111 protein-coding genes, 1 tRNA gene and 1 pseudogene (2 of these 113 cut by a window edge) are annotated in these 111,206 nt (G+C 68.4%); 42 read left to right on the top strand and 71 right to left on the bottom strand.

Going from position 1 to position 111,206, the window contains the following annotated elements:
* The 6 genes from ABLE93_RS14700 to ABLE93_RS14675 form a co-directional block, all read right to left on the bottom strand.
* Positions 1–324 carry the 5' portion of a GrlR family regulatory protein gene (locus tag ABLE93_RS14700; protein WP_348840581.1) on the bottom strand. The gene continues 3 nt to the left of window position 1, outside the view, so 324 of the gene's 327 nt are visible here — the first part of the coding sequence; its start codon is at positions 322–324; the stop codon falls past the left edge of the window.
* A gap of 88 nt (positions 325–412) precedes the next feature.
* Positions 413–1,441 (bottom strand): hypothetical protein, encoded by a 1,029-nt coding sequence (locus ABLE93_RS14695; RefSeq protein ID WP_348840580.1) that lies wholly within the window; start codon positions 1,439–1,441, stop codon positions 413–415.
* A gap of 154 nt (positions 1,442–1,595) precedes the next feature.
* The gene (locus ABLE93_RS14690) at positions 1,596–2,810 is read right to left on the bottom strand and encodes a tyrosine-type recombinase/integrase (RefSeq protein WP_348840579.1); all 1,215 of its coding nucleotides are present in this window, start codon (positions 2,808–2,810) and stop codon (positions 1,596–1,598) included.
* Between the two features lie 148 nt (positions 2,811–2,958).
* Positions 2,959–3,048, bottom strand: a tRNA-Ser gene (locus ABLE93_RS14685).
* A 448-nt stretch (positions 3,049–3,496) separates the two neighbouring features.
* Positions 3,497–4,354, bottom strand: coding sequence for a 2,3,4,5-tetrahydropyridine-2,6-dicarboxylate N-succinyltransferase (gene dapD / locus ABLE93_RS14680; protein WP_348840578.1), 858 nt, complete (start codon positions 4,352–4,354; stop codon positions 3,497–3,499).
* A gap of 80 nt (positions 4,355–4,434) precedes the next feature.
* Entirely contained in the window at positions 4,435–6,042 is a 1,608-nt protein-coding gene (locus ABLE93_RS14675) for a peptide chain release factor 3 (protein WP_348840577.1), read from the bottom strand.
* 126 nt (positions 6,043–6,168) lie between these two features.
* Here ABLE93_RS14675 and ABLE93_RS14670 point away from each other — a divergent pair, with 126 nt between their 5' ends.
* Together ABLE93_RS14670 and ABLE93_RS14665 are read left to right on the top strand one after the other, a co-directional pair.
* Positions 6,169–6,588, top strand: a complete 420-nt coding sequence (locus ABLE93_RS14670) for a hypothetical protein (protein ID WP_348840576.1) — start codon at positions 6,169–6,171, stop codon at positions 6,586–6,588.
* Between the two features lie 136 nt (positions 6,589–6,724).
* Positions 6,725–6,889, top strand: a complete 165-nt coding sequence (locus tag ABLE93_RS14665) for a hypothetical protein (protein ID WP_348840575.1) — start codon at positions 6,725–6,727, stop codon at positions 6,887–6,889.
* Between the two features lie 104 nt (positions 6,890–6,993).
* On the opposite strand, the gene ABLE93_RS14660 is transcribed toward ABLE93_RS14665, so the two are convergent.
* The 4 genes from ABLE93_RS14660 to ABLE93_RS14645 form a co-directional block, all read right to left on the bottom strand.
* Complete coding sequence (locus tag ABLE93_RS14660; protein ID WP_348840574.1) at positions 6,994–7,245, bottom strand: hypothetical protein; 252 nt, start codon at positions 7,243–7,245, stop codon at positions 6,994–6,996.
* A gap of 123 nt (positions 7,246–7,368) precedes the next feature.
* Positions 7,369–7,704: a ferredoxin FdxA gene (fdxA, locus tag ABLE93_RS14655; RefSeq protein ID WP_348840573.1), complete on the bottom strand. Its 336-nt coding sequence runs from the start codon at positions 7,702–7,704 to the stop codon at positions 7,369–7,371.
* Positions 7,705–7,786: 82 nt separating this feature from the next.
* Positions 7,787–8,074, bottom strand: a complete 288-nt coding sequence (locus ABLE93_RS14650) for an RNA-binding S4 domain-containing protein (protein ID WP_348840572.1) — start codon at positions 8,072–8,074, stop codon at positions 7,787–7,789.
* Positions 8,075–8,077: 3 nt separating this feature from the next.
* Entirely contained in the window at positions 8,078–11,392 is a 3,315-nt protein-coding gene (locus tag ABLE93_RS14645) for a helicase-related protein (protein ID WP_348840571.1), read from the bottom strand.
* A gap of 331 nt (positions 11,393–11,723) precedes the next feature.
* Between ABLE93_RS14645 and ABLE93_RS14640 the strand changes: the two genes are divergently transcribed.
* The gene (locus ABLE93_RS14640) at positions 11,724–12,518 is read left to right on the top strand and encodes a creatininase family protein (protein WP_348840570.1); all 795 of its coding nucleotides are present in this window, start codon (positions 11,724–11,726) and stop codon (positions 12,516–12,518) included.
* A gap of 3 nt (positions 12,519–12,521) precedes the next feature.
* On the opposite strand, the gene ABLE93_RS14635 is transcribed toward ABLE93_RS14640, so the two are convergent.
* From ABLE93_RS14635 to ABLE93_RS14620, 4 genes are read right to left on the bottom strand one after another with little or no spacing between them, the layout of a single operon-like run.
* Positions 12,522–13,148, bottom strand: coding sequence for an NUDIX domain-containing protein (locus ABLE93_RS14635; protein WP_348840569.1), 627 nt, complete (start codon positions 13,146–13,148; stop codon positions 12,522–12,524).
* On the bottom strand, positions 13,145–14,782 hold the full coding sequence (locus tag ABLE93_RS14630; protein ID WP_348840568.1) for an ABC transporter ATP-binding protein: 1,638 nt from the start codon (positions 14,780–14,782) through the stop codon (positions 13,145–13,147). The genes ABLE93_RS14635 and ABLE93_RS14630 overlap by 4 nt, the downstream gene beginning before the upstream one ends.
* A 10-nt stretch (positions 14,783–14,792) precedes the next feature.
* Entirely contained in the window at positions 14,793–15,989 is a 1,197-nt protein-coding gene (locus ABLE93_RS14625) for an ABC transporter permease (protein ID WP_510183028.1), read from the bottom strand.
* 2 nt (positions 15,990–15,991) lie between these two features.
* A complete protein-coding gene (locus tag ABLE93_RS14620) occupies positions 15,992–17,104 on the bottom strand; it encodes a microcin C ABC transporter permease YejB (protein ID WP_348840567.1) in 1,113 nt (370 codons plus the stop codon).
* Positions 17,105–17,870: 766 nt separating this feature from the next.
* Here ABLE93_RS14620 and ABLE93_RS14615 point away from each other — a divergent pair.
* On the top strand, positions 17,871–18,545 hold the full coding sequence (locus ABLE93_RS14615) for a DUF1236 domain-containing protein (RefSeq protein WP_348840566.1): 675 nt from the start codon (positions 17,871–17,873) through the stop codon (positions 18,543–18,545).
* Between the two features lie 61 nt (positions 18,546–18,606).
* On the opposite strand, the gene ABLE93_RS14610 is transcribed toward ABLE93_RS14615, so the two are convergent.
* The 3 genes from ABLE93_RS14610 to ABLE93_RS14600 all read right to left on the bottom strand — a co-directional run bounded on the left by ABLE93_RS14610 (position 18,607) and on the right by ABLE93_RS14600 (position 23,420).
* Complete coding sequence (locus tag ABLE93_RS14610) at positions 18,607–20,490, bottom strand: extracellular solute-binding protein (protein WP_348840565.1); 1,884 nt, start codon at positions 20,488–20,490, stop codon at positions 18,607–18,609.
* The gene (locus ABLE93_RS14605; RefSeq protein WP_348840564.1) at positions 20,487–22,367 is read right to left on the bottom strand and encodes an extracellular solute-binding protein; all 1,881 of its coding nucleotides are present in this window, start codon (positions 22,365–22,367) and stop codon (positions 20,487–20,489) included. Before ABLE93_RS14605 ends, ABLE93_RS14610 begins: the two co-directional genes overlap by 4 nt.
* 453 nt (positions 22,368–22,820) lie before the next feature.
* The gene (locus ABLE93_RS14600) at positions 22,821–23,420 is read right to left on the bottom strand and encodes a c-type cytochrome (RefSeq protein WP_348840563.1); all 600 of its coding nucleotides are present in this window, start codon (positions 23,418–23,420) and stop codon (positions 22,821–22,823) included.
* 222 nt (positions 23,421–23,642) lie between these two features.
* Between ABLE93_RS14600 and ABLE93_RS14595 the strand changes: the two genes are divergently transcribed.
* Together ABLE93_RS14595 and ABLE93_RS14590 are read left to right on the top strand one after the other, a co-directional pair.
* Positions 23,643–24,419, top strand: a complete 777-nt coding sequence (locus ABLE93_RS14595; protein WP_348840562.1) for a 3-deoxy-manno-octulosonate cytidylyltransferase — start codon at positions 23,643–23,645, stop codon at positions 24,417–24,419.
* A 28-nt stretch (positions 24,420–24,447) separates the two neighbouring features.
* The gene (locus tag ABLE93_RS14590; RefSeq protein ID WP_510183027.1) at positions 24,448–25,308 is read left to right on the top strand and encodes a prephenate dehydratase; all 861 of its coding nucleotides are present in this window, start codon (positions 24,448–24,450) and stop codon (positions 25,306–25,308) included.
* A gap of 22 nt (positions 25,309–25,330) precedes the next feature.
* Here ABLE93_RS14590 and ABLE93_RS14585 read toward each other — a convergent pair whose 3' ends face one another.
* From ABLE93_RS14585 to ABLE93_RS14575, 3 genes are all read right to left on the bottom strand, one after another.
* The gene (locus ABLE93_RS14585) at positions 25,331–27,136 is read right to left on the bottom strand and encodes a solute carrier family 23 protein (protein ID WP_348840561.1); all 1,806 of its coding nucleotides are present in this window, start codon (positions 27,134–27,136) and stop codon (positions 25,331–25,333) included.
* Positions 27,129–28,082, bottom strand: a complete 954-nt coding sequence (gene nudC / locus ABLE93_RS14580; protein ID WP_348840560.1) for an NAD(+) diphosphatase — start codon at positions 28,080–28,082, stop codon at positions 27,129–27,131. Before nudC ends, ABLE93_RS14585 begins: the two co-directional genes overlap by 8 nt.
* Positions 28,083–28,174: 92 nt before the next feature.
* A complete protein-coding gene (locus ABLE93_RS14575; protein ID WP_348840559.1) occupies positions 28,175–28,612 on the bottom strand; it encodes an HIT family protein in 438 nt (145 codons plus the stop codon).
* Positions 28,613–28,938: 326 nt separating this feature from the next.
* On the opposite strand from ABLE93_RS14575, the gene ABLE93_RS14570 reads away from it, so the two are divergent.
* From ABLE93_RS14570 to ABLE93_RS14550, 5 genes are all read left to right on the top strand, one after another.
* Complete coding sequence (locus ABLE93_RS14570; protein ID WP_348840558.1) at positions 28,939–30,198, top strand: aspartate kinase; 1,260 nt, start codon at positions 28,939–28,941, stop codon at positions 30,196–30,198.
* Between the two features lie 78 nt (positions 30,199–30,276).
* On the top strand, positions 30,277–32,541 hold the full coding sequence (ptsP, locus tag ABLE93_RS14565; protein WP_348840557.1) for a phosphoenolpyruvate--protein phosphotransferase: 2,265 nt from the start codon (positions 30,277–30,279) through the stop codon (positions 32,539–32,541).
* A 57-nt stretch (positions 32,542–32,598) separates the two neighbouring features.
* Entirely contained in the window at positions 32,599–33,681 is a 1,083-nt protein-coding gene (gene prfA, locus ABLE93_RS14560) for a peptide chain release factor 1 (protein ID WP_348840556.1), read from the top strand.
* A gap of 27 nt (positions 33,682–33,708) precedes the next feature.
* Positions 33,709–34,569 (top strand): peptide chain release factor N(5)-glutamine methyltransferase, encoded by an 861-nt coding sequence (gene prmC, locus ABLE93_RS14555; protein WP_348840555.1) that lies wholly within the window; start codon positions 33,709–33,711, stop codon positions 34,567–34,569.
* Positions 34,570–35,095: 526 nt separating this feature from the next.
* A complete protein-coding gene (locus ABLE93_RS14550; protein WP_348840554.1) occupies positions 35,096–36,277 on the top strand; it encodes a DUF4167 domain-containing protein in 1,182 nt (393 codons plus the stop codon).
* An 83-nt stretch (positions 36,278–36,360) separates the two neighbouring features.
* Here the strand turns inward: ABLE93_RS14550 and cynS are convergent, their stop codons facing one another.
* From cynS to ABLE93_RS14505, 9 genes are all read right to left on the bottom strand, one after another.
* Entirely contained in the window at positions 36,361–36,849 is a 489-nt protein-coding gene (gene cynS, locus ABLE93_RS14545; RefSeq protein WP_348840553.1) for a cyanase, read from the bottom strand.
* Between the two features lie 53 nt (positions 36,850–36,902).
* A complete protein-coding gene (locus tag ABLE93_RS14540; RefSeq protein WP_348840552.1) occupies positions 36,903–37,841 on the bottom strand; it encodes an ABC transporter ATP-binding protein in 939 nt (312 codons plus the stop codon).
* A 5-nt stretch (positions 37,842–37,846) separates the two neighbouring features.
* Positions 37,847–38,686, bottom strand: a complete 840-nt coding sequence (ntrB, locus tag ABLE93_RS14535; RefSeq protein WP_348840551.1) for a nitrate ABC transporter permease — start codon at positions 38,684–38,686, stop codon at positions 37,847–37,849.
* 5 nt (positions 38,687–38,691) lie between these two features.
* Positions 38,692–40,056: a CmpA/NrtA family ABC transporter substrate-binding protein gene (locus ABLE93_RS14530; RefSeq protein ID WP_348840550.1), complete on the bottom strand. Its 1,365-nt coding sequence runs from the start codon at positions 40,054–40,056 to the stop codon at positions 38,692–38,694.
* Between the two features lie 73 nt (positions 40,057–40,129).
* A complete protein-coding gene (locus ABLE93_RS14525; RefSeq protein WP_348840549.1) occupies positions 40,130–41,308 on the bottom strand; it encodes an NAD(P)/FAD-dependent oxidoreductase in 1,179 nt (392 codons plus the stop codon).
* Positions 41,305–41,907 carry a 2-hydroxychromene-2-carboxylate isomerase gene (locus ABLE93_RS14520; RefSeq protein WP_348840548.1) on the bottom strand — a complete coding sequence of 201 codons (603 nt, stop codon included), beginning with the start codon at positions 41,905–41,907 and terminating at the stop codon, positions 41,305–41,307. Before ABLE93_RS14520 ends, ABLE93_RS14525 begins: the two co-directional genes overlap by 4 nt.
* 21 nt (positions 41,908–41,928) lie before the next feature.
* Entirely contained in the window at positions 41,929–42,792 is an 864-nt protein-coding gene (locus ABLE93_RS14515) for a sulfurtransferase (RefSeq protein ID WP_348840547.1), read from the bottom strand.
* A 90-nt stretch (positions 42,793–42,882) separates the two neighbouring features.
* Positions 42,883–44,007: an acyl-CoA dehydrogenase family protein gene (locus tag ABLE93_RS14510; RefSeq protein ID WP_348840546.1), complete on the bottom strand. Its 1,125-nt coding sequence runs from the start codon at positions 44,005–44,007 to the stop codon at positions 42,883–42,885.
* 66 nt (positions 44,008–44,073) lie between these two features.
* On the bottom strand, positions 44,074–44,613 hold the full coding sequence (locus ABLE93_RS14505) for an OsmC family protein (protein WP_348840545.1): 540 nt from the start codon (positions 44,611–44,613) through the stop codon (positions 44,074–44,076).
* A gap of 237 nt (positions 44,614–44,850) precedes the next feature.
* Between ABLE93_RS14505 and ABLE93_RS14500 the strand changes: the two genes are divergently transcribed.
* From ABLE93_RS14500 to ABLE93_RS14450, 11 genes and pseudogenes are all read left to right on the top strand, one after another.
* Entirely contained in the window at positions 44,851–45,501 is a 651-nt protein-coding gene (locus tag ABLE93_RS14500; protein ID WP_348840544.1) for a TetR/AcrR family transcriptional regulator, read from the top strand.
* 111 nt (positions 45,502–45,612) lie between these two features.
* On the top strand, positions 45,613–46,740 hold the full coding sequence (locus ABLE93_RS14495; RefSeq protein WP_348840543.1) for a zinc-dependent alcohol dehydrogenase family protein: 1,128 nt from the start codon (positions 45,613–45,615) through the stop codon (positions 46,738–46,740).
* A gap of 71 nt (positions 46,741–46,811) precedes the next feature.
* Complete coding sequence (locus ABLE93_RS14490) at positions 46,812–46,937, top strand: hypothetical protein (RefSeq protein WP_348840542.1); 126 nt, start codon at positions 46,812–46,814, stop codon at positions 46,935–46,937.
* Between the two features lie 151 nt (positions 46,938–47,088).
* On the top strand, positions 47,089–47,694 hold the full coding sequence (locus ABLE93_RS14485; RefSeq protein WP_348840541.1) for a 50S ribosomal protein L25/general stress protein Ctc: 606 nt from the start codon (positions 47,089–47,091) through the stop codon (positions 47,692–47,694).
* 54 nt (positions 47,695–47,748) lie between these two features.
* Positions 47,749–48,357 carry an aminoacyl-tRNA hydrolase gene (gene pth, locus ABLE93_RS14480; RefSeq protein WP_348840540.1) on the top strand — a complete coding sequence of 203 codons (609 nt, stop codon included), beginning with the start codon at positions 47,749–47,751 and terminating at the stop codon, positions 48,355–48,357.
* 66 nt (positions 48,358–48,423) lie between these two features.
* A pseudogene (locus ABLE93_RS14475) lies at positions 48,424–48,522 on the top strand (ribbon-helix-helix domain-containing protein); the annotation flags it as partial.
* 58 nt (positions 48,523–48,580) lie between these two features.
* A complete protein-coding gene (locus tag ABLE93_RS14470) occupies positions 48,581–49,087 on the top strand; it encodes a PIN domain-containing protein (protein ID WP_348840539.1) in 507 nt (168 codons plus the stop codon).
* A 6-nt stretch (positions 49,088–49,093) separates the two neighbouring features.
* Positions 49,094–50,194, top strand: coding sequence for a redox-regulated ATPase YchF (ychF, locus tag ABLE93_RS14465; RefSeq protein WP_348840538.1), 1,101 nt, complete (start codon positions 49,094–49,096; stop codon positions 50,192–50,194).
* Between the two features lie 10 nt (positions 50,195–50,204).
* Positions 50,205–50,675, top strand: coding sequence for a MaoC/PaaZ C-terminal domain-containing protein (locus tag ABLE93_RS14460; protein ID WP_348840537.1), 471 nt, complete (start codon positions 50,205–50,207; stop codon positions 50,673–50,675).
* A gap of 205 nt (positions 50,676–50,880) precedes the next feature.
* Positions 50,881–51,345, top strand: coding sequence for a MaoC family dehydratase (locus ABLE93_RS14455; protein WP_348840536.1), 465 nt, complete (start codon positions 50,881–50,883; stop codon positions 51,343–51,345).
* Positions 51,342–51,836 (top strand): MaoC family dehydratase, encoded by a 495-nt coding sequence (locus ABLE93_RS14450; protein WP_348840535.1) that lies wholly within the window; start codon positions 51,342–51,344, stop codon positions 51,834–51,836. The genes ABLE93_RS14455 and ABLE93_RS14450 overlap by 4 nt, the downstream gene beginning before the upstream one ends.
* Positions 51,837–51,864: 28 nt before the next feature.
* On the opposite strand, the gene ABLE93_RS14445 is transcribed toward ABLE93_RS14450, so the two are convergent.
* Together ABLE93_RS14445 and ABLE93_RS14440 are read right to left on the bottom strand one after the other, a co-directional pair.
* On the bottom strand, positions 51,865–53,694 hold the full coding sequence (locus tag ABLE93_RS14445) for an ABC-F family ATP-binding cassette domain-containing protein (RefSeq protein WP_348840534.1): 1,830 nt from the start codon (positions 53,692–53,694) through the stop codon (positions 51,865–51,867).
* A 137-nt stretch (positions 53,695–53,831) separates the two neighbouring features.
* Positions 53,832–54,011 carry a YdcH family protein gene (locus ABLE93_RS14440; protein WP_348840533.1) on the bottom strand — a complete coding sequence of 60 codons (180 nt, stop codon included), beginning with the start codon at positions 54,009–54,011 and terminating at the stop codon, positions 53,832–53,834.
* Between the two features lie 182 nt (positions 54,012–54,193).
* Between ABLE93_RS14440 and ABLE93_RS14435 the strand changes: the two genes are divergently transcribed.
* Positions 54,194–54,400 carry a YdcH family protein gene (locus ABLE93_RS14435; protein ID WP_348840532.1) on the top strand — a complete coding sequence of 69 codons (207 nt, stop codon included), beginning with the start codon at positions 54,194–54,196 and terminating at the stop codon, positions 54,398–54,400.
* Between the two features lie 122 nt (positions 54,401–54,522).
* Here ABLE93_RS14435 and ABLE93_RS14430 read toward each other — a convergent pair whose 3' ends face one another.
* Both ABLE93_RS14430 and ABLE93_RS14425 read right to left on the bottom strand, forming a co-directional pair.
* The gene (locus tag ABLE93_RS14430; protein ID WP_348840531.1) at positions 54,523–55,008 is read right to left on the bottom strand and encodes a peroxiredoxin; all 486 of its coding nucleotides are present in this window, start codon (positions 55,006–55,008) and stop codon (positions 54,523–54,525) included.
* An 80-nt stretch (positions 55,009–55,088) separates the two neighbouring features.
* Positions 55,089–55,961: a protein-disulfide reductase DsbD domain-containing protein gene (locus tag ABLE93_RS14425; protein WP_348840530.1), complete on the bottom strand. Its 873-nt coding sequence runs from the start codon at positions 55,959–55,961 to the stop codon at positions 55,089–55,091.
* Between the two features lie 159 nt (positions 55,962–56,120).
* On the opposite strand from ABLE93_RS14425, the gene ABLE93_RS14420 reads away from it, so the two are divergent.
* Positions 56,121–56,738, top strand: coding sequence for a YqgE/AlgH family protein (locus ABLE93_RS14420; RefSeq protein ID WP_348840529.1), 618 nt, complete (start codon positions 56,121–56,123; stop codon positions 56,736–56,738).
* A 37-nt stretch (positions 56,739–56,775) separates the two neighbouring features.
* Here ABLE93_RS14420 and ABLE93_RS14415 read toward each other — a convergent pair whose 3' ends face one another.
* The 3 genes from ABLE93_RS14415 to ABLE93_RS14405 form a co-directional block, all read right to left on the bottom strand.
* Positions 56,776–58,092: a cell wall hydrolase gene (locus ABLE93_RS14415; RefSeq protein ID WP_348840528.1), complete on the bottom strand. Its 1,317-nt coding sequence runs from the start codon at positions 58,090–58,092 to the stop codon at positions 56,776–56,778.
* Positions 58,093–58,174: 82 nt separating this feature from the next.
* Positions 58,175–59,164: a methylmalonyl Co-A mutase-associated GTPase MeaB gene (meaB, locus tag ABLE93_RS14410; protein WP_348840527.1), complete on the bottom strand. Its 990-nt coding sequence runs from the start codon at positions 59,162–59,164 to the stop codon at positions 58,175–58,177.
* 169 nt (positions 59,165–59,333) lie between these two features.
* On the bottom strand, positions 59,334–59,651 hold the full coding sequence (locus ABLE93_RS14405) for a YMGG-like glycine zipper-containing protein (protein ID WP_348840526.1): 318 nt from the start codon (positions 59,649–59,651) through the stop codon (positions 59,334–59,336).
* A gap of 282 nt (positions 59,652–59,933) precedes the next feature.
* Between ABLE93_RS14405 and ABLE93_RS14400 the strand changes: the two genes are divergently transcribed.
* A complete protein-coding gene (locus ABLE93_RS14400) occupies positions 59,934–60,275 on the top strand; it encodes a rhodanese-like domain-containing protein (protein WP_348840525.1) in 342 nt (113 codons plus the stop codon).
* A gap of 137 nt (positions 60,276–60,412) precedes the next feature.
* On the opposite strand, the gene leuB is transcribed toward ABLE93_RS14400, so the two are convergent.
* From leuB to argE, 7 genes are all read right to left on the bottom strand, one after another.
* Positions 60,413–61,525 carry a 3-isopropylmalate dehydrogenase gene (leuB, locus tag ABLE93_RS14395; protein WP_348840524.1) on the bottom strand — a complete coding sequence of 371 codons (1,113 nt, stop codon included), beginning with the start codon at positions 61,523–61,525 and terminating at the stop codon, positions 60,413–60,415.
* A 133-nt stretch (positions 61,526–61,658) separates the two neighbouring features.
* On the bottom strand, positions 61,659–62,510 hold the full coding sequence (locus tag ABLE93_RS14390) for an SDR family NAD(P)-dependent oxidoreductase (protein WP_348840523.1): 852 nt from the start codon (positions 62,508–62,510) through the stop codon (positions 61,659–61,661).
* Entirely contained in the window at positions 62,507–63,388 is an 882-nt protein-coding gene (yddG, locus tag ABLE93_RS14385) for an aromatic amino acid exporter YddG (protein ID WP_348840522.1), read from the bottom strand. Before yddG ends, ABLE93_RS14390 begins: the two co-directional genes overlap by 4 nt.
* Before the next feature lie 8 nt (positions 63,389–63,396).
* The gene (locus ABLE93_RS14380) at positions 63,397–63,849 is read right to left on the bottom strand and encodes a (deoxy)nucleoside triphosphate pyrophosphohydrolase (RefSeq protein ID WP_348840521.1); all 453 of its coding nucleotides are present in this window, start codon (positions 63,847–63,849) and stop codon (positions 63,397–63,399) included.
* Positions 63,798–65,039, bottom strand: a complete 1,242-nt coding sequence (argJ, locus tag ABLE93_RS14375) for a bifunctional glutamate N-acetyltransferase/amino-acid acetyltransferase ArgJ (RefSeq protein ID WP_348840520.1) — start codon at positions 65,037–65,039, stop codon at positions 63,798–63,800. Before argJ ends, ABLE93_RS14380 begins: the two co-directional genes overlap by 52 nt.
* A gap of 89 nt (positions 65,040–65,128) precedes the next feature.
* Complete coding sequence (locus tag ABLE93_RS14370) at positions 65,129–65,557, bottom strand: GlcG/HbpS family heme-binding protein (RefSeq protein ID WP_348840519.1); 429 nt, start codon at positions 65,555–65,557, stop codon at positions 65,129–65,131.
* Positions 65,558–65,568: 11 nt separating this feature from the next.
* Positions 65,569–66,741, bottom strand: a complete 1,173-nt coding sequence (argE, locus tag ABLE93_RS14365) for an acetylornithine deacetylase (RefSeq protein ID WP_348840518.1) — start codon at positions 66,739–66,741, stop codon at positions 65,569–65,571.
* Positions 66,742–66,784: 43 nt separating this feature from the next.
* Here argE and ABLE93_RS14360 point away from each other — a divergent pair, with 43 nt between their 5' ends.
* Entirely contained in the window at positions 66,785–67,438 is a 654-nt protein-coding gene (locus ABLE93_RS14360) for a DUF1028 domain-containing protein (RefSeq protein ID WP_348840517.1), read from the top strand.
* Positions 67,439–67,445: 7 nt separating this feature from the next.
* Here ABLE93_RS14360 and ABLE93_RS14355 read toward each other — a convergent pair whose 3' ends face one another.
* The 7 genes from ABLE93_RS14355 to ABLE93_RS14325 all read right to left on the bottom strand — a co-directional run bounded on the left by ABLE93_RS14355 (position 67,446) and on the right by ABLE93_RS14325 (position 74,190).
* A complete protein-coding gene (locus tag ABLE93_RS14355) occupies positions 67,446–68,585 on the bottom strand; it encodes an ABC transporter ATP-binding protein (RefSeq protein ID WP_348840614.1) in 1,140 nt (379 codons plus the stop codon).
* On the bottom strand, positions 68,575–69,417 hold the full coding sequence (locus ABLE93_RS14350; RefSeq protein ID WP_348840516.1) for an ABC transporter permease: 843 nt from the start codon (positions 69,415–69,417) through the stop codon (positions 68,575–68,577). Before ABLE93_RS14350 ends, ABLE93_RS14355 begins: the two co-directional genes overlap by 11 nt.
* Complete coding sequence (locus tag ABLE93_RS14345) at positions 69,417–70,268, bottom strand: ABC transporter permease (protein ID WP_348840515.1); 852 nt, start codon at positions 70,266–70,268, stop codon at positions 69,417–69,419. The genes ABLE93_RS14350 and ABLE93_RS14345 overlap by 1 nt, the downstream gene beginning before the upstream one ends.
* A gap of 225 nt (positions 70,269–70,493) precedes the next feature.
* On the bottom strand, positions 70,494–71,537 hold the full coding sequence (locus tag ABLE93_RS14340; protein WP_348840514.1) for a polyamine ABC transporter substrate-binding protein: 1,044 nt from the start codon (positions 71,535–71,537) through the stop codon (positions 70,494–70,496).
* 255 nt (positions 71,538–71,792) lie between these two features.
* Positions 71,793–72,227, bottom strand: coding sequence for a RidA family protein (locus ABLE93_RS14335; protein ID WP_348840513.1), 435 nt, complete (start codon positions 72,225–72,227; stop codon positions 71,793–71,795).
* Entirely contained in the window at positions 72,224–72,739 is a 516-nt protein-coding gene (locus ABLE93_RS14330) for a flavin reductase family protein (protein ID WP_348840512.1), read from the bottom strand. The genes ABLE93_RS14335 and ABLE93_RS14330 overlap by 4 nt, the downstream gene beginning before the upstream one ends.
* Entirely contained in the window at positions 72,736–74,190 is a 1,455-nt protein-coding gene (locus ABLE93_RS14325; RefSeq protein ID WP_348840511.1) for a 4-hydroxyphenylacetate 3-hydroxylase family protein, read from the bottom strand. Before ABLE93_RS14325 ends, ABLE93_RS14330 begins: the two co-directional genes overlap by 4 nt.
* Positions 74,191–74,408: 218 nt before the next feature.
* On the opposite strand from ABLE93_RS14325, the gene ABLE93_RS14320 reads away from it, so the two are divergent.
* Both ABLE93_RS14320 and ABLE93_RS14315 read left to right on the top strand, forming a co-directional pair.
* A complete protein-coding gene (locus ABLE93_RS14320; protein WP_348840510.1) occupies positions 74,409–75,344 on the top strand; it encodes a LysR family transcriptional regulator in 936 nt (311 codons plus the stop codon).
* 108 nt (positions 75,345–75,452) lie between these two features.
* Entirely contained in the window at positions 75,453–75,875 is a 423-nt protein-coding gene (locus ABLE93_RS14315; protein WP_348840509.1) for a YciI family protein, read from the top strand.
* Between the two features lie 32 nt (positions 75,876–75,907).
* Here ABLE93_RS14315 and ABLE93_RS14310 read toward each other — a convergent pair whose 3' ends face one another.
* Both ABLE93_RS14310 and ABLE93_RS14305 read right to left on the bottom strand, forming a co-directional pair.
* Entirely contained in the window at positions 75,908–76,855 is a 948-nt protein-coding gene (locus tag ABLE93_RS14310) for a 2-hydroxyacid dehydrogenase (protein ID WP_348840508.1), read from the bottom strand.
* Entirely contained in the window at positions 76,852–77,313 is a 462-nt protein-coding gene (locus ABLE93_RS14305; protein ID WP_348840507.1) for a type II 3-dehydroquinate dehydratase, read from the bottom strand. The genes ABLE93_RS14310 and ABLE93_RS14305 overlap by 4 nt, the downstream gene beginning before the upstream one ends.
* 168 nt (positions 77,314–77,481) lie before the next feature.
* On the opposite strand from ABLE93_RS14305, the gene ABLE93_RS14300 reads away from it, so the two are divergent.
* Positions 77,482–77,883 (top strand): response regulator, encoded by a 402-nt coding sequence (locus tag ABLE93_RS14300; RefSeq protein ID WP_348840506.1) that lies wholly within the window; start codon positions 77,482–77,484, stop codon positions 77,881–77,883.
* Positions 77,880–78,284 carry a response regulator transcription factor gene (locus tag ABLE93_RS14295; RefSeq protein WP_348840505.1) on the top strand — a complete coding sequence of 135 codons (405 nt, stop codon included), beginning with the start codon at positions 77,880–77,882 and terminating at the stop codon, positions 78,282–78,284. The genes ABLE93_RS14300 and ABLE93_RS14295 overlap by 4 nt, the downstream gene beginning before the upstream one ends.
* Positions 78,285–78,375: 91 nt before the next feature.
* On the opposite strand, the gene ABLE93_RS14290 is transcribed toward ABLE93_RS14295, so the two are convergent.
* The 3 genes from ABLE93_RS14290 to murJ all read right to left on the bottom strand — a co-directional run bounded on the left by ABLE93_RS14290 (position 78,376) and on the right by murJ (position 84,517).
* Positions 78,376–81,555, bottom strand: coding sequence for an efflux RND transporter permease subunit (locus ABLE93_RS14290; protein ID WP_348840504.1), 3,180 nt, complete (start codon positions 81,553–81,555; stop codon positions 78,376–78,378).
* A gap of 12 nt (positions 81,556–81,567) precedes the next feature.
* Complete coding sequence (locus ABLE93_RS14285) at positions 81,568–82,791, bottom strand: efflux RND transporter periplasmic adaptor subunit (protein WP_348840503.1); 1,224 nt, start codon at positions 82,789–82,791, stop codon at positions 81,568–81,570.
* A 166-nt stretch (positions 82,792–82,957) separates the two neighbouring features.
* Positions 82,958–84,517 (bottom strand): murein biosynthesis integral membrane protein MurJ, encoded by a 1,560-nt coding sequence (gene murJ / locus ABLE93_RS14280; protein WP_348840502.1) that lies wholly within the window; start codon positions 84,515–84,517, stop codon positions 82,958–82,960.
* Between the two features lie 219 nt (positions 84,518–84,736).
* On the opposite strand from murJ, the gene ABLE93_RS14275 reads away from it, so the two are divergent.
* Positions 84,737–84,934: a hypothetical protein gene (locus ABLE93_RS14275; protein WP_348840501.1), complete on the top strand. Its 198-nt coding sequence runs from the start codon at positions 84,737–84,739 to the stop codon at positions 84,932–84,934.
* A gap of 48 nt (positions 84,935–84,982) precedes the next feature.
* On the opposite strand, the gene rnhA is transcribed toward ABLE93_RS14275, so the two are convergent.
* From rnhA to ispH, 3 genes are read right to left on the bottom strand one after another with little or no spacing between them, the layout of a single operon-like run.
* Positions 84,983–85,438 (bottom strand): ribonuclease HI, encoded by a 456-nt coding sequence (gene rnhA / locus ABLE93_RS14270; protein WP_348840500.1) that lies wholly within the window; start codon positions 85,436–85,438, stop codon positions 84,983–84,985.
* Positions 85,435–86,400 carry a homoserine kinase gene (locus ABLE93_RS14265; protein ID WP_348840499.1) on the bottom strand — a complete coding sequence of 322 codons (966 nt, stop codon included), beginning with the start codon at positions 86,398–86,400 and terminating at the stop codon, positions 85,435–85,437. Before ABLE93_RS14265 ends, rnhA begins: the two co-directional genes overlap by 4 nt.
* Before the next feature lie 3 nt (positions 86,401–86,403).
* Positions 86,404–87,405, bottom strand: coding sequence for a 4-hydroxy-3-methylbut-2-enyl diphosphate reductase (gene ispH / locus ABLE93_RS14260; RefSeq protein ID WP_348840498.1), 1,002 nt, complete (start codon positions 87,403–87,405; stop codon positions 86,404–86,406).
* A 287-nt stretch (positions 87,406–87,692) separates the two neighbouring features.
* Here ispH and ABLE93_RS14255 point away from each other — a divergent pair, with 287 nt between their 5' ends.
* On the top strand, positions 87,693–88,397 hold the full coding sequence (locus tag ABLE93_RS14255) for a DUF1013 domain-containing protein (RefSeq protein WP_348840497.1): 705 nt from the start codon (positions 87,693–87,695) through the stop codon (positions 88,395–88,397).
* Positions 88,398–88,475: 78 nt separating this feature from the next.
* On the opposite strand, the gene ABLE93_RS14250 is transcribed toward ABLE93_RS14255, so the two are convergent.
* Positions 88,476–89,303, bottom strand: a complete 828-nt coding sequence (locus ABLE93_RS14250; protein WP_348840496.1) for a universal stress protein — start codon at positions 89,301–89,303, stop codon at positions 88,476–88,478.
* Positions 89,304–89,607: 304 nt separating this feature from the next.
* On the opposite strand from ABLE93_RS14250, the gene ABLE93_RS14245 reads away from it, so the two are divergent.
* Together ABLE93_RS14245 and ABLE93_RS14240 are read left to right on the top strand one after the other, a co-directional pair.
* Positions 89,608–90,666, top strand: coding sequence for a glycosyltransferase family 2 protein (locus ABLE93_RS14245; protein WP_348840495.1), 1,059 nt, complete (start codon positions 89,608–89,610; stop codon positions 90,664–90,666).
* The gene (locus ABLE93_RS14240) at positions 90,663–91,511 is read left to right on the top strand and encodes a ChbG/HpnK family deacetylase (protein ID WP_348840494.1); all 849 of its coding nucleotides are present in this window, start codon (positions 90,663–90,665) and stop codon (positions 91,509–91,511) included. The genes ABLE93_RS14245 and ABLE93_RS14240 overlap by 4 nt, the downstream gene beginning before the upstream one ends.
* 73 nt (positions 91,512–91,584) lie before the next feature.
* Here the strand turns inward: ABLE93_RS14240 and ABLE93_RS14235 are convergent, their stop codons facing one another.
* From ABLE93_RS14235 to uvrC, 7 genes are all read right to left on the bottom strand, one after another.
* The gene (locus ABLE93_RS14235; protein WP_348840493.1) at positions 91,585–92,229 is read right to left on the bottom strand and encodes a CoA transferase subunit B; all 645 of its coding nucleotides are present in this window, start codon (positions 92,227–92,229) and stop codon (positions 91,585–91,587) included.
* Positions 92,229–92,942 (bottom strand): CoA transferase subunit A, encoded by a 714-nt coding sequence (locus ABLE93_RS14230; RefSeq protein WP_348840492.1) that lies wholly within the window; start codon positions 92,940–92,942, stop codon positions 92,229–92,231. The genes ABLE93_RS14235 and ABLE93_RS14230 overlap by 1 nt, the downstream gene beginning before the upstream one ends.
* Before the next feature lie 91 nt (positions 92,943–93,033).
* Positions 93,034–93,801, bottom strand: coding sequence for a glucose 1-dehydrogenase (locus tag ABLE93_RS14225; protein WP_348840491.1), 768 nt, complete (start codon positions 93,799–93,801; stop codon positions 93,034–93,036).
* Between the two features lie 154 nt (positions 93,802–93,955).
* Positions 93,956–94,426 (bottom strand): molybdenum cofactor biosynthesis protein MoaE, encoded by a 471-nt coding sequence (locus ABLE93_RS14220; RefSeq protein ID WP_348840490.1) that lies wholly within the window; start codon positions 94,424–94,426, stop codon positions 93,956–93,958.
* A gap of 5 nt (positions 94,427–94,431) precedes the next feature.
* A complete protein-coding gene (moaD, locus tag ABLE93_RS14215; RefSeq protein ID WP_348840489.1) occupies positions 94,432–94,683 on the bottom strand; it encodes a molybdopterin converting factor subunit 1 in 252 nt (83 codons plus the stop codon).
* Complete coding sequence (pgsA, locus tag ABLE93_RS14210) at positions 94,680–95,324, bottom strand: CDP-diacylglycerol--glycerol-3-phosphate 3-phosphatidyltransferase (RefSeq protein WP_348840613.1); 645 nt, start codon at positions 95,322–95,324, stop codon at positions 94,680–94,682. Before pgsA ends, moaD begins: the two co-directional genes overlap by 4 nt.
* 97 nt (positions 95,325–95,421) lie before the next feature.
* A complete protein-coding gene (uvrC, locus tag ABLE93_RS14205; protein WP_348840488.1) occupies positions 95,422–97,701 on the bottom strand; it encodes an excinuclease ABC subunit UvrC in 2,280 nt (759 codons plus the stop codon).
* 277 nt (positions 97,702–97,978) lie between these two features.
* Between uvrC and ABLE93_RS14200 the strand changes: the two genes are divergently transcribed.
* The 5 genes from ABLE93_RS14200 to ABLE93_RS14180 all read left to right on the top strand — a co-directional run bounded on the left by ABLE93_RS14200 (position 97,979) and on the right by ABLE93_RS14180 (position 102,846).
* The gene (locus ABLE93_RS14200) at positions 97,979–98,590 is read left to right on the top strand and encodes an outer membrane protein (protein WP_348840487.1); all 612 of its coding nucleotides are present in this window, start codon (positions 97,979–97,981) and stop codon (positions 98,588–98,590) included.
* Positions 98,591–98,837: 247 nt separating this feature from the next.
* On the top strand, positions 98,838–99,536 hold the full coding sequence (locus ABLE93_RS14195) for an outer membrane protein (protein WP_348840486.1): 699 nt from the start codon (positions 98,838–98,840) through the stop codon (positions 99,534–99,536).
* Between the two features lie 184 nt (positions 99,537–99,720).
* Positions 99,721–100,365 carry an outer membrane protein gene (locus tag ABLE93_RS14190; RefSeq protein ID WP_348840485.1) on the top strand — a complete coding sequence of 215 codons (645 nt, stop codon included), beginning with the start codon at positions 99,721–99,723 and terminating at the stop codon, positions 100,363–100,365.
* A gap of 214 nt (positions 100,366–100,579) precedes the next feature.
* The gene (locus ABLE93_RS14185) at positions 100,580–101,578 is read left to right on the top strand and encodes a Gfo/Idh/MocA family protein (RefSeq protein ID WP_348840484.1); all 999 of its coding nucleotides are present in this window, start codon (positions 100,580–100,582) and stop codon (positions 101,576–101,578) included.
* A gap of 104 nt (positions 101,579–101,682) precedes the next feature.
* Positions 101,683–102,846, top strand: a complete 1,164-nt coding sequence (locus ABLE93_RS14180) for a DegT/DnrJ/EryC1/StrS family aminotransferase (protein WP_348840483.1) — start codon at positions 101,683–101,685, stop codon at positions 102,844–102,846.
* Between the two features lie 91 nt (positions 102,847–102,937).
* Here ABLE93_RS14180 and ABLE93_RS14175 read toward each other — a convergent pair whose 3' ends face one another.
* Complete coding sequence (locus tag ABLE93_RS14175; RefSeq protein ID WP_348840482.1) at positions 102,938–104,044, bottom strand: polyamine ABC transporter substrate-binding protein; 1,107 nt, start codon at positions 104,042–104,044, stop codon at positions 102,938–102,940.
* A 103-nt stretch (positions 104,045–104,147) separates the two neighbouring features.
* Entirely contained in the window at positions 104,148–105,548 is a 1,401-nt protein-coding gene (locus ABLE93_RS14170; RefSeq protein ID WP_348840481.1) for a glutamine synthetase family protein, read from the bottom strand.
* A 331-nt stretch (positions 105,549–105,879) separates the two neighbouring features.
* Between ABLE93_RS14170 and ABLE93_RS14165 the strand changes: the two genes are divergently transcribed.
* Genes ABLE93_RS14165 through ABLE93_RS14155 form a run of 3 tightly spaced genes read left to right on the top strand, consistent with a single transcriptional unit; the run spans position 105,880 to position 108,948 of the window.
* Positions 105,880–107,397 carry a sensor histidine kinase gene (locus ABLE93_RS14165; RefSeq protein WP_348840480.1) on the top strand — a complete coding sequence of 506 codons (1,518 nt, stop codon included), beginning with the start codon at positions 105,880–105,882 and terminating at the stop codon, positions 107,395–107,397.
* Positions 107,390–107,827 carry a response regulator gene (locus ABLE93_RS14160; protein WP_348840479.1) on the top strand — a complete coding sequence of 146 codons (438 nt, stop codon included), beginning with the start codon at positions 107,390–107,392 and terminating at the stop codon, positions 107,825–107,827. The genes ABLE93_RS14165 and ABLE93_RS14160 overlap by 8 nt, the downstream gene beginning before the upstream one ends.
* Positions 107,828–107,838: 11 nt before the next feature.
* Positions 107,839–108,948, top strand: coding sequence for a histidine kinase dimerization/phosphoacceptor domain -containing protein (locus ABLE93_RS14155; RefSeq protein ID WP_348840478.1), 1,110 nt, complete (start codon positions 107,839–107,841; stop codon positions 108,946–108,948).
* 21 nt (positions 108,949–108,969) lie between these two features.
* Here the strand turns inward: ABLE93_RS14155 and ABLE93_RS14150 are convergent, their stop codons facing one another.
* The 3 genes from ABLE93_RS14150 to ABLE93_RS14140 all read right to left on the bottom strand — a co-directional run.
* Positions 108,970–109,323: a (2Fe-2S) ferredoxin domain-containing protein gene (locus ABLE93_RS14150; RefSeq protein ID WP_348840477.1), complete on the bottom strand. Its 354-nt coding sequence runs from the start codon at positions 109,321–109,323 to the stop codon at positions 108,970–108,972.
* A 249-nt stretch (positions 109,324–109,572) separates the two neighbouring features.
* Positions 109,573–110,613, bottom strand: coding sequence for a sulfate ABC transporter substrate-binding protein (locus ABLE93_RS14145; RefSeq protein WP_510183026.1), 1,041 nt, complete (start codon positions 110,611–110,613; stop codon positions 109,573–109,575).
* Between the two features lie 158 nt (positions 110,614–110,771).
* Positions 110,772–111,206, bottom strand: partial view of an aldo/keto reductase gene (locus ABLE93_RS14140; RefSeq protein ID WP_348840476.1) — the end only. The gene runs 552 nt beyond the window's last position; 435 of the gene's 987 nt are visible here — the last part of the coding sequence; its start codon lies beyond the right edge, outside the window; it ends in the stop codon at positions 110,772–110,774.

Genomic DNA, 111,206 nt, shown 5'->3' with positions numbered 1-111,206 from the left:
ATCAGCAAGGCGAGTCAGGTGAGCCTGAAAGCTCACGCCAGGAGCTTCAGCCGCGGTTCCGTTGGTGCGAATGGAGTGCCCCGCGACACTTCCGTTGAGGCGGATATTCACCCGGTCGATGCCGAAGACGGAAGCGATTCCGGGTACGGACGTGTGCTTGTCGGTTCGCACCTCCGCAGCAAACCTGTCACCGTCGAGAGTGTAGGTGCCAACGTAGTAGAGGCTCATATCGCCGCCCCAGACGTGCCCATCCCTCAAGTGGACCACCCCCGTGCCGGAACCCAACTGCGTACCGAACTCCACCTTGTAAAGACCGTCGATCATCTGCACCTCCAGCGAGCGAGAAGGTGCGAATATATCGCGATTCGTGCACCGGGATGAATGGCCGAAGTACGGATGTATCACTTACCTATTACCGGTACTCATTTAGGAGATAAGCGCGAACCATTCTGCGGAGGGTATCGGAGACGTTTTCCCCCTTCTGAAGTCCCATTTTGCTTCGGATCATTGGATATATTTTCTTCGATGAGCCACTGGGCCACGCCGTCCATCCTAGGACCTGAATAGCCTGTAATGCTCGGCGGGTCGTGTCGGCTTGCGCTGGGATCTCCTTTAGAGCCGCCGACACCGCCTCTTGCAGCGTCGAGTAGGGCAGGCCCGGCAAGGCGATATCCTCGGGCTGAAGCCCAGGCAGATCCGGGGGCGGATTGCCGTCCGAGCCCGTCTTCATCGGCACGTTATAGGCGCGATAAAGGCTTTCGATATCGACGAAGATCCAATGGCCATTGCTCGGCGGACGGGCGGGGCGAATGGGACCCATATAGAGCTTCCCCAGCCACCGCCCCAGGTCCTCATCGGGTCTCAAGTCCGCCTCGACGGGGCGGGGCGGGAATGGCTCGCTCAGATCCACACGCCGGGTATCGAACCTCGGGTCCCAATATTCCAGATGCCAGTTGCCCGCGTCGAACGGAACTGGCTGCCCACCGTGCTCCGGGCGGACAAACGTGTGGATTGCACCGCTCGCGAAATTGCGAACCAGGCTTTCTCGCACCTGCGCCACTCGCTGCCAGTGGTTAGCTACGTCGGCGTTGAGGCGGAGAGCTGCGCGGTACTGGCTATCCGGGACGGCTATCCGGACAAGCTTCATGCTTTCGTCCGCGTCGTCAGGATCTTCGGAGAAGTCCGCGGCCGAGCTGTCGTTCTGATCCCGAACCAGCATAGGGGGGCGCAGGCCATATTCCTCGGCGTGCACCAGGAAGTGCCGGTCGAAGTTGCGCCGGTAGTCCATATATTCAACCGCCAGCGTTCGCGCGCTCAAATTGTCGGCGCTCGATCCAAGGGGCGGGATGATCCAGCGGTTAGGGAGCGCCCACGGCGGAAACCAGTCCTTCCCGAACATCCGCTCGCCGACCCAAGCTTCTGCATCGGCGATGAGCCACATGCCGGGAGGCACAATTCTCGGTCTTCTCGTCACGGCGCGCACCGCCTTTTTGCACCATATGGCGCGTGGGGCACCGAGGGTGCGCTCTCGGCTTTCGGCTGGCCGGCCTAGCCCCACGCTTCACGAAGCCCGTCCAATCTGGACAGCGCAATTCCTATCCCTCCGCGGCGGCGCGGAGCGACACCACGTTGGCACCGCCGCCGCCCTCGACGAACCGCATCCATGCTTCCATCATCTGACGCCGCTTTTCGAGCGCATCGGCCCGGCGGTAGGCGCGCTCCGTCGCATCGCCCACAGCATGGGCCAGCGACGCCTCTGCGACTTCGCGAGGAAAGCTGGTCTCCTCCCCCGCCCAATCCCGGAATGAGGAACGGAAGCCGTGGACGGTCACATCCACCTCCAGCCGGCGCAACTGCATGTCGAGCGCCATGACGGAAAGCGGCTGGCCACGGCGCCCGCCGGGGAAGATGAATTTGTCTCGGCCGGGATCGGGCTGAAGGTTCTTGGCGCGCTCCAGGGCATCGAGCATCACTGCAGTGAGCGGCACGCGATGCACCTTGCCCGCCTTCATGCGCGAAGCCGGTACCGTCCATACCTTGGCTTCAAGGTCGATTTCCGCCCAAGTAGCGCCCCGCACCTCGCCGGTGCGAGCGGCCGTGAGGATCAGGAATTCCAGTGCTAGGGCAGTAGCGCCCTTGAGCGCGCGGAGGCGCTTCACGAAAGCCGGGACGTCTGAATAGGGCATCGCTGCATGGTGCCCGCGCTGGAGCTTCTGGCGCTTCGGCAGCAGCGCGTCGAGATGGCCACGCCACCGGGCCGGGTTCTCGCCGGTGCGGAGCCCCTTTGCCTTGGCGGCGTCAAGGACGCGCTCGATGCGCCCGCGCAGGCGGGAGGCCGTCTCCTGCTTCGTCGCCCAAAGGGGTTTCAGGACCGCCAGAACGTCATCGGTCGCAATGTCGGCAACTGACTTGTCTCGGAGCGAGGCCGCGTACTCCTTGAGGGTCATGCGCCACTGTTCGATGTGCTTTGCATTCCGGAAGCCAGGCGCGATGTCATCCACCAGGGCGTCCGCAGCCTCGCCGAAGGTGGGGACCACTTGCTCGGCCCGACGGAGCGACAGCGGGCTAACCCCCTCGGCAAGCTGCGCACGAGCTGCGTCCGCCAATTCACGGGCGCGCGCGAGCGACACGTCGCGAGCGGAGCCCAACCCCATCTCAAGCTGCTTCCCGCCCCAACGGTAGAGGAAGATCCAGCGGCGCCCGCCGTTCGTGGAGATGGACAGATAGAGGTTGCCGCCGTCCGCGTGGCGGCCCGGCGTGGTGAGCGTCGCGACCGTGCGCGCGGTCAGCCTTTTTGTCTCGCGACCCATCTGCTTGCCCCAGCGGCCCCAGCATCTGCCCCAGCGCGAAACGCGCCTTTGGGCGACTAGCTGCGACCGTCAGCGCCTAGCAGACGGCAGATTTTCGTTGATGTCAAAGGGGTTTTCGACCGTCAGTGACTGTGGGCGACTTAAGGTCTGGCGGAGAGAGAGGGATTCGAACCCTCGATACGGTTTCCCGTATACACGCGTTCCAGGCGTGCGCCTTCAACCACTCGGCCACCTCTCCCACCGCATACGCCAAGGCGCACGCAGAACCTTCACCGAAGAGACGACCGCCGAAGGCGGTCTGTGCGCCTTCAACCACTCGGCCACCTCTCCCGCCGCACGCGCCAAGGCGCACGCAGAACCTTCACCGGAGAGACGACCGCCGAAGGCGTTCTGTGCGCCTTCAACCACTCGGCCACCTCTCCCACCGCACGCGCCATGGCGTACGCAGAACATTGCGGGAGGGGCATGCGCAAAGGGCTGGTTGAAACGCCCGGAGCCTGTCCTTCCCGCCCCCACGACGCAAAGGGGCGCCGACGGGGAGCCGCCTGGCCGTCTCCAATGGGGTTCGGAAAACGCGCGGCGCCCGAAGGGCCGCGTCCTGGCGAGGCGGCGGAATATAGCGGCTCGCGCCCGTCTGGCAAGCCGGATTCTCGCCCCGCCCGCGCCCCAAGCGCCGCGCTTCCCGTTTAGTCGCGCAGCAGGTCGTTGATGGAGGTCTTGGAACGGGTCTGCGCGTCCACCCGCTTCACGATCACCGCGCAATAAAGCGAGGGGCCGGGCGTGCCGTCGGGCAGCGGCTTGCCGGGAAGCGCGCCGGGCACCACCACCGAATAGGCCGGAACCTCGCCCATGAAGACCTCGCCGGTCTGCCGGTCGATGATCTTGGTCGTGGCGCTGATGAACACGCCCATGGAGAGCACCGCGCCCGTGCGCACCACCACGCCCTCCACAACCTCGGAGCGGGCGCCGATGAAGCAGTCGTCCTCGATGATGACCGGCCCCGCCTGCAAGGGCTCCAGCACGCCGCCGATGCCCACGCCGCCGGAGAGATGCACGTTCTTTCCGATCTGCGCGCACGACCCGACCGTCGCCCAGGTGTCCACCATGGTGCCCTCGCCCACATGGGCGCCGAGGTTCACGAAGGACGGCATCAGCACCACGTTGGGGGCGATGAAGGCGGAGCGGCGCACGATGGCGCCGGGCACGGCGCGGAAGCCGGCGGCGCGGAACTCCGCCTCGCTCCAGCCCAGGAACTTGGAGGGCACCTTGTCCCACCAGTGGGCGCCGCCGGGGCCACCGGGGATGGCTCCCATGTCGTTGAGGCGGAAGGAGAGCAGCACCGCCTTCTTCAGCCACTGGTTCACCGTCCACTGGCCGTTGCCGGCCTGCTCGGCGACGCGCGCGGCACCGCTGTCGAGGAGGAGGAGCGCCTCGTTCACCGCCTCGCGCACGGCGCCGGTGGTGGCAAAGCCGATCTCGGCGCGCTTCTCGAAGGCGTCGTCGATGGTCGCGGCAAGCGCGGACAGGCGGGCGGCGTCGGGCATCTCATTTCCTCCGGTTGGACGGCCGTCCGGGGGCCGCGACGGGCGCGCCCCGGGGCTTTGGGCATGCGAAAGGGATGGGGTCAGCCGCGTTCCTTGACGGCCACGAACTTCAGCTTGGGCCATTCCTCGATGGCGCGGTCCAGCACCCACTGGCTGCGGGCGAGATAGACCGGCGCCTCGTCGCGGTCGCGCGCGGTGGAGGAGCGGTTGGATTCGAGGAAGCGGTCCACCTCGGCCCGCTCGCCGATGATCCAGCGGGCGGTGACGTAGGATGTGGTCTCGTAGCGGATGGGCACGCCGTATTCCTTCTCCAGCCGCGCTGCGAGCACGTCGAGCTGGAGGGTGCCGACCACGCCGACGATGGGGGCGGGATCGGAGACGGGCTTCAGCACCTGCACCACGCCCTCCTCCGCCATGTCCTGCAGCGCCTTCTGCAGCTGCTTGGCCTTCATGGGGTCGGAGAGCAGCACGCGGCGCAGGATCTCGGGAGCGAAGTCCGGCAGGCCCTCGAACTTGATGCTCTCGCCCTCGGAGAGGGTGTCGCCCACGCGCAGCATGCCGTGGTTGGGAATGCCGATGATGTCGCCCGCCACCGCCTCGTCCACCGTCTCGCGCTCCTGGGCGAAGAAGAAGATGGGATTGGCGATGGCCATGTTGCGCTTCTCGCGCGGGTTGAAAAGCTTCATGCCGCGCTTGAAGCGGCCGGAGCACAGGCGCACGAAGGCCACGCGGTCCCGGTGGTTCGGGTCCATGTTGGCCTGCACCTTGAAGACGAAGCCGGAGACGAGATCCTCCGCCGGCTCCACGGTGCGCGCGCCGGCGGCGGTGCGTGGCAGCGGGCTCGGGCCGACCGCGCCGAGGCCGAACAGCAGTTCGGCGACGCCCGCCTCCTTCAGCGCCGAGCCGAAGAAGACCGGCGAGAGATGGCCCTCGCGGAAGGCCGCGAGATCGAACGGCGGCAGCACGCCCAGCGCCAGCGTCAGGCTCTCCACCGCCTCGTTGAGGATGCGCTCCTCCACGCCGTCGAGGCCGATGAGGTCTTCGGGTTCGTTAAATGGCACCTCGCGCACCAGCGGCCCGCCGCGCTCGGTGGCGAGCAGCGCGCGCTTGTTCGCGATGTCGATGAGGCCGCGAAAGTCCACGCCCATGCCGATGGGCCAGGTGAGCGGGGTGAGATCCAGCGCGAGGGTGGAGGACACCTCGTCCATCAGCGCGATGGGATCGAGGCTTTCCCGGTCCACCTTGTTGACGAAGGTGAAGATGGGGATGTCGCGCAGCCGGCAGACCTCGAACAATTTGCGGGTCTGGCTCTCGATGCCCTTGGCGGCGTCGATCACCATCACCGCCGCGTCCACGGCCGAAAGCGTGCGGTAGGTGTCTTCCGAGAAGTCCGAGTGGCCGGGCGTGTCGAGCAGGTTGAAGACGATGCCGTCGCGCTCGAACGTCATCACCGAGGAGGTGACGGAAATGCCGCGCTGCTGCTCGATCTCCATCCAGTCCGAGCGGGTGCGGCGGCGCTCGCCGCGCGCCTTCACATGGCCGGCCATGCGGATGGCGCCGGACGCGAGCAGCAGCTTCTCCGTCAGCGTGGTCTTGCCGGCGTCGGGATGGGAGATGATGGCGAAGGTGCGCCGGCGGGCAAAATCGGGCAGGTCCGCAAGGGCGGCGTCGGGCGTCTGGTCGAGCATGGCGCCTTATAATGACAAATCGCGGGGCGTGGAATGCCGCTCTTGACCGTGCGACCGGGCTGGCGCAACGCTCGCGGCACGCCCGCGCCCCAGACGGGCGGAGAAGAATCACGGGAGATGACGCCCATGCGCGAGACCCATCCGCCCCGCCGCCCACAGGGCTTCCTTCTCGCCATGGCCGTGCTGGTCCTTGCCTGCGGCCCGGCCCAGGCACTGATGCCGCCCTATGTGTATGAGAGCGCGCGCAACGAGGCGAAGAGCGTGATCGTGATCGCCGTGGACGACGTCGCGGTCACGCAGCGCCTGTTCGGCACCTGCACCGTGAGCGGGACGGTGCGGACCGTGGAACGGGGCACCGCTTTCAGCGTGGGCCAGAAAGTGGAGGTGGGCGTCCCCTGCGCCAAGCCGGGGGCCGACCCGCCCCTGGGCGGCATCATCTACCAGCAGGTGGCGACGCTGAAGAATGCCAAGTTCGGCCGCGCCTATCTGGACGCGGAAGGCAAGGTCGCCTCGTCGCAATACTATCCGCTGGAAAACCTGCCCTGATGCGCCGCGTCCGGCGCCGTCCGCCGCGCGCATCTTTATAATTTTCTTATCGCGCAGGGCTTCGGATCCCATCGAATACTTATCTCGGCACCGCTAGGTTTGCTCTGCCTCACGGCACCACGCGGACCTTGCGCCCATGATCCACCCAACGCTTGCCCCCTCTTCCATCCCACGTGGCCGGACCAACCGCACCTCGCGCCCCGTCGTGAGGGTTTGGCGCTGCGGGATTGCGGAGATCGCGGTCCTCGCGGCCATGGCGACCCTCGCCGTTGGCCTGCGCGCGGTCGCCTTCCTCGGCTGAGCTGCCCCCCGAATTCCACTCCCACCGGCGGCGTTGAGCCGCGCCGTCAAGGGGCGCGCGACTGCCGCGCGGTACTCAGGAGCTTTGAGATGTCCGCGTCCGCGCTACGATCCGCGCCGTCCCTCGACCCGCTCGAACCGCATCCCTGCGACGGACAGCGAAGCCGCATCCACGATCACTTGTTGCCGGCGGGAGAGGACGTGGGCGCCGATCTCTTCCCGTGCCATCTGCCGTGCTTCATCGTCGGCCAGGACCTTAGCGGCCGCTGGCTGGTGCGGGACGAGCAGGGGCTGATGGGAGGCGTCTTCAAGGATCGCCGCGCCGCCGAGCACTTCGCTGCTTTCGAGAGCGGGCACCGCAGAGGTGCCGTGCGCATGGCGCCGCAGGGACTGCGGCTCGATCTCACTGGGCCCCTACCGAAGGGTCTGGCCCGCCCACCGCGCCTTTGGCCAGTGTCACGCTGACCGCCTGCGGGCGGCTCAGTCGCCCTGGCCGGGTTCCGGGGAGAACAGCTCTTCCTTGCCGGGCTTGCCGTCCCATTCCTTGGCGTCGGGCGGGGCATCCCGCTTCAGCGTGATGTTGGGCCACGCCTTGGCGTATTCGGCGTTCAGGGCCAGCCATTTCTCCAGGCCCGGCTCAGCATCCGGCTTGATGGCCTCGGCCGGGCATTCCGGCTCGCAGACGCCGCAGTCGATGCACTCATCCGGGTGGATGACGAGCATGTTCTCGCCCTCGTAGAAGCAGTCCACCGGGCACACGGACACGCAGTCCATGTATTTGCAGCGGATGCAGTTCTCGGTGACGACGTAGGTCATGGACGATCCCTTTCGAGGGGCTCGGGTAGCGCAGGCGCGTGCGCCGTGCAAGCGCCCGCTGGACCGCGGGCCGAAATACCCGTCACACCTCTGTTATTTCCTCAAAAAGCGCAGAGGCCGATGTAGCATCTCCCCGCCGCTCCGCAAAGCCGACCACCCGCAGCACCCGAACCTGCCGGTCGAGGGCGATGGTGAGCACCTGGCCCGCCTTCACGGCGTGGCCGGGGCTCGTTACCCGCAATCCGTCGATGCGCACATGGCCCGAGCGTATCAGATCGGCGGCCGCCTCGCGGCTACGAACCACGCGGGCATGCCAGATCCAGCGGTCGATCCTCTGGCGCTCGGCCGGATCGGCCACCGGGCCGGCCACGCCTCAATTGCCTTTCTTCTCCGCCTCCATGCGCGCCTTGAGGGCGGCAAGGGCGGCGAAGGGGCTGTCCGGGTCCACCGGCTTGTCGCGGCGGCGCTCCTGATGCTGCGCCGGCCGCTGGTCTGCCCGGTGCTCGGGACGCGGCCCGCGATTGGCATCGCCTTCCCGCGGCCCGCGGAACGGACGGTCGCCCCGAGGCGGACGCGGCCCGCGCTCGCCCTCGGCGGCGGGCACTCCGGCCTCGGCCGGAGCCTGGTCAGGACGGCGATGGGGCGGACGACCGTCCCGGCGGTCGCCACGGCGATCCCCGCCGGGCCGCTCGCCCTCCTTGCGCTCGCCGCCCTCCCGACGATCACCGAAGCGGCGCCCCTCACCAGGCTGACGCTCGCGGCGCGGTGCACCCGGCGGACGGCCGGGGCGCCAGACCTCGATCATCTCGGGCTCGGCCGGTGCGCCTTCAGCAGCCTCGGAGCCGCCCGGCGCGGCGGCAACACCCACCTCGGCCGCGACTTCCGCGGCCGTAGGATCACCCGCTCCGTCGCTGGCGGCCACCGTCTCGGCCTCATCCGCCAGCACCGCATCCGCCTCCTCGGCGGGCTCCGCGCTCACATCGGCCGGCTCGGCGCCATCGGCGTCCTCTGGGGTCTCCACGGCCTCGGGCGCCTCGGCAGTGCCTGGCGTCTCATTGGCCGGCGCAGCTTCTGCACCCACCTCTTCCGCAGGCGCGTCCTGCGCCACCGCATCGGCGGACGGGGCATCGAACAGCAGATCGGCCTCGATGGCGCCTTCGGGCAGCGGCGCGAGCGCCACCGGCTCCGCGGCAGCGGGCGCCTCCGGCTCAGGCGGCGGGGGCGGCCGGCGCTCCATGCGGTAGCCCAGCGACTTCAGGATGGAGGCGAAATCCTCCCCCGAGCAGCCGGCCAACGAGGTCATGCCGACGGTGACGGTGAAGCCGCGACCGTCCACCGCGCCCGCAGGCTTGGGGCCAGGGGAATTGGGCCGCCACGCCAGCGCTGGACGGATCAGGTCGGCAAGCCGCTCAAGGATGTCCACCCGCACCGCGCGCTCGCCGCACACGCGGAAGCCGACAGCACGGTAGAGTCCCTTCTGGATCTCGTGATCCACGGGGATGGAGGTGCGGCCCGACGCGGCGAGGTGAGGCAGCTCGTCGAGCCCCTTCTGGGCGAGGCCGCCGTGCTTGAGCGCATAGAGCTCCGCGGCCAGCGAGCGCGGGGCGGGCTTCAGCAGCGCCGGCAGATAGATGTGATGGGCGCCGAAGCGCACGCCATAGCCCCGCAGGGTGGCGCGGGCGGCCTGGTCCAGGCCCTTCACCTCGTCGGCGACGCGGGCGCGCTCCAGCACGCCCAGGCTCTCGACGATCTGGAAGGCGATTCCGCGGGCGATGCCGGTGATGTCCTCGGCGGTGCCGAGCTTCATCAGCGAACCGAGCAGCTTCTCGATGTGGGCGCTGACCCACAGGGTGAGGCGGGCCTCCACCTGATCGCGGGCCGGGCCCGTGAGGTGCTCGTCGGCGATGATCTTGAAGCGCGGCTTGAGCACCTCGTCGCCGGGGATCAGCTTGGCCACCGCCTCGCCGGTCCAGCGGATCGTGCCATCGAAGGTGAGCACGAAAGCTTCGTCCACCGCCTGCGCCAGGCGCTGGGCGCGCTGCTCGATCTCGCCCGCCAGAGCCTTCTGGGCGGCGGCGCGCAGCGCTTTCGCCTCCTCGGAGCCCGCGGCGGCGGGGTCGGGAGCGAACTGGAAGCCGTGGAGGTGGCCGATGACATGGCCTTCGACGGTAACGTCACCGGTCTTGCTGATTTCAGTTTCGAGCATCTTGTTCTCTCGCAGGCGTCGCATGAGCACGCTGGTCCGCCGATCCACGAAACGCTGTGCCAGCCTTTCGTGCAGTGCGTCCGACAGCTTGTCTTCGACCCCTCTCGTGACGCCTTGCCAGTGCTCCGGATCCCTGAGCCAGTCGGGCCGGTTCGCGACGAAGGTGAGGGTCCTCACCTGAGCGATCCGGTTCGACAACGTGTCGATGTCGCCTTCTGCGCGATCGGTCAAGGCGATTTGACGCGCGAACCACTCATCGGGGATGCGTCCTCCCCCGCCAACGTAGCCGAAAAGCGTCCCTACCAGCTCCGCATGGGCGGCAGGCGACACCTTCCGATAGTCCGGGACCTGGCACGCGTCCCACAGCCGCTCCACCGCCGCGGGCGATGTGAGACGGCGGGTCACCTCCATGTCGCGGCTCATGATTTCCAGCACCGCCACGTCGTCCGCGATGGGAGCGCGGGTCAGCCCCTCCTCCCGCGGAAGCCGCGACAGGCTCGCCAGCAGCGCCGCCGCCGACTGGAAATCCGGGACGGCGTTGCGCCATTGCAACACCTTCGCAGTGTCGAACACATGTTCCTCGAGGCGGCCGACCAGCTCCTCGTCGAACGGTGGACAGCGCCCGGTCGTGCCGAAGGTGCCGTCGCGGGTGGCCCGGCCGGCGCGGCCGGCGATCTGCGCCATTTCGGAGGCGTTGAGCTTGCGGAACTGCCAGCCGTCGAACTTGCGGTCCGAGGCGAAGGCCACGTGGTCCACGTCGAGATTGAGGCCCATGCCGATGGCGTCGGTGGCGACGAGATAATCCACGTCGCCGGACTGGTAAAGCTCCACCTGCGCGTTGCGGGTGCGCGGCGAAAGGGCGCCCATCACCACCGCCGCTCCGCCGCGCTGGCGCCGAATGAATTCGGCGATGGCGTAGACCTCCTCCGCCGAGAAGGCGACGATGGCCGAGCGCCGCGGCAGGCGCGAGATCTTGCGTTCGCCGGCGAACGTGAGGGTGGAGAGGCGCGGCCGCACCACCACGTTCACCCCGGGCAGGAGCTTTTCCACAAGCGGACGCATGGTGGCCGAGCCGAGCAGCAGCGTCTCGTGCCGGCCGCGCCGGTTGAGCAGGCGATCGGTGAACACATGGCCACGGTCGAGGTCGGTGGCGAGCTGGATCTCGTCCACCGCCACGAAGGCCACGTCCAGGTCTCGAGGCATCGCCTCCACCGTCGCTACCCAATAGCGCGGATCCTTGGGCTTGATGCGCTCCTCGCCCGTGATCAGGGCGACCTTCGAGGCCCCGACCCGCTCCACGATGCGCTGGTAGACCTCGCGGGCGAGCAGGCGTAGCGGCAGACCGATGATGCCGCTCTCATGGCCCAGCATCCGCTCGATGGCGAGGTGAGTCTTGCCCGTATTGGTCGGGCCGAGAACCGCGCTCACGCCCCGCGCCCTCACGTTGCGCGGCAGCACGGCCCACTGGGTCACGTCATCCATCGGCTCAGGCGCAATCCGCTTCGAGGGGGGAGCACGTATCATATCGGGTCAGGTGGGCCGTGGCGAAAGGGGCAAGGGTACCTCTCGCGAACGAAACCGGACCGAATCGCATCGGGCCCCGCGCGGCTGGATGTCCCGGATCGGGACAGGAAGGAACACCGCGGCAACGCTCCAGCACCGAATCAGGGCCCCGCTCCGCCGAGCTTTGCCCCGCCCGACCCTGCGTCAACCGGGACGGGTGTCGACAGGCCCTTGACTTCACGCGGCTATTCGGCCCCATGGTCAAGACGCCGCACCGGATTACAAGCCGACAGCAGCAGGGAGGTTCCGGGTGTTTCTGAAGTGGGCTGAACTCTCGTCCCCGGCGCTCGCCGCGCTGGACAAGAGCCGGATGGTCGCGGTTCTTCCGCTCGCCGCCGTGGAACAGCACGGTCCTCATCTGCCGCTGGGCACCGACCTGTGCATCGCCGAAGGCTATGTGGAACGCATCGCCTTCATGGTCCCGCGCGAAATCGATGCGGTGTTCCTGCCGGCGCAGGCGGTGGGCAAGTCGGACGAGCACATCTCCTTCGCCGGCACCCTCACCCTCTCGCCCGCAACCGCCCTCGCGGCCTGGGTCGACATCGGCCGCAGCCTTGCCCGGGCGGGGGTGCGCCGGCTCATCCTGATGAACACCCACGGGGGCAACGTGCCGGTGATCGACCTCGTCGCCCGCACGCTTCGGGTCGAGCACCGCATGCTGGCGGTGACCTGCTCCATGCACCGCTTCGGCTATCCCGTCGGCCTGTTCTCGGACGCCGAGCGCGCCCACGGCATCCATGGCGGCGAGATCGAGACCTCCCTCATGCTGGCCTTCCGACCCGAACTGGTAGACATGAGCCATTCAGGCCCGTTCACCCCATATTCGGTCGCCATGGAAAGCGAGTTCAGCCGGCTTCGGGCCAACCATCCCGTCGGCTTCGGCTGGCTGGCCGAGGATCTGAGCCCCGACGGCGCCATGGGCGACTCCAGCGGCGCCACCGCGCTCAAGGGCGAGGCCGCGGCGGAATACGGCTCGCGCGCCTTCGTGGAGCTGCTGAAGGACGTGTCCGCCTTCGACCTCTCCCGGCTCGACCCCCACGCGTGACGCCTACCCGACGGCGGCGATCAGCTGGGGCAGGCGGGCGCGGTTCAAAGCCAGCCATTGGAGGGCGAGGATGAGGAAGCCGTTGATGCAGCGGCCCTCGGCGATGGCGGCCAGCGCCGCATCCACCGGGACCGCGAACGGCTGGGTCATCTCGGTCTCATGCCGCGCCCCGGCCCGCTCGGGGAGGGCGTCCGCGTCGACGATGCCGAGGAAGAGGGTGGCCATCTCATCGGTGAGGCCGGGGGTGGGGGTGAAGCGCAACATGGGCAGGATCGCCCTTGGGGCGACGCCCGTTTCCTCCAGGCATTCGCGCCGGGCCGCGGCCTCCTCGCTCTCGCCCGCCTCCACCAGGCCGGCGACGATCTCCACCAGATTGCCGCGGTCGGCGGACAGGTGGGCGCTGAGGCGGAACTGGCGGATCAGCACCACGAGATCCCGGGCGGGATCATAGCCGAGCAAGCCCACCACCCGCCCGCCACGGACGATGTCGCGCACCTGCGAGTCGCGGCTGCCGTCGTCATGGTGGAGCACGAGGCGGTAGCGCTCGTAGGGCCGGAAGGCCTTGGCCAAAAGCTCGGGGCCCTCCACCTCGACACGGGCGGGGCGGTCCTCCATGGGCTCGGCGGTCACTGCCGCACCACCCCCTGGCCTGCCGTGTCGAGATTGAAGGCGGCGGCGAACAGGGCGCGGGTGTAGTCCTCCTTCGGATGGTCGAACACCTCGCGGGCCGGCCCCTCCTCCACCATCTTGCCGTTGCGCATGACGAGGATGCGGCTCGCCAGCGCCGACACCACGCGCAGATCGTGGGAGATGAACATGAAGGTGAGGTCGCGCTTCTTCTGCAGCGCCCGCAGCAGGTCGACGATCTGCGCCTGCACGATCATGTCGAGGGCGCTGGTCGGCTCGTCCAGCACCACGAAGGACGGCTCCAGAGCCATGGCGCGGGCGATGGAGATGCGCTGGCGTTGGCCGCCGGAGAATTCGTGCGGGTAGCGGTGCCGGCTCTCGGGGTCGAGCCCCACGTCGGCAAGGGCGGCGATGACGCGGGCGTCCCGCTCGGCGGCGGAGAGCTGGCGCTGGTGCACCAGCAGCCCCTCCCCCACGATCTCCGCCACGGACATGCGCGGCGACAGGGCGCCATAGGGGTCCTGGAACACGATCTGCATGTCCGAGCGCAGCGGCCGCATGGCCTTGAACGACAGGCCGTCGATGGGCTGGCCGAGGAAGGCGATAGGCCCCTTGCTGGAGATGAGGCGCAGCAGGGCAAGGCCGAGCGTGGTCTTGCCGGAGCCCGATTCGCCCACAACCCCCAGCGTCTCGCCGCGACGGATGGCGATGGAGACGCCGTCCACCGCCTTCACATACCCCACGGTCTTGCGCAGGATGCCGCGCTTGATGGGAAAATGGACCTTGAGGTCGTTGGCCTCCACCACGATGGGCGCGCCGTCCGACACCGGCGCGGGGTCCGGCTTCGGCTCGGCCTTCAACAAGGCCTGAGTATAGGGATGGCGCGGATGGAGGAAGGTTTCCTCCGCCCCGCCCTGCTCCACCACCTCGCCCTTCTGCATGACGCACACCCGGTCGGCGATCTTGCGCACGATGCCGAGGTCGTGGGTGATGAACAGCATGGCCATGCCCATGCGCGTCTGAAGCTCTTTCAGAAGCTTGAGGATCTGCGCCTGCACGGTGACGTCGAGCGCCGTGGTCGGCTCGTCGGCGATGAGCAGGTCCGGCTCGTTGGCGAGGGCCATGGCGATCATCACGCGCTGGCGCTGGCCCCCGGACAATTGGTGCGGATAGGCGTTGAGCCGGTCCTCCGGCTGCGGGATGCCCACCTCATGCAGCAGTTCCAGCGTGCGGGCGCGGGCGGCATTGGCGGAGAGCCCCCGGTGGAGGATGAGCATCTCCCCCACCTGCCGCTCGATGGTGTGGAGCGGGTTCAGGGAGCTCATGGGCTCCTGGAACACCATGGTGATGCGGTTGCCGCGGATGCCCCTCAGCTCGCGCTCCGAGACCGTGAGGAGGTCGCGGCCCTCGAACAGGATCTGCCCGGTGGGGTGGCTCGCCGCGGGATAGGGCAGAAGCTTCAGCACCGAAAGGGCGGTGACGGACTTGCCCGATCCACTCTCGCCCACGAGGGCCAGCGTCTCGCCCTTGGCGAGGTCGAACGACACATGCTTCACCGCAAGCGCCGGCGCCTCGCCCCCGGGGCGGCGGAAGGCGACGGAAAGGTCGCGGACGGAAAGGAGGGGATCAGCGGTCATCGTCTATCCCTCACCCGAACGTCTTGCGCGGATCGAACGCGTCGCGCACCGCCTCGCCCACGAAGATCAGCAGGCTCAGCATGACGGCCACGGTGAAGAAGCCGGTCAGGCCCAGCCACGGCGCCTGGATGTTGTTCTTGCCCTGGGACAGCAACTCGCCCAGCGAGGGCGAACCGGGGGGCAGGCCGAAGCCGAGGAAATCGAGGGCGGTCAGCGTCATGACCGAGGAGGACAGGATGAAGGGCAGCATGGTCAGCGTCGCCACCATGGCGTTGGGCAGCATGTGCCGCGTCATGATGGTTAGGTTGCCGACGCCCAGCGCCCGCGCCGCCTGCACATATTCGAAATTGCGCGCACGCAGGAATTCCGCCCGCACCAGCCCCACCAGATTGACCCAGGAAAACAGCAGCAGGATGCCGAGCAGCACCCAGAAGCCCGGCACCAGCACCGACGATATGATGAGCAGCAAATAGAGCGCCGGAATCGCCGTCCAGATCTCGATGAAGCGCTGGAACAGCAGGTCCACCCAGCCACCGAAATAGCCCTGCACCGCGCCGGCCGCCACCCCGATCACCGATGAGACGAGGGTGAGCGCCAGGCCGAACAGCACCGAGATGCGGAATCCGTAGATGAGGCGGGCCACCACGTCGCGGCCCTGGTCGTCGGTGCCGAGCCAGTTCATCTCGAGGCCGGAACAGCCGGACACGCCCTTCTTTTCCGCCGCCGCCTTGCACTGGGCCTCGGTGAGCATCCAGGTGGGCGGCGAGGGGGCGGGGGTCGGAAGGTCGAGATTGTGGGTGGAATAGGAGAAGCGGATCAGCGGCCACACCATCCAGCCGCCCTTCTCTGCGATCAGCTTCTGCAGATAGGGATCGCGATAGTCCGCATCGGTCTCGAAGTCACCGCCGAACGCCGTCTCGGGATAGGCCCGCACCACGGGGAAATAATAGCCCCCGTCATAGGCGACGAGGATCGGCTTGTCGTTGGCGATGAACTCGGCGCCGAGGCTGATGACGAACAGCACCATGAAGACCACGAACGACCAGTAGCCGCGCCCGTTGGCGCGGAAGTTCGCCAGCCGCCGCTGGTTGAGCGGGGAGAGCCGGCTGGGGCGGATCGGCGCGGGCGGCGTCGGTGCGGGGGCGCCGGGCGTCACGGCAGGCGGACCGGGCGGCACGCCGGGAGGGGCGGTCACGGGCGCATCCATCCTCAGACCTCCCGCGTCTCGAAGTCGATGCGCGGATCGACCAGCATGTAGGTGAGGTCGGAGATGAGGCCGACGATCAGCCCCGCGAGAGAGAAGATGTAGAGGGTGGCGAACACCACGGGATAGTCGCGGTTGAGCACGCTCTCGAAGCCGAGCAGGCCGAGCCCGTCGAGGGAGAAGATGGTCTCGATGAGCAGCGCGCCGGAGAAGAAGGCCGAGATGAAGGCGCTGGGAAAGCCGGCGATGACGATGAGCATGGCATTGCGGAAGACGTGGCCGTAGAGCACCTTCCGCTCGCTGAGCCCCTTCATCCGCGCCGTGGTGACGTATTGCTTGCGGATCTCCTCCAGGAAGGAATTCTTGGTCAGCAGCGTCATGGTGGCGAAGGCGCCGAGCACCATGGAGGTGAGCGGCAGCGTCAGATGCCAGGCGTAGTCCACGATGCGCTCGGGCCAGCTCATCTGCCAGAAATTCTCCGAGGTGAGGCCGCGCAGAGGGAAGAGATCGAGGAAGGAGCCACCGGCGAACAGGATGATGAGCAGGATGGCGAACAGGAAGGAGGGAATGGCGTAGCCGACGATGATGACCGCCGAGGTCCACACGTCGAAGCGCGAGCCGTCGCGCATGGCCTTGGCGATGCCGAGCGGGATGGAGATGAGGTAGGTGATGAGCGTCATCCACAGGCCGAGGGAGATGGAGACGGGCATCTTCTCGGCGATCAGGTCGATGACGGTGATGTCGCGGAAATAGGAGCGGCCGAAATTGAAGGTGGCATAATCGGTTATCATCTTCAGGAAGCGTTCCGCCGGCGGCTTGTCGAAGCCGAACTGCTTCTCCAGCTCCTTGATGAAGGTGGGGTCGAGGCCCTGCGCCCCGCGATATTTCGAGGAGGCATCCGCCGCCGCCCCGGCCTGGGCCGCCGCGCCGGCACCGGAGAAGTCGCCGCCGCCCCCCGACACCCGCGAGGTGGCCGACACGTCCTCGCCGGTCAGCTGGGCGATCACCCGCTCCACCGGGCCGCCGGGCGCGAACTGGATGACCACGAACGACACCAGCATGATGCCGAGGATGGTGGGGACCATCAGGGCGATGCGGCGGACGATATAAGCGAGCATCAGGTCTCTCGAAACGGGAGGTTGTGCGGGCGCTTACCGGAGGCCCGCCGGCGCCGTGGCGGGCCGGCGCGAACCCGGCAGGCTCGAAATGCGTGGTGCTCTCGGCCCGCCCCCGCGCCCCGCGGGCGCTGAGCGAGCGGCGGCGCTGCGTCGCGCGGCCTCCCGACGAAGCGCCGCAAGGGTGGATCCCGGGCGGCGGCCGCCGATGGCAGGGGCCGGTGCGAGGCGGACGTGGAGCAAATGGCGTCCCTTTCGTTTCTCAGGTTGCCGCGATGTTCATGACCGATCCCGCGGCCGTCAAGCAAAAGCCGGGGCAATGTCGCGCCATCGGTCGGAACGAACTGCTCCTCGGCCCACCCGCCCGCGCCGCACCTGTGCCCGCCATCGCATTGCTCTGTGGTGAGGGGAAGGCGACCGCGGCACCGTTCATCACTTCAAGGCGATATGCGCATGCCGAGCGATGTCGCGCTTTCCCTGCTTGCCCGGAGCGGGTCGGGAGAAACTGCCGCCCTCCCCAACTATTGCGTGTCGGGACGCCACAGTGTTCGTCAGTCTGCCGCACTTTTGACTTGATATGGATACTCAACGGAAAAGAATACCTCAGTCGTCTCTTCTCTATCAACTTGAGCTATGCCACAGCGGAACTATTCGCCTGTTTGAGCATTGCTGTCCTGCGCCGGAACCGAGGCGCACGCCGCCGAGGTTCAGACCGCGAGGGTCATCCGACACCTTTCGGCGATCGGACACAGCAATCGAGGAGGATAGGATGCGCAAGGCTCTACTTGCTTGCACCGGGATGACGTTCGCCCTTCTGGCCACCACCGCGGTGGTCGCCCAGACCCCCGGCCCACAGGGTGGTGCCACCCCCCAGGGCGCCCAGAGCGGGACTGCACCGTCGGGCGAGATGCGCGGCACCAAGCCCGCCACCGGTGCCGAGAGCGGCGCCGAGCGCGCCACCAAGCCGGACGCGACTCCGGGCGCTGCTTCGCCCCGCGCCCAGGACATGCCGGCCGGCGGCGCCGCCGGCAACCGCAATGCGGAAGGCCAGCGCGAACCGGGCACCGCCCGTGACGCGCAGAACCCGTCCGCCACGCCCAACCGCAACGCCCAGCAGCAGCGCGACGGCGACAAGCCGGCCGAGCAGCGCGCCGGCAAGCGCGGCGACTTGGAGACCACCGGCAGCGTGGATATCACCGCCGAGAAGCGCACCACCATCCACCAGAGCATCACGCGCGAGCGCATTGCGCCGGTGCGCGACGTGAACTTCTCCATCAACGTCGGTGTCGAGGTGCCGCGGACGGTGGAGCTCCGTGCCCTGCCCGCGAGCGTCATCGAGGTCGTGCCGCAGTACCGGGGCTACCGGTTCTTCGTTCTGGCCGATGGGCGGATCGTGATCGTCCAGCCCACCACCTACAAGATCGTCACGATCATCGCGGCGTAAGGCCCTCGCCTTTGCTTAAGGAAGGCCGCGCGGTCCCGCCGCGCGGCCTTTTTCACGTGCCTCAGCCGGCGCGCGCCGGCTCGGTGCCGGTGCTCCACCAGGTGTCCAGCGCACCGAGGTCGTAGCGCGGCTTCAGCGGCGGGCGCGCGAACTGGTTCCAATAGGCGATGCGGTGCGTGCCGGAATACCATTGCGGGATCCAGTAGCGCCCGGCCCTCAGAATTCGGTCGAGGGCGCGGCAGGCGGTGACGAGCGCCGCCGCGTCCGCCGCCCCCAGCGCCGCATTGATCAGGCCGTCCACCGCCGGATCGGCGATCCCCGCCACGTTGTAGGAGCCGCGGGTGCGCGCCGCCTCGGTGGAGAAATAGGCGCGCAGCTCATCGCCGGGATAAGGCGCGAAGCTGTAGCGGCGGACCACGAGGTCGAAGTCGAAATTCTGCAGGCGCTGCTGGAACTGGGCCGGGTCCACGATGCGGAAGGTGGCATCGATGCCGACCTTCTTGAGATGACCGATGAAGCGCGAGGTGTGGCGCTCCATGGAGCCGTCGTCGTCGAGGAACTCCATGGTGAAGGCCTCGCCCTTGGCGTCCACCAGCTTGCCCTGCTGCACCGTGTAGCCGGCCTCCTTCAGGAGGGCGAGGGCCTGGCGCCGCAGGTTCCGGTCCTCGCCCGAGCCGTCGGACTGGGGCGGCACGTAGGGCTCGCCGAAGACCTCCTCCGGCAGGCGATCGCGGAACGGGTCCAAGAGCTTCAGCTCCGCCGGCGAGGGCAGGCCCTGCGCCATCATCTCCGAATTCTGGAAGAAGGAGACGGTGCGGGTGTAGCTGTCGTACATCAGGTTCTTGCGGGTCCAGTCGAAATCGAACAGGAGCCCGATCGCCTCGCGCACCCTGCGATCGAAGAACTTGGGCCGCCGGGTGTTCAAGAACCAGCCCTGGACGCCCGAGAAGCTCTCGTCCGGGAGCGTCTCCACCTTCACCCGCCCCTCGCGCACCGCGGGGAAGTCGTAGGCCGTCGCCCACTCGCGCGCAGTGAATTCCTCGCGGAAGAGATACGCCTGGCCCTTGAAGCCCTCGAGGCCGGCGATGCGGTCGCGGAAATATTCGTAACGGACCGTATCGAAATTGAACCGCCCCTTCATCACCGGCAGGTCGCGGCCCCAGTAGTCGGCGACGCGCTGATACTCGATGTAGCGGCCCTGCTCGAAGCGGGTGATCTTGTAGGGCCCGGACCCCAGCGGTACCTCCAGCGAGGACTGGCCGAACGGGTGGGTGGCGAGGAAGGCCTTGGAGAAGATGGGCAGGCCGGCGCAGGTGAGCGGCACGTCGCGCGCCCGGCCGGGGCGAAAGCGCATCACCACCTCCTGCGGCCCGTCCGCCTCCACTGCCGCGAGGTCGCGCAGCGCCATGCGGATGGTCTCGTAGCCCTCCGCCTTGAAGGCCTCGAACGAGGCCACCACGTCCGCCGAGGTGAGGGGCGTGCCGTCGTGGAAGCGCGCCTCCCGGCGCAGCTTGAAGCGGTAGGTGAGGCCGTCGTCGGCAATCACCACCGAGGCGGCGAGCCGTCCGTACATGGCGCTCTTCTCGTCGCCGGCGGCGGTCATCAGCGTATCGTAGATGAGCTCGATGCCCTGGGCGCCGTTGCCGCGCTGATTGTAGGGGTTGAGCGTGTCGAAGGTGGTCAGCGCCTGATTGTAATAGGTGGAGCGGCCCATCTGGGAGAACGGCCCGCCCTTGGGCGCATCCGGGTTCACATAGGCGAAATGGGGGAAGTTCGCCGGATAGCGCAGGTCGCCGAAGAAGGAGAGGCCGTGCCGCTCCACCGCCGCGGCGGATGCGCCGCCCTCGCTGGATGCGGCATCGCTGGCGCCCTGCCCGTGGGCGAGCGCGGGAACCAGCGCCGCGGAGGAGGCGCCGGCGAGGAAGGCGCGACGGGACAGGCTCATCGGCCGCTCCCCCCGCCCGACAGCTTCGCCGCCCGGTTCGCATCAAACCACCAGATGTCCGGAAAGGCGTAGGAATAGGCCGGCAATTGCGGGGGATGGGCGAAGCGGTCCCAGCGGGCGGTGCGCGTGTAGTTCAGCGTCCAGGCGGGGATGACGTACTCGTTCCACAGCAGCACCCGGTCGAGGGCATGGGTGGCGGCCACGAGGTCGGCCCGGTCGGTGGCGTAGATCACCTTCTCGATCAGGGCATCCACCGCCGGGTCCTTGATGCCGGCGAGGTTGCGCGAGCCGTCCCGGTCGGCCGCCTCCGATCCCCAATATTCGCGCTGCTCATTGCCCGGCGAGAGGGACTGCCCCCAGCCGGAGACGATGATGTCGTAATCGCGCGAGCGCACCCGGTTGATGTATTGCGAGGTGTCCACGAGGCGGATGGACACCTGGATGCCGAGGCGCTCCAGCGCCGGCTTGTAGAACACCGCCACCCGCTCCATGGCGGGGCTGGAGATGAGGAACTCGATGCTGAAGGGCTCGCCCTTGGCGTCCACCAGCTTGCGGTTCTTCACCTCGTAGCCGGCCTCCTTGAACAGGCGCGCGGCCTCGCGCAGGTTGGCGCGCCGCGCCTCCTCCGAGCCGCTCTCGGGATTGGTGAAGGCGGTGGTGAAGACCTCCGCCGGCACCTTGCCCTTCACCGTGTTCAGGATCTCCAGCTCCCGGCCCTGCGGCAGGCCGGAGGAGGCGAGCTCTGTGCCGGAGAAGAACGAGCCGATGCGCTTGTACTGGCCGAAGAAGAGGGTGTGGTTCATGCCCTCGAAATCGAGCGCGTAATTGAGGGCCCGGCGCACCCGCGGGTCCTTGAACTTGTCGCGCCGCAGATTGGGGATGAAGGCCTGCATCACCCCCGAGGCGCGGTTCTCGAACATCTCCAGCACGACGCGGCCATCGGCGCGGGCGGGAAAGTCGTAGGCGGTCGCCCAGTTCTTGGCCGAGGATTCCACGCGGAAGTCATACTGGTCGGCCTTGAAGGCTTCGAGCATCACCGTGTCGTCGCGGAAGTACTCGTAGCGGATCTCATCGAAATTATCCTTGCCGACGTTGACGTTGAGATCCTTGCCCCAATAGTCCTTCACCCGTTCGTAGGTGATGGAGCGCCCGGCGATGAAGCTCTTGATGCGATAGCCGCCGGAGCCGAGCGGCACTTCCAGCGTGCCCTGGGCGATGTCGCGCGGCTTGCCATTGGCATCGGTGCCGGTCCACCAGTGCTTGGGCAGGATGGTGAGCTGGCCGACGATCTGCGGCAGCTCGCGGTTGCCGGCCTGGTCGAAGGTGAAGGTGACCTCGCGCGGGCCGGTCTTCTCCGCCTTTGTGACGTGGCTGTAATAGAAGCGCTGGTTCGGGTTGTTCTTGGTCAGCGATTCGAACGAGAAGACCACGTCCTCCGGTGTGATGGGCGTGCCGTCATGCCAGCGGGCCTCGGCGCGCAGGCGATAGGTGACGGAGGAGAAATCGGCCGGATGGCTCACCCCCTCGGCGATCAGCCCGTATTCGCTCGCCACCTCGTCAAAGGCCGACACCATGAGCGTATCGTAGACCAGGGTGATGCCGGCAACGGGCGTGCCGCGCGGAACGACGAAATTGAAGGTGTCGTAGGTGCCGTCCTCGGCGAGGCGCACCTGGCCGCCCTTGGGCGCGGCGGGATTCACATAATCGAAATGGGGAAAGCCGGCCGGATATTTCGGCTCGCCCATCAGCGACAGGCCGTGCCGGAAGGCGGGCGCCTCCCCCGTCGGTTTCGCCTCTTCCGCGGTGCGGCCAGACGCTGCGAAGGATGCGACCAGCGCGGCGGCGAGGGCAAGGCGGCGGACGACGGGCAGCAGCATCGACTTCTCCAGCAGGGACCGGGACCGATCCGGAATAGCCGATTATGGCACTGCCCGCGACGGCAGAAACAAGGCAGGGACACGTCGGGCAGCCCGACGGGTGCGCGGCAGCCGCCTCCCCTTCCCGTCAGGAAGCCCTGCGCGCATCAAAAAAGGCGGATACGTGCGGGACCGACTGTGCAGGCGCACGACGATGCGGGCGGATGACAATGGCGTGAAAGATGTGGGAGACCGGTGGGAGCGCCTCGCCGGCGGCCCGCGACCAGGAGGCCGTTCGCCTGAGGGCCATGCCTGGCCCATTTCATTCCGGTGGGCACGGCGGCAGAGCGCGGCCCCCGGGCTCGTCTCGGGTCTCTGCGTCACCCAGCTCGATCATGCGGCCGATGCCGTCCCGGCCGGTCCCCGTGGATGGCCGGGTCAGACCCGGCCATGACGCACGTGGGGAGGCTCAGCTCACTTGTGGCCGGCGGGAGCGGGGGCGGCAGGCGCCGCCGCAGCAGCCGGAGCCGCAGCCGCGGCGGTGGGCAGCGGCTTGGGATCGTGGGAGAGGCTGTTGAGATAGGCGATCAGGTCGGCGCGCTCGGCCTCCTTGCCGATGCCGGCGAAGGCCATGGCGGTGCCGGGCACGGCAGCCTTGGGGTTGGTCAAGAAGGTGTTGAGCGCCTGGGGGGTCCAGTCACCGCCTTTGGCCTTCAGCGCGGCCGAATAGCCGAAGCCGGGGGCGGAGGCGACGGCGCGGCCGACGATGCCGTAGAGGTCCGGGCCGACCTTGGCGCCGGCGCCTTCCTGGAAATTGTGGCAGGCCGCGCACTTCTTGGCAGCGGCGGCGCCCTTCTCGATAGAGGCGGTGGCGAACAGCTGCTCGATCGGAACCTCGGCCGCCTTGGCCGGGCCGCCGCCGGCGCTCGCGCCTTCCTGCACCACGATGTCGAAGCCGGGCTTGGCGGGGGCTTCGGGCGTGAACAGGATTTCAGACACGATCCCAAGGCCGAGGGTGAGCGTCAGCGTGCCCAGCACCGCACCCGCGATCTTGTTCAATTCAAAACTGTCCATCGGCGCTTCGCCCCTCGGAGCCCTTGATCCCGCCCTCCGCGGCTCAGCAAAAGTGCGGTTCGGCCGGGCTTGCAATCATGTCGATGAGCGGCGCGCAGGCTGGCCCGCGCACCGACGGGGACACTAAGCACTTTGAACCTTGCTAAGCAACCCGTATAAGGCGCGCCCCAATGCCACTCCCGCGCCGTCCGCCGGCGCGCCCGCGAGGAACGTTCCCGGCCCATGTCCGCGCCTCCGCCCGCCGCCGACACGCCCGCCGAGCGAGTGCTCGTGCTCATTCCCGCGCGGATGGCCGCGACCCGCCTGCCGGGCAAGCCGCTGGCCGACGTGGGCGGCCGGCCAATGATCGTGGAAGTGGCGCGGCGCGCGGTCGCAGCCGGCATCGGCCGGGTGGCGGTGGCAACCGATTCCGCCGAGATCGCCGCCGCGGTGGAGGCCGCGGGCTATGCGGCGGTGATGACGCGGGACGACCACCCCTCGGGCTCCGACCGCATCTTCGAGGCGCTGGGCGTCCTCGATGGCGAGGGCCGGGTGGAGGTCGTGGTGAACGTGCAGGGCGACCTGCCCACCATCGCTCCGGCCACCATCCGCCGCGCCCTCGCGCCCCTCGCCGACCCGGCGGTGGACATCGCCACGCTGGCGGCCGAGATCACCGTGGACGAGGAGCGCACCGACCCCAACGTGGTCAAGGTGGTGGGCTCGCCCCGCTCCGCCGATCTCCTGCGCGCGCTCTATTTCACCCGCGCCACGGCGCCTTTCGGCGATGGCCCGCTCTATCACCACATCGGGCTCTACGCTTATCGCCGCGCCGCCCTCGCCCGCTTCGTCGCCTTGCCGCCTTCCCCGCTGGAGCGGCGCGAACGGCTGGAGCAGTTGCGGGCGCTGGAGGCTGGCATGCGCATCGACGTGGCTGTGGTTGACGCCGTGCCGCTCGGGGTGGACACCCCGTCCCATCTGGAGCGCGCGCGCGCTTTCCTCGCCGCAGAGCCGGGCCTTTGAGCGGGCCCGCAGGAGCATTGAAGAGATCATGATCCGCCGCATCACCTTCCAGGGCGAGCCGGGCGCCAACTCGCACATCGCCTGCCGCGAGGTCTTCCCCGATTTCGAGGCGGTGCCCTGCGCCACCTTCGAGGACGCCTTCGCCCAGGTGGAGAACGGCGCGGCCTCCTATGCCATGATCCCCATCGAGAATTCGGTGGCGGGCCGGGTGGCGGACATCCACCATCTCATGCCGCACTCCTCGCTCTCCATCGTCGGCGAGCACTTCCTGCCGCTGTCGCACCAGCTCATGGCTGTGAAGGGAGCGACGCTCTCCTCTTTGAAGAGCGTGCAGAGCCACATCATGGCCCTCGGCCAGTGCCGCAAGGCGATCCGCACCCTGTCGCTCACGCCGGTGATCGGCGCCGATACCGCCGGCTCCGCCCGCGAGATCGCCGAGGCGAATGACCCGACCCGCGCCGCCATCGCCTCGCGTCTCGCGGCCGAGATCTACGGCCTCGACATCCTCGCCGAGAACATCGAGGACGAGGCCCACAACACCACCCGCTTCATCATCCTCTCGCGCGGCGCGGACTGGGCGCCGGCGGGACGCGGGCCGGTCATCACCACCTTCGTCTTCCGGGTGCGCAACGTGCCGGCCGCGCTCTACAAGGCCATGGGCGGCTTCGCCACCAACGGCGTCAACATGACGAAGCTCGAATCCTACCAGATGGACGGGCAGTTCACGGCGACCCAGTTCTATGCCGACGTGGAGGGCCATCCCGACGACCGGCCGGTGAAGCTGGCGCTGGAGGAGCTCGCCTTCTTCTCGCGGGAGATGCGCATCCTCGGCGTCTATCCCGCCCACCCCTACCGGGCGAAGTTCGGCGCCGGCGATCCGGGCATCTGACCGGGAGCGATGCCCGGGCGCCTCAGTGGTCGAAGCGCAGCAGGATGCGGGCGCGCCCGCCGGCGCGGCCGAAGCTGACGTGGTCGGAGAGATGGGTGAGCATGTAGGCGGCGAAAGACGCCTGCTCGCGGGCGTCGCCCAGGAGCGCCTCCGGCGAGGGCCGCTCCTTCGGCGCCTCCATGACCTCGCCGTCATAGACGACGGATACGTCCAGATGGGTCTCGTCGAAGCGCGCGCGCAGCTCGATGGGGCCTTCGGCGATGCCGCTGTCCGCCACCAGCTCCAGCGCCTGCGCGACGGTGGGGATGGCGGCGGCGATCACGTCGCGCCGCGCGCCCCATTCGTCGCCCTGATTCTCCAGAAAGTCGCGGGCGAAGGGAAAGGCGTGGGCGCCGTCCGGCACCGTGGCGCCGGCTTCCTGGGCGATGCCGATGCGGAACAGCAGGTTGAGCACGATGGCGCTCAGCGCGCCCACCGTCAGCGGCGTCGAGAACAGGGGCTGGAGCACCAGCGGCAGCTGCCGGGTGAGGGGCAGGAGCGCGATGGAGAGGCCCGCCAGCACCGACAGCCCCACCACGAACACCCGCCGCTCGCTGAGCCGGCGTGAGGTGACGAGGTCCATGCCCGCCACCACCAGATAGGCGGCGGTATACATGAGGATGCCGCCGATCACCGGCGAGGGGATGAGGGTCAGCGCCACGATCGCCTTGGGCAGGAAAGCGATGGCGAAGATCATGATGCCCGCCACCACGCCGATGATCCGCGCGGTGGACTGGGTGGCGAAGGCGAGCCCCACTGAGGAGGACGAGAGTCCCGATTGGAACCCCGAGGTGAGGCCGTTGAGGATGTTGCCGATGCCGCAGGTGGTCACCGCCCGCTGCGCCGCCGGCATGTGGGCGCGGCGCCAGTCGGCGTCGTTCATCTTCTCCAGCGAGACCGTGACCGACAGCACGTCCACGAGGTTCATCACCACCAGCAGCGCCATGAGGGGAAACAGCGCCGGGGCGAACTGGAAGGAGGGCAGCGTCAGCGCCGGCCAGGCGATGACCGGCGCGGCTGCGATGGCCTCCTGCGCGCCCGGATGGCCCGCCCCGAGCAGCAGCGCCACGATCCAGCCGATGCTCGCCCCGGCGAAGACCGCGAACAGCTTCAGCCGGCGGGGCGCGAACACGGTGATGGCGACGATGATGCCCACGGTGGCGAGGCTCGCGAGCGTCGCGTTCTCTTCCACCAGGGCGCCGTGGTCGAGGCCGAGGGCGCGCCGCAGCGCCGGGCTCGCCAGCGAGACGCCGAGCATGCTCACCGCCACCCCGCACACCTCCGGCGGCAGCAGCGCGCGCAGCGGGCGCACCAGGCGGGCGATGAACAATTGGCTGATGCCGATGAGCAGGGTCGTCATCGCCATCAGGCCGATGCCGCCGAGGCTCAGCGCCTGCACCGCGAGGGGGATGGCGCCGGGCGCGGGAATGTGCACGGCGAGATAGCCGGAGCCGATCCGGGTGCGCAGGCACTGGATGATGGTGGCGATGCCGATGCTCATGGCGCAGGCCGAGAGCATGGAGGAGGTCTGGTCCGCCGGCAGCCGGGCCTCGGTGGCGGCCAGCACGGGATAGATCAGGAAGGTCACAGCCAGCATGGCGTGCTGGGCGGCGAGCGGAATCAGCGCGCCCGCCGGCACAACGTCGTCGAGGCCATAGACGAGGGACGGCGGCCGGCGCTCCACCCGCATCCCGCGGTCGGGCGGCGGCAGCAGCATCTTCAGCACGCGATCGACCCCGGGGAGGCCAAGCAGCCGGGTGCCCGCTCTGGACCGATGCTTCTCAGGCATCCGCCGTCTCGACGAAGGACCGGACGAGATGGTGCGCAATGGCAATGGGGGGCGGCACGAACAGGCCGTCGGGATGGGTGCGGGCCAGCATCAGCGCCACCTCGTCCCGGTGGAACCAGCGCGCATCCTCCAGCTCGTTGCGGTCCACCACGATGTCGCGGCCGGCCGCCTCTGCGAGGCAGCCGATCATCAGCGACATGGGGAACGGCCAGGGCTGGCTGGCGAGATAGCGCACCGCCCCGGTGGCGATGCCCGCCTCCTCCAGCGTCTCGCGCCGCACCGCCTCCTCGATGGTCTCGCCCGGCTCCACGAAGCCGGCGAGGGCCGACCACATGCCCGGCGCGAAATGCGGCTGCCGCCCCAGCAGGCACTGGTCGCCGGCCGTCGTCAGCATGATGACCACCGGATCGGTGCGCGGGAAATGCTGCGCCCCGCAGGACGGGCAGTCCCGCCGCCAGCCGCCGTCGATGATGTGCGAAGCGGTGCCGCAATTGGCGCAGAAGCCGTGCCGGCCGTGCCAGGCATAAAGCGCCTTGCCGCAGGCGATGGGCCCGAGATGGCGCGCCTCCACCAGCCCGCCCACGGCGATGGACCGCAGGTCCGTCACCGTCAGCCCCTCGCCTTCGAGGGCTTCCCGCCGGCCGGGATCGAACCCCATGGCGAATCGCGGCGCCCCGCCGGGCGCAAGTCCGAGGAAGAGCGGCGCGCCGCGCCCCTGGGCCTCGGCCGCAGCGCGATCGAACAGGGGATCGAAGACCGGCCCCTCCCCCTTCAGCGCCACCAGCTCGCCGCCGAGGAGATAGAAGCCCGCTTCCTTATGGCCCAGGAGGGCGTCGGCCTCGCCGCGCAGATGGCAGGCCCGGTCGAGCGGGCTGTCCACATAGCCGAGGGCCGGCCACGGGCCGAGGTCGGGAGGGGCGATCAGGGACCGGGACAAAGGGGACATGGACGACGGAGAACCCCGGCAGAACGGCGGGCTGAGCGCGCAGCCTTGGGACGGACCGTCGCACGCGGCCGGCACGGAGGCAAGGCTGCACCTCAGGCGAGATCGAGGCCGTCCCGCAGGGCGCAAAGCCTGGCCGTGCGCTCCGCCGCATCCAGCGGCTGGCGGGTCCCGGCGCCGAACACCGGCCCCGGCCACGCCGCGTCGCCCGGGCTGCGCGCCACCACATGCACATGCAGCTGCGGCACCATATTGCCCAGCGCCGCCACGTTCAGCTTGGCGCAGCCGGAGGCCGCCTTCACCACCTGCGACACCGCCGCGATCTCCTCCATGAGGCACAGGCGGTCGGCGGCGACGAGGTCGATGATCTCCACCCGCCCCGCCCGGCGCGGCACCAGAACGACCCAGAAGAAGCGGGCATCCTCCACGAGGCGCAGGTGACAGAGCGGCAGGTCGCCGGCGGCCGGCCCATCCGCCACGAGGCGCGGGTCCAGGCTGAAGCCGGCTTCATCGACAGGAAGGGGATCGGTCACGCTGCGGCACCCGGAAGGAGGAAGCGCCTCATGGCGCAGGCGCCGCTGGCCGGCGAGGGCGCGCGGCATTTGCGCGGGGCCGGTTGCTCCCGTCCGCGGTTGCCGCTATGGAGGCCCCCCAAAGCCGCGCGACAGCCTTTCAACCCGCGTGGCAGGACTTTCGGGATGTTCCGCTCGGCCACCATGATCCGCCTCGTATCGCGCGCGCTGCCGCGCCTTGGCCCGGCGCGCCGGCGAAAATGACGCCGGGCTGAAGCCGCGGCAAGGGCCGGACGCCGGCCGCACCCGTTCTCCCGAGGATCTCAAGGCGAAGAAAGGCACGAGCGATGGCTCGGCTGGTGATGAAGTTCGGCGGCACCTCGGTCGCCAATATCGACCGCATCCGCAATGTGGCGCGCCATGTGAAGCGCGAGGTGGAGGCCGGCCACAAGGTGGCCGTCGTCGTCTCCGCCATGTCCGGCAAGACCAATGAGCTGGTGGCCTGGTGCAAGGACGCCTCGGCACTCTATGATTCGCGTGAATATGACGCCGTCGTCGCCTCGGGCGAGCAGGTGACCAGCGGCCTTCTCGCCATCGCCTTGCAGGAGATGGGGCTTTCCGCCCGCTCCTGGCAGGGCTGGCAGGTGCCCATCTCCACCGACGACGCCCATGGGTCCGCTCGCATCCTGGAGATCGACGGAGAGCGGCTCGGCGCCGCGGTGGACGGCGGCGAGGTGGCGGTGATCGCCGGCTTCCAGGGCATCCATCTGCCCACCGGCCGCCTCACCACCCTCGGCCGCGGCGGCTCGGACACCTCGGCGGTGGCGGTGGCGGCGGCGCTCAAGGCCGAGCGGTGCGACATCTATACCGACGTGGACGGGGTCTACACCACCGACCCGCGCGTGGTGCCCCGCGCCCGGCGCCTCGACCGCATCGCCTTCGAGGAGATGCTTGAGATGGCGTCGCTGGGCGCCAAGGTGCTTCAGGTGCGCTCGGTGGAGCTCGCCATGGTGCACAATGTGCGCACCTTCGTGCGCTCCAGCCTTGTGGACCCGGACGCGCCGGAGATGCGCGAGGTCGAGAAGGCGGGAACGCTGATCTGCGACGAGGAGGAGATCGTGGCAAGCCAGATGGAAACGCAGGTGGTCACCGGCATCGCCTTCTCCAAGGACGAGGCGCAGGTGTCCATCCGCCGGGTGGCGGACAAGCCCGGCATCGCCGCCGCCGTGTTCGGCCCGCTGGCGGAGGCCCACATCAATGTGGACATGATCGTCCAGAACGTGTCGGCCGATGGCTTCACCGACATCACCTTCACCGTACCCACCGCCGATTTCGAGCGGGCCAAGGCGGTGATCGAGAAGGCGCGGGACGCCATCGCCTACCAGGCGCTGGAAGGCAACGGCGACGTCACCAAGGTCTCGGTGATCGGCATCGGCATGCGCTCCCACGCGGGCGTCGCGGCCAAGGCCTTCGAGGCGCTGGCGGGACGGGGCATCAACATCCGCGCCATCACCACGTCGGAGATCAAGATCTCCTTCCTGATCGACGCGGCCTATACCGAACTTGCGGTTCGGACTCTCCATTCGCTATACGGGCTGGACAGCTGAGGACGGACCCGCGGGGGCGCGCCGTTCAACCGATAGCCCCGCGGGATCTGAACCCGCTCATTCTTGAGGATGCGGCCGATGCGTGGCGCGCTCGGCGGTCCGCGCGTGCTGCTCCGGCGCCTCCGCGAGGTGATGGCGGAGCCGGTCAGCGCGCAGGACCGCCTCGACAGGATCGTGGTGCTGATCGCCGCCAATATGGTGGCGGAAGTCTGCTCGGTCTACGTGCTCCGCGTCGATCAGACCCTTGAGCTGTACGCGACGGAAGGCCTGAACCGCGATGCGGTTCATTTGACCGTCATGAGCGTGGACGAGGGCCTCGTCGGCCATGTGGCGCGCGAGGCCGAATCCCTCGCCTTGTCCGACGCCCAGGGCCATCCCGAATTCGCCTACCGTCCGGAGACGGGCGAAGAAATCTACAATTCCTTCCTCGGCGTGCCCATCCTGCGCGGCGGCAACACGCTGGGCGTGCTGGTGGTGCAGAACCGCGCCCGCCGCACCTATACGGAAGAGGAGATCGAGGCGCTCCAGACCACCGCCATGGTGCTGGCGGAGATGATCGCCTCCGGCGAACTCACCGCCCTCGCCAAGCCCGGCGCCGAGCCGGCGGTGCGCCGGCCGCTTCACCTGAAGGGCGTGGCGCTGGCGGACGGCCTCGGCCTCGGCCACGTGGTGCTGCACGAGCCGCGCATCAAGGTGACCAACGTCATCGCCGACGACGTGGTGAAGGAGACCGCCCGGCTCGACGCCGCCATCGGCAAGCTGCGCCATTCCATCGACCTGATGCTGGAGGACGACGGCCTCTCCAAGGCCGGCGAGCACCGCGACATCCTCGAAGCCTACCGCATGTTCGCCCACGACCGCGGCTGGATGCACAAGATGCGTGAGGCGGTGCTGTCCGGCCTCACCGCCGAGGGCGCGGTGGAGCGGGTGCAGTCGGATACCCGCGCCCGCATGATGCGCGCCTCGGACCCCTATCTGCGCGAGCGCCTGCACGACCTGGACGATCTCGCCAACCGCCTGCTGCGCGAGCTCACCGGCCGTGCCCGCCCCGAGCGGGAGGCGCTGCCGGAGAATGCCATCCTCGTCGCCCGCAACATGAGCCCGGCGGCCCTGCTCGACTACGACCGCACCCGCATCCGCGGCCTCGTTCTGGAGGAAGGCGGCACCACCAGTCACGTCACCATCGTCGCCCGCGCGCTCGGCATCGCCGCCGTGGGCCAGGTGGAGAACGCCGCGGGCCTTGCCGACCAGGGCGACCCGGTGATCGTCGACGGCCAGGCCGGCGAGGTGCACCTGCGCCCGCCCGGCGACGTCGAGGAGGCCTATGCCGAGAAGGTGCGCTACCGCGCCCGACGGCAGGCCCAGTATGCCGCGCTGCGCACCCGCCCCTCCGTCACCAAGGACGGGGTGCACGTGGACCTGCACCTCAACGCCGGCCTGCTGGTGGACCTGCCCCACATCGCCGAGACCGGGGCGGCGGGCATCGGCTTGTTCCGCACCGAGCTGCAGTTCATGATCGCCTCGGCCTTCCCCCGCATCTCCGAGCAGCTGAAGCTCTACCGCGCGGTGCTGGATGCCGCGGGCGAGCGGCCCGTCACCTTCCGCACCCTCGACATCGGCGGCGACAAGGTGCTGCCCTACATGCGGGCGGTGGAGGAGGAGAATCCGGCGCTCGGCTGGCGCGCCATCCGCCTCGGGCTCGACCGGCCGGGCCTGCTGCGCAGCCAGATGCGGGCGCTGCTGCGCGCCGGCGCGGGGCGGGAACTGCGCGTCATGTTTCCCATGGTGGCGGCGGTGGACGAGTTCGACCGCGCCCGGGCCATGGTGGAGCGCGAGTTGACCCATCTGCGCCGGCACGGCCATGGCCTGCCCGAAAAGGTCTATGTGGGCGCCATGGTGGAGGTGCCCTCCCTGCTCTTCCAGCTGGACGAGATCCTGGCGCGCGCCGACTTCCTCTCGGTGGGCTCGAACGACCTCGTGCAGTTCCTCTACGCCGCCGACCGGGCCAACGTGCGGGTCGCCGACCGCTTCGATCCGCTCTCGCCGCCCGCCCTGCGCGCCTTCCGCATGGTGGCCGAGGCCGGCGCGCGCCACGGCAAGCCGGTGACTTTGTGCGGCGAGCTGGCGTCGCGGCCGCTGGAAGCCATCGCGCTCGCCGCATTGGGATACCGTGCCCTCTCCGTGTCGCCGGCCGCCATCGGCCCGGTGAAGGCCATGCTGCTGGAAGTGGACGTCTCGGCCGCCCGCAAGGTGCTGATGCCGCTGCTGGAGGACCGCACCGGCACCGCCGATCCGCGCGCCGCCCTCACGGGGTTTGCCCGCGACTGCGGCCTGCCGCTTTAGCGGACGGTCTTCGCCTGCCGCCTTCGGCCGTCCCTTTTCTCCAATCCGTCCGGACCCATGACCGCCTTGCCCCTCGCCAAACTGGACCAATTGGTCGCGCGTCACGCGGAGATCGAGGCCGCCCTGTCGCGCGGGGCGGAAGGCGAGGAGTTCGTCCGGCTTGGGCGGGAATTCTCCGACCTCTCGCCCGTGGTGGAGCAGGTGCGCGCGCTGCGCGGCGCCGAGCGCGACCTGTCCGGCGCACGCGAACTGCTGGCGGACTCCGCCGGCGACGCCGAGATGCGCAGTCTCGCCGAGGCGGAGGTGGAGCGGCTGGAGGCCGAGATCGGGGACTTGGTCACCGCGGTCCGCCTCGCTTTGCTGCCCAAGGACGCCATGGACGAGCGCGGCGTCATCCTGGAGGTGCGAGCCGGGACCGGCGGCGACGAGGCCGCCCTGTTCGCCGGCGACCTCTACCGCATGTATGCGCGCTACGCCGCCGACAAAGGCTGGAGCGTCGAGGTGCTCTCGGAGAGTGAAGGCACCATGGGCGGCTACAAGGAGATCATCGCCGCCGTCCACGGCAAGGGCGCCTATGCCCGGCTGAAGTTCGAGAGCGGCGTCCACCGGGTGCAGCGGGTGCCGGCCACCGAGGCCGGCGGGCGCATCCACACCTCGGCCGCCACCGTCGCGGTCCTCCCCGAGGCGGAGGACGTGGACGTGGACATCAACGAGGCGGACCTGCGCATCGACGTCTACCGCGCCCAGGGCGCCGGCGGCCAGCATGTGAACAAGACCGAGAGCGCGGTGCGCATCACCCACCTGCCCACCAACACGGTGGTGGCGGTGCAGGACGAGCGCTCCCAGCACCGCAACAAGGCCCGCGCCATGGACCTGCTGCGCGCCCGCCTGCTGGACGACGAGCGCCAGCGCAAGGAGGCCGGCCGCGCCGCCGACCGCAAGGGGCAGGTGGGCTCGGGCGACCGCTCCGAGCGCATCCGCACCTACAATTTCCCGCAGGGGCGCGTCACCGACCACCGCATCAACCTCACCCTCTACCGGCTGGAGGAGGTCATCGCGGGCACCGCCCTCGACGACATCATCGGCCCCCTCCTCACCGAGCATCAGGCGGCGCTGCTCGCCGCCGCCGAGGAGGCGTGAGGATGCCCCGGCGCCCGCGGCCGGCCCGTGGCTGAGGCGCCCACTCTCGGTGCCCTGCGCCGGCAGATGACGGCGGCGCTGGCGGCGGCCGGCGTGGATAGCCCCGAGCTGGACGCGCGGCTGCTGCTGGCCTTCGCCCTCGGCTGCGCCCCGGGGGATCTGCTCGGCCGCAGCGACAGCGCCGTTCCCGAGGCCGCGTCCGCTGCGGCGCATGCCCTTCTCGCCCGGCGCATCGGCGGCGAGCCGGTGGGCCGTATCCTGGGCGAGCGGGAGTTCTGGAGCCTGTCGTTCCGCCTCTCGCCCCACACGCTGGAGCCCCGCCCGGACACCGAGACGCTGGTGGAGGCGGCCCTCGCCCTCCTGCCAGAGCGCGGCCGGGCCCTGCGCCTGCTCGACCTCGGCACCGGCACCGGCGCCCTCCTCGCCGCCCTCCTGGTAGAATTTCCCGCCGCCACCGGCATCGGGATCGACCGCTCGGAGGATGCCGCCCGCGCCGCCCGCGACAATCTCGCCCGCCACGGCCTTGCCGGGCGCGGGATGATCGCGGTGGGCGATTGGGGCACCGCCCTTGGCGGCGGCTTCGATCTGGTGGTGTCCAACCCGCCCTATATCCGCGCCGACGAGATGGCCGCCCTCGCCCCGGAGGTGCGCCTGCATGACCCCCCGCTCGCTCTGGTGGCGGGCGACGACGGACTTGCAGCCTATCGCGCCATCAGCGCCGATCTGCCGCGCCTCCTCGCCCCCGGCGGCATCGCTGTGCTGGAACTTGGGGCCGGGCAGGAACCTCAGGTTGCCGCGCTGGTTGAGGGGGCGGGATTGACGCTCCTCGGGCCGGCCCGGGCGGACCTTGGGGGTGTCGCGCGCGCGCTGTGCGCCCGCCGACCCTGATCGGGGATCAGGCGCGACCTTGGGCGGGCGATAAAAAACGCTTGGAACCTTAGTGGGAAATGGCTACTGTCGTTTGCAGGAATCGAACCGGAGCGCTGGTCCAGAGGGCCGATGCGGGCTTCCGAAATCTCAAACGGATGTTTCGGGTGCTGGGGATGCGACAACGCAGAGCGCGCGATGGCGGCGCTCGCGCCGTGATCCCGCGGTTCGATCGTTTCACGGTGTTGAACGCTTGGGGGCCGTGCGCCTCGGCGTCTCGTGTGACGGCCGTGCTGGGGGGCACGGGACAGGGCGCGATGATCGAACTGATCCAGACTTCTTGACGGACTTCTTTTACGGACCAGCACGGCAGGCGCCGACGCAGGCGGCTCTCGCGCGGCTGGCATTCATTCCCTGCGGAGCGAGCAAACGGACCTTGAGGTCCGCGCGGCAGGGGCAACAGGCCCGGCGGTTTCGGGTTCAACCGGCGCACGGCGACCGGGCGCAGACGGCGGCGTGAACGCCGGGCGAGTAGAGAACGATCCATATGAGAAATGGTCAGCAGAAGCGCATGCGCGGCCGCAACAACAACCGCCGCAGCTCGAACCCTCTGACGCGGGTGTACGAATCGAACGGGCCGGACGTGAAGGTGCGTGGAACGGCCCACCACATCGCGGAAAAATACCAGCAGCTCGCCCGCGACGCCCAGTCGTCCGGCGACCACGTGGCGGCTGAGAATTATTTCCAGCATGCGGAGCATTACCTTCGCCTGATCGCCTCGCTCCAGGGCCAGTTCGCGCCGGCCAACGGCTTCGGCCGGGACGACGACATGGACGACGAGGACATGGACGACGTGTCCGCCCTCGACGCGCCGCAGCCCTCCTTCGCCCGGGGCGACCAGGGCTACCAGCCGCGCGACAATCGCGACGACCGCGGCATGCGGGACGATCGCGGCCAGCGGGATGACCGTGGCATGCGCGACGACCGGGGCCAGCGTGACGATCGCGGCCAGCGGGACGACCGTGGCCAACGCGATGATCGCGGCATGCGCGATGACCGTGGCCAGCGCGAGGAGCGCTCCCTGCGGGACGACCGCGGGCCCCGAGAGGACCGCGCACCGCGCGACGATCGCGGTCCGCGCGAGAGCCGGCAGGGCAATTTCCGCCGCAACCGCGATGAAGAGACCGGCGAGAGCTACCAGCCGCGCGAAGCCCGCGACGTGCGCGAGACGCGCGAGCCGAGGGAAGCGCGCGAGCCCCGCGAGCAGCGGGAGACCCGTGAGCCACGCGAGACGCGCGAGCCGAGGGAACAGCGCGAGCCGCGCGAATTCCGCCGCCGCAACCGGGACGAGAATGGCGAGGGCTTTACGCCCCGCGCCGCCCGTGCCACCCGCGGCGAGGACGCCGAGGCACCCCGCCCCGCCCGCGCGCCGCGCGAGGAGGAGCAGGATCTGGGCCTCCCCTCCTTCATCACCGGTGCGCCGGCCATCACCAAGGAACGCACGGAAGCCCCCCGCTCGGAAGCCCCCCGCAGCGAGGCACCCCGCGTCGAGGCGCCCCCGGTCGAGGCCCCGGAAGCTCCGCGCGAAGAGACGGCCGAGGCAACCGAGGGTACCGACGCCCGGCGCGGCCGCCGCCGCCGCTTCCGCACCCGGGCGACCGAAGAGGGTGCCACCGAAGGCGCCGCCGAGGCCCCGGCCCCCGAGCAGCCGGCCCTGTTCAACGAATAGGCGCCAGCGCCGTCCGTCATGAAAAACCCCGCCGGGCGACCGGCGGGGTTTTCTTTTGGCGCCCGCCTGGGGGGCGAAGCGTCTCAGCTTTCCTTGAAGCCGTAGTCGGGGATGCCCTGCTCGTTGCCGTAATACTTATAGGGCAGGAACTTGCCGGACATGGTGATCTGCACCCGGTCGCCCTTGGGGTTGGGTTCGCGCACCATCTCCATGTTGAAGTCGATGGCCGACATGATGCCGTCGCCGAACTCCTCCTCGATCAGCGCCTTCCAGGCCGGGCCGTTCACCATCACCAGTTCGTAGAAGCGATAGATTAGCGGGTCGGTGGGGGGCATGGGGGTGCCGGCGCCGCGCATGGGCACCTCGTTGAGCATGCGCTCTTCCACGTCGGAAAGGGAGAACAGCTCCGCCGCCTTCTTCGCCAGCGGCTTCACCAGCTTCATCTGGCCCAGCAGCGCGCCCACCACCAGCACCGGCGACATGCCGCCGATCTCGTCGCAGATGTATTTCCAGGTCCACCCCTTCTCGCGCTTGATGTCGAGGATCTTCTCGGTGAGTTGCTCGCGCTTCATGGTCTTTTGCTCTCCACTCTTGTTCGTCTGGCGGGCCAAGGCCGCGGCGGGGGCTAGTCGCGCCCCTTGCCGAGGGCGGAATGGGCCACGGCGGGGAAGGGAATGGTGTTGTCCGGCGGCGGCTCGGGCGGTGCCTTCAGTCGCACCACCGGCGGATGACGCGGGTCGTAGCCGGCGGGCATCTCGGCGCGGAAGGTGCGGCTGCGCGCCACCAGGAAGTCCACCAGATGGTTGCGGACGGTGTAATAGTCCGGCTCGCGATGGATGGTGTCGCGCGCCCGCTCCATGGGCAGAGGGTTCTCCACCACCTCGGCGATCATGGCCTCGGGACCGTTGGTCATGAGCACGATCTTGTCGGCGAGGTAGATGGCCTCGTCCACGTCGTGGGTGATCATCACCACGGTCTGGCCGGTGGACTTGCAGATGCGCCGCACCTCGTCCTGCAGCGTGCCGCGGGTGAGCGCGTCGAGGGCCGAGAAGGGCTCGTCCATGAGCATGATCTTGGGCTCGATGGAGAGCGCCCGGGCGATGCCGACGCGCTGGCGCATGCCGCCGGAGAGCTCCGCCGGCCGCTTCAGCTCGTTGCCCTTGAGCCCCACCAGCTCGATGAAGCGGCGCGCCCGCTCCTCCACCTCCGCCCGCTTCGCCTTGCGCCAGCGAGAGGAGACCGCATAGGCCACGTTGGCGAGCACGCTCTTCCACGGCAGCAAGGCATGGCCCTGGAAGATGACGGCGCGGTCGAGGCTCGGTCCGGCGATGCCCTGCCCGTCCACCACCACCACGCCGTCGGAGGGCGCCTCCAGACCGGCGAGGATGTTGAGCACGGAGGTCTTGCCGCAGCCCGAATGGCCGATGATGCAGACGAACTCGCCGCGCGGCACCTGCAGCCAGAGGTTCTCGAAGATGGTGGTGGACCCGCCGCCCGCCGCCGGATAGCGCCGGGCGATGCCCTCGATGGAGATGAAGCGGGGATCGGTCGCGGCTTCCGCCATGGCGCTCACTCCGGGAAGGTCACGCGCCGCTGCAGGCGCGCGAGGACGAGGTCGAGCACCATGCCGACCACGCCGATGAGGAGGATGCCGACGATCACGTTGGCGATGGACAGGTTGTTCCACTCGTTCCAGACGAAGTAGCCGATGCCGGTGCCGCCCACGAGCATCTCCGCCGCCACGATCACCAGCCAGGCGATGCCGATGGAGATGCGCATGCCGGTGAGGATGGTGGGCGCCGCCGCCGGCAGGATCACCGTGAAGGCCCGCCGCCACGGCCCCACCTCCAGCGTCCGCGCCACGTTCAGCCACTCCTTGCGCACCGCCCCCACGCCGAAGGCGGTGTTGATGAGCATGGGCCACACGGAGCAGATGAAGATGACGAAGATGGCCGAGAGGGAGGAATCCTTGATGGTGTAGAGGGCGAGCGGCATCCAGGCCAAAGGCGAGATGGGCTTCAGCACCTGGATGAACGGATCGAGCGCCCGGTAGGCCAAAGGCGACATGCCGATGAGGAAGCCCGTGGGCACCGCCACCAGCACCGCCAGCGCATAGCCGAGGAACACGCGGCCGATGGAATAGAGGAGCTGGAGGCCCAGCCCCTTGTCGTTCGGCCCGTTGTCGTAGAACGGCCGCTTCAGGTTGTCCCACAGCTTCTGCGCCACATCGAGCGGGCCCGGCATGGCGGATTGGGAGCCCGCGGTGGTGATGCCCATGAGCTTCGCATATTCCGGGTCGAGCGCCGGCCCCGAGCTCGCGCTCGGGGTGACGGCGATCTGCCAGAGGGCGCAGAAAGCGATGAACAGCAACACCGAGAGGAGGCCGGCCCGCAGGCCGAGGCTCTTCATGGCGCTCAGCTCCGCTTGATGGCGAAGGAGCTGACGTACTCGGCGGGCTTCGCCGGATCGAACACCTTGCCCATGACCGAGAAGGACTTGGAGGTGGTGGCGGGCGGGGTGAGGCCCATCTCCTTCATCACCTTGGCCGCGTCGGTGGCGAGGAACACCTCGTTGGCCACCTTGGCATAGTCCACGTCGCCCTTGATCTGGCCCCAGCGCTTCATCTGGGTCAGCATCCACACGGCGAAGCTGTCCCACGGGAAGGGATCGAAATCGACGCGCTTGGGGTCATCCTTGATGTTGCCGAGGCCGTCCGCATATTTGCCCACCAGCACCTGCTCCAGCACGATGGGCGGCGCGTTGAGATAGGCCGCCGGCGCGATGGCCTCGGCGATGGCCTTGCGGTTCTCCGCCTTGGAGGCATAGCCGGTGGCGTCGACAATGGCCCGCAGCAGCGCCGCATAGGTGTTGGGCATGGTGGAGATGAACTCCTTGCTGGCCGCGAACGAGCAGCAGGGATGTCCGTCCCACATGGTCTTCGACAGGGAGTGGATGAAGCCGACGCCGTCGAACACTGCGCGCTGGGCCACGTTGTCGGGGGCGAGGAAGCCGTCGATGTTCTCGGCGCGCAGGTTTGCCACCATCTCCGGCGGCGGCACCACGCGCAGCTGCACGTCGGTGTCGGGATCGATGCCGTTCTCCGCCAGCAGGTAGCGCAGCAGGTAGTTGTGCATGGAGAAGTCGTAGGGAATGGCAAACTTCAGCCCCTTCCACGACTTCACGTCCATCTTGTCCTTGTGCTTGATGCCCAGCGTGAAGGACTGGCCGTTGATGTTCTCGATCGCCGCCGCCACGAACGGGATGGGGTTCGAGCCCAGCCCCTGGGAGATGGCGAGCGGCATGGGCGCCAGCATGTGGGCGGCGTCGTATTCCTTGTTGATGGTCTTGTCGCGCACCACCGCCCAGCCGGCGGTCTTCACCACCTCCACGTCGAGGCCGTGCTTCTTATAGAAGCCCATGGGGTGGGCCATGATGATGGGGGTGGCGCAGGTGATGGGGATGAAGCCCACCTTGAGGTCGGTCTTCTCCGGCTTGCCTGCCTGGGCGAAGACTTCCGTCGCGGTGCCGAGGGGGAAGAAGGCGCTGAGCGCCGCGGCCGCGGAGGTGGTGCCCACCGCCTTCAGGAAGGCGCGGCGCTTCAGGTCGTTGGGGAACAGCGCCCGCATCAGGCCGGAGGCCACCACCTCCGTATAGCGCTGCTCGTCCGAGAGGGATGCCGCCCGTTCCGCCGCCGCATGCTCCTCGGCGCTCGCATGGCGTCCGCACAGGCAGCGGCGCAGCGTGGACTTCAGCGAGAACGGGTTGGTGAACATGGACATCTCGGACTCTCCGTGAAAGCGGAAGGACGTTCGGCAAACCTGCCGCTCGGGCAGGGCAATGCCCGTGCCACGGTCAGCCGGGCACGGTCGCGGGGACGGGAGATGCCAGCGCCTTGCGCGCCATCATGTGGCTCTTGGGATCGTTGACGGAGCAGACGGCAAGGAGGCGATCCCCCGCGAAGTACCGCACGCTAAAGCGTCCGGCCGCCACGTCGCCCTCCGTCTCGGTGCGGTCGAAGCCTTCCAGCAGGCCGGCGATCTGCAGCTTCACGTCATACTGGTCCGACCAGAACCAGGGGATGGGATCGTATGCAACCGCGCCCCCGCTGATCGCCTTTGCGGCAGCCTTGGCCTGATCGATGGCATTCTGCACAGATTCCAGGCGGACCCGCCGGCCATATAACCTGCTCGGAAAAGAGGCGACGTCACCCACCGCGAAAATGTCGGGCAGGCTGGTGCGCATGGCCTCGTCCACCCTGATCCCGTTGTCCAGGGCGAGGCCGGCCGCGGCGGCGAGCTCCGCGTTGGGCACCGCGCCCACGGCGGAGAGCACGAGGTCGGCGGGCAAGACCCGTCCATCGGCGAGTTCCACACCGCTCACCCGGTCGGCGCCCAGCACCCGCGTCACGCCCATGCCGGTGAGCACGCCGACGCCGTGGCCCTCGTGCAGCGCCAAAGCGAAATCCGAGATGGTGCTGCAGGCCACGCGGGCGAGCAGGCGCGGCTGGCCTTCCACCACAATCACGTCGAGACCGAGCTTGCGGGCCTTGGCCGCCACTTCCAGCCCGATATAGCCGCCCCCGATGATGACCAGCTTCGCCCCCGGCACGGCGGCGGCGCGGAAGTGCTTCACGTCGTCGATGGAGCGGATTGAGAAGACGCCGGGCAGGTCCGCGCCCGGCACCGGCAGGGGACGCGCCCGGGTGCCGGTGGCAATCAGGACGGACCCGTAGTCGAGGCGTGTGCCGTCGCTCAGCTCCACCGCCTTGTCGGCAGGCAGGAGGCGGACGACCCGGGTGGACAGGCGCATCTGCGCGCCCGCTTCCGCATAGAGATGGGGCGCCTTGAGCTCCAGGCGGTCCTCGGTCATCTCGTCGCCGAGATAGGCCTTGGAGAGCGGCGGGCGCTGGTAGGGCGGATAGGGCTCGTCGCCGATGACGACGATGGGATGCCCGTAGCCCTCGGCCTTCAGGGAGGTGACGGCCTGCGCCGCCGCCTGCCCCGCGCCGATGATGACGAGCGGCGCGCTCATTGCGCCGTCCCCTTCAGGGCCGCCGCGACGAACTGCAGCCGGTCCTGGCCGAAATACATCTCGCCGTTCACGAAATAGGTGGGCGAGCCGAACACGCCCGCCTCCACGGCCTCGGCGGTGTTGCGGGCGATGCGCTCGGCGGCCTCGACGCTCTCCGACAGGGTCGCGAGCTTTTCGCCGTCGAGGCCCACCTCATTGGCGAGCAGCACCAGATTGGCCCGCTCGGAAATCTGGATGTCCCGCGCCCACACGGCCGCAAGGCAGGCACCGATGAGGCCGACGGGGTCGAGCCCCTCCAGCTGCGCGGCGGCGATGATGCGGCAGGCGGGCAGCGTGTCGGTGGGCCAGAACTTCGGCTCGGTGTTGATGGGGATGCCCGCGAGCTTGGCCCAGCGCACGATGTCCTGCTTGCGATAGGCATTGCGCTGGGGCGACTGCTTCGCCGGGGCGGTAGAGCCGCCCTCGGCGAAGACCTTCAGGATATCGACGGGCCGCCAGAGGATGCTGGCGCCCGCCGCGTGCGCCATGGCGACGAGGCGGCCGTGCCCCAGATAGGCATAGCCGGACTGGGGGCTGAAGTAACAGGTGATCTCGGGCACGGCGGGCTCCTTGAAACAGGTTCAGCCGAGGGCCGCCGCCGGATGGCCCTCCTCGATGGGCAGGGACGGATCGCGCGACCACTCGTTCCAGGAGCCAAAATACATCTTCACGTCCTTCACCCCCGCCTCTTTCAGCGCGAGGAAGGTGTTGGAGGCCCGCGCCCCTTTGAAGCAGTAGAGATAGACGGGGGTGTCGGCGGAGATGCCCACGGTCGCGCATTCCGCGAGGATTTCCGGCGCGGACTTGAAGCGCGGCCCCTCGGCCGTCGGCTTCATCATGCGGTACCACTCGATCCATTTGGCACCGGGGATGCGGCCCTTGCGCGGGCAGAAGTCCTTGCCATAGGGGGACGAGCTCTCGCCGATCCACTCGTCCACATCACGCACGTCGAGCTTCGCCACCGCCGGATCCTCCACCGCGGCCAGCATGGCGGCGGCATCGATGATGACGGCGCCCGCCCCCTCGTCCACCGGGAAGGTGGCGGACTTGGGCGCCGGGACGTCTGTGGAGACCGGAAGGCCGGCCGCCTCCCACGCGGCGAAGCCGCCATGCAGCACCTTCACCTTGGGATAGCCGAGGAAAGTGAGCAGGAAATAGCCGCGGCAGGACTGGCCGAAGCCGGTGTTCATGGACTGCTCGTAGATCACCGCCGTCTCGGCGCCGGAAAGCCCGGCCTTGCCGAAGGCATCGGCGAACTTTGCCCGCAGCTCGGCATAGCCCTCGGGGGTGGAGGTGGCGAGATAGGTGAAGATCTCGTGCAGGTTCACCGCGCCGGGGATGTGGCCGGCGGCGTAGCTCGCGGGATCGCGGGTGTCGATGACGACTGTGGGCTCGGACAGGATCAGCGTCGAAAGATCAGGCGGCGAAATCAGGATTGCGCTCATGGTGATCCCCTCTCGAAGGGTGGACGACGAGATGAAACGGAAGGCTTCCCGGGGGCTTGGCGCCCCTCGTCTTGACAGGGCCGCGCGCGCTTACGCCGGCATTTGGTCCAGCATCAGCTTCAATTGCTTGGTGGCCGGGGTGACGATGGCCACGAAATAGGCCTCGCGCAGGCGACGCTGGCAGCGCGAGGCGCGCACGTAGCCGCGGGCGCCGCAATGGAGCATGGCGTTGTGCGCGGCCTCGACGCTCTTCTCCCCGGCGAGGAGGCGAGCGGCGACAACGCGGCGCCAATAGTCGCGGCTGTCGTCGTAGGGCGTCGCGGCGAGCGCGCCCACCTCCGCCTCCAAGGCGGCGAGGGTCTCCGACATCTGCTCGGGCTGGACCTCCAGATAGCGGTTCACATGGCCGAGGGGCTCTTCCACCTCGCGCATCAGGGCGATGCAGTCGCGGATAAGGCCGATGGCCATGCCCGCCTGGAGCAGGATGAAGCCGGCCCGCATCTTCTTCACGAACGGCATGGCATCGTGCGCCAGCACCATGTCGTCCGGCACGAACAGATCGCGCATCTGCACGCCGTAGGTGCCGGTGCCATCCATGGCGAGAAAGGGTTCGCAAGGCTTCAGCGTTACCGCCGGATCCGCGCAATCCACCAGCGCCATCACCGGCGCCGCGCCCTCGACCGCGAAGATGCAGCCGAAGAAATGGTCGGGGCCGAGGTTGGACACCCAGGGCAGCACGCCCTTCACCCGGTAGCCGCCCTCGACCCGGGTGCCCTTCAGCTTCAGCGTCTCGATGCCGAAGAAGGACTTCATGGGATTGGACAGCGCCGTGCCGCCGAGCACATGGCCGGTGGCGGCCGCGGCAAGATACTTGGCGCGGGCAGCCTCGTTCTCGGAGTTGATGAGGTACCAGACCAGCGTGTTCTGGCACCACGCCATGAAGCCGGTGGAGGCGCACACCTCCGAGATGCGCGCCATCCCCTCGATGGCGCCGCCGAGGGCGTGACCCCCGCCGAGATGCAGGCGGAAGGCGCCGGCGTCGGCGAAGCGGTGCATCAGCGTCGCCGGGTAGGTGCCTTCGTCGATGGCTCGGGTCCAGGCCGACAGGTCCGTGACCGCGATCCGTCCGATCTCGGCGAGAGCGACCGCGGGATCGAGGTCGGTGGCGTGCAGTTCATGCGGCGACAGGGCGGTCACAGGCACGGTCAGGGACATGGGGAGCCTCGGCTCGGAGAAGGGGGAACATGCCCGGCGAACCGGGCATGCGCGGGCGCGGCAGGATCAGGCCTGCGCCACCTCCAGATTGACCGGGCGCACGAAGGTGTTGGCCACGGGAGACCATTTGGTGACGTGGGCGATCAGGGCGTCCACCTCTTCCTTCGGCACGCCGTCGCACTCCATCTCCACCTTCACCCGCACGTCGGTGAAGCCGACGGGCTTCTCGCTGACGTCGCCCGTGCCCCACACGGCGGTGATGTTGAGATCACCTTCCAACTGCAGCTCCAGCTTGCGCACGGTCCAGCCGCGATGCACCGCATTGGCGTGGAGGCCGACCGCGAGGCAGGAGCCGAGCGCGGCAAGGGAGGCCTCGGAGGGGTTGGGCGCAGTGTCGTCCCCGAGCAGGCCCGGCGGCTCGTCGACAATGTAAGGGGCGAGGTTGCGGATGTAGTTGGCGTGGCGGAACCGGCCCTCGGCGACCGTCTTGCACTTCAGGGTCTTGATGACCTTGGGGTCGGCCTTGCCGGCGACGATCAGCTTCTCCAGACCTTCCTTGTCGATGGGGGCAAGGCAGCCGGTCAGGGCGGTTTGGGGCGCAGACATCCAGATCTCCTTGGGCCATATAGACAGACCGTTCTGTCTCATGCATTCCCCGTGCCATTCCTCCCCAGCACTTTCGCGGATTGGGAATAAACTGCGTTTCCTCAAGCGAATTCGATGGTTACAAGAGAAGAGGAAGGCGACGTGCGGCACGATTCGTGCCTATATCCAACAGACAGGTCTGTCTCACTGCTCGCGAAAGCGGCACATTGGCGTCAAGCAATGCATCAGGAGAAGGCGATGCGCCCCAAGGCGGTGCCCAATCCCCACGCTCTCCCGTCCGAGGACGCGCTGGGCGCGAAGCCCGCCGCCCTTGAGGGCGAGCCGCGGGCGCGCGAGCGCATCCTTCAGGCGGCGACGCGCCTGTTCTGCCAATACGGCATCAATGCCGTGGGGGTGGACGCTGTGGTGGCCGAGGCCGCCACGGCCAAGGCGACGCTCTACAAGGCGTTCGGCTCCAAGGAACGACTGGTGGAGATCGTGCTGGAGAAGGAGGGCGCGGCCTGGCGCGACTGGTTCCTCGGCCAGTTGCTCGACGGCGAGGCAACGCCGCTCACCCGCCTGCGCCGCATCTTCCCCGTGCTGCGCGAATGGTTCGGCGATGCCCAGTTCTTCGGCTGCCCGTTCATCAATGCGGTGGCGGAGCATGACAAAAGGGACGACCGCCTCCGCCGCATCGCCCTCGCCCACAAGAAGGTGGTGCTGGAGACCCTCGCCGGCCTCGCCGCCGAGGCGGGCGCGCGTGACCCCAACGGCGTCGCGCACCAATTGGGCGTGCTCATCGACGGCGCAATCGTCGCCGCCATGATCACCAAGGACCCCAATGTCGCCCTCATGGCCGGCCGCACCGCCGACCTCCTGCTGTCGGGCATGGCGGCGGAAGCCGCCTGAGACGCGACGTGCGCCGCGCAAGACCAATGCCTCGTCGCTGCGCAATCTCCCGCGCTTGACGCTCCGGGCCGGCGCGGCCAATACGGCGGCAAAGGCATCGGGAGGAACAAGATGCGTATTCGCGCCGCCGTCCTGCGCACGTCGCCGGTCGGCAAGCCCTATGGCGAAACCCGGCCCCTCTCCATCGAGACGATGGAGCTGGCGCCGCCCCAGGCCGGCGAAGTGCTCATCAAGGTGGCGGCGGCGGGCCTGTGCCATTCCGATCTTTCCGTCATCAACGGCGACCGCCCGCGCCAGACCCCCATGGTCCTCGGCCATGAAGCCTCCGGCGTGGTGGTGGAGACCGGCGCGGGCGTCGATGACCTCGCCCCCGGCGACCATGTGGTCATGAGCTTCGTGCCCACCTGCGGCACCTGCCCCTCCTGCATGGAGGGCCGCGCCCAGCTGTGCGGTCCGGGCCAGGCGGCCAACGGCGCGGGCACCCTGCTCGGCGGCGGCCGCCGGCTGTCCTGCGACGACGGCACCGACGCCTATCATCTATGCGGCGTCTCCGGCTTCGGCGAATATGCGGTGGTCTCGCGGCGCTCCATCATCAAGATCGACCCGGAGATGTCGCTGGTGGATGCCGCCCTGTTCGGCTGCGCCGTGATGACCGGAGTGGGGACGGTGGTGAACACCGCTGGCGTGCGGCCCGGCCAGAGCGTCGCGGTGGTGGGCCTCGGCGGCGTCGGCCTCTCCGCCGTCATGGGCGCGGTTGCCGCGGGCGCGGAGCAGATCGTCGCGCTGGACCTGTCCCCCGCCAAGCTCGACCTTGCCCGCCAGATCGGCGCCACCGACACCTTCCTCGCCAGCGATCCCGACATCGTGGACCAGGTGAAGGCCGCCACCCGCGGCGGCGTCGACCATGCCATCGAGATGGCCGGCTCCGCCCCCGCCTTCGAACTCGCCTACAAGATCACGCGGCGCGGCGGCACCACCACCACCGGGGGACTCGCCAATCCCAACGCCCGCATCTCCCTGCCGCCGGTGCATCTGGTCGCCGAGGAGCGCACCATCAAGGGCAGCTACATGGGCAGCTGCGTGCCGCCGCGCGACATTCCCCGCTTCATGGCGCTGTACAAGCGCGGCAAGCTGCCGGTGAACCGCCTGCTCTCCTCCACCGGCCCGCTCGACACCATCAACGAGAATTTCGATCGCCTCGACCGCGGCGAAGTGGTGCGGCACGTCATCGTCTATTGAGCGCGGGCGATCCGGCGCCCCTTCCCTTCCGCGCCGGATCGCCTAATCTGCGGCCAGTCTCAGGAGAAGCCATGCGCGCCGCCATCCGTCTCGCCGCCGTCTGCGCGCTCGCCCTCGCCGTCTCGGGCTGCGACAAGTGCGGCAACTGGTTCGGCCAGGGCCGCCCGGGCGCCTGCCAGTCGGGCTCGCCCAAATAGGCTGGCGCCCCTGATTTCTTGCATCGGTGCCGCTGCGCCGCTATAAGCGCGCCTTCGCTTTCGGCATGCGCCCCCCTGGAGGCGTGCCGCAGGGCGAAATCGCGCGTCCCTATGGACGCAGCGATGGAACCTCCAAATCAGGACGAGTGCCATGACTGCCATCAAGGAACTGAAGGCTGTGGCGCGCCCGCGGGCCGGCAAGGGGGCCGCCCGTGCCGAGCGCCGCGCCGGGCGCGTGCCCGCCGTGATCTACGGCGAGAAGCAGGAGCCGGTCACGATCTCGCTCAACCACCGCGAGATCAACAAGATCATCTATGCCGGCCACTTCCTCACCACGCTGTTCGAGATCGACGTGGACGGCAAGAAGCACCGCGTGATCCCGCGCGACTACCAGCTGGATCCGGTGAAGGACTTCCCCCTCCACGTGGACTTCCTGCGCGTCTCCAAGGGCGCGTCGGTGACGGTGGAAGTGCCGGTGCACTTCGTGAAGCAGGAAGCCTCCCCAGCCCTCAAGGGCGGCGGCACCCTCAACGTGGTGGCCCACACCGTCGAGCTCGAATGCCCGGCCGAGTCGATCCCCGAATCCATCGAGGTCGATCTCAGCGGCGCCGATTTCGGTGACAGCTTCCACCTCTCGGCCATCAAGCTGCCGTCGGGCGTGACCTGGGCGGGCCAGGGCGACGATACCCTCGCCACCATCGTCGCCCCCGTGGGCGCCGAGGAAGAGCCGGCGGCCGCGGAAGAGCCGAAGGCCTGAGCCTTCGGTCCCTCGCGATAAACGTCTGACGCTTTCGGGCCGGAGATCCGCCTCATGTTCCTGTTCGCAGGGCTCGGCAATCCCGGCCCGAAATATGCCGGCAACCGGCATAACGTTGGCTTCATGGCCCTCGACGCCTTGTGCCGGCGCCACCGCCTCGGCCCGCTGCGGCGGCGCTTCCAGTCCATGGCGGCGGAAGGCGAGATCGCCGGCGAGAAGGTGATCGCCCTCTTCCCCGAAACCTACATGAACGAGAGCGGCCGGGCCGTCTCCGAGGCCCAGCGCTTCTACAAGATTCCCCTCGACCACATCTTCGTCTTCCACGACGAACTGGACCTGCCCCCCGCCAAGCTCCGCATCAAGAAGGGCGGCGGCAACGCCGGGCACAACGGGCTGAGGTCCATCACCGCCCATTGCGGCAACGACTATTTCCGCATCCGCCTCGGCATCGGCCATCCCGGCGACAAGGCCATGGTGATGCCCTACGTGCTGGGCGACTTCGCCAAGTCCGAAAAGGGCTGGGTGGATGCGGTGTGCGACGCCTGCGCCGATTTCGCCGACCTCCTCGTCCAGAAGCGCCCCGAGGAATTCCAGAACCGCGCCCACCTCTTCCTGGAGGCCCAAGGCTTCGGCGAGCAGAAGCGGGTCGGCGAAAACGGGTAAGGGCGGAGCGGCCCAGCCGCCTTGACTTGGCGACACGGAAACACGATTTTCGTGTCGAGGACTGCCATGAAGAACCTGACCATCACCTTGCCCGAAGACGTCTTCGCCCGCGCCCGCGTCGCCGCGGCGCAGGAAGGCAAGAGCATGTCCCGCTTCATCGCCGAGCTGGTGGACCAGCGCCTTGGGCGCAAACGCAGCCAGGCGGAGGCGCTGGAAGCCTTCCTTGCCGGTCCCCTCGCCCCCTTCTCGGATGAAACGGGCAAGATCCCTGCCCGGGCAGACCTTTACGATGACGCGCTTCTTCCTCGACACGAACGTGATCCTCTACACCCGGGATCTGAAGGCCCAAGCGAAGCGCGAGCAGGCATCGGCATGGCTGAGGATGCTGGTGGCGCGGCGCCTGGCGGTGATCAACGTGCAGGTCATAAGCGAGTATTGCCACGTCGCCCTGCGTAAGATGTCCCATCTGACCGAAAGCGATGTCCGGGCCGACGCCGAGGCGCTCCAGGAATTCTGCGCCGCCTTGCCCCTGCCGGAAACGGTGCCGGCGGCCTGGGCCATCCGGGCCGCGCGCCGCTATTCCTGGTTCGATTGCATGCTGCTCGCGTCGGCCGAAAGCCTCGACTGCAGCCATTTTCTCTCCGAGGACCTTCACCATGGCGATGCCATCGGTGATATGCGGATCATCAATCCCTTCCTCGTCTCTCCGAATGATCTTCTAGCCGGATAAGGTTCCATGGGCTTCAAATGCGGCATCGTCGGGCTTCCCAACGTGGGCAAGTCCACCCTCTTCAACGCGCTCACCCAGACCGCGGCGGCGCAGGCGGCGAACTATCCCTTCTGCACCATCGAGCCCAACGTGGGTGACGTTGCGGTGCCCGATCCGCGCCTCGACATCCTCGCCGACATCGCCGGCTCGGGTCAGATCATCCCCACCCGCCTCACCTTCGTGGACATCGCCGGCCTGGTGCGCGGCGCCTCCAAGGGCGAGGGGCTCGGCAACCAGTTCCTCGCCAACATCCGCGAATGCGACGCCATCGCCCATGTGGTGCGCTGCTTCGAGGATGGGGACGTGACCCACGTGGAAGGCAAGATCGCCCCGGTCAACGACATCGAGACCATCGAGACCGAGCTGATGCTCGCCGACCTCGAAAGCCTGGAGAAGCGCGTCACGGCGCTGGAGAAGAAGGCCAAGGGCGGCACCGACAAGGAGGCGAAGGAAACCCTCGACCTCGTCATGCGCGCCCTCGTCCTCCTGCGCGAGGGCAAGCCCGCCCGTCTCGCCGAGGTGAAGCCGGAAGAGAAGAAGCTGTTCAGCCAGCTGGGCCTCCTCTCCGCCAAGCCCGTGCTCTACGTGTGCAACGTGGAGGAAGCGTCGGCCAAGGAGGGCAATGCGCTGTCGGCCGAAGTGTTCAAGCGCGCCGCCGAGGAAGGTGCCAAGGCGGTGGTGGTCTCGGCCAAGATCGAGAGCGAGATCGCCGTTCTACCCCCCGACGAACAGAAGGACTATCTGGAGGCCATCGACCTCGACGAGCCCGGCCTCAACCGCGTCATCCGCGCCGGCTACGATCTGCTCCACCTCCTCACCTATTTCACCGTCGGGCCGAAGGAGGCCCGCGCCTGGACCATCACCGCCGGCACGCGGGCCCCGGCGGCTGCGGGCGTGATCCATACGGATTTCGAGAAGGGCTTCATCCGCGCCGAGACGGTCGCCTACGACGACTATGTGAAGTTCAAGGGCGAGGCCGGCGCCCGCGAGGGCGGCCGTTTCCGCCTGGAGGGCAAGGATTACGTGGTCGCTGACGGCGACGTACTGCACTTCCGCTTCGCCAACTGAGGGCGCGCCGATGGCCGAGGCACGGGAGATGGCGGCCGGCCCGGTGGAGATCGGCCGCTTCACCTTCACGGCGGAGGAGATCGTGCGCTTCGCCCGCGCCTATGATCCTCAGCCGTTCCACGTGGATGCGGACGCCGCGCGCGACGCCCATTTCGGCACCCTCGTCGCCTCCGGCTGGCACACCGCCTGCGTCTGGATGGGCCTGTTCGTGCGTTCCCTTGACGCCGGAGCCCGCACGCTGCCCGGCGACCATCCGGCGGCCATAGCCCCCGCGGGCATCGGCTTCGGCATGACCGGCCTGAAATGGCCGGCTCCGGTCCGGGCGGGCGATACCATCATCTTCTCCACCGAGGTGCTGGATGCGCGAGCGAGCGGCAGCCGCCCAGGCTGGAGCATCTACCACCGACGCAACAGCGCGCGTCGGGAGGACGGCACCGAGGTGCTCGCCTTCGAATTGCGGCACATGTCGCCGGACCCTTAAGGCCCGGCGCGTCCGTGCTCCATCAAGCGATTGTTTTCGCGGGGAATGCCGCCCGGCAGGATGAAGGCGCAAGAGGTTCGTGTGGCCTGCGGCCGCCTTGCCCGCGTTGAGGGTTGTTCATCAGAAGCGCCGACGGGATCCGGTGCAGCTTGACGTTTGCGTCATCCTCGCCTTGGATCGCGGCTCAACGACAGGGAGGTCCGCCTTGCCCGACATCTTCTTCGAAGATTTCATCATCGGTGAGGTGAAGACGTTCGGCTCGCACAGGGTCACGCGGGAGGAGATCGTCGCCTTCGCGTCGGAGTTCGATCCCCAGCCCATGCACCTCGACGAGGCGGCGGGGAAGGCCTCGCTGCTGGGCGGGCTTGCAGCGTCCGGCTGGCACAGCTGCGCCATCATGATGCGGCTGATCTGCGATGGCTTCCTGCTGCGCACCGCAGGCATGGGTTCGCCGGGCGTGACCGAGAACAAGTGGCTCGCCCCCGTGCATCCCGAGGATGTCCTCACCCTGCGCCGCACGGTGCTGGAGAGCCGCACCTCCCGCAGCAAGCCGGACATGGGCCTTGTCACCTTCCGCTTCGAACTCATGAAGGCCGACAAGAGCGTCGCCCTCGACCAGACCTGCATCCTCATGGTCGGCCGTCGCAATCCGGGAGCCCGCCTCGCATGACGTATTTCGAGGACATCGAGGTGGGCAACACCGCCCTGCTCGGGCGCCATACCTTCACGCAGCAGGAGATCGTCGCCTTCGCGCGGCTTTATGATCCCCAGCCCTTCCATGTGGACCCGGAGGCCGCGCGACGCAGCCATTTCGGCGCTCTGGTCGCCTCCGGCTGGCACACCGCGTCCATGTGGATGAAGTATTTCGTCGCGGCCAACATCGGCGTCCCCCACCCCGACGCCTCGGCCCCCGCCGGTGTCGCGGGCGAGGGCGCGCTGGGGCAATTCGGCCCCGCCACCGGCTTCCGCAAGCTGCAATGGCTGAAGCCGGTCTATGTCGGCGACACCATCAGCTACGCCACCGAGGCCCGCGAGAAGATCGCGAGCAAGTCCCGCTCCCAATGGGGCCTGCTGAAGGCCTACAATTCCGGCACCAACCAGCACGGCGATCTGGTGATCGACTTCGAGAGCGTGGTGCTGGTGGCCAAGCGCCCGGCCTGAGCGCCTGCCCGAACGGTACGGGCGCCGCTCAGCCCTCCAGCTCCTCCTTGAGAATCTCGAGGCGCAGCCATTCCTCCTCCGCGGCATCGAGGGCGGCCTGCGCCTCGGCGAGCGCCGCGGAGGCCTTGTCGAAGCGCGCGGGGTCGCGGGCATAAAGGTTCGGGTCGGCGATCTCGGCGCCGAGCTTCTCCAGCCTGGCGCGCAGGTCGTCCATGGTTTTGGGCAAGGTCTTCAGCGCGTGCTGCTCGTGGAAGGAGAGCCTCCGCCGGGCAGTCGCCTTGGTTTCCTCGGTGCCGGCGGATTTCGCCTCCCCACCCTTCTGTTTCGGCGCGGCGGCCTTCTCGCTGGCTTTGTCCCGCGCCTCCACGCCCCGGCCGCGCTGGGCCACCATGTCGGCATAGCCGCCGGCATATTCGCGGAACACGCCCTCCCCCTCCGCGACGATCACGCTCGATACCGTGCGGTCGAGGAAGTCGCGGTCGTGGCTCACCAGGATCACGGTGCCCGGATAGTCGGCCACCATCTCCTGCAGCAGATCGAGGGTTTCGAGGTCGAGGTCGTTGGTCGGCTCGTCCAGCACCAGCATGTTGGAGGGCAGCGCCAGGGACCGGGCCAGCATGAGCCGGCCGCGCTCGCCGCCCGACAGGACGCCAAGGGGGGCGTTGGCCTGCTCGGGGGTGAAAAGGAAGTCCTTGAGATAGCCCATGACGTGCTTCGGCTGGCCGCCCACCATCACCTGGTCCGATCCGCCCCCGGTGAGCGCGTCCTTGAGCGTGGTGGCGGGATCGAGCGCCGCCCGCTTCTGGTCGAGGCTGGCGATCTCCAGATTGGTGCCGAGCTTCACGGTGCCGGCGTCGGGCGCGATCTCGCCGGTCAGGAGCTTGATGAGGGTGGTCTTTCCGGCGCCGTTCGGCCCTACGATGCCGATCCGGTCGCCGCGCAGGATGCGGGTGGAGAAATCCTTCACCACCGCCCGGCCCTCATAGGACTTGGCGATGCCCTTGGCCTCTATGACGAGCTTGCCGGAGGTCTCGGCCTCGCTTACCGCCAGCTTCACGTTGCCGACAGCGCGGCGCTCCTCGCGGCGGTCCTTGCGCATGGAGTGCAGCAGGCCGAGGCGCCGCACGTTGCGCTTGCGTCGGGCGGTGACGCCGTAGCGCAGCCAGTCCAGCTCGGCGACGATCTTGCGGTCGAGTTTGTGGCGCTCGCTCTCCTCCTGCTCCAGCACCTGGTCGCGCCAGGCCTCGAAGGCGGAAAAGCCCTGGTCGAGGCGCCGCGTCTGGCCGCGATCGAGCCAGACGGTGGCGCGCGACAGAGTCTCCAGGAACCGGCGGTCGTGGCTGATGAGGACGATGGCGGAGCGCAGGCCCCTGAGCTCGCTCTCCAGCCATTCGATGGCGGGCAGGTCGAGATGGTTGGTGGGCTCGTCCAGCAGCAGCACGTCCGGCTCGGGCGCGATGACGCGCGCCAGCGCCGCCCGGCGGGCCTCGCCGCCGGAGAGATGCGCGGGATCTTCCTTCCCCGTCAGGCCCAGTTCGTCCAGCAGATACTGGGCGCGATAGGCGTCGTCCCCCGGCCCGAGACCCGCTTCCACATAGGACAGCGTGGTGGCGTGGCCGGAGAAATCGGGCTCCTGCGGCAGATAGCGCACGGTCGCGCCCGGCTGGAAGAACCGGGTGCCGGTGTCGGGCTCCATCAATCCCGCCGCCACCTTCAGCAGCGTGGACTTGCCGGAGCCGTTGCGGCCGACGAGGCACACCCGCTCGCCGGAGGAAACGGACAACTCCGCCCCGTCGAGCAAGGGTGTCGCGCCGAAGCGCAGATGGATGTCCTGGAGGAGAACGAGGGGAGGAGCCATGCCGCCGGATTAAAGCCCTCCGCGCCGGAACGCAAAGGGCACCGCGCGACCGGCCTCCCGGCCCGTCTGCTACAGGACCTTAAAGGACCGCGCCGCGCCCCGACGCTCCCGCGCCGGACGCGAACGGCCGTCAGCCATCAATGGAGGGTGGAATTGCCGTTGATTTTCGACATTTGGTCCTTCAGGACCAGCTTCTTGCGCTTCAGCTCGGCAACACGAAGCGGGTCGGACGCGGGGTGGGCGAGTTCGCGGCTGAGCTCCTGCTCGATGGCCGCATGACGCCGCTTCAGCTCCTGAAGGTGCGACTGGATGGACATTCTGAGCGCCTCCCTGTCTGCAACACGACATCAGTCTGTCACGGAGCCGACGAAGAGTCGACCGCCTTTCTGAACCTCCGGCAAGCTCCCATCTTGCAGCGCGGCATGCGCGTGCCATAGTCATTCGAGATCGGGGCAAGGCGGGCTGGACCGCGTATGCGCGGTCCGGCGACGGATGCGGAATGACGAGCGACGACGAACGGGATCTGAAGATCCTTCTGGAACGGCTGAAGCAGGAGCATCGCGACCTCGATGCCGCAATCGAGGCGCTCACGGCGGTCTCGGGTTCGGACATCCTGCAGGTGCAGCGGCTGAAAAAGCGCAAGCTTCAACTGAAGGACCGCATCAGCCAGGTCGAGGACGAGATCTTCCCCGACATCATCGCTTGAGGAGTGTTCCATCGCCGGTGCGGCGGCGGTGCGGAGCCCCCTGAGGAGGCCCCCGCTTCACGCTCGGGCGCATGACGCCCCGGGCTCGACGCCCAAAGCGCGCCGCCCCGGACTGTCCCGGCTCAGAGCTGGCCGAGCATGGTGGTGGCGCTGGAGACGTCCGCCTTGGACGGCACGTCTTCCACGTTCAGCGCCTTCACGACGCCGTCCTCGACCACCATGGAATAGCGCTTGGAGCGCACGCCGAGGCCGGCCGCGGAGCCGTCGAAGGTGAGGTCGAGGGCCGAGGCGAAGGACGCGTCGGCGTCCGCCAGGAACACGATCTTGCCGTCGGAGCCGGAGGCCTTCTCCCAGGCGCCCATGACGAAGGGATCGTTGACCGACACCACGGCGATGGCATCGACGCCCTTGGCCTTGATGGCATCCGCCTCCCGGACATAGCCCGGCAGATGGTTCTTGTGGCAGGTGGGGGTGAAGGCGCCCGGCACCGCGAAGAGCACCACCTTCTTGCCCTTGAAGATCTCGTCGGTGGTCTTCGGCACGGGGCCGTCGTCGGTGGAAACACGGAAGGTGGCGTTGGGCAGTTTGTCGCCGACCGAAATGGGCATCGTTTTCTCCGCATGAGGGGGCCGCTGCGGCCCCCGCAGACAATACGTCCTTCCGGCGTGGAGGAAAGCCTCCGCGGCGCTCAGCGCGCCGCCGCGGGACCGGGCACCGACACCTGGGTCGAGACCGCGCGGGCGCCGTCCACCAGGGTCAGCTTCAGCGCCGCTCCGGCCGGATCAACGCCGGAGGGCACGCCGTCGAGGGCAAGGGTGAATCGCGCCGTGCCATCCGGCAACGCGGTCTTCTGCGGCAGCGGCAGCGCCCAGCGCTCGTCCGGCCCTTCGACGAACAGATCGGCCTTGGGGCCGGCGGCCTTCACGTCGATGACGAGGCGCGCGGGCCGGACGCTCTGGTCGAGATCCACCTTCTCCACCGCCAGCACGTCGGCCGCGCCCACCGCCTGCTCCACCGGCACGAGCGCCCGGGCCGCCGTGATTCGGGAGGCGTCCGGGCCGGCGCGGCCGTCCAGCGCCACGGCGAGCTCGGCGCGGGCGGGCATGCACAGCGCCTCGCACACGGCGAAATCGAAGGCGATCTGCAGACGCGCCGGCTTGCCGGGCTCCTTCAGCTCCACCTTCAGGGGGAACAGGACCGCGCCCTTGTAGCCGATGGAATAGCCCCCGCCGCCGTCGGCGAAACGCTTGGGGGCGGGCCATTCCATCTCGACCTTCAGCACATTGTCGGACCCGCTCCAGTTCAGGGCCGGCGGCACGCCGCTGTCGCCGGGATAGCGCCAGTAGGTCTTCCAGCCGGGCGAAAGGCGCAGATCAATGCCGGCATCGGCACTCGCACCGTCCACCGGACCGGCGATGAGCTGGAGCTCGGCGCCCGGCACCTTGGCCGGTGCCGAAGCCTGGGCGGCGGCAGGGGATGTCGCAAAAGAAAGGGCGACGGCGGCGAGCGCCGGAAGGCCGAGCAGAGATCGGCCAGGCGGGAGCGCGTGGGTCCATTTCATACCCAAAGCGGGTACCCTCTCGCGGCGCCGCCGCAAAGCCCCGCGCGAGCACAAGCGTGTGACTCGCCCCGCGTCGGCACCCCCGCGGCGCCCCGCAACCGGGCCTTGGCACCGCAAAGCGCATTTCCAAACCCCGCGATGCGCGGTACCCTTCCAACCATGATTGCGAGCCAGAACCCTACTTTCCAGGACGGGGGGTCGAGCTTTCTCGACGGGCAGTTGCTTATTGCCATGCCAACCATGCGCGACGAGCAGTTCGCACGCACCCTCGTCTACCTGTGCGCCCACTCGGCCGAAGGCGCCATGGGCATCGTGGTGAACCAGCCGGCGAGCCACATCGACTTCACCGATCTCCTCGTCCAGCTCGACGTGATCCCCGCCTCCGAGCGCATCCTGCTGCCGCGGAGCGCCGGGACGGTCAAAGTGCTGCGCGGCGGGCCGGTGGAGACCGGACGCGGCTTCGTGCTGCATTCGGCCGACTATTTCGTCGAGAATTCCACCTTGCCCATCGACGACGGCATCTGCCTCACCGCCACCCTCGATATTCTCAAGGCGATCGCCGGCGGGCGCGGGCCGCGCAGCGCGGTGCTCGCCCTCGGCTATGCCGGCTGGGCGCCCGGACAGCTCGAGACCGAGATCCAGGCCAACGGCTGGCTCAATTGCCCGGCCGACACCGACCTGATCTTCGGCGAGGGGGTGGAGACCAAATACGACCATGCCCTGCGCAAGCTGGGCATCCATCCCGGCATGCTCTCCAGCGAGGCCGGGCACGCCTGATCCGCCGTCCCGCCGAGGCGGGACATGCGGAGAACGTTCAGCCGTCGCCCCAGCGGCGCGGGCGGTAGAAGGTGTGCACGCCGATGCGGTCGAGCTTGCGCATCTCGCGCACCCAGCTCGGATGCACCCAATAGGCATGGTAATGGGTGGCACGCCCCACGGAGGTGAGCCAGAGCTTGCCGTCCAGCATGTCGGCGGCGATCTCCTTCGCCTGCACCCACATGTCCGGCTCGCGCACCACGTCGCGCACATTGTCGCAGGCGAAGGTGAACTGGCAGGCGAGATGGCGGTGGGCGTTCTGGTAGACCGCGCCGCACACGTCCGACGGGTAGTAGCCGGAGAAGACGCGGTTGACGATGACCTGCGCCACCGCGATCTGGCCGCGCTTGGGCTCGCCCCGGCTCTCGAAATAAATCGCCTCCGCGAGACACTTCTGCGCCCGCGCCAGCTTCTCGCCGCCAAGGTCGAGGCGCTGCGCCGGCGAGGGCCAGATGCCGTCGTGGGGCGGCGTCTCCAGCGCGTCCGCGGCATCGGCGGACGCGAGGTCCGCCTCGCCGTCCGGATGGGGCGCCGGCTGCGGCACGAGCCCCTCATCGGCCAGCGCGCCGTAGGCAAAGGCGAGCGCCGGAAACATGCCGGGGTCGCGGCTGAAAACCGCCACCGGATCATGATGCAGGGCCCGACCAGCGAGCGCCTCCTCGGCCGGCTCGTCGAGGAGGTCCGCCGCGTCGGCTGCGGCGCGGGCCTCGGCTTCGCCGTCATGAATCAGCGGCAGTTCCAGCAGCAGGTCCAGCGCGAGTTCCAGATGCGCCCGGCTCTCGCGCGGGGCCGTCGCCTCCTGCGCCATGCCGCCGTCCGAGCCGTCGAGCACCAGGGGCGGGGGAAAGGCGAAGGCATCGTCATCGGCATCGCTGGTGACGATGCCGGAAGAAAGCTGGCGCTCGTCAGGTACCGGCTGGGCGGCGGCGCGGGCGGCGCGCAGCGCCTCGTCCGGCACGTCCACTCCGCCGAGGGAAGCGGTCACGATTGCGCCGGTCCGGCCGACGACACGGGGTGCGGAAGCGGGAGCGGGGGCGGTCGGGGCAACGCCGGCCGCGTCAAAAGGACCCGCCCGGCCGGAAACCGTCGGGACCTCCGGCAGGCCGGTGCCCAGAGGCTGGGGCAGATCGAGGGTGGCGAGCTTCAACGCCCGCGCCGAGCCCGTCAGCATGCCGCCGAGCGAGGCGGAGACGGGCGTGCGGGTTGTGGCATCGGCCCCGGCGCCGTGCGGCGTCACGAGGGCAAACACGGTGGCGATCAGAAACGGCGAGGTGACCCGGCCGGCCCTGTGCCATCGAAGCTGACGAATTCGCATGCGCCTGCCCTTGCCGCGGCTTCGTGTCCCCAATAGGGCGCCGGTGCGTTGCAGGCCGGCGACACGCAAGAGCATTGTCCAATCAATCTTGCCCGGAGGTTAATTGCCGGGCGAGTTCCGCCTCGCGGGCGAAGGGGGATGAGGCGCCCTGGGGCAGCTTGCGGGCGCGGGCGAGCCCATGGGTGCCGAAGCGCACGCGCACCATCTCCTCCACCCATTTTTCTTCCTGCCGCGCCCGCAGCGCGGCGCGGCGCCCGTCCGCATCTAGAAAAGCCAGGTGGCGGTCCACCGCCGCCTCGAAGGCACCGAGCCCCTCCCCCGTGGCGGCGGAGAGACGGATGACGGGGACCGTCCAGCCCGCGGCGGCGGAGCCGGACAAGGAGAGCGCCCCGGCGACCTCCGAGGCGGCGCGGCGCGCGACCTCCGCCATATCGGCCTTGGTGACGACGATGATGTCGGGCAACTCCATCACCCCCGCCTTCATGAACTGGAGGCTGTCGCCCGATGCGGGCTGGATGCACAGGACCACCGTGTCGGCCACCAGCGAGATGTCCGCCTCCGATTGGCCGACCCCCACCGTCTCGACGATCACGAGGTCGTAGACCGCGCGCAGCAGCACGACCGCCGCGACCGAATCATCCGAGAGGCCGCCCAGCCGGTCGCGGGCGGCCATGGAGCGCACGAACACGCCCTGGTCGTCGGGATCGGTCTTCATCCGCGCCCGGTCGCCGAGCAGCGCCCCGCCCGTGCGGCGGGAGGAGGGATCCACCGCCAGCACCGCCACGGTCCGGCCCATCTCGCGGGCGCGGCGCACCAGCGCGTTGGTGAGGGTGGATTTGCCGACGCCGGGCGGGCCGGTAAGGCCGAGCACATGGGCCTTTGCGGCCTTGGCCGCCGCGTCCAGCAGCGCCACGAGGGCCGGCTGGCCCCGTGCAGTCTCCACGGCGGCGAGGGCGCGCGCCACTGCGCGCTTGCCGCCCGCCTGGACCGCGGCAAGCTCGGGCACCAATGCGTGGCGGGCGGGTGCCGGCGGCGGGATGGAATCGGCGGGAGGGACAGGACCGGAGGTCATGCCCCCAATCTAGCTGCCGCTTCGCAGCAGGCAACTTCGCGGTCCGCTCTGGCGAAGCGTCCAGCCCCTCAAACGGAAAAAGGCGCCGGCCAAAGCCGGCGCCTCTCCCACTGATCGGAACCGTGCGGGGGAACGGAACCGATCAACAGTCCTTGATCGCGTGAAGGGATCAGCCGCAATAGCCGCGGGACACCCGCACCACCGCACCATTCGACTGGCGCAGGTAGCAACGGCCGTTGTTGCCCCAGTAATAATAGGCTCTGCGATCGCTCTGTGATCCGATGAAGGCGCCCGTCGTGCCGCCGATGATCGCGCCAGCCGCCACGCCGCCGGCCGAGCCGGTGGCCGCGCCGCCGATCAACGCGCCGGCGGTGCCGCCGATGATGGCGCCGGCCGCGGTGTTGTTCTGCGCCTGCGCGGATACGATCGTGCCAGCCGAAGCGGCGGCGACAAGGGCGAGGGCGGCGAGGCCCGAACGGATGGTCATCTTGTTCCTTTCCACACGACCCGCCGGAGGCGATGCCGTGCTGCGACGGATGCTGATCTAGCAAAGCCTACATGAACGCCAGATGAGCGGAACGTTGGCCGCCGTGCAGGCTTGGCTTTGGGTCTGCCTCCGCGGCACCGCCGGGGACAGACGGCTCCTCCTCGGCCGGAGCGTCGGCCACGCCGGGAGTCATGTGTTGGCTGGCTCGGGCCTTGCATCGGCCCTGGCGTTCGGTGCAGGCTCACGCCGGCTGACCGCTACCCTGTTCAGGACAAGGCATTCATGAGCGAACGCAACCCCTTCGGCGGGACCATCACGCATCTTTCTCCGGCCGAGGTCCGTCAGGGCCTCGCCGACGGCACGGTCCTGCTGGTGGACGTGCGCGAGCCGAATGAGATCCAGGCCGAGCGCATCCCGGGAGCAGTGTCGTTCCCCCTGAGCAAGTGGGACCCCTCCGCCTTGCCCGAGCCCCAGGGCAAGCGCCTCGTGTTCTCATGCCGCTCGGGTCAGCGCTCGCAGCAGGCTGCAGCGGCCGCGCAGAAGGCCGGCCTGCCCTATGAGGAGCACATGAAGGGCGGCATCCTCGGCTGGCGCGAGGCGGGTTTCGACGTCGATCGCGGCTGATCGCGGGTTACAGCCACGGGGCCGCTCCGCCAGGCCGCAGCCGGCCGTCCGTGCGCTGGTCACCTCTCGAGGTCATCTCTCGGCAAGCACGACACACCCTCCGGCCAGGCCGGAGGGTTGATCGCGTAGTGCGCCGTTCAGGCGGTGGCGGCGTCGAGCTCAGCGACGATGGCCTTGCCCATCGCCTCGGTGCCGATGGTCTCCATGCCCGGGGCGGCGATGTCGCCGGTGCGCTTGCCGGAGGCGAGCACGCCCGCGATGGCCTGCTCGATGCGGTCGGCCACCGCACCCTGATCGAACGAATAGCGCAGCGCCATGGCGAGCGAGCCGATCATGGCGATGGGATTGGCGATGCCTTTGCCGGCAATGTCCGGCGCCGAGCCGTGCACCGGCTCGTAAAGCGCGGCGCGCTTGCCGCTCGCCGCATCCACCGCGCCCAGCGAGGCCGACGGCAGCATGCCGATGGAGCCGGTGAGCATGGCGGCCAGATCCGAGAGGATGTCGCCGAAGAGGTTGTCGGTGACGATCACGTCATACTGCTTGGGCCAGCGCACCAGCTGCATGGCGAGCGAATCGGCCAGATGGTGCTCCAGCTCCACGTCCTTGTAGGCGCGGGCGTGCAGGTCGGTGACGACCTCCTTCCAGAGCACGCCGGACTTCATCACATTGTGCTTCTCGGCGGAGGTCACCTTGTTGCGGCGGGTGCGGGCCAACTCGAAGGCCACGGCGCCGATGCGTTCGATCTCGTAGGTGTCGTAGACCTGCGTGTCGATGGCGCGCTTCTGGCCGTTGCCGAGATCGCTGACGGTCTTGGGCTCGCCGAAATAGACGCCACCGGTGAGCTCTCGCACGATGAGGAGGTCGAGGCCCTCCACCACGTCACGCTTGAGGGACGAAGCTTCCGCCAGCGCCGGATAGCAGATGGCCGGGCGCAGGTTGGCGAACAGCTGGAGATCCTTGCGCAGGCGCAGCAGGCCGGCCTCGGGCCGCGCGTCATAGGGCACGCCGGCCCACTTCGGGCCGCCGACCGCGCCCAGAAGGATGGCGTCGGCCGCCTTGGCCTGGCCCATGGCCGCCTCGGAGATGGCGGCGCCGTGCGCATCATAGGCGCAGCCGCCGACGAGATCCTCCTCGATGGCGAAGGAGGCGAGACCCGCCTGCTCCAGCCAGGCCGCCACCCGTTTCACCTCGGCCATCACTTCGGGGCCGATGCCGTCGCCGGCGAGGAGGAGAAGCTTGTGGGTGGCCATGGGTGGGTTCCTCGGGTCTTGCTCGATGCGCGGCGCGTGCCGTTTTTGGGGCCGCCCTGAAGGCGGCGGCTCGGCGCGGAGTGCTACGGCCTCGCCCCTCCGAAGGCAAGGAGGAACACGCCGCGGGCGCTCATCATTCTCCCGCGACGAAGGCGGCGAAGGCTTCCCCGTAGTCCTTGTGCCAGCGCGACAGCGGCGGACGGTTCTCGATGATGTCGCCGGCCGCCCAGGCGATGCGCTTCTCGTCCAGGGCGCGGGAGACGTCGTTGTCGGGGCAGACGATGTAGAAATCGCCTGCCGCCAGCTTCTCCAGCAGGAAGTCCACCGTCTGCTCGGCCGTCCAGGCGCCGGCCGGCTTCTCGCTGCGCCCGCTTGCCGCCAGCGGGGTGAAGACGAAGCCGGGGATGAAGAGGCGGGCGGAGACCTTGCAGTCCGCCGTGTTGCGCAGCTCGTGCTCCAGCGCCTCGGTGAACACCTTCACCCCCGCCTTCGAGACATTGTAGGCCGGATCGCCGGGGGGCGTGGTGATGCCCTGCTTGGAGCCGGTGTTGACGATGAGGCCGGGCCGCCCCCGCGCGATCATCTTCGGGCCGAACGCGCGGCAGCCGTGGATGACGCCCATGAGGTTGACGCCCAGCACCGTCTCCCAATTGGCGAAGGGGCCGAAGATGGCACTGCCCGGCTGCACGCCGGCATTGTTCATGAGGAGGTCGGTGCCGCCGAAGCGGGCCGCCACCTCCGCCTCCAGCGCTTCGAGGTCCTCGGGGCGGCTCACGTCGGTGGCGCGGGCGAGGATGTCGGCGGCCCCGCCCTTGGCCACGGCGGAAAGGGCCGCGGCGGCGGCATCGAGCCGCTCGCCCTGCCGGTCGGCGATGGCGACCTTCAGGCCCTTCCGGGCCAGCAGAGTCGCCGCGGCAAGGCCGATGCCGGACGCTCCTCCGGTGACGACGGCGACGTTTCCTTCGGCAAGCACGGGATGGGTCATGGCAGTCTCCGGGACTTTGCGCGCCAGCGCCTCGTGGCGACGAAAGCGCCGCCGACGATGAGCACGCAGGCAACGGCAAGCGACCAGGTGGCGGCGGCAAATCCGCTCGCCACCAGCAGCACGGTGGAGAGCACCGGCGCGGCATAGGAGGCGACGCCGAGAAGGCGCACGTCGCCGCGCTTCATGCCGATGTCCCAGGCATAGAAGGCAAGGCCCACCGGCCCGATGCCGAGCAGCGCCACCGCCACCCATTCCCCGGCCGAGGCCGGCCAGACCGTCTCCTCCCACGCAAGGTGGCAGAGGCCGGCGAGGGCTGCCGTGACGAGGCAGAAGCCGGCCACCGCCTGCGTCGGCACATCGGCGAAATGGCGCGAGGCCACCGAATAGGTCGACCAGATGAAGGCGCAGGCGAAGGCGGCCAGATAGCCCGGCAGGAACCGCATCTCGACGCCGGAGAAGCCGCCCTTTCCGGCGAGCAGCACCACCGTCCCGGCAAAGCCCATCACAGCGCCGATCACATGCACCCGCCGCAGGCCGCCGCCCGGCAGGAAGGCGGAGAGCAGCACGATGAGCAGCGGCCAGAGATAGGCGATCAGCCCGGCCTCGGCCGCCGGCGCCAGCTTCAGGGCGGTGAAATAAAGGAAGTGATAGCCGAACAGCCCGCCCACCCCGTGCGCCCAGGCGAGCGGGCGCTGCTTCAGCACGCCGAGACCCGGCCCGGCCAGCGCCGCGCCCAGCCCCACGGCCCCGCCGATGGCGAAGGTGAGGGCGGTGAGGAGGAAAGGCGGCACCTTGCCCGTCGCCGCCGTGAAGAAGGCGAGCGTCGCCCACAGCAGGATGGCCAGCAGGCCGATGCGTGTCGCGGCAGCGGACGACATGGCGCGGGTCAGGGGCCGATGAGGTCGATGAGGGCCGGGATCAGCGGCTCGTCGGCCGGGGGCATGGGAACGTCGCGCAGGCGGGCCGGCCGCAGCCATTGCAGCGCCTGGTGCTCCTTCCTCTGGACCACGCCCTCCCAGCGCCGGCAAATCCAGAGGGGCATAAGCAGATGGAAGCTCTCATAGGCGTGGCTGGCGAAGGTGAGGGGCGCGAGGCACGCCTCCTTCACCGTGATGCCGAGCTCCTCCTGAAGCTCGCGGATGAGCGTCTCCTCCGGCCGTTCGCCGGCCTCCACCTTGCCGCCGGGAAACTCCCACAGGCCCGCCAGCGCCTTGCCCTCCGGCCGCTGCGCCACCAGCACGCGGCCGTCGCCGTCCACCAGGGCGCAAGCGGCGACGAGGGTGATCTTCACGAGCGATAATCTCCGTTGATCTCGACATACGCCTTGGTCAGGTCGCATGTGAGCACCCGGTCGGTGCCGCGGCCGAGGCCGAGGTCCACGGTGAGGTCGATCACGTCGTTCTTCATGTATTGCGAGACCTCGGCCTCGTCATAGTCCGGATCCCGCGCGCCCTCGTGGGCGACGCGGATGGCCCCGAACGAAATGGTGAGCTTGTCGCGGTCGGCCGGTTCGCCGGCCTTGCCCACGGCCATCACCACCCGGCCCCAGTTGGCGTCCTCGCCGGCCACGGCGGTCTTCACCAGCGGCGAATTGGCGATCGACATGGCGATCCGCCGCGCGGACTTCTTGGAGACCGCGCCGGTCACATGGATGCGCACCAGCTTGCGGGCGCCTTCGCCGTCGCGGGCCACCTGCTCGGCGAGATCAGCCATGAGCTCGGTGAGAGCGCGGCGGAACGGGGCGAGGATGGGGTCGTTGGCGTCCTTCACCGTCTTCGCGCCGCGCGCCTTGGCGGCGCCGGTGGCGAACAGGAGGAGCGTGTCGGAGGTGGAGGTGTCGCCGTCGATGGTGACCGCATTGAAGGTGGTCTTCACCGCCTTGGAAAGCAGTTCCTGCAGCACGCCCGCGGCGATGGGTGCATCGGTGAAGACGAAGGAGAGCATGGTCGCCATGTCCGGCGCGATCATGCCGGCGCCCTTGGCGATGCCGTTGATGGTCACGGGCACGTCGCCCAGCAGTACCTGTGCGGTGGCGACCTTCGGGAAGGTGTCGGTGGTCATGATGGCGCGGGCGGCGTCCAACCACGGCCAGTCCACGAGGCGGGTCGCCGCTTCGGTCAGCGCGGCCTCGAACTTGGTGGCGTCCAGCGGCTCGCCGATGACGCCGGTGGAGGCGAGGAACACCTCGCCGGGCTTGCAGCCGAGGATGCCGGCCGCGAGGTCCGCGGTCATCTTGGTCGCCTCGCGGCCCTTCATGCCGGTGAAGGCGTTGGCATTGCCGGAATTGACCACCAGCGCCCGCGCCTTGCCCTTCTTCAGCGCCTCACGGCACCACTCCACCGGGGCGGAGGGGCACAAGGACCGGGTGGTGACGCCCGCCACCGTGGTGCCCGCCGGGAACGACATGACCAGCACGTCGGTCCGCCCCTTGTACCGGATGCCGGCCGCAGCGGTGGTGAAGACGACTCCGGGAACCGGGAGCAGCTCCGGGACGGACGTGGGGGCGAGCGGAGAGACGGAAGTCGACATGAGCAGTCCCCGGTGATGGCGCCCTCGTGTGCCGCAGCTTCATGGCCAAGGCAAGGGCGGGCTCGCCGTCCGCCCCTGAGGCGCTCCGCTCAGGCTTGCGCGCCCAGCGCGGCAAGGGCGGCCTTCGCCACCTCCACATCCTCGCTGCCCTTGCCCGAACCGACGCCGATACCGCCCACGCACACGCCGTCGAGGATGATGGGAAATCCCCCCTCCAGATTGGTGAGCCGCCCGCCGGAGGCGATGGCGAGCTTCACTTCCAGCGCCGGATCGAGCCGGCTGGTGGGCTGGCGGTGGGAGGCGGCGCTGATGGCCTTGGACAGGGACGTCTCCCGCGACAGCAGCTTGGCCCCGTCCATGCGCACGAAGGCGAGCAGGTTTCCCCCGTCATCCACGATGGAGATGTTCTGCGGCACGCCCATCTCCTCCGCCCGCGCGACGGCGGCGGCGAGGGCGACGAGCGCGCCGGCATGGGTGAGGCGGGCAGCGGGGCGGGTGTGGGGCGAAACCTCGGTCATGGCAGGTCCTTTCAGCGCGTGATCCATTCCGATGCCGGACGGCGGCACATTTCCACGAGGCGCGCCAGCATGGCGTCGCATTGGGCGAGTTCGTCGCGTCCCACCCATTCGTCGGCCTTGTGGGCGCGGGCGATGTCGCCGGGGCCGCAGACCAGGGTGGGAAGGCCCGCCCGGTCATAGAGCCCCGCCTCGGTGCCGAAGGCGATGGTGCCGGGAGGGCCGTTGTCGCCGCAGAGCCGCGCCACCGCCGCCGCCTCGGGCGTATCCGCTGCCGTGGCGAGGGCGGGATAGGAAGACAGCTCCTCGACGACGAGGTCCGCCTCCTCCGCCTCCGCCTTCAGCGCGGCGCGGGCCTCCGCAGCGAGGTGCTCGATGCGGCGGAGGATCGCGGCGCCGTCGGTGCCGGGAATGGTCCTGAGCTCGAACTCCATCACCGCCTCGTCCGGCACCACGTTCAGCGCGGCGCCGCCGTGGAGGGAGCCGATGTGGAGGGTGGCGTAAGGCGGGTCGAAGGCCTCGTCCCGCGCCCCCGCCTTCAGGTCAGCGGCAAGGTCGGCGAGATGGGCGGCAAGGCGCGCCAGCGCGGTGACCGCGTTGGCGGCGCGGTGCGGCAAGGCGGAATGGCCGGTGCGGCCGCGCGCGGTGACGCGCCAGCCGGTCTTCCCCTTGTGGGCGCGCATCACCTTCATGCCCGAAGGCTCGCCCACGATGCACAGGGCCGGCGGCGCCGGCAGCCGCGCCAGCAGCGCCACGAGATCGCCCGCGCCCTTGCAGCCGATCTCCTCGTCATAGGAGAGCGCCACGTGCACCGGCGTCTCCAGACGTGCCGCAGCGAAGGCGGGAAGCGCGGCGAGGACGCAGGCGACGAAACCCTTCATGTCCGACGTGCCACGGCCATAGAGCCGCCCCTCCCGCTCGGTCAGAACGAAGGGATCGCTGCTCCAGGGCTGTCCGGCCACCGCCACCACGTCGGTATGGGCCGAGAGCACCACCCCGGGGCGCTCGTGCGGCCCCACGGACAGGAGCAGGGCGGCGCGGTCGCCCGGCGCCCCGGGCAGGCGGCGGACGCGGGCAAAGGGGGCCGCGATCTTCTCGATACAGGCGACGATCTCCTCGTTCGCCGTGTCGGTGATCGAGGGTATCGCAATGAGTTTTTCAAGTATTTCTTCAGACGATACTTGCATCCATTCCCCGCGATCGATAGAAACCGAAGAAAAGGAGACGGGAATGACATATTCCATCGCCGCCCGCTGCCCGCAGACAGGGGCCTTCGGCATCGCCATCACCTCGTCCAGCATCTGCGTCGCCAGCCGCTGCGCGTGGGTGAGCCCGCTCGGGCTCGTCACCACGCAGAACGTGACGGACCCGGCCCTCGGCCCGGCGGGCCTCGCCCTGCTGCGGCAGGGGCTCGGCGCCGGCGGCGTGCTCGCGACCCTCCTCGCCGGCACGCCGGAGCCGGCCTATCGGCAGGCGAGCGTGATCGACCGCTACGGGCAGGTGGCCTGGCATTCGGGCGCGGCCGCTTTGCCCATCGCCGCGACGGCCGAGGGAGAAGGCTGCATCGCGCTCGGCAATCTCTTGGCCGACGACCGCATTCCCGCCGCCATGCGCGACGCCTTCCTCGCCGAGCCGGCCTTGCCCCTCGCCGAACGCCTCATGCGCGGGCTGGAGGCGGGCCTCGCCGCCGGCGGCGAAACCGGGGACGAGCACTCGGCGGGCCTGCATGTGGCGCGCACCTATGACTGGCCGGTGGTTGACCTGCGGGTGGATTGGGACGAGGCCCCCATCGCCGCCCTGCGCACCCTGTGGGATCGCTATGCGCCCGAACAGGCCGCGTTCGAGAGCCGGGCGCGCACGCCGGCGGCGGCGCCCGCCTTCTGAAGGCGGCTCAGCCGGCATCGCTGGCGAAGGCCACCGCATCGCCGGCCGCGAAATCGAGGGCGATGCGCGTGCCCGCCGGCCAGCGCACGGGCGCCTCATAGCCCGGCACGCGCACTGTGATGCGCCCACCCCGCGCGGCCGGGACGTCCACCAGCACATCCACGTGCGAGCCCTGATAGACATGGGTTGCCACCGTGCCGGAGAGCAGGCCCTCCCCCTCCGCCACCCGCACCGCGTCGGGCCGGACGAACAGGTCCACCGCCGCGCCCGGCGCGAGATCGCCTAGCGTGTCGGCCCGCACCTGCAGGCGCCCATCGGCGACGAGCACGCTCGCGACCTCCCCCAACCGGCGCTCGAGACGCCCCGGCAGCACGTTCACGTCGCCCACGAAGGAGGCGAGGAAGGGGTCGGCCGGGCGCCGGTAGATCTCGTCGGGCGTACCCACCTGGCGGATGCGCCCGTCCGCCATCACCGCGATGCGGTCGGACATGGAGAGCGCCTCGCTCTGGTCGTGCGTCACGAAGATGGTGGTGACGCCGAGCCGGCGCTGGATCTCCTTCAACTCCACCTGCATGGCGCCGCGCAGATTCTTGTCGAGGGCCGAGAACGGCTCATCCAGCAGGAGCACCTTGGGGCGGATGACGAGGGCGCGCGCCAGTGCCACGCGCTGCTGCTGCCCCCCGGAGAGCTGGCGGGGCTTCCTGTCGCCGAACTGGGAGAGCTTCACCAGCGCCAGCGCCTCGGCGACGCGCGCCTCGATCTCGCGCTTCGGCACGCCGCGCATGCGCAGGCCGTAGCCCACGTTCTTCGCCACGTTCATGTGCGGGAACAGCGCGTAATTCTGGAACACCACCCCGATCTCGCGATCATAAGGCGGCGTCTCGGTCATCAGCCGGCCGCCGACGAAGATCTCGCCGCTGTCGGCCTCCAGGAAGCCGGCGATGAGGTTGAGCAGCGTGGTCTTGCCGCAGCCGGAGGGGCCGAGCAGTGTCATGAACTCGCCGTCGGCGATCTTCAGCCACGCCTCGTGGAGCGCGGTGGCATCGCCGAAGCGCTTGGTGACGCCGTCGATCTGCACGCCGACGGGACGGGTGGCGGGCACGGTCACGGGGCCGGGCTCCGGCGGATCGAGGCGTTCAGCGGGCATGCTCAACGTTCAGCACCTTTCCGAGGCCGAGGAAGGAATTGGCGAGGGTGAGGAGCAGCGCCGTCACCACAATGTAGATCACCGAGAGCGCCGCCAGAGTCGGGTCGGCATATTCGCGGACGTAATTGTACATGGCCACCGGCAGCGTCTGCGTCGCCTGCGCGGTGACGAAGAGGGAGGCGGTGAATTCGTTGAAGGAGAGGATGGCCGCGAACAGCCAGCCGGAGAACAGGCCCGGCAGCAGCAGCGGAAGGGTCACGGTGAAGAGTGCGCGTCCCGGCCGCGCCCCGAGGCTCGCGGCGGCAAGCTCCAACCGCGCGTCGAGATTGCGCAGCGAGACATAGACCGAGCGCATGACGAAGGGCAGCACCAGCACCACGTGGCAGACGATGACGAGGGCGAAGGTGCGCGTCGCGTGGATCTGCGCGGCGAGGATGAGGAAGCCGAGGCCGATGGTGAAATGCGGGATCACCAGCGGCGAGGTCAGCATCGCCTCCAGCGCCGCCTTGCCGCGAAACCTGTAGCGGTCGAGCGCGAAAGCAAAGCCCGCCCCCACCGCGAGCGCGATGGTGGAGGCGAAGGCGGTGATGATGAGGCCGTTCCTGAAGCCGTCCGAGAAATCCCGGTAGGAGAAGGCCCGCTGGAACCAGCGCGTCGACCACGCCTGCGGCGGGAAGGAGAGGATGGCGCGGTCGTTGAAGGCCGAGATGCCGACCACCACCGCCGGCAGAATGATGAAGGCGACGATGAGCCAGACCACCGTCCAGCCGGCGACCTTCAGCAGCCGCTCGCCCACGCGTGCGGGGATGAGGCGCTTGGCATTCTGCGGCATCAGTGCGCTCCGATCTTCTCGAGCGGCCGGATGGCCTGCTTCGCCATGGCGAGGACCGCGAATGTGAGCGCGAGGCCGGTGATGGAGAGCGCCGCCGCGAAGGGGAAATTGAACGAGGCGAACCCCAGCTGGTAGACCAGCGTGGACACCATGCTCACCTTGCCGCCGCCGATCATCTGCGGCGTCGCGAAGGCGGAGAAGGTCCAGGCGAAGGCGGTGGAGAGACCCGCCACCACCCCCGGCATGGAGAGCGGCAGGGTCACGGTGAGAAACGCCCGCACCGGCCCGGCGCCGAGTGATGTGGCGGCCTTCTCATAGTCCCGATCGATGTGGGAGAGGGCAGCCGCGAGCATGATGACCATCACCGGAAGGGTCACGTGGACCAGAGCGGTGACGACGCCGAAGGTGGTGAACATCATCTGCACCGGCCGGTCGATGAGCCCGAGGCCCTTCAGCACCGAATTGATGAAGCCGGTGTTGCCCAGCACGATGATCCAGGAATAGGTGCGCACCACCTCGCCGAGGAACAGCGGCGTCACCGCGGTGATGAGCAGGAACGACTTGAGGAAGGCATTGCGCGTGCGCACCAGCGCGAAGGCGAGCGGATAGGCCACCACCAGGGTGATGAGCGCCGTGAGGAGGCAGATCCACACGGTCTGCAGGAACACCTGGCCGTAGAGCGGACGCAGCAGCGCCTCGAAATTGGCCAACGTGAGCCCGCCGGGATCAAGCGAGCCCGGCACATAGGCGCGGAAAGCATATTGCAGGATGGCCGCCAGCGCCGCCGCCGAGGCGAGGGCCGCCAGCGCCGCGGGCGTGACGAACAGGGCGAGGAAGGGACGCTTGTTCATATCTCTTGCCTTGTGTCACGCATCTTGCCCGCGCTCCCCGGACCCGCGACGGCGAAAGCCGGAGCGCCGATCCGGGGCCTGGAGGAAAGCTCGGCGGAACCGGCGATCTCCACCGCCCCCTTCCGATCAGGCCGCGTGCGCGAACCCTTGCGCTTGCCCCGGCTCTCCCTCCGCTTCGCTTCGGTCGGCCGGGGCACGAGGCGCTTCACACTCACCGCTTCACACTCACTTGGCGATCATGTTCTCGGAGAACCACTTGCGCCATTCGGCGGTCTTTTCCGCGCGGAGCTTGTGGTCGATGATGATGGTCTCCTTCTCCCACTGCTCGGCGGTGGTGAAGACGCCCGGCAGCTTCGCCGTCTCCGCGCTCACCTTGGCGCCGAGCACTGTGGGCGAGCCCTTCTTCAACTCGGCGATCTTGCCCTGCACCTCGGGATCGAGCGCCGTGTCGATGAACTTCTGCGCCAGCTCCTGCTTCTTCGAGCCCTTCATGATGGCCATGGTGTCGATGCCGAGCACGCCGCCCTCCTTGGGGATGACGAGCTTGATCGGAACGCCCTGCCCGATCATGTAATAGGCGTTCATGGACAGCATGATCTGCACCGGCGTCTCGCCCGTGGCGATGAGCTGCTGGGAGTTGGCGTCGTTGGTGTAGAAGGCCTTGAAGTTGGGCTTCAGCGCCAGCAGCTTCTGCTCGCCCTTCTGCCAGTCGGCCGGGGAGCCGCCGGCCAACAGCGCCGACACGGCGATGATGTGGCTGGGGTCGAAGTCCGGCGCCGCCAGCATGCCCTTCAGCGCGGGATTCCACAGGTCACCCCAGGAGGCAAAGGTGATGTCCTTCGGCGTCAGGTCCGGCCGGTAGCCGATGGTGTAGACATAGGCCCAGGCGCCGATGTGGAAGGGGCTCACCTTGGCCTGCGGCACGAGCTTCGCGGCGTTCGGGATCTTCGACAGGTCGAGGGGCTCGAACAGGTCGTCATTGGCATAGAGCCAGCCCACGTGGGCGGTGGTGAAGGTGATGTCGCTCTCGGGCGAGCCCTTGGCGAGCTTCGCCTTGTTCAGCCGGTCGATGGTGCCGCCGGTGATGTATTCAACCTCGACGCCCGTATCCTTGGTGAACTTCGAGGCGATGGCCTCGGCGATGAGGTCGCGGAAGCTGCCGCCCCACGTGCTCACCACCAGCTTCTCAGCGGCGTTCGCCGGCACGCTCGCAGAGCCCGCCGCAAGGGCGGCCAGCGCGAGGCCGAGCGCAACCAGTTTGGCTTTCATTCCACTCTCTCCTCTGGATCCGCCCTTCCGGCGGTTGATGGCTGGCGCGCGGCGCCTCCGGCCCGGACCGGGCGCCGCAGCACTTACGTAAATATACGGATCGCTGCGCAGACTGGAACATAAATATTCGCGCTGCGAAGTATTTTTTCAACCGTTACTTGAATCAATACTTCGCCGACGCATGTAGTCCCCGCGCCTTGCGGGCACGGGGACAAAAGACGGCTCTCGATCGCGCCCGCATGAGCGGGCGGTCCCTCATGCCCGCTCGGGCGGGATCTCGGCGATGATGTCGATCTCCATCAGATATTCCGGCTTCGCGAGACCCTGGACGATGAGGCCGGTCGAGACCGGATAGACCCCCTTCAGCCACTTGCCGACCACGCGATAGACCGGCTCGCGATAGGCCCGGTCGGTGATGAAGATGACGATCTTCACCACGTCCTCGAGCCGCGCGCCGGCTTCCTCCAGCAGCACCTTGGCGCAGGCCATGGCGTTCTCCGCCTGGGCCGCGGCATCGCCGACGCCGACGATCTTGCCGTCGAGATCCATGGCGGTCTGGCCACGCAGATAGACCGTGTTGCCGGCGCGGACCGCCATGCACACGTCGTTGTCGAGCGACTGCTCGGGATAGGCGTCCTTGGTGTTGAACGGGCGGATGCGGGTGTGGGTGGGCAAAGGTTCGACCCTCATGCGGCGGCAAGGCGCCTGTAGGCGCGGTTGGCGTAGAGCAGCGGCTCGGCGTCGGCGTCGAGACCGTGGATGGCGGTGACCTCGCCTACGACGATGCGATGGGTGCCGTAGGCATGGTGCGCGGCGAGGCGGCAGTCGAAGCTCATGAGCGCGCCGGCAAGCACCGGCGCTCCGCTCCCCGCGGCGCGCCATTCGGCGCAGGCGAACTTGTCGTCGCGAAACTGCGGCACCTGGCCCGCGAAGGCATCGGACACGCCCGCCTGATCGTGCGCCAGCACGTTGGCGACGAAGACGCCGTTGGCCTCGATCACCTTGAGCGCCGCGCTCGCCTCGTGGATGCACAGGATGAGGGAGGGCGGCTCCATGCACAGCGAGGCGAGGGACGAGACGGTGAGCCCCGCCCGTCCCCCCGGCCCGTCGGTGGCGATCACCGAGACGCCGGCTGCCATGCGCCGCATGGCGTCGCGGAACCGTGCCGCGTCCACCGGCGCGCTCGGCTGGGCGGCGCTCATTTCAGCGACCCCTTGACGTTGTCGGAGAGACCCGCCGTCCGGCGCACGAAGTCGAGCGGACCGGAGAAGTCGAAATTCTTGTAGACTGCGGCGAGGTGGTTGAAGTGCGGCGCCTGAGCGAACTGCACGAAGGCGAGGCGGTGCCCGGCATAGTCCGACGACACCAGATCGCGGGCGAAGGCGAGCAGCTTGCGCCGGTCCTCGGACTCCCAATTGTCGTTGAGGGTGTAGAACTTCTTCAGCCAGCCCGCGGTGCCCTCCGCCTCGAAGGCGGCGACGTTGGGGGTGACGCAGATCTGCCCGCCGATGAGCTCGCGCGTGGCATGCATCATCATCGGCAGCTGCGAGCAGGCGAGCACGCGGCCGGCATAGAGGATGGACTGGTTGGGCATCAGCAGCCCCGCCGGGCTCTTCTCGGCCAGCGCGATGGAGGCGGTGAGGTGGGCGTTGATGCCCTCGCGATAGACCGCGAGGTCCGCCAGCTTCTCCTGCACCGACTGGAGCTTGTCGAGACCGGTCTGCTTGGCGTTCCACATGGCGGCGCCGATCATCATGTCGGCGACGTAGAGCAGGCGCAGCACGTAGGGAAAGGCGGAATAGCGGTGCAGCGTGCCGCGCACGAACTGGGCGGCCTTGGTGTAGCGGTAGAAGAAGACGTCCTCCCAGGGGATCAGCACGTCGTCGAACACCACCAGCGTGTCCACCTCGTCATAGCGGTTGGCGAGGGGATAGTCCTTCGGGTCGGAGCGGCCGGCGAAGGAGGAGCGGCAGATGTGCTTCACGCCGGGCGCGCCCATCTTCACGATGCAGCCGAGGGCGTAGTCGCTTTCCTTCTCGTCGGTCCAGGCGCCAACGGTGGGCTTCAGATAGGCCTGATCGGCATAGGCCGCGGCGGTCTCGTACTTGGCGCCGCGGATGATGATGCCGGCGTCCGTCTCCTTGGTCACATGCACCATCATGTCCGGGTCGCGCTCGGAGATGTGGCGGGAGCGGTCGCCCTTCGGATCGGTGTTGGCGGAGACGTGGAACGGGTCCTCTTCCACCACGCGGCGGATGTGGTTGTCGATGTTGGCGGCGAAGCGCGGGTCGATCTCGGCCAGCATGTCGCGACCGTCCTGGAGCGACCACATCTCGCCGATGGTCTCGTCGCCGACGCGGGTGACGACACCGCCCACGTCCTTCAGGAGGATGTCCACGCCCTTCCACTTGGCATCCCAATGGGCCTTCTCGGTAGGCGGCTGGTGGAAGATGGAGTGGACGGCATTCTCCTCCACATAGGTCAGCGCCGGGGCGGTGGCCTCCTCATGGTGGAGGTCGTACATGCGGGCCTTGATATCGACGATGGGCTTGAAGGCGGGATGGGTGGTGACGTCGGTCACGCGCTCGCCGTCGATCCAGATCTCGCGGCCATCGCGCAGGCCGTCCTTGTAGGCGGCACCGGTCCTTATCATCACGCCTGCTCCAGAATTGGTCATGCCCAGGATTGGAGCAGAGAGTGGGGCCGGTGCCGGGATTGATAAAATATTTTATCTGTAGCGAAAAGATCGGCTTTTCTGATCCAGATCAATGCGCCAGACTGCGCCTTCCCCGGAGCCTCGATCGTGCGCGCGTCCCGTCCCCATTCCCGCCTCGCTCCCCCCATCCGCTTCTTCGCAGGAGGGGCGCGCGGATGAACATTTCCCTGCGCGCGCTGCGCTACGTGGTGGCGGCGGCCGATTGCGGCAACGTCACCGAGGCGTCGCGCCAGCTCAACGTGTCCCAGCCGTCCATTTCCGCCGCCATCGCCCAGACCGAGGCGGAACTCGGCATTCCCCTGTTCGTGCGCCACCACGCCCGCGGCATCTCGCTCACCTCCGCTGGCCAGCGCTATGTGAACGAGGCGCGCCACCTGCTCGCCCACGCCCGAGACTTCGCCCAGAGCGCCCAGTCGCTGGGCGACAGCCTGCGCGGGGAAATCTCGCTCGGCTGCTTTCTCACCATCGCGCCGCGCTTCATGCCGGCGCTGCTCGCGCGCTTCGCCGAGGTGCAGCCGGGCATCACGGTGCGCCTGGAGGAGGGCGACCAGCGGGAGATCTTCGAGGGCATCTTCTCCGGCCGGCTGGAGCTTGCGGTATCCTACGGCTATGCCGTGCCCGAGGAGCTGGCGGGCGAATTGCTCACCGATCTGCCGCCGCTACTGGTGCTGGCGGCGGACCACCCCCTCGCCGCGCGCCGCGTGGTATCGCTGAAGGAGGTGGCCGACGAGCCCTTCCTGCTCTACGACCTGCCGCACACCCGGGACTATTTCTTCTCCCTGTTCGACGCCTGCGGAATCACGCCGCGCATCGCCTACCGCTCGCGCTCCTATGAGCTGATCCGCGGCCTGGTGGGCCAGAAGCGCGGTTACACGCTGCACAATGCCTCGCCGCGCACCACCATGGCCTATGACGGCAGCCGGGTGGCGGTGCGCCCGCTGAAGGAGCAGCTTCCGCCGGTGCGGGTGATGCGCCTGTCGCTGCGCCGCCAGCCCATGCGCCCGGCGGTGGAGGTGTTCGCCCGCTTCCTCTCTGATGCCTTCTCGCCAGGCGGCATGTTCGCCCCCGGCTCCATCGCGCCGGACATGTGAGGGGCGAAGAAGCAAAAAGGCGCCGCGCAAAATGTCGGGTCCGGGCCGGGCAGCCCGTCCTCGGACGCGGAGGCCCAAGCTGCGCCTCATGAATCAGGGAGAATGACGATGCGCGTGATGGTGATCGTGAAGGCGACGGTGGACAGCGAGCAGGGTGCCATGCCGTCCGCCGAGCTGATGGAGGCCATGGGCAACTACAACGAGGAACTCGCCAAGGCCGGCATCATGCTCTCTGGCGACGGCTTGAAGCCCTCGTCCAACGGCAAGCGCATCGCCTTCGACGGGCCGAGCCGCATCGTCATGGACGGGCCGTTCGCCGAGACCAAGGAGCTGATCGCCGGCTACTGGATCTGGGAGGTAAAGGACATGGAGGAGGCGGTGGCCTGGGTGAAGCGCTGTCCCAATCCCATGCCCGGCCCGAGCGAGATCGAGATCCGTCCGGTCTACGAAATGACCGACTTCGCCGAGGCGGCGACCGAGGAGTCCCTCGCGCCGCACGAGCGTGCCCGCGCCATCATCGAAAGCCGCTGAGCCGACGGGGTAGCTCCGGACACCGTGTCCACTCAATAGCCCCGCGCGGGGTCCACCCGGTTCAGCACCTCCCGCCCCTCCTCCACCCGCCGGATGTTGTCGGCGATCTGGGCGGCGGCGCTTGCGGGGATGGCGACCGAGGCGAGATGCGGCGTCACCAGCACGTTGTCCATGCCCCAGAGCGGGCTTTCCGACGGCAAAGGCTCGGTCGCGAACACGTCGAGGGTTGCCTCTGCGATATGGCCAGAGGCGAGCGCCGTGATAAGCGCGGCCTCGTCCACGACCGCCCCGCGCGCCACGTTGATGAACTTTGCGCCCCGCGGCAGCAAGGCGAGATGCGCCGCGTCCAGCAGGCCGCGGGTTTCCGGCGTCAGCGGCAGCATCACCACGAGGATCTCGGTGTCGGCGAGGAAGCCGGCGAGGGCGTCCATGCCATGGCAGGATTGCACGCCGTCGAGGCTCTTTGCGGTCCGCGACCAGCCGCGCACGTCGAAGCCCTGGCGCGCCAGCTCCTGCGCTGCCGCGGCGCCCAGCTCGCCGAGCCCGAGCACGCCGACGCGGATCTCCCCGGCGGTGCGCGGGTGCACATAGTGCCAGCGGCGCTCCCGCTGCGCCTTTTCGAAGGTCGGGATCTCGCGGGCGTGGCGCAGCACGCAGAACAGGACGAAGGACGCCATCATCCGCGCCATGTGCGGATCGGAGAGGCGGGTGATGGCCACATCGGGCAAATCGTCCCGCGCCACCAGAGCATCGACGCCGGCGCCGAGGTTGACGACGAGCTTGAGATTGGGGAAGCGCGCGAAGAAGCCGTGCGGCGGCTTCCACACCAGAGCGTAGCGCACGTCCGCCGGATCACCCTCCACCGTGCCATCCGCCGGATCGGCGATGCGCACATCGAGGCCGGGCGCCGCCGCCGCAAGCGCCGCCTGCCACTCCGGGCCGTTGTCCACCGCGCTGTAGAAAACCAGAGCCCCGCTCACGTCTGCCCGCCCTCCGCGCGCGCGGCGGCGAGCCGTGCCGCCGCGCTGATGGCGAGTTCGTAGCCGAGTGCGCCGAGGCCCGCCACCACGCCGGTGGCTGCCTTCGACACAAAGGAATGGTGTCGGAAGGGCTCGCGCTTCCAGATGTTGCTCATGTGCGCCTCGATGATCGGCTTGTCGAAGGCGAGCAGCGCATCGAGAATGGCGATGGAGGTATAGGTGAGGCCGGCTGCATTGATGACGATGGCATCCGCTTTCGCCCGCGCCTCCTGGATCCAGTCCACGATCTCGCCCTCGTGGTTCGACTGGCGGAAATCGAGCGTCACCCCGAGCGTCTGCGCATGGGCGAGGCAGCGCTCGCGGATGGCGGGGAAGCTCTCCGTGCCATAGGTGCCGGAGGGGTCGAGCCCGTAGAGATTTGCGTTGGGTCCGTTGAGGAAGAAAATGGTCAGGGGCACCGGCTCTATCCCGCCGTTGGAGTTCGGGCGAAAGTCGCCCTCCCGGCCCCGTCCCGCCAATCGGAAGATGAGATCGCCGGCATCGGCTTTTCTGATGGCCCCACAACGGGGAACCAAAGCGTAGCCTCAGCGTTCCGTCGTTGCCCCGTTAAAGCTTTCAGGGAAATCATGACACATCCGGATCGCCAGCCGAGCGCGACCGAGCAAGCGCGCACTGTGCTGCTGATCGAGGACGACACACTCGTCCGCCTGGTCACGTCCTCAGAGCTGCGCGCCGCCGGTCTCACGGTGGTGGAAGCGGCGTCGGCGCAGGAAGGCTACGACGCCATCCTCGCCGGCCTAGAAGTGGACCTGGTCTTTACCGACGTGCGCACCGAAGGCGCGCTTGACGGCTACGAGCTGGCCGGCCGCCTGCGGACCGAGCGGCCGGATCTCCCGGTGATCCTCACCTCGGGTCATTTCGACCGCACCCTCGCGGCAGTGGTCGCACCCTTTCTCGCCAAGCCTTACCGGATGGAGAGCGTGCTTCAGCTCATCCAAGCCCAGCTCAAGGGGAAATCAGGCATATGAACGCCGGCGATACGGAGTTTCCTGCGACCCTTCTCATTGTCGAGGCCGACATCCTCGTGCGCCACGTCCTCGCGGACTATCTCAGGTCCTGCGGGTACGAGGTGCTGGAGGCGACATCCGGCGAGGAAGCCCAGATCATCCTCGAGGTGGAGGCCGAGCGTGTCGAGGCGGTGCTGGCGGATGCCGCGTCCACCGGCGGTCTGGACGGCTTCGCCCTCGCCCGCTGGCTGAGGGAGACCCATCCCCATATCGACGTGGTGCTCGCCGGCTCCCCGGCCATGGCGGCAACGCAGGCCACCGATCTGTGCGAGGACGGGCCGGCGGTGGAAAAGCCCTACCAACCCCAGCACGTTCTCGAGCGGATCAAGTGGCTGAAGGCCCAGCGCGACCGGCGCCGTTGAGCGGCGACATTCACCCTCAACACGAAAAAGGCGGCCCGGAGGCCGCCTTTTCTTATGGTGCCGCTCGCCTTCCGGCGCTGCGGGCCGGGCCTCATTCTGCGGGTGCAGGATGCGACGGAGGCGGTGCGGGCGCCTTCTCCCGGCTTCCGAAGGACGCGATCCAGCGCGCGAAGACGTAGAACACCGGCGTGAACAGCAGGCCGAAGAGCGTCACGCCGATCATGCCCGAGAACACCGCCGTGCCCAGCGCCTGGCGCAGCTCGGCGCCGGCGCCGGTGGCCCACACCAGCGGGACCACGCCAAGGATGAAGGCGAGCGAGGTCATGACGATGGGACGCAGACGCAGACGCGCCGCCTCCACCGCGGCCTCACGCCGGCCGTGCCCCTGGTCCTCCAGCTGCTTGGCGAATTCCACGATGAGGATCGCGTTCTTCGCCGCAAGGCCGATGAGCACGATGAATCCCACCTGGGTCAGGATGTTGTTGTCCTGACCCCTCAGGATCACGCCCACCAGCGCTGCCACGAGGCACATGGGCACGATGAGGATGACCGCCAGCGGCAGGGTCAAACTCTCGTACTGCGCCGCCAGCACCAGGAAGACGAACACCACGCCCAGCGCGAAGGCGAAGATGGCGGTGTTGCCGGCGCGCTCCTGCTGGAAGGCGAGCGCCGTCCATTCGAAGGAGAAGCCCTGCGGCAGCACCTTGGTCGCTAGATCCTGCAGGATCTTGATCGCCTGACCCTGCGAGTAGCCGGGCGCCGGCGAGCCGTCGAGCTCGGACGCCGGGTAGAGGTTGTAGCGCGGCACGCGGTAGGGGCCCGAGATGTCCCGCACCGTGGTGAACGAGCCGAGCGGCACCGTCTCTCCGTTGGCCGCCCGCACGCGGATGGAGAGCACGTCCTTGGGATCGAGCCGGAAGGGAGCGTCCGCCTGCGCCTGCACGCGGAAGGTGCGCCCGAACAGGTTGAAGTCGTTCACGTAGCTCGACCCGATATAGGTCTGGAGCGCGGCGAAGACGTCGGCGATGTTGATCTGCAGCAGCTGGGCCTTCTGCCGGTCGATGTCGAGATAGAGCTGCGGCGTCGAGGTCTCGAACAGGGAGTAGACCTGCATCAGCCCCGGCGTCTGCGCCGCCGCACCCATCATGGCGTAGGTGGCATTGCGCAGCGCGAGGAGGCCGTTGCCGGCGCGGTCCTCGATCATCATGCGGAAGCCGCCGGCGTTGCCGATGCCCTGCACGGGCGGCGGCTGCACCACGATCATCTGGGCTTCCTGGATGGACGCCACCTTGCCGAACAGCACGCCCTGGATGGCCGCCGCCGTCTGGTCCGCATGGCCGGCGCGCTTGGCGAACGGCTCGAGGATGACGAACATGGCGCCGGCGTTGGGGGCATTGGTGAAGGTGGCGCCGGAGAAGCCGGCGATGTTGACGATGTGGCCGACGCCCGGGGTGCCGAGCACGAGCTCGCCGGCGCGCTTCATCACCTCCTCGGTGCGCTGCATGGCGGCGCCGGGAGGCAACTGGGCGACGACGATGAGATAGCCGCGGTCCTGCTGCGGGATGAAGCCCTGGGGCGTCGTCACGAACAGCCAGCCGCCGAACGCGACGATGCCCATGTAGACGATGAGCACCAGCGCCACCACGCGCACAAGGCGCCCGGTCATCCACGCGTAGCCGTTTCCAAGCCCCTCGAAGCCGCGGTTGAAGATGCGGAAGAAGCCGGTGATCGGCCGCGCATACCACGCCGGCTTCTCATGGGCCGCGCGGTGCGGCTTCAGGAGGATGGCGCACATGGCCGGCGAGAGGGTCAGCGACACGAGCAGCGAGATCAGCGTCGAGCCGGCAATGGTCAGCGCGAACTGCCGGTAGAACTCGCCCGACAGGCCGGTGATGAAGGCCGTGGGCACGAACACCGACGACAGCACGAGGGAGATGGCGACCAGCGCCCCGCCCACCTCGTCCATGGTCTTGTAGGCGGCATCGCGCGGGGCGAGGCCCGCCTCGATGTTGCGCTCCACGTTCTCCACCACGACGATAGCGTCGTCCACCACGATGCCGATGGCGAGCACCAGGCCGAACAGGGACAGGTTGTTCAGCGAGAAGCCGAACAGCGTCATCACGAAGAAGGTGCCGACGAGCGAGATCGGGATGGCGAGGATGGGAATGATCGCCGCCCGCCAGGTCTGCAGGAACACGATCACCACCAGCACGACGAGCACGATGGCCTCGCCGATGGTGTGGATCACCGCATCCACCGACTGCTGGATGAACTCGGTGGGGTTGTAATAGATCGCGTACTTCAGGCCCTCGGGGAAGGTCTTGCCGATGCGCTCCATCTCCTTCACCACCGCATTGCCGGTGGCGAGGGCGTTGGAGCCCGGGCGCTGGAAGATGCCGAGGTTGATGGAGATGTCCTTGTCGAGGAAGGACGTGGACGCATAGTCCTGCGCCGAGATCTCCACCCGGCCCACATCCTTCAGCCGCACCAGCGCCGCGTCGGTCTGCTTGATGACGATGTCGCTGAAGGTCGCCGGATCGGACAGGCGCCCGAGGGTGCGAACGGCGATCTGGAACGCCCGCTGAGTCGGCACCGGCGGCTGGTTGAGCACGCCCGAGGCAACCTGGACGTTCTGCGCCCTCAACGCATTCACCACGTCCGTGGTGGTCAGGTTGAGCATGGACAGGCGGTCAGGGTCGAGCCAGACCTGCATGGCGTATTCGCGCGAGCCGAAGACGGTGATGGAGCCCACGCCGTCGATGCGCGAGAGCACGTCCTTGATCTCGATATTGGCGAAGTTCGAGATGAACAACGGATCGCGCGAGCCGTCCGGCGAATAGAGGCTGACAACCAGCAGAAGGTCGGGGGAGGCCTTGGCCGTCACGACGCCCACCTGCTGCACTTCGGACGGAAGCCGCGGCTCGGCGATGGCGACACGGTTCTGCACCTGCACCTGGGCGATGTCCAGGTTGGTGCCGATGTCGAAGGTGACCGAAATGGAGAAGCGGCCGTCCGCGGTGGAGTTGGACGAGACGTAGAGCATGTGCTCCACGCCGTTGATCTGCTGCTCGATGGGCGCGACCACGGTCTCGGCGACGATCTCGGCGGAGGCGCCGGGATACTGGCCGGTCACGGTGATGACCGGCGGCGCGATCTCGGGATACTGCGCCACCGGCAGGCGCAGGTAGGACACCGCGCCGAGGATGACGACCACCACCGAAACCACCGAGGCGAAGATGGGGCGGTCGATGAAGAAGTGGGAAAAGCGCATGTCGCCCTCCCCTTACTTGGAGGAGGCGCTGGCGGCGGGAGCACCGGCCGGCGCCTGGGCGCCCGCCGGCTGCGGATTGACGGTGACGCCGGGCCTCACCCGCATCAGCCCGTTGACCACCACCTTGTCGTCCGGCCCGAGGCCCTCGCGGATCACCCGCATGTCGCCCTGCAGCGGTCCGAGGGTGACCGGCTTCTGCACCACCTTGTTGTCCGGCCCAACGACGTAGACGAACTTCTTCACCTGCTCGCTGCCGATGGCCACGTCCGGCACCACCAGCGCGTCGTAGGGCGCGGAGGAATCGATGCGGATGCGGGCGAACATGCCGGGGCGGAACAGGTTGTCCTTGTTATCGAACACCGCCCGGCCGCGGATCGTGCCGGTCTCACGGTCGATCACGTTGTTGAGGAAGTCCAGCTTGCCGGTATGGCTGAAGTCCTTGTCGTCGATCAGCTTGAGCGTCACCGGATCGCCCTTGATGTCGGCGCCGCCCTTGCGGCGCGTCATCCGCAGCAGGGCGGCTTCGTCCATGGTGAACTCGAAGCGGATCGGATCGGTGGAAACGATCACCGCCAGAAGGGTCGGCGAGCCGGCGGTGCCGCCGGTGACGTAGTTGCCCACCGAAACCCGGCGGTCGCCGATCTTGCCGGTGATGGGGGCCTTCACCTCGGTGAAGCCGAGGTCGAGCTGGGCGGAGCGCAGCTGCGCCTCCTGCGACTGCACCACGGCGTTGGCGGTGCGCTCGGCCTGGGTGCGCTGGTCGAAGGTCTGCTTGGAGATGGCGTTGGAGGTCCGGTCCTCCAGCAGGGTGCGGGCGCGCTCCAGGTCCGCCTTGGTGAAGTCGAGATTCGCCTTGGCCTGGGAGAGATTGGCCTGGGCCTGATCCACCGCGATCTTGAACGGGCGCTGGTCGATGGTGAAGAGGATGTCGCCTTCCTTCACGATCTGGCCGTCGGCAAAGCCGATCTTGTCCAGATATCCGGAAACGCGGGCGCGAACATTGACCTCGTCGATGGCGACGAAGCGGCCGACATATTCCTCCTGTTCCGTGACCGAGCGGGTCTGCGGCGTCGCCACCGTCACGGTCGGCGGCGGCGGGGCCGCCTGCTGCTGGGCCGAGGGCTGGCCGCAGCCGGCGAGGGACAGGGCAAGCGCGGCGCACGCAACGAGCGGCGCGGCCGGAACGGCACGCGTGAACAGGGAAAAGAGGGAACGAAGGCGGGGGGCAGGCGTCATGGATATCCGGCTCCTCGTCGGACTTGCGTCCGCGAATGAACTTGGAAGGGCTCGGCACCTCCCGCAACCGATGAGCCGAAACCGGAAAACGGCGGTTCGATAGCACAGAGCGGGTGCGATGCAAAATGCTACGCTGCCGGAGGGGCCGGATTTAGTTGACGAACGGTCATCGCGGCATGCTGTCAGGCCTCGGCCCGCGGCGCCCCATGACGCCGGCGAGAAACGAGCGCCCGAGCAGCACGAAAAGCCCGCCGCCATAGACCGCCGCGCCGGCGATCACGACCAGGAGAAGCATGATCTCCTCGCGCGCCCAGAGGGAGGGTGGCAGGAGCGCGGCGGCGAGGGCCTGCGCGCCAACGAGGGCCGCGCCCACCAGAATCAGGAGGACGAACAGCTTCGCCAGATGGCGGCCCAGAGCCGCATCGCCCACCGGATACCCGCGGCGGATGGCGAACAGGACGAGAAGGCTCACGTTGATCCAGCCGCCCACCGCGGTGGCCAGCGCCAGACCCACCTGGGCGAGGGTGCCCATGAGGGCGAACTTGAGCGCCACATTGAGCGCGACGGCGGTGAGCGAGGCGATCATCGGCGTGCGGGTGTCGCCGCGGGCGTGGAACGGCGCAATGAACGCCCGCACCACCACGAAGGCGAGGAGGCCGACGCCGTAGGCCCGGAGCGTCGCCGCCGCGTCGGCCGCGTCGGCCGCGGTGAAGGCGCCGCGGGCGAAAAGCGCGCGCATGGTCAGGTCCGGCACCAGAAGGGCGGCCGCGACGAAGGGAATGGCGAGCAGCGTCGCGAGCTCGATGGCCCGGGCCTGGGAATGGGCCGCCCCGGCATCATCTTTCGCTGCGAGGCGCCGCGACATCTCCGGCAGCAGCACGGTGCCCACCGCGATGCCCACGACGCCGATGGGCAACTGGTTGATGCGGTCGGCGTAATAGAGCGCCGACAGCGCGCCCGCTGGCAGGAAGGTGGCGATGATGGTGTCGGCGAAGAGGGCGATCTGCACGCCCGCCGAGCCGATGATGGCCGGTCCGAGGGCCTTGAGGAACTGCCGCGTGCCGGGGTCGAGCTTCGGCCGGGCGAACCGCAGCCCGATGCCATGGCGCTCGGCATCGAGCCCCACCACGAACAATTGCGCGACGCCTGAGATGAGTACGCCCCACGCCGCCGCATGACCGGCGGTGGGGAAGAGCGCGGCGGCAAGCAGCGTGCTCACCATGCAGATGTTGAGCAGGATCGGTGCCGCCGCCGCCACCGCGAACCGGTCCGAGGCGTTGAGGGCGCCCGTCACCAGCGTCGCCACCGAAATCAGGGCGAGATAGGGAAAGGTGATGCGCGTCAGCGTCACCGCGAGGCCGAAGCGCTCGGGATCGTCGGCGAGGCCCGGCGCCAAAAGGCCGACGAACTGCGGCGTGAATCCCAGCGCCAGCGCCAGCAGCACGGCGTGCACCAGCGTCATGGCGGTGAGGATCTCGTCGGCGAAGCCGCGCGCCACCGGCACGCCGTCCTGCTCGCGCAGCCGGGCATAGGTCGGCACGAAGGCGGCGTTGAACGCGCCTTCGGCGAAGATGGCGCGAAAGTGGTTCGGCAGGCGGAAGGCGATGAGGAAGGCGTCCGCCACCGGGCCGGCGCCGAGCACGGCGGCCATCACCACATCACGGACGAAACCGGCCAGGCGGGAGAGGAGCGTCAGGCCGCCGACGGAGAGGATGTTGCGGAACATGGGGAGTTGGCAGCCGGCGGTCTGGCGAAACAGTGGGCGGACCCTAGAGCGGCCCGCGGGCTGAGGGAAGCTGCTTGTGGCCGCCTTCGGCTGAAGGCCTGCCGCAACAATCCGCTTGTCCAGAGCGGCGAACTCAACCTTAATATGCCGTTCTTACTCGGCCTTACTCTTAGTTGCGATCGAATCTTAATAGGGGGGAGCATGAACAGGGCATGGCTCTTGGCGACTGCAGTCACCGTGGGTGCCGCGTTTTCCGGAGCGGTACCCGCAAACGCTCAGAAGACGCAGGCTAAAACGATCGATCAGCTGCGCGCGGAATGTCTGGAGGAGAATCCTCCGGGCCGCCAGGCGGACCGCTCGGGCCTTATCTCGCGTTGCATTCAACGCAAGAAAGCCGAGCTGGGCATGAAGAATTGACGTGCACGCGCGGCCTTCCCGCATATCCGTGGATACGGGTAATGCCGATCACCCTCCCAGCCGGCCCCGCAGCTTGAACGGAGCCATGCCTTCGCGGGCCAGTTCGTCGGCCCGCTCGTTTTCGGCGTGGCCCGCGTGACCCTTCACCCAGTGCCAGCGGATTTCGTGGCGCTTAAGGGCCTCGTCCAGCCGCTCCCACAGGTCCTGGTTCTTCACCGGCTTCTTGTCGGCGGTGCGCCAGCCGTTGCGCTTCCAGCCGTGCATCCACTTGGTGACGCCGTTCCTCAGATATTCGCTGTCGGTGTGCAGGTCGACGGCGCACGGCTCCTTCAGCGCCTCCAGGGCCGAGATGGCGCCCATCAGCTCCATGCGGTTGTTGGTGGTCATCGCCTCGCCGCCGGACAGCGGCTTCTCGTGGGCGCCGAAGCGCAGCAGCGCGCCCCAGCCACCGGGGCCGGGATTCCCGGAGCAGGCCCCGTCGGTGAAGATTTCCACGGCCTTCATGCGGCGAGGCCGTAGTCCTGCGCGCTGTCCACCGCCTGGTGGAATCGCAGCTTCTTCAGATATTCCAGCGGGTCCTTGGGCCGCACCAGCGCGCCCTGCGGCACGTTCAGCCAGTCGACGAGGCGGGTCAGCAGGAAGCGCAGCGCGGCGCCGCGGGCGAGCCTCGGCAATGCGGCGATCTCCTCCTGCGACAGGGGCCGCGCCGCGCCGTAGCCGGCGAGCAGCGCCCGGCCTTTGGTGACGTTGAAGGCGCCGTCCGGCTCGAAGCACCAGGCGTTGAGGCAGACCGCCACGTCATAGGCGAGGAAGTCGGTGCAGGCGAAATAGAAGTCGATGATCCCGGAGAGCCGGTCATCGAGGAAGAAGGCATTGTCCGGGAAGAGGTCGGCGTGAATGACGCCCTCGGGCAGCCCCTTCGGCCAGCTGGCCTCCAGCGTCCCGAGCTCGGCGGCGATGGCTCCCGAAAGACCGGGCGCGACCGTGTCGGCCTCGGCCCGTGCCGCCTCGAAGAGGGGCCGCCACCCCCCAACCGACAGCGCATTGGCGCGGCGCATGGAGAAATCCGCGCCGGCGAGGTGGAGCCGGGCGAGCCCCTGCCCCAGTTCCGCGCAATGCTGCGCGCTGGGCCGGCGCACCGAGACGCCGGGCAGGAAGGTGACCATGGCCGCGGGCCGCCCCGCGACTTCCCCGAGCACCGCGCCGGAGCGCGCCGCCACCGGCTGCGGGCAGGAGAGGCCGCGGGCGGCGAGATGCTGCATCAGCCCAATGAAGAAGGGCAGGTCGTCCCGCCTCACCCTTTTCTCGTAGAGCGTGAGGATGTAGCTGCCGGACGTGGTCTGCACCAGGAAGTTGGAATTCTCGACACCCTCGGCGATGCCGTGGAACGAGGTGAGGGTACCCACCTCATAGCCGGCGAGAAAGGCTTCGAGCTCGGCCGGCGCCACATCGGTATAGACCGCCACGCCTCACTCCGCCGCCGCATCCGGCCGCAGCACGCGCGGCAGGGGAAAGAACACGTCCTCCTCGGTGGAGGTCACGGTCTCGACGGTGACGTCGTAGCGCGCGGCGAAGGCGTCGATGATCTCCTCCACCAGCACCTCAGGCGCCGAGGCGCCGGCGGTGACGCCGAGGCTGGCAATGCCGGTGAACACCGACCAGTCGATGTCGGCGGCCCGCTGGACCAGGGCCGAGCGGCGGCAGCCGGCCCGTTCCGCCGCTTCGCGCAGGCGCTGGGAATTGGAGGAATTGGGCGCGCCCACCACGATCAGCGCCTCCACCTTCGGGGCGATCAGCTTCACCGCCTCCTGCCGGTTGGTTGTGGCGTAGCAGATGTCCTCCTTGTGCGGCTCGGCGAGCTTGGGAAAGCGCCGGCGCAGGATGGCGATCATCCCGGCGGTGTCGTCGAGGGAGAGCGTGGTCTGTGTCACATAGGCGAGGGTGTCTGGATCCGGCGGCGACACCGTCTCGGCGTCCTCGGCGGTCTCGATCAGGGTGAAGGCGCCGTCGGGCAATTGGCCGATGGTCCCCACCACCTCCGGATGGCCCCTGTGGCCGATGAGGAGGATGTGCCGCCCGCGCTTGAAATGCACCTGCGCCTCGCGATGCACCTTCGTGACCAGCGGGCAGGTGGCGTCGATGGCGAAGAGGTTGCGGCCCGAGGCCTCCTCCGGCACCGCCTTGGGAACGCCGTGGGCGGAGAAGATGACCGGAGCGGTGGTGTCGGGCACCTCCTCCAGCTCCTCGACGAAGATGGCGCCCTTCCGCTTCAGGTCTTCCACGACATATTTGTTATGGACGATCTCGTGCCGCACGTAGACCGGCGCGCCATAGAGCTTCAGCGCCTGTTCCACAGCGTCGATGGCGCGCACGACGCCGGCGCAGAAGCCGCGCGGAGCGGCGAGGAGGACCTTCAGCGCCGGCCGTGCGGGGGCCGGGACAAGGTCGCGATCTTGGGCACGATCGGGCATGGGGCGAATTGGCGGTCTCCCGCCGTCTGTGTCAAGCAGGCCGGCGATTTCACCCATCGCCCCGCCGCGGGAATTGCAACTTTCTGCCGGGGCGCTTATGTTGGCCCTATCCCGGACACATGCGATGCATTCCGCGGTCCGCCCCTGGGGAGGGGTGGCCTTGCGAACCCGCATATCTCCGAACCTGCTTATGTCCGAACCCGCGTTTGCCAGATAGCCCGATGCGCCGCGACCGGTGCGTCTGAACCCGGCGGACGCGAGAGACCAACAAGCCGCAAGAGGCCGTCATGTCGAACTTACCGTTGATGCCCAAGGCCACCGCCGTCTGGCTCGTGGACAATACGGCGCTCTCCTTCGAGCAGATCGGCGACTTCTGCAAGCTCCACCCGCTCGAGGTGAAGGGCATCGCCGACGGCGAGGTGGCGCAGGGGATCAAGGGGCTCGACCCCATCTCCACCGGCCAGCTTTCCCGCGACGAGATTACCCTCGCCGAGAAGGATCCCAACCGCCGCCTGAAGCTGCTGGACCCCAAGGTGCGCCTGCCGGAGCAGAAGAAGCGCCGCGGCCCGCGCTATACCCCGGTGTCCCGCCGCCACGACCGGCCCAACGCCATCCTCTGGCTGCTGCGCAACCATGCCGAGCTGAAGGACGCCCAGATCATCCGCCTGGTGGGGACCACCAAGTCCACCATCCAGTCGATCCGCGACCGCACTCACTGGAACTCGCCGCAGCTCTCCCCCATGGACCCGGTGACGCTGGGCCTGTGCAGCCAGATCGACCTCGATCTGGAAGTGCAGCGCGCCTCTAAGGACCGTCCCGCCGGCGCTGCGCCGGAAGAGCGCGGCGCGACCCTTCTGCCCGCCGACGTCACCACGGCGCCCGAGCCGGCCGAGGAGGATGCGCCGAAGGGCCGCGAGAGCCTCGACCTCGAAACCGTGTTCGCCAAGCTCGGCGGCTCGAAGAAGAATGAGGAAGAGGATTACGAGGACTGAGCCGCACGGCTTCCTCGCCAGTCACACACGAAAAAGCCCCGGCCGCTGCCGGGGCTTTTTTGTTGCGGTAGGGCGACCTCAGTGCGCCATCAGCACCGGAACCGTCATGGTGGAGAGGATTTCGCGCGTCACGCCGCCGATGATCATCTCGCGGAGGCGGGAGTGGCCATAGCCGCCCATCACCACCAGATCGGCGCCCTGGTCCGCCACCTCGTTCAGGATGGCGGAGGCGACCGACTCGCCGGAGCCGACGGGCAGCTTGCGCACCGCCGCGGTCAGGCCATGCCGGGCCAGGTGGCGGACCACCTCGGCGCCGGCCTCGTCGTCATCCTCACCACGGGTCACGCGGAAGACTTCCACAGTCTTGGTCCTGTGCAGCAGGGGCAGCGCCTCCGCCAGCGCGCGGGCGGCGGGACGGCTGCCGTCCCAGGCCACCACCGCGCGCTCGGCGGTGAAGGGCTTGGTCTGGACGTAGGGCACGATGAGGACGGCGCGACCCGATTCCATGAGGACGGTCTCCGAGATCACCTCTTCGGGGCCGGGGCGGTCGGGATCGGGCTGGCAGACGACGGTGACGTCGAACAGGCGCGCCATCTCGGCAAAGCTGTTGGCGGCGACGCCGAGGGAGGCGGAGAGGGTGCGCACCTCATGCGAGATGCCGGCGGCGGCAGCGGAGGCGGAGAAGCGGGCGGACGCCTTTTCCGAGGCGGCCTGGTTCTCCAGCACCTGGGCGTCGATGAAGTCGGTGGGCAGGGCGCCCATGTAGAAGGGCGGCACGTCGATCTCATAGGCCACGGACAGGCCGGTGAGATGGGCACCGAAGGTGGCGGCGAGGCTCGCCGCGAAATCGCAGGCGACGTCCTTCTCCACCCCTTGGGCGAGATTGACCAAAATGTCGCGAATCATTTGAGAAGGCCCCCGTTCGGCCGTTTGGACGACGCGACCTTACCCTAAACTCGCCTAAAGTCTCGGGTCTTGATGTGCCGCAAAGAGGCCGTCGCGACCACCTGGGCCGGGAACGACGACGCGGTCGCCTTGGGGGAAAGGCGACCGCGTCAAATGGCACGATCAATTGGGGGGGATGATCGCGCTGTAGGGTGAACGCCGCGGCGGGAAACGGGTTCCAGCGTTTCTCAAAATATTTTTCGCCTCCTCCGGCGAAGGCAGTCTAGATGGTCTTTATCCCCGCAGCGGGATCCACGGTAGTAACATGACACCTGACCTGAGCATCGTAGTACCCCTCTACAACGAGGCCGGCGGCCTTTCCGCCTTTCACGACCGCCTCAGCTCCATCGCCGCAGGGGAGGCCGAGGCCCGCGGGATGCGGATCGAGATCGTCTATGTGGACGACGGCAGCCGCGACGGCTCCGCCGCCATCGCCGCCCAGCTCCCGGCAAGGGGCATCGATGTGCAGGTGGTGGCCCTCAGCCGCAACTATGGCAAGGAGGCCGCGCTCATGGCGGGCCACGACCATGCCCGCGGCGATGCCGTCATGTTCATGGATGGCGATGGACAGCATCCGCCCGAGATGGTCCCCACCTTCATTGCCCTTTGGAAGGACGACGGCTGGGACGTGGCCTACGCGGTGAAGGCCGACCGTTCCGACGAGGCGGCGAGCCGGCGCACTTTCGTGCGCATCTTCTACAAGCTGCTGAACTTCGGCGCCTCCACCCGTATTCCCGAAGATGCCGCCGATTTCCGCATCCTCTCGCCCCGCGCCGCCGCGGCACTGCGGCGGATGCCGGAGCGCAACCGCTTCTTCAAGGGCCTGACCAGCTGGATCGGTTTCCGTCAGGTCGCTGTTCCCTACCGGCCGGCGCCCCGCGCCCACGGCTCAAGCTCATGGAGCTTCCTGCGGCTCCTCGGCCTTTCCATGGAGGCGCTGACCTCCTTCTCCCCCGCCCCGCTGCGGCTTGCCGCGTTGTTCGGCGCTGCTCTGGCCGGCCTCGCCTTGCTCTATGGCGGGTGGATCGTGGTGGAGCGGCTGGTGTGGGGCATCCCCCTGCCCGGCTACCCCTCCATCGTGGTGGGCCTGATGGTCATCGGCGGCACCCAGCTTCTGGTGATGGGACTGATGGGCGAGTACATCGCCCGCATCCTGTCGGAGATCAAGGCACGCCCAGTCTATTACGTGGCCGACCATGTGCTTACCCGGGCGGTGGTGGAAGCGGCCGGCTTCGGGGTGGGTGAGCAGGTTGTGGGCGCCCATGCGATGCATGGCCAGGTGGTGCAACATCCGGCGACATTGGTCTCGCGGGCCGAGCCGTGAAGCGCGTCACCCTCTGCGCCGACGATTACGCCATCGCCCCCGGCGTCTCGGAGGCGATCCGCCGCCTTATCGCCGCGCGACGCATCAACGCCACATCGGTGATGACCGTCTTCGACGGCCTCGGCGCCGAAGCCGAGGCGCTGAAGGCCGCGGCGGCCGGCACCGGCGCCAGCATCGGCCTCCACGTGACCTTCACCGGCACCTTTGCGCCGCTCACCCCCGCCATGGCGACGGCCGCCGGCACCTTCCCGGCCCTGTCGCGCCTTCTGGTGTCGGCCCTCGCCCGCCGGCTCGACCCCAAGGCGGTGGCGGCGGAGGTCGAGGCTCAGTTCGCAGCCTTCCACGACGCCTTCGGCCATCCGCCCCAGCATGTAGACGGCCACCAGCATGTGCACGTCCTGCCGGTGATCCGCACCGCCGTGCTGGATGCCACCGCCCGTCACGCCCCGCAGGCCTTCCTGCGAGACGTGACGCCCGCCCCGGCGGCACTCCACGGCCTTGACCTGAAGGGCCGGCTGATCGGCGCCTTCGCCTCCGGCTTCACGCGAGATGCCGCAGGCCGGGGGCTCGCCACCAGCCGGGGCTTCGGGGGCGCCTATGATTTCTCGGCCGGCCACGACTTTGCGGCGCTGCTGACCCACTTCCTCGCCGGCGTGCCGGATGGCGGGCTGGTGATGGTCCATCCCGGCCGGGTGGACGACCCGCTCACCGCCCGCGACCCCCTCACCCACCAGCGCGAGGTGGAATATGAGGTGCTCCACGGCCCCCTGATGCCGCAGATCCTCGACGCGACCGGCGTGCGCCTCGCCGTGCCGGACCGCGCCGGAAGCCCGGCGGCCGCCTGACGCTCCAATGACAGCCGAAACGAAAAAGGCGCCCCGCAGGGCGCCTTTCCGATTTTCTGAGACATGAAGGCGCTCAGGAGAGGCCGACCTCGAACTTCGCCTCGGTCTTGGCCTTCACCTCGTCGAGGGTGACGCCCGGCGCCAGTTCCTTGAGTACGAGCGTGCCGCCGCGCTTGGTGAACTCGAAGACTGCGAGGTCGGTGATGACGAAATCGGTCACATGGGTGCCGGTGAGGGGCAGGGAGCAGCGGGTCACCAGCTTCGGGGCGCCCGACTTCTCCACATGCTCCATGAGCACGATGACCTCCTTGGCGCCGGCCACGAGGTCCATGGCACCGCCCATGCCCTTCACCATCTTGCCGGGCACCATCCAGTTGGCGATGTCGCCTTCCTCGGAGACCTGCATGGAGCCGAGGATGGACAGGTCCATGTGCCCGCCGCGGATCATGGCGAACGAATCGGAGCTGGAGAAATAGGAGGTGTCCGGCACCTCGGTGACGGTCTGCTTGCCGGCGTTGATGAGGTCGGGATCCTCCTCGCCCTCGTAGGGGAAAGGACCGATGCCGAGCATGCCGTTCTCGCTCTGGAACGACACGGTCATTCCCGGCGGCAGGGCGTTGGCGACCAGGGTCGGGATGCCGATGCCGAGGTTCACGTAGAAGCCGTCGCGGATCTGCTGGGCGGCGCGGGCCGCCATCTCCTCACGGGTCCAGGCCATCACTTCACCTCTTCGCGCTTGCGGGTGGTCACCTTCTCGATGCGCTTCTCGGCGCCCACTTCGACCACGATGCGGTCCACATAGATGCCGGGCGTATGGATGTTCTCGGGATCGAGCTCGCCGATCTCCACCAGCTCTTCCACCTCGACCACGGTGATCTTGCCGGCGGTGGCCATCATCGGATTGAAGTTCCGCGCGGTCTTCCGGTAGACCAGATTGCCTTCCTTGTCCGCCTTCCACGCCTTGATGATGGAGAGGTCGGCGACGAGCCCGGTCTCCAGCACGTAATGCTGGCCGTTGAACTCGCGGGTGGGCTTGCCCTCGGCGATGATCGTGCCGTAGCCGGTCTTGGTATAGAAGCCGGCGATGCCGGCGCCGCCCGCGCGGATGCGCTCGGCGAGGGTCCCCTGCGGGTTGAATTCCAGCTCCAGATCGCCCGCGAGGTAGAGCTTCTCGAACAGCTTGTTCTCGCCCACGTAGGACGAGATCATCTTCTTGATCTGGCCGTTGGCGAGCAGGATGCCGAGGCCGAAATCGTCCACGCCGCAATTGTTGGACACGACGGTGAGGTTCTTCGGCCCAAGGTCGCGGATGGCGGCGATGAGGTTCTCGGCGATGCCGCACAGGCCGAACCCGCCGGCCATGACCATCATGCCGTCGGAGACGATCCCCTCCAGCGCACTTTTCGCGTCCGGATATACCTTCTGTCGCATCATTTCCTCCTCGGCGCTGGCGCCTCGATGAACTTATGGAATTGGCCCGCCGAGCGGAAGCGGCTGCACGGCTCGGCAGGAAAAGGCGGGATCAGAGGGAGGACACGAGGTGGCCGCCATCGACCACCAGCGTCGTCCCGGTCACGTAAGCGGACGCATCGGAACTCAGGAACAGCAGCGGCCCCTCGAGATCGGCGAGGCTGCCGAGGCGACGGTAGGGAATGCGCCGCACCAGCGCCTGCCCCGCCTCGGTGGCGAAGAAGTCGCGGTTGAGATCGGTCTCCACATAGCCCGGGCACAAGGCGTTGGCGCGGATGGAATGGCGCGCCCATTCGAGCGCCATGGACTTGGTCAGTTGCACCAGCGCCGCCTTGGAGGCGGCATAGGCCGCCACCTGCCCGGCCACCCGAAGGCCGAGGATGGAGGCCACATTGATGATGCTTCCGCCCCGCTTCGCCCGCGCCATGGCGCGGGCCGCCGCCTGCGCCACAAGGAACGAACCCTTTAGATTTGTATCGACGATGCGGCCGAAATCCTCGGCGCTCTCGTCCATAAGCGGCGTGGTGCCGGTAACGCCGGCATTGTTGACCAGGATGTCGAGACCGCCGAACGCCCCCTCCACCGCCTCCACGGCGGCGGCGGCCGAGGCCGGATCGGTGACGTCGAGAGGAACGGCTATGGCACTGCCCCCGCCCGCGGCGATGCGCTCCGCCAGCGCCGCGCAGGCGTCCGCCCGGCGCGCCGCAAGTGCGATCCGCGCGCCCGATGCGGCCAGCCGCTCGGCGAAATACGCCCCAAGGCCGCCGGACGCACCCGTCACCAGCGCGGAGCGTCCGTCGAGCGAGACACGAAAATCCATGAAGCGTTTCTCTTGCCAACCGTGGACCGTTGGCCAGTCCTTATAGAGCGAGCGTCCGTTTTTCATAGACGCGGCCCGCGCCGGCACGCAAGAGCCCATGTGGCGGGCCCATGCCGGCTTCGCGGCCTTTGCCGAGACCGCTGCCGCCTTTCGGCTATTCGCTCCAGCGCTCGGCCGCGGCGTCGTCGCTGGCCTTGGCCTCCACCCAGCCGCCGGGGCGCGCGGCGTCCACCGGCTCCTCCTTCTTCCAGAAGGGAGCGCTCGTCTTCAGCCAGTCCATGAGGAATTCGGCCGCCGCGAAGGCGGCGGCGCGGTGGGAGGAGGCCGTGGCGACGAACACGATGGGGTCGCCCGGCACCAGCCGCCCGTGGCGGTGCACCACGACTGCGCCGGTGAGGGGCCAGCGGCGGCGCGCTTCCTCCACGTGCCGCTCGATCTCCTCTTCGGCCATGCCGGGATAGTGCTCCAGCGTCAACGCCGCGAGGCCCGTCCCGTCCGGGCCGGCATCGGCGCGGCACAGGCCAGTGAAGGTGACGATGGCGCCCACATCCGTGCGGCCGGCACCCAGCGCGGCGCTTTCCGCGACGGCATCAAAAGGCTCCGCCTGGATGCGCACGGCGAACATTGCGCTCAGCCCCCGGTCATGGGGGGAAAGAACGCCACTTCGCGCGCGCCGGCAATGGCGGCGTCGGCCTTCACATGGCGGCGGTCAATGGCGGCGCGGACCACGGCGGCATTCTCGAAAGCGTGGGCGTGGGCCTCGTCTCGGCCGGCGAGCCAACGGGCGAGATCTGCCACGGTTGCAACCTCGGCGGGCGGGGTCACCTCTTCCTCGGCCGTCCCCACGCGCTCGCGCAGCCAGGCGAAATAGAGGACCTTCACCGCTCGTCCTCCACGAGGTGGCGAGCACCGGCGCTGAAATAATCGTATCCGGTGTAGAGCGTCAGCACGGCCGAGATCCACAGCAGCGTCAGGCCAATGAGGTTCACCCCCGGCAGCACCGCCTCCCCCGCGGGGCCGGTGATGAGCACGCCCACCGCCACCAACTGAAGCGTGGTCTTCCATTTGGCGAGGCGCGAAACCGGCACGGAAACGCGCAGTTCGGCGAGGAATTCGCGCAGGCCCGAAACCAGGATTTCCCGGCACAGGATGACGATGGCCGCCCACAGGGACCAGCCGCGGATCGTGCCGTCGGAGGCCAGCATCAGCAGGCAGGTGGAGACCAGCAATTTGTCCGCGATGGGATCGAGCATGCGCCCGATGGCCGATTGCTGCGACCAGGCGCGGGCAAGGTACCCGTCGAAGAAATCGGTGATCGCCGCCGCCACATAAAGGAACAGTGCCACCCAGCGCAGCCAGAGCCCGCCTTCGAGAATGTCGGACCAGAACAGGCTCGCGGCGACCAGCGGCACCGCCACGCAGCGCGAATAGGTGAGGAGGTTGGGCAGCGACAGGGCATGACTGCGCCCACGCCGGGGAGGCGCGGCGGAGGGTGCCGGAGAACGGGTCGCCGCTTCAACCATAAGCATCACTTTACCGGTGCAGGGCACAACGCGCGCTCCGCTCACCCACCCTATTTAGGACGGGAGGACCGCTGGCGAAAGCCTGAAGGCCGTCTGTTCAGGAAGACGGCCGCTCGTGGAAATAATCGTAGACCGCCTTGGCGGTGCCCGCATTGATGCCGGCCACCTGCTCCAGATCGGCCAGGGACGCCCGCTCGATGGCCTTGAGCGTGCCGAAGTGGCGCAGCAGGGCGCGCTTGCGCGTGGGGCCAACGCCGGGGATGGACTGGAGACCGGCCTCGGTGATGTCCTTCTTGCGCCGCGCGCGGTGGGAGCCGATGGCGAAGCGGTGGGCCTCGTCGCGCAGGCGCTGGATGAAATAGAGCACCGGGTCGCGGGGCTCCATGCGGAACGCCGTGCGCCCGGGCAGGAAGAACTGCTCGCGCCCTGCCTCGCGGTCGAGGCCCTTGGCGATGCCCACCAGCGGCACGCCGGTGATGCCCAGTTCCTCCAGCACCTGTCGCGCCGCATTGAGCTGGCCGAGGCCGCCGTCGATGAGCACGAGATCCGGCCAGGGCGAAGCTTCAGTGCTGTCGGGCAGGACATCGGCCTCGTCGGCGTCGTCCTCCATGTCGAGATCACCAGGGGGTGAGGCGGATGGATCGTCCACGCCCGCGCTTTCGCGAAGGGGGAGAGGGGGCACGGCTGGATTGTCCGCCTGGCCAAGCTCACCGCCTGGGGCGGATGCCGGCATCACGGCTTCCGCGACGGCCCCGGCAGTCATCGCTCCGGCGTCGTCTTCCCCTAAAGGAGAGGACGGGGCCAAAGGGTCACCGTTCTCGGGAACGGGCGCGCCGCCTGCGCGCGGGGCTTCCTTCAACAGGCGGACGAAGCGGCGGCGGAGGACCTCGCGCATCATGCCGAAATCGTCGCCCGGCACGAGGTCGACCGACTTGATGTTGAACTTGCGGTATTGCGATTTGCGAAAGCCCTCCGGCCCCGCCACGATCATGCCGCCCACCGCATTGGTGCCCATGATGTGGGAATTGTCATAGACCTCGATGCGGCGCGGCGGCGCCGAGAGGCCGAAGGCGGTGGCGACGCCCTCCAGCAGCCGCGTCTGGGTCTGGGTCTCCGCCAACGTCCGGGCGAGGGCTTCGCGGGCGTTCTGGAGGGCATGGTCCACGAGGTCGCGCTTCTCGCCGCGCTGGGGCACCGCGATCTCCACCCGGTAGCCGGCCTTCTCCGACAGGGCCTGCGCCAGAAGCTCCTGGTCCTCCACCTTGTGGGACAGAAGGATGAGGCGCGGGCAGGGTTTGTCCTCGTAGAACTGGGCGAGGAAGGCGCCGAGCACCTCGGCCTCGGAGAGGGAGCGGTCGGCACGGGGATAATAGGCGCGGTTGCCCCAGTTCTGCCCGGTCCGGAAGAAGAAAACCTCGACGCAGGTCGCCCCGCCCTGCTGGTGGAAGGCGAACACGTCCGCCTCTTCGACCCCCCGCGGATTGATGCCCTGCGAGCCCTGCACCGCCGAGAGCGCCGCCAGGCGGTCGCGCAGGCGCGCCGCACGCTCGAATTCCAGCGCCTCGGACGCCTCTTCCATCTCCCGTGCCAGTTCCTCCTTGATCGCCCGCGAGCGGCCGGAGAGGAAGGCCCGTGCCTCGCGCACCAGCTCGGCATAGTCCTGGTGGTTCACCTCGCCGGTGCAGGGGCCGGCGCAGCGCTTGATCTGGAACAGCAGGCAGGGGCGCGTGCGGTTCTCGTAATAGCTGTCCGAGCAGGAGCGCAGCAGGAACGCGCGCTCCAGCGCGTTGATGGTGCGGTCCACCGCCCACACGCTGGCGAAGGGGCCGTAATAATCTCCCGGCCGGTTGCGCGCGCCGCGGTGCTTCACGATCTGCGGGGAGACGTGGTCCGCGGTGATGAGGATGTAAGGGAAGGACTTGTCGTCGCGCAGCAGCACGTTGAAGCGCGGCTTCAACTGCTTGATGAGGTTGGCTTCCAGCAGCAGCGCTTCCGGCTCGGTGCGGGTGGAGACGAACTCCATCTGCGCCGTCGCCGCGATCATGCGGGCGATGCGGTTGGTGTGGCCCACCGGACGCGTGTAGCTGAGCACCCTTTTGCGGATGCTCTTGGCCTTGCCCACATAAAGCACCGTGCCGTCGCCCGCGATCATGCGGTAGACCCCCGGGCCCGGCGGCGCATGCTTCGCCGCCCGGATGATGGCGGCGCGGCCGATGGCCAGGCTTTCGGCGCCCGGCAGGGCGGCCTCGTCCGCCGCCTCGATCTCCACGAACGCAAGCTCTTCCGTCTCGTCCAGGTCCTGTCCCTCCGGCGGAACCGTGGCGTCGGGACGGGGGAGCGCGATCTCGGGCGGGTCGATGGGGCGGCGGCCGGTCATGGCCCCTATGTAATGCGCCCGGCGGTCCTAGGGAATCGCTCTTGCGCCCGCCGCCGTTTACCCGCCCTCAACCATGGCGGAAGGGCGGCCCATCCCCCGCTGGGGAGCCGGCCGGCCTCGCCTCCATTTTTCATTTTAGATTCAATGTATTGACCCATTAATGCAGCATTAGCCATGCGCGCGGCCCGGGGCAACCGGACACGATCGGGCAAGTTTCCCTTGCGAGGGTGCAAGGCAGGCCGGATCGCCACCGGCTCCGACCCCTGGAGGATGATCCATGCGTTTCCGTCTGCTTGCTTCCGCCGCTGCGCTGGCGGGGCTCGGTCTCGCCGCCCCGGCGGGCGCGGCCGACCTCTCCGGCCGCTACCCGGCGCCCTACGTGCAGCCCGTCGCGGCCTTCACCTGGACCGGTTTCTACGTGGGCGCCAACGCCGGATACGGCTGGGGCAGCTCCTCCTTCAGCGATCCGGGCGGCTTCATCGGCGGCCTCCAGGCCGGCTACAATTTCCAGTTCGGCAGCCCGTTCGTGCTGGGCGTGGAGACCGACATCCAGTACTCGGGCATGTCGGCCGGTTCCTACAGCCTCGACTATTTCGGCACGGTGCGCGCCCGCCTCGGCTACTCCTTCGATCGCGTGCTGGTCTATGGCACCGGCGGCTTCGCCTATGGCCAGGGCAGCGCCGACTTCTTCGGCCTTTCGTCCACCGCCACCCAGACCGGCTGGACCCTCGGCGCCGGCGCCGAGGTGGGTTTCGACCGCAATTGGAGCGCAAAGCTTGAGTATCTCTACGTAGATCTCGGCAGTGCAACCTTTCCGACCATCGTAGGTCCGGTTTCTACCGGGCTCGACGCGAATATTCTCCGGGCCGGCGTGAACTATCGGTTCTGACCCTGGGGCATGTCTCAACGGCAATAATTGCGGCAGAACACGGGAACAATCTTGAACCTGCCATGTTCTACGCTCGTATGTGTCAGGGGCCTGAACGAAAGTTAGGAAACTGCCACATCTTTGCCGGGTTTGATTTTTCTGGTGTGGCCGGTTCGCTACAGACGACATCGGCCTCCGCCTGTAAAAAGGATCCATCCTCCGGCGAGACCCCCCGAATGCGCCGGTGATACAACAAAGGTAAGATCTCATGTTGAAGCGTGCACTTCTGGGCGCCTCCGCCCTCGTCCTTCTGGCCGGTACTGCCTCTGCGGCAGATCTGTCCACGCGTTATCCTGTCAAGGCGGGCCCCATTCCCGTGCAGGTCTTCTCCTGGACCGGCTTCTACGTCGGCGGCAACGTTGGCTGGGGCTGGGCGAGCAATTCCTACGACTACACCCCGTTCGCCTCGCCGGTGACCTACAGCTACGATCTGGGCAGCTCCAACGGCTTCTTCGGCGGTCTGCAGCTGGGCTACAACTACCAGTTCGTGAACAACGTGGTGCTCGGCGTCGAGGCTGACTTCGACTGGGCCGACCTCGGCTCCGACACCATCCTCGTCGGCGGCCCCGTGGGCGGCGCCGTGGTGTCCCAGAACGTGGATTACTTCGGCACCATCCGCGCCCGCCTCGGCTACGCCATGGACCGCTTCCTGCCGTACATCACCGGCGGCGCGGCCTGGGCCAAGCTGAACTATTCCGACCCCTACGGCGTGTCCTACGACAGCACCAAGTGGGGCTGGACCGCCGGCGCCGGTATCGAGTACGCCATCACCAACAACTGGACCGTCAAGGCCGAGTATCTCTACCTCGGCTTCAACGACAGCAAGACCACCTTCTTCAACGGCGACCAGCTGTCTGTCAGCACCGACATCCAGACCGCCAAGGTGGGCGTGAACTACAAGTTCTGATCCTTCAGAACCGCATCATCTGCCAAGGGCTCCCGGCGTCGCCGGGAGCCCTTTTTTCATGGCTGCGCACACGCGCAAGTGAGCGGGGCCGTCGCCCGCGCCACACCTTCGCCGCAGCTGGGCCATGGCCCGGCCGGGTCAGCGCGCGATGTTCGCCGACCTGAAGCCCTGCGGAGGATCCGCCGTGATACGCCTTGTCGCCCGCTGCGCCCTCGTGTCGGCCTTTGCCGCCGCTGGGTTTGCCGTGCCGGCAGCCGCGGCCGACATGGCGCGCCCGCAGACATCCGCGCCGGCGGTCGTGCCGCAGCCGGTATTTTCATGGACCGGATTCTATATCGGCGGCAATGCGGGCTACGGCTGGGGCACGGGTGAGGATGCGCTGGGCGTCGCCGGCATCGACCCCAAAGGCGCCTTCGGTGGCGGGCAGCTCGGCTTCAACTACCAGTTCGGCAACAACATCGTCGCGGGCCTGGAAGCCGACATCCAGGGCGGCGACCTGAGCGCCGGCGCGCCCGGCCTGTCCGCGTCCCTCGGGACGCTGGGCACGGTGCGCGGACGTCTAGGCTATGCCGTCGGGCCGGTGCTGCCTTATGTCACTGGGGGCTTCGCCTACGGCAACATGTCGGTGGACACGCTTGGCGCGAGCCAGTCCAAGACCCTGACCGGCTGGACCGCCGGCGCCGGTCTGGAATACGCCCTGACCGAGCATTGGACCGCAAAAACCGAATATCTCTACACCGACCTCGGCTCGAAATTCTACGACACGCTCGGGGCCAGCGCCGGGACCACGTCGCAGACCGCACGAATCGGCATCAATTACAAATTCTGATCTCGATGGCGCCATGCGCGACCCGACCTTACCGGGCTGCGCGGAGGGCTGATTCCTGCCGCCGGTGGTGCCGGAATGGGGCAGGACCGCCCAGGTGGTAACACGGGGATGCAATTCTTGAACGCAACAGGGCGCTCGATTTGACGCCGCTCCTCGCCTTCTTAATCATGATCGTGTTAGAGCGCGCTTTGTGCAACGGCAGATGAGGGCTGAAATGGCTCATCCGGCAGCGCCCGATCAGGAGCGCGCCTCGAAAGGTCCGGTACGCATCGGCGTCACGGGCATCGGCATCATGGGGTCGAACCACGCCCGCGTCCTCGCCGAACTCCCCGGCGCCGAGCTGGTGGCAGTCGCCGACCCGGACGAGGCCCAGGCCCAGCGGGTGGCCAACTTCCTCGGCTGCAAGGCCGTCGCCGACCATCACGATCTGCTCGCCCTCGGGCTCGACGCGGTGGTGGTGGCGGCGCCGACCCACCTGCATCATTCCATTGCCCTCGACGTGATCGCCGCCGGCTGCTCGGTCCTGGTGGAGAAGCCCGTGGCCTCCACCGCCGACGAGGGCCGCGAGATCATCGCGGCCGCCCGCGCCAAGGGCGTCACCCTCATGATCGGGCATGTGGAGCGCTTCAATCCCGCCGTGCGCGCCATCAAGGATGCCATCCGCGACGAGAACCTGCTCTCCATCGCCATCACCCGCGTCGGTCCCTTCCCGCCGCGCATGTCCAACGTGGGCGTGGTGATCGACCTCGCGGTGCACGACATCGACCTGATCCGCTGGTTCACCGGCTCGGACATCCTCGAGGTGCAGCCGCAGACCCGCGCCGCGATTGCCGAGCGGGAGGACATCGCCCTCCTCCAGTTCCGCACCGCCAATGGCGCGCTGGCCCACATCAACACCAACTGGCTGACGCCCTTCAAGGCGCGCACGGTGCACGTCGCCACCTCGAAGAAGTATGTCATCGGCGACCTCCTCACCCGGCAGGTGACAGAGCATTTCGACTATCGCCCCGACGGCTCCTATTCCACCCGCCATCTGCCCGTGGCCTATGCCGAGCCGCTGCGGGCCGAGCTGGAGAATTTCCTCTCCTCCGTGCGCACCGGCCGCACGCCGGAAGTGACCGGCGAGGAGGGCGTGGCGAGCCTGGAAATCGCCATGTCGTGCCTGCCGGGCGCCGCGCCCGCCAAGGTTTCGAAGCGCCGCGCGGTGGGCTGATTCCGCCCTGGCCTCTTGGCGCCGTGCCATCCGGCCCGGCGCTCCTTCGCGCGCGTGCGCAGCCGCCCCTCCCGCCCGACACGGGCCACCGACAGGGATCAGTGATGACGTCTCCCGCGACGGCCGCAACCACCTCGCCCGCCCCCATCGCCTTCATCGACCTCGCCGCCCAGCGCGCCCGCATCGGCCGGCGTATCGACGACGCGGTGCAGGCGGTGCTCGCCTCCTGCCGCTATATCAACGGGCCGGAAGTGGCGGAGTTCGAGGCGCAGCTCGCCGCCTTCGCCGGCGCCAAGCATGCCATCTCCTGCGCCAGCGGCACCGACGCGCTGGCGCTGCTGCTCATGGCCTGGGGCGTGAAAGCGGGCGATGCGGTGTTCTGCCCGGCCTTCACCTTCTGCGCCACCGCGGAGGTGGTGCCGTGGGTGGGCGCAACCCCGGTGTTCGTGGACGTGAAGGAAGACACCTTCAACATGGATCCCGAGAGCCTGGACCAGGCCATCAAGGTCGCCATCGAGCAGGGGCTGGAGCCCCGCGTGGTGATCCCCGTGGATCTGTTCGGCCAGCCGGCGGACTATGACGCCATCCTGCCCGTGGCCGAGAAATACGGCCTCAAGGTGCTGTGCGACACCGCGCAGGGCTTCGGAGCAACCTGGAACAACAAGCGGACCGGATCTATCGGCGACGCCACCGCCACGTCCTTCTTCCCCGCCAAGCCGCTCGGTGCCTATGGCGACGGCGGCGCCATCCTGACCGACGACGCGGAACTGGTGGCGGTGCTCAAGAGCCTGCGCGAGCACGGCCAGGGCGTCGACAAATACCAGAACGTGCGCATCGGCATGACCGCGCGCCTCGACACCATCCAGGCGGCGGTGCTCATCGAAAAGCTCGCCATCTTCGAGGAGGAGATCGCGGCGCGCGAGAAGGTGGCGCGGCGCTACAGCGCGCTGCTGAAGGACGTAGCCACGGTGCCAGTGGTGGATTCGCGCGCCACCTCGGTGTGGGCGCAATACACCATCCGCCTCGCCCCCGGGGTACGCGATGGCCTTGCCGAGACGCTGAAGGCCGAGGGCGTGCCCACCGCGGTCTATTATCGTCTGCCCATGCACCTTCAGCCGGCGTACCGCCACTATCCCTCAGCGGGCGCCATCCTGCCGGTGTGCGAGATGCTGGCGGAAGAAGTCATATCCCTGCCCATGCACGCCTATCTGGACGAGGCGACGCAGGACCGGATCGTGGATGCGGTGAAGCGGGGGCTCCAGGGCTAAGCCAGCCTGCAACAATTCAACGAAAAGGGCCGCGGGAGACATCTCCCGCGGCCCTTCTCATTTTCACCCGATGAGGCGCTTTTGAGCGACCTCACTTCCCGCGCTTGAACGAGGTCCAGGTCTTGGTGATGACGCGCTGCACCGCCGGCTCGTTGGTGGTGACGATGAAGAGGCGGTCGAAGACCTCCTTCGTCGGATAGATCGCCGGATTGTCGAGGATCGCCTTGTCGATGTACTTCTGCGACTCAAGGTTGCCGTTGGCGTAGGAGATGAAGTTGGAATTCTTCGCCGCGACTTCCGGCTTCATCATGTAGTTGATGAAGGTGAGCGCATTGTCCACATTCTTCGCATCCTTCGGGATGGCGAAGTTGTCGAACCACATGAGCGCGCCTTCCTTCGGGATCACGTACTCCACGTTGATCGGCTTCTTCTTGGTCTTCTTGGCGGCTTCCTCGGCGCGGGTCTTGGCCTGGAAGACGTCGCCCGACCAGCCCACCGCGAGACAGATGTCGCCGCGCGCCAGCGCGTTGATGTAGCCGGACGAATCGAACTTCTTGATGAACGGGCGAACCTTCATCAGAAGCTCGCCGGCCTTGGCGATGTCGTCCGGATTCTTGGAATCGGGCTCCAGGCCCAGATACTTCATGGCGGAGGGGATGACCTCCTCCGGCCCGTCCAGCATGTAGACGCCGCAATCCTTGAGCTTGGAAAGGATCTCGGGCTTGAACACGATGTCCCATGTATTCATGGGAATGTCGCCGAGCCGTTCCTTCACCTTGTCCACGTTGTAGCCGATGCCGGTGGTGCCCCACATGTAGTTGACGGCGTGGGCGTTGTCCGGGTCGTAGACGGCGAGGCGCTTGGTTACTTCCGGCCAGGCATATTGCAGGTTCGGCAGCTTCGCCTTGTCGAGAACCTGGAAGATGCCGGCCTTGATCTGCCGCTGGAGGAAGGAGCCCGAGGGAACCACCACGTCGTAGCCGGTCTTGCCGGCCAGAAGCTTCGTCTCCAGCACCTCGTTGCTGTCGAAGACGTCGTAGCGGACCTTGATCCCGGTTTCCTTGGTGAAATCTTCCAGAACGGACTCATCGATATAGTCCGACCAGTTGAAGACGTTGACGACCTTGTCCTGGGCCGCCGCCACGCCGGTGAGGCCCACCGTGGCAAAGACGACTGCCGCTAGCGTTTGGCGAAGCATCCGCCGTTCTCCTCTTGCACGGGGTGGTTCCTGTCGCTCGCCCGCCCCCGATCGTTCAAGGCTATTGCGTCGCGGCACGGCGCTCAACAGGAAACGGGCCGCGTCACAAATAGGTGTCGTATTCGAGCGGGAGGATGACGCGGCTGAAGGCCGCGAGCTCCTCCCGCTTCATCACGCCATAGATGCGCCGGTAGTCCTCGCCGAACGCCCGGCCGATGAAGTCCGACGCGGCGAAGCGCGCCACCGCCTCGGCCATGGAGGGCGAGAGCTTCTCCGCCGCGTGCTCATAGGCGTTGCCGGACAAGGCGGCGGGCGGCTCGATCTCCCGCTCCAGGCCTTCCAGCATTCCCGCCAGAATGCCGGCAAGCACCAGATGGGGATGGGCCTCCGCCCCGGCGATGCGGTGCTCGAGGCGGCGGGCGGCGGGCGGCCCGTTGGGCACCCGCACCGCCACCGAGCGGTTGTCATAGCCCCAGCTCACTGACACCGGCGCGTAGCTGCCCGGCACCAGCCGGCGATAGCCGTTGTAGCTCGGCACGAAGAGCAAAGTGCAGTCGGCCATGGTGGCGAGCAGACCGCCGGCCGCGTGCCGCAGCGCCCGATCCCCGACGCCGTCGGGCCGGGCGAACAGGTTGCCGCCCTGGGCCTCCATGAGGCTCACATGCACATGCATGCCGTTGCCGGCGAAATCCACCAGCGGCTTCGCCATGAAGCTGGCCCTGAGGTCGTGGCGGCGCGCCACGCCGTCGATCAGGCGGCGCAGCAGGATGGCGTCGTCCGCCGCCGAGAGCGGGTCGGCCTTGTGATAGAGATTGACCTCGAACTGGCCGGGTGCCGCCTCCGAGATCACCGTGTCGGCGGGCAGGCCCTGGGCGGCGCAGGCGGCGCGCATGTCGTGCAGCACCGGCGCGAAGGCGTCGAGATCGGACATGGCATACATGTTCTGCCGCGCCTGTCCCGTGGTCGGAAACACCGGCTCGGGCGGCGCGCCCGGCACGTCGGATGGCTTCAGCAGATAGAATTCCAGCTCGAAGGCGACGCAGGGCACGAGCCCGCGCGCGGCGAACCGCTCGACGATGCCGGCAAGCTGCTGGCGCGGATCGAGCTTCCATGGCGTGCCGCGGACCGAGCCGTCCGGCTCGAACATGGTGATGAGGACCTGGGCGGTCGGTCGCGGCGCCCACGGCACCGGCTTGAGTGTGCCTTCCACCGGCCAGCACAGGCCGTCCTTGTCGCCTGTCTCCAGGTGGATCTCGGTGGCCTCAACCTCACAGCCCCAGATGTCGAGCCCGAAGATGGACAGGGGAATGGGCACGCCGTCCTTCCAGATCTTCCCCATGGCGTGGCCGGGAATCCACTTGCCACGCAGCACCGCCGAGGTATCTGGCAGGAGTACCTCCACCACGTCAGGCTCGCCGTGGGCGGAGAGATAGGCCGCGACCTCGTCGGCCGGCGCAACGGGCGCCGTCTCATCGGGTCGTCGGCCGGGCAGCGTGACCGGCATGATGCTCCTTTGCAACACGATCGAGAAAGCGACGATCAAGCCGTATCCAAGCGCGAAGCCCTGGAACCTTCAAGCCAGACGACACTTATTACACCTGAACCGGGGCAGGATGGGAACCAAGAGGTTTTCAGGTACCTGCCCCGCCAGAGGCGGGCGCGCACATGCAAGGATCGGTGGTTCGTCCTCACGGCGAGGCGGGCTGCGACGTCGGATCAGCTTGGATCCGGCGGACCAATACGACCGTAATCCGGACGCGGACCCTTCCGCGGCCGCTGACGGCGCGTGGCGCGCCGGCTTCCGCGCCCCCTACCACTCAGTTCCCGGAGGCCCCATGGCGATGAGCCTCAGCGACGCGGTCCCACGGCTATCGCGCGTGCGTCTCTCGCTGCCGCGTCCGACACTGCTGCTGCTGCTGGGCTTCGCCATCCTCATCGCCCTGAGTGCGGTTGCGCTGTCCCTGGTGAATCGGTCGCAGGAAGACGCAACGCGCGTCGCCCACACGCTCCGGGTGATGAACGCCATTTCCCAGATCCAGGTTCTCATCCGCCGCACCGAAAGTGCCGAGCGGGGCTATCTGATCTCCGGCGCTCCGGGCTTCCTGCGCTTCTATGAGGTGTCCAAGGCCCAGACCGGGCCGACCCTGGACGAACTGGCCGAGCTCACCCAGGACAATCCGGTTCAGCAGGCGCGCATCGCGGAAGCGCGACAGCTGCTTGAAGCGCGCCTCGCCTCCTACGAGAAGTCCATCGCGCTCCACAAGTCGGGCGACACCGAGGGCGCGCTGGCCGACATCCGCAATGACCGCACCGAAGGCGCCATGAGCCGGTTGGGCACGATTCTGGTCGACATGAAAGCCACCGAGACGGCCCTCCTCGACGAGCGCGCGGAAGCCTCGCGTGACAGCTCCGTGTGGCTCATCGCCGTGAGCATCGCCGGGCTTGGGGCGGTGTTCTGCCTCGGCATCCTCGCCCTCGCCATCAACCGGCGCGGCATCCTGGCGCTGGAAGCCGCCCAGCAGGAGCTGGAGGCCGCCAATTCGGGCCTTGAGAAGCGCGTGGCCGAGCGGACGGCGGACCTGAAGGAAGCCAACGACGAGATCCAGAGCTTCGCCTACATCGTCAGCCACGACCTGCGCTCGCCTTTGGTGAACATCATGGGCTTCACCAGCGAGATCGAGGCCATGCGCGGCGAATTGTTCGACCGCCTCGCCCGGCTGCGCGAGGCCGCCGGGGAGGACCCGGCCGCCGATGGCGAGATGTCGTCCGACTTCGACGAGGCCCTCGGCTTCATCAAGACCTCCATCAACCGCATGGACCGGCTGATCCACGCCATCCTCGCGCTGTCGCGGGAGGGGCGGAAGGAATTCGTCCCCATGGACCTCGACGTGGAGCGCCTCGTGGCCGGCATCCGCGATTCCATGGCCCACCAGCTGGCCGAGGCCAATGCCGAAATCCATATCGGAAAGCTGCCCCAGGTGCAGTCCGATCGGCTGGCGCTGGAACAGATCTTCACAAACCTCCTCGACAACGCGCTAAAGTACCGCCGTGATGGGGTACCGGCACGCGTCGAGGTGAGCGCGGTGGATACGCCCGGCTTCGTGACCTTCGTCGTGAAGGACAACGGGCGCGGGATCGAGGCGAAGGATCAGGGGCGGGTCTTCGAGCTGTTCCGCCGGTCGGGACGGCAGGACCGCCCCGGCGAAGGCATCGGACTTGCCCATGTGCGCGCCCTGGTGCGACGGATGGGAGGTCTCATCTCTCTTGAGTCGGCGCTGGGGGAGGGGTCCACCTTCCGGGTGACCTTGCCGCGCCGCCTCCCAACGGAAACCGGACACAAGGACAATGGCTGAGCACGTCACCATCATCATGGTCGAGGACGACGAGGGGCACGCGCGCCTCATCGAGAAGAACATCCGGCGCGCCGGCGTGAGCAACAAGATCATCGCCTTCACCGACGGCACCAGCGCGGTCAACTTCCTCTTCGGCCCCGACGGCAGCGGCAGCGATCATATCGGCCGCGCGTTGCTGGTGCTGCTCGATCTCAACCTGCCGGACATGACCGGCGTGGAGATCCTCGGGCGGATCAAGCAGAACGAGCATCTCAAGCGCTCGCCGGTCGTCGTGCTCACCACCACCGACGACAAGGTGGAGATCCAGCGCTGCTACGACCTCGGCGCCAACGTCTATGTGACGAAGCCGGTGAATTACGAGAATTTCGCCAACGCGATCCGCCAGCTCGGCCTGTTCTTCTCCGTCATCCAGGTTCCGGAGACCAATTGATGGATTGTGCCGTGACCGACACGTCGGCACCGCTGCAGGACGCCTCGGGCGCGCCACCCGCGCCCCTGCGCGTGCTGTATGTGGACGACGACCCGGCTCTCGGGCGGCTGGTGCAGCGCCAGCTGGGACGGCTCGGCTTTGAGGTGGTGCTCGCATGGTCGGGGGAGGAGGGCCTCGCCCGCCTCGCCGCCGAGCGCTTCGACGTGGTCGCCCTCGACCATTACATGCCCGGACAGGACGGCATCTCCACCCTCTCCGCCATCGGCGCACTGGAGAACGCACCGCCGGTGGTCTACGTCACCGGCGCGCAGGATGGCCGCCTCGCCGTTGCCGCGCTGAAGGCGGGGGCGGCGGACTATGTGGTGAAGGAGGTGCAGGCCGACTTCATCGAGCTGCTGCGCGCCGCCTTCGTGGCGGCGGTGGAGCAGGTGCGCATGCGCCGCGCCCACGAGGCGGCGGAGGCGGAGATTCGCGCGGCCCGCGACCGCTTCGAGGCTCTTGCGGCCGAGCGGGCCCTGCTGTTGCGCGAGATGAACCATCGCGTCGGCAATTCGCTGCAGATCATCGTGTCGCTGCTCAACGTGCAGGCCAGCGCCAATGACGAGCCGCGGGTGAAGGAAGCGCTCAACGCGGCCCGCAATCGCGTGTCAGCGGTGGCCCAGGTGCACCGGCGCCTCTACACCTCGGACCAGATCGCGACCGTGGCGCTCGACCAGTATATCGGCTCGCTGCTGGACGACCTCCAGGTGTCGGCCCAGCGCGAGCACGGCGGCGTCAGCATCGCGCTCGACGCCGACCCGATCCATATCGATCCGGACCGGGCCGTGGCGGTGGGCATCATCGCCACCGAGCTGGTCATCAACGCCATGAAATACGCCTACCCGGACGGCGAAGGGCCGGTGCGAGTGGCGCTGAAGCGGCAGGGCCAGCGGATCGACTTCACCGTCGAGGACGACGGCGCCGGCATTTCGGCCGAGAAGTCCGCCACGTCCACGGGACTCGGCAACCGCATCGTGCGGGCCATGTGCATGAAGCTCGGCTGCGAGCCGGTGTTTGATGCCCGGCCGCGCGGCACCTGCGTCCGCCTCACCTTCCGCCTGCTGGAAGGTGACGGGGCCTGAGCCCCGCCACCGCCCCGCGCGTCAGATGCGCGGGACGATGATGAGCCGCTCTACCGGCTTGCCGCCGAGGAGATGCGAGGTGAAGATCTCGTCGATGTCCTCGGTAGTCTTGGGCGTGTACCAGATGCCCTGCGGGTAGACGACCATGATCGGCCCGGCCTGGCAGAAGCTGAGGCAGCCGGAGGAGGTCATGGCGATGTCGCGCCGTCCCGAGGCTTCCAGCTTCTTGCCCAGCCGCTCCCACAGAGGCGCCGCGCCATTGGCGCCGCAGGAGCCGCGCGGATGCTGCGGCGGGCGCTGGGTGAAGCAGCAAAAGACGTGGTGCGTGTAGACCTGCGGGATATCGAGGACTTCGCTTTCGGCAGCTTCGGACATGACAGCTCGCGGGCTCGTGGGACCTTCCTGGAGCCATTCAAAATGCGTGCCGGACAGCCAGCCCTGGATTTAAGTGAGACACTTCAAAGATTTGGAGGTTTTCTCGCTCACGATCGGCGGGATAAAGGCGGTTCGCCCCGGCACGCCCAGGTCCGACAGGGCGGGAACGCGACACAGCACCGGCCGTGCCGCGATGCCCCCGAAAGGCGGAGGAGACGCCGCGGTCCCCCGGCCCTCGGCTTTTGGGTCCTACCGGGCGACGAACAGGGAATCGAGCTTGCCGCCGGAGGCGAAATGGGCGGCCTGGAGCTTTTCCCAGCCGCCGAACACGTCCTCCACCTTCACCAGGCGCACCGGCGGGAACTGGGCCTTGAACGCCTCAGCCACCTTCGGATCCACCACCCGATGGAAGGCTTTCGCCGCGACGGTCTGGCCGGCGGGGGAATACAAAAACTCCAGATAGGCGGTGGCGGAGGCGCGCGAGCCGCGCTTGTCCACCACCTTGTCCACCACGGCCACCGGGAATTCGGCGAGCAGGCTCATGGACGGGATGACGGTGGCGAGCTTGCGGTCGGGATATAGGCCCTCGATGGCGCGGGTCTCGGCCTCGAACGTCACCAGCACGTCGCCGGTCTCACGCTCCACGAAGGTGGTGGTGGCAGCGCGGCCGCCGGTGTCGAACACCGGCACGTTGGAGAGCAGCTTCTTCACGAAGGCGTCGGCCTTGGCCGCGTCACCCTTGTTCTGCTCCAGGGCGAAGGCATAGGCCGCAAGATAGGTGTAGCGCGCGTTGCCCGAGGTCTTCGGATTGGGGAAGATCACCTTCACGTCGTCGCGGACGAGGTCCGACCAATCCTTGATGTTCTTCGGATTTCCGGCGCGCACCAGGAAGGCCGGGAACGAATAATAAGGCGAGGCCGCATTGGGGAATTTGGACTGCCAGTCCTTGGCGACGAAACCGGCCTTGGCGAGGGTATCCACGTCGATCACCTGGTTGAAGGTGACCACGTCGGCTTCCAGCCCTTCGAGGATCGCCCGCGCCTGGCGCGAAGAGCCCGCATGGCTCTGGTTCACCGTCAGCGCCTGCCCGGTCTTCTCCTTCCAGAAGGGGATGAACTCGGCATTCACCGCGGTGAAAAGCTCGCGCGAAATGTCATAGGAGACGTTGAGCAGGGTGGACGGCCCCTGCTGCGCCAAGGCCGGGGCCGCGCCGAGCGCCCCCGCCATTCCCGCGACTGCCCCCGCGAGCGCGGTGCCAAGAACGACGCGGCGGCTGGGACGGGCGGACATGGCGGCTCTCCTTTTCACATTTCACATTCGGTGAAATGGTCATATCACATGATCCATACCTAGCATGTGAAATGCAGCCTGTGAACCACCCTTGGCCGCGCGGTGCCCCACAAGGAAGATCGGGCCGGGCATGGCTCCGCCCGGCCCGACCTCCGGCATTACAGGTTCACCATCGCCATGCCGGCCTCGGGATAGCGCGTTCCCGCCACCCCCTCGGGCGCGAACAGAGCGTCGAGAGCTGCAACCTCCTCCGCGCTCAGGCGGATGGCGGCGGCCGCCACGTTCTCCTGCAGATACTTGATCCGCTTCGTGCCGGGGATCGGGATGACGTTGTCCTGCTTGTTGAGGATCCAGGCCAAGGCGATCTGCGCGCTGGTTGCGCCCTTGGCGGCGGCGAAGTCCTTCAGCGCCTCCACCATGGTGAGGTTCTGCTTCACCGCCTCGCTGGTGAAGCGCGGGCTGGCGCGGCGGTAGTCGTCCGGAGCGAGGCTGTCCGGCGATGTCACGGCGCCGGTCAGGAAGGAGCGTCCAAGCGGGGAATAGGCGACGAAGGCGATGCCCAGCTCACGACAGGCGTCCAGCATCTCCTGCTC

Source organism: Xanthobacter pollutisoli (genome assembly GCF_040044995.1).
In the GTDB taxonomy this organism is placed as follows: domain Bacteria; phylum Pseudomonadota; class Alphaproteobacteria; order Rhizobiales; family Xanthobacteraceae; genus Xanthobacter.
This window is presented reverse-complemented; position numbering and strand designations above follow the sequence as displayed.

Coding starts and splice junctions, on each gene's coding strand:
- ABLE93_RS14695 (WP_348840580.1), bottom strand. CDS start 1,441: ATGTGGCTCATCGCCGATGCAGAAGCTTGGGTCGGCGAGCGGATGTTC.
- ABLE93_RS14690 (WP_348840579.1), bottom strand. CDS start 2,810: ATGGGTCGCGAGACAAAAAGGCTGACCGCGCGCACGGTCGCGACGCTC.
- dapD (WP_348840578.1), bottom strand. CDS start 4,354: ATGCCCGACGCCGCCCGCCTGTCCGCGCTTGCCGCGACCATCGACGAC.
- ABLE93_RS14675 (WP_348840577.1), bottom strand. CDS start 6,042: ATGCTCGACCAGACGCCCGACGCCGCCCTTGCGGACCTGCCCGATTTT.
- ABLE93_RS14670 (WP_348840576.1), top strand. CDS start 6,169: ATGCGCGAGACCCATCCGCCCCGCCGCCCACAGGGCTTCCTTCTCGCC.
- ABLE93_RS14665 (WP_348840575.1), top strand. CDS start 6,725: ATGATCCACCCAACGCTTGCCCCCTCTTCCATCCCACGTGGCCGGACC.
- fdxA (WP_348840573.1), bottom strand. CDS start 7,704: ATGACCTACGTCGTCACCGAGAACTGCATCCGCTGCAAATACATGGAC.
- ABLE93_RS14645 (WP_348840571.1), bottom strand. CDS start 11,392: ATGGATGACGTGACCCAGTGGGCCGTGCTGCCGCGCAACGTGAGGGCG.
- ABLE93_RS14630 (WP_348840568.1), bottom strand. CDS start 14,782: ATGACCGCTGATCCCCTCCTTTCCGTCCGCGACCTTTCCGTCGCCTTC.
- ABLE93_RS14625 (WP_510183028.1), bottom strand. CDS start 15,989: ATGGATGCGCCCGTGACCGCCCCTCCCGGCGTGCCGCCCGGTCCGCCT.
- ABLE93_RS14620 (WP_348840567.1), bottom strand. CDS start 17,104: ATGCTCGCTTATATCGTCCGCCGCATCGCCCTGATGGTCCCCACCATC.
- ABLE93_RS14615 (WP_348840566.1), top strand. CDS start 17,871: ATGCGCAAGGCTCTACTTGCTTGCACCGGGATGACGTTCGCCCTTCTG.
- ABLE93_RS14610 (WP_348840565.1), bottom strand. CDS start 20,490: ATGAGCCTGTCCCGTCGCGCCTTCCTCGCCGGCGCCTCCTCCGCGGCG.
- ABLE93_RS14605 (WP_348840564.1), bottom strand. CDS start 22,367: ATGCTGCTGCCCGTCGTCCGCCGCCTTGCCCTCGCCGCCGCGCTGGTC.
- ABLE93_RS14600 (WP_348840563.1), bottom strand. CDS start 23,420: ATGGACAGTTTTGAATTGAACAAGATCGCGGGTGCGGTGCTGGGCACG.
- ABLE93_RS14595 (WP_348840562.1), top strand. CDS start 23,643: ATGTCCGCGCCTCCGCCCGCCGCCGACACGCCCGCCGAGCGAGTGCTC.
- ABLE93_RS14590 (WP_510183027.1), top strand. CDS start 24,448: ATGATCCGCCGCATCACCTTCCAGGGCGAGCCGGGCGCCAACTCGCAC.
- ABLE93_RS14585 (WP_348840561.1), bottom strand. CDS start 27,136: ATGCCTGAGAAGCATCGGTCCAGAGCGGGCACCCGGCTGCTTGGCCTC.
- nudC (WP_348840560.1), bottom strand. CDS start 28,082: ATGTCCCCTTTGTCCCGGTCCCTGATCGCCCCTCCCGACCTCGGCCCG.
- ABLE93_RS14570 (WP_348840558.1), top strand. CDS start 28,939: ATGGCTCGGCTGGTGATGAAGTTCGGCGGCACCTCGGTCGCCAATATC.
- ptsP (WP_348840557.1), top strand. CDS start 30,277: ATGCGTGGCGCGCTCGGCGGTCCGCGCGTGCTGCTCCGGCGCCTCCGC.
- prfA (WP_348840556.1), top strand. CDS start 32,599: ATGACCGCCTTGCCCCTCGCCAAACTGGACCAATTGGTCGCGCGTCAC.
- ABLE93_RS14550 (WP_348840554.1), top strand. CDS start 35,096: ATGAGAAATGGTCAGCAGAAGCGCATGCGCGGCCGCAACAACAACCGC.
- cynS (WP_348840553.1), bottom strand. CDS start 36,849: ATGAAGCGCGAGCAACTCACCGAGAAGATCCTCGACATCAAGCGCGAG.
- ABLE93_RS14540 (WP_348840552.1), bottom strand. CDS start 37,841: ATGGCGGAAGCCGCGACCGATCCCCGCTTCATCTCCATCGAGGGCATC.
- ntrB (WP_348840551.1), bottom strand. CDS start 38,686: ATGAAGAGCCTCGGCCTGCGGGCCGGCCTCCTCTCGGTGTTGCTGTTC.
- ABLE93_RS14530 (WP_348840550.1), bottom strand. CDS start 40,056: ATGTCCATGTTCACCAACCCGTTCTCGCTGAAGTCCACGCTGCGCCGC.
- ABLE93_RS14525 (WP_348840549.1), bottom strand. CDS start 41,308: ATGAGCGCGCCGCTCGTCATCATCGGCGCGGGGCAGGCGGCGGCGCAG.
- ABLE93_RS14515 (WP_348840547.1), bottom strand. CDS start 42,792: ATGAGCGCAATCCTGATTTCGCCGCCTGATCTTTCGACGCTGATCCTG.
- ABLE93_RS14510 (WP_348840546.1), bottom strand. CDS start 44,007: ATGTCCCTGACCGTGCCTGTGACCGCCCTGTCGCCGCATGAACTGCAC.
- ABLE93_RS14505 (WP_348840545.1), bottom strand. CDS start 44,613: ATGTCTGCGCCCCAAACCGCCCTGACCGGCTGCCTTGCCCCCATCGAC.
- ABLE93_RS14500 (WP_348840544.1), top strand. CDS start 44,851: ATGCGCCCCAAGGCGGTGCCCAATCCCCACGCTCTCCCGTCCGAGGAC.
- ABLE93_RS14495 (WP_348840543.1), top strand. CDS start 45,613: ATGCGTATTCGCGCCGCCGTCCTGCGCACGTCGCCGGTCGGCAAGCCC.
- ABLE93_RS14490 (WP_348840542.1), top strand. CDS start 46,812: ATGCGCGCCGCCATCCGTCTCGCCGCCGTCTGCGCGCTCGCCCTCGCC.
- ABLE93_RS14485 (WP_348840541.1), top strand. CDS start 47,089: ATGACTGCCATCAAGGAACTGAAGGCTGTGGCGCGCCCGCGGGCCGGC.
- pth (WP_348840540.1), top strand. CDS start 47,749: ATGTTCCTGTTCGCAGGGCTCGGCAATCCCGGCCCGAAATATGCCGGC.
- ychF (WP_348840538.1), top strand. CDS start 49,094: ATGGGCTTCAAATGCGGCATCGTCGGGCTTCCCAACGTGGGCAAGTCC.
- ABLE93_RS14460 (WP_348840537.1), top strand. CDS start 50,205: ATGGCCGAGGCACGGGAGATGGCGGCCGGCCCGGTGGAGATCGGCCGC.
- ABLE93_RS14450 (WP_348840535.1), top strand. CDS start 51,342: ATGACGTATTTCGAGGACATCGAGGTGGGCAACACCGCCCTGCTCGGG.
- ABLE93_RS14445 (WP_348840534.1), bottom strand. CDS start 53,694: ATGGCTCCTCCCCTCGTTCTCCTCCAGGACATCCATCTGCGCTTCGGC.
- ABLE93_RS14440 (WP_348840533.1), bottom strand. CDS start 54,011: ATGTCCATCCAGTCGCACCTTCAGGAGCTGAAGCGGCGTCATGCGGCC.
- ABLE93_RS14435 (WP_348840532.1), top strand. CDS start 54,194: ATGACGAGCGACGACGAACGGGATCTGAAGATCCTTCTGGAACGGCTG.
- ABLE93_RS14430 (WP_348840531.1), bottom strand. CDS start 55,008: ATGCCCATTTCGGTCGGCGACAAACTGCCCAACGCCACCTTCCGTGTT.
- ABLE93_RS14425 (WP_348840530.1), bottom strand. CDS start 55,961: ATGAAATGGACCCACGCGCTCCCGCCTGGCCGATCTCTGCTCGGCCTT.
- ABLE93_RS14420 (WP_348840529.1), top strand. CDS start 56,121: ATGATTGCGAGCCAGAACCCTACTTTCCAGGACGGGGGGTCGAGCTTT.
- ABLE93_RS14415 (WP_348840528.1), bottom strand. CDS start 58,092: ATGCGAATTCGTCAGCTTCGATGGCACAGGGCCGGCCGGGTCACCTCG.
- meaB (WP_348840527.1), bottom strand. CDS start 59,164: ATGACCTCCGGTCCTGTCCCTCCCGCCGATTCCATCCCGCCGCCGGCA.
- ABLE93_RS14405 (WP_348840526.1), bottom strand. CDS start 59,651: ATGACCATCCGTTCGGGCCTCGCCGCCCTCGCCCTTGTCGCCGCCGCT.
- ABLE93_RS14400 (WP_348840525.1), top strand. CDS start 59,934: ATGAGCGAACGCAACCCCTTCGGCGGGACCATCACGCATCTTTCTCCG.
- leuB (WP_348840524.1), bottom strand. CDS start 61,525: ATGGCCACCCACAAGCTTCTCCTCCTCGCCGGCGACGGCATCGGCCCC.
- ABLE93_RS14390 (WP_348840523.1), bottom strand. CDS start 62,510: ATGACCCATCCCGTGCTTGCCGAAGGAAACGTCGCCGTCGTCACCGGA.
- yddG (WP_348840522.1), bottom strand. CDS start 63,388: ATGTCGTCCGCTGCCGCGACACGCATCGGCCTGCTGGCCATCCTGCTG.
- ABLE93_RS14380 (WP_348840521.1), bottom strand. CDS start 63,849: ATGCGACCTGACCAAGGCGTATGTCGAGATCAACGGAGATTATCGCTC.
- argJ (WP_348840520.1), bottom strand. CDS start 65,039: ATGTCGACTTCCGTCTCTCCGCTCGCCCCCACGTCCGTCCCGGAGCTG.
- ABLE93_RS14370 (WP_348840519.1), bottom strand. CDS start 65,557: ATGACCGAGGTTTCGCCCCACACCCGCCCCGCTGCCCGCCTCACCCAT.
- argE (WP_348840518.1), bottom strand. CDS start 66,741: ATGCAAGTATCGTCTGAAGAAATACTTGAAAAACTCATTGCGATACCC.
- ABLE93_RS14360 (WP_348840517.1), top strand. CDS start 66,785: ATGACATATTCCATCGCCGCCCGCTGCCCGCAGACAGGGGCCTTCGGC.
- ABLE93_RS14355 (WP_348840614.1), bottom strand. CDS start 68,585: ATGCCCGCTGAACGCCTCGATCCGCCGGAGCCCGGCCCCGTGACCGTG.
- ABLE93_RS14350 (WP_348840516.1), bottom strand. CDS start 69,417: ATGCCGCAGAATGCCAAGCGCCTCATCCCCGCACGCGTGGGCGAGCGG.
- ABLE93_RS14345 (WP_348840515.1), bottom strand. CDS start 70,268: ATGAACAAGCGTCCCTTCCTCGCCCTGTTCGTCACGCCCGCGGCGCTG.
- ABLE93_RS14340 (WP_348840514.1), bottom strand. CDS start 71,537: ATGAAAGCCAAACTGGTTGCGCTCGGCCTCGCGCTGGCCGCCCTTGCG.
- ABLE93_RS14335 (WP_348840513.1), bottom strand. CDS start 72,227: ATGAGGGTCGAACCTTTGCCCACCCACACCCGCATCCGCCCGTTCAAC.
- ABLE93_RS14330 (WP_348840512.1), bottom strand. CDS start 72,739: ATGAGCGCCGCCCAGCCGAGCGCGCCGGTGGACGCGGCACGGTTCCGC.
- ABLE93_RS14325 (WP_348840511.1), bottom strand. CDS start 74,190: ATGATAAGGACCGGTGCCGCCTACAAGGACGGCCTGCGCGATGGCCGC.
- ABLE93_RS14320 (WP_348840510.1), top strand. CDS start 74,409: ATGAACATTTCCCTGCGCGCGCTGCGCTACGTGGTGGCGGCGGCCGAT.
- ABLE93_RS14315 (WP_348840509.1), top strand. CDS start 75,453: ATGCGCGTGATGGTGATCGTGAAGGCGACGGTGGACAGCGAGCAGGGT.
- ABLE93_RS14300 (WP_348840506.1), top strand. CDS start 77,482: ATGACACATCCGGATCGCCAGCCGAGCGCGACCGAGCAAGCGCGCACT.
- ABLE93_RS14295 (WP_348840505.1), top strand. CDS start 77,880: ATGAACGCCGGCGATACGGAGTTTCCTGCGACCCTTCTCATTGTCGAG.
- ABLE93_RS14290 (WP_348840504.1), bottom strand. CDS start 81,555: ATGCGCTTTTCCCACTTCTTCATCGACCGCCCCATCTTCGCCTCGGTG.
- ABLE93_RS14285 (WP_348840503.1), bottom strand. CDS start 82,791: ATGACGCCTGCCCCCCGCCTTCGTTCCCTCTTTTCCCTGTTCACGCGT.
- murJ (WP_348840502.1), bottom strand. CDS start 84,517: ATGTTCCGCAACATCCTCTCCGTCGGCGGCCTGACGCTCCTCTCCCGC.
- rnhA (WP_348840500.1), bottom strand. CDS start 85,438: ATGAAGGCCGTGGAAATCTTCACCGACGGGGCCTGCTCCGGGAATCCC.
- ispH (WP_348840498.1), bottom strand. CDS start 87,405: ATGCCCGATCGTGCCCAAGATCGCGACCTTGTCCCGGCCCCCGCACGG.
- ABLE93_RS14255 (WP_348840497.1), top strand. CDS start 87,693: ATGTCGAACTTACCGTTGATGCCCAAGGCCACCGCCGTCTGGCTCGTG.
- ABLE93_RS14250 (WP_348840496.1), bottom strand. CDS start 89,303: ATGATTCGCGACATTTTGGTCAATCTCGCCCAAGGGGTGGAGAAGGAC.
- ABLE93_RS14245 (WP_348840495.1), top strand. CDS start 89,608: ATGACACCTGACCTGAGCATCGTAGTACCCCTCTACAACGAGGCCGGC.
- ABLE93_RS14235 (WP_348840493.1), bottom strand. CDS start 92,229: ATGGCCTGGACCCGTGAGGAGATGGCGGCCCGCGCCGCCCAGCAGATC.
- ABLE93_RS14230 (WP_348840492.1), bottom strand. CDS start 92,942: ATGCGACAGAAGGTATATCCGGACGCGAAAAGTGCGCTGGAGGGGATC.
- ABLE93_RS14225 (WP_348840491.1), bottom strand. CDS start 93,801: ATGGATTTTCGTGTCTCGCTCGACGGACGCTCCGCGCTGGTGACGGGT.
- ABLE93_RS14220 (WP_348840490.1), bottom strand. CDS start 94,426: ATGTTCGCCGTGCGCATCCAGGCGGAGCCTTTTGATGCCGTCGCGGAA.
- pgsA (WP_348840613.1), bottom strand. CDS start 95,324: ATGGTTGAAGCGGCGACCCGTTCTCCGGCACCCTCCGCCGCGCCTCCC.
- uvrC (WP_348840488.1), bottom strand. CDS start 97,701: ATGACCGGCCGCCGCCCCATCGACCCGCCCGAGATCGCGCTCCCCCGT.
- ABLE93_RS14200 (WP_348840487.1), top strand. CDS start 97,979: ATGCGTTTCCGTCTGCTTGCTTCCGCCGCTGCGCTGGCGGGGCTCGGT.
- ABLE93_RS14195 (WP_348840486.1), top strand. CDS start 98,838: ATGTTGAAGCGTGCACTTCTGGGCGCCTCCGCCCTCGTCCTTCTGGCC.
- ABLE93_RS14185 (WP_348840484.1), top strand. CDS start 100,580: ATGGCTCATCCGGCAGCGCCCGATCAGGAGCGCGCCTCGAAAGGTCCG.
- ABLE93_RS14180 (WP_348840483.1), top strand. CDS start 101,683: ATGACGTCTCCCGCGACGGCCGCAACCACCTCGCCCGCCCCCATCGCC.
- ABLE93_RS14175 (WP_348840482.1), bottom strand. CDS start 104,044: ATGCTTCGCCAAACGCTAGCGGCAGTCGTCTTTGCCACGGTGGGCCTC.
- ABLE93_RS14170 (WP_348840481.1), bottom strand. CDS start 105,548: ATGCCGGTCACGCTGCCCGGCCGACGACCCGATGAGACGGCGCCCGTT.
- ABLE93_RS14165 (WP_348840480.1), top strand. CDS start 105,880: ATGGCGATGAGCCTCAGCGACGCGGTCCCACGGCTATCGCGCGTGCGT.
- ABLE93_RS14160 (WP_348840479.1), top strand. CDS start 107,390: ATGGCTGAGCACGTCACCATCATCATGGTCGAGGACGACGAGGGGCAC.
- ABLE93_RS14150 (WP_348840477.1), bottom strand. CDS start 109,323: ATGTCCGAAGCTGCCGAAAGCGAAGTCCTCGATATCCCGCAGGTCTAC.
- ABLE93_RS14145 (WP_510183026.1), bottom strand. CDS start 110,613: ATGTCCGCCCGTCCCAGCCGCCGCGTCGTTCTTGGCACCGCGCTCGCG.